Consider the following 115,343-nt stretch of genomic DNA (forward strand, 5'->3'; position numbering starts at 1 on the left):
ATTTTTAACAATACATGAGTTAAAACGGGCATCCTTGGTCGTCCGCTAATAATACTTACAACTTTTTGCAAAGGTTGATACAAAGATTCCCTGCTTATTGTAAAATCTATAGTAGATTTATTGGACAGCATTTTAGTTAATTACATAACAATCATTTAAACTGAAAACCCAAGTTTATTACACAATAATTTTGTATAAAATTAAAAATATACACTCATTAACAATAATATTAAAGTACATATCATACATTAAAATAACTACTTACCCTCTATTAATATTATTATAACAAAATCCATTATTTATAAAAACAATAAGATAAATTTTTTAAATGTTTTTGACTTTTTATGTACTATCCTATAACATGAAAATTAATTTCGCATAGGATGACTAAATAAATAATTAAAAATTATCTTTTATTATTAAGTAAACATACAAGAATTTAAATATGAAACGCACCTTTCAGCCTTCCATATTAAAACGCAATAGAACACACGGATTTAGGATAAGAATGTCAACAAGACAAGGTCGTCGAGTATTATCAAGACGCAGGTCTAAGGGACGTGTTCGGTTGGTTGTATCTGTTTAAATATTATATAAACACTATTTAAATGCAACTAAATGAATAGAAATTTTTTACCTAAACGGGCACGATTGTTGACTGTAAATGAATTCTTTTTTGTATTTAAAAACCCAGAACGAATTAAAATAACCGGAATCACTTTGTTTAGTAGATCTAACCAACTAGGATATCCCCGTATTGGATTGGCTATATCTAAAAAATATATTAAACACGCTTATGAACGAAATAGAATTAAAAGATACATGCGCGAAACCTTTCGTATAAACCAACATAATTTATTATCTAAAGACTTCGTGCTAACCATTAATTCAAAAGAAATTATTCATCTTAAAAATAAGACATTAATAAAAGAGCTTAAAAAGTTATGGTGTTACCATTTTTATTAATAGAAAAAATAATAATATGGTTGATATATGGATACCAAATCAGTGTCAGTCCCATACTAGGTCATCATTGTCGTTTTCAAAAAACATGTTCTCAATACGGGATCGAATCAATACGTAAATTTGGAGTACTACAAGGTAGTTGTTTGGCATGTATTCGCATATTACAATGTCATCCTTTAGTTTTAAATAATAATGAAGATTTTATGTCTTCTTCATATTCACATATTCAGGGCATAATCAACATGGACTCGCAACGTAATTTCTTTGTGATAGCTTTTTTAATTATGTCGTTTATACTGTGGCAAACATGGCAAACGGAGTATCACCAAAGAACTAATACTCAAAAAATAGATGATGTACATGAAAGTACATCTCCAATCACTTATTCTGAAAATAATAACAATGCACAATATTATATACACGATAAAAATCGTGTAATTACGGTAAAAACAGATGTACTTCTACTTAAAATAAACACTTATGGAGGAGATATCGAAGAAGCATATCTAACGCATTATTTAAAAAATTTAAATTCTAAAGAACCTTTCCCCTTATTAAGTACTTCACAAGAGTTTACATATAGAACGAATAGCGGGATAATAATTAAAAATACGCCAAAACCTTCATTTAACGACAAGGAACTACTATATACAACTGAAATCGATCAAAATATATTTGTTTTACCAAAAAATAGAAATAAATTAAAATTAACTTTAACACATCATGCTAACGATGGCATCACTTATACTAAGAATTATATTTTCAATAGAAATGATTATTCCATATATGTGCATTATACCATAAAAAATATGAGTAATCATCCATTAACAATTAAATTGTTTGGAAATTTAGTGCAATCTATACATTATCCTAAAACATATGATGATAACAATAACGGAGATAATTTTCCTCTATATTCTTATCGAGGATCAGCATATTCCACCGACAAACAAAAATATCAAAAATATAGCTTCAAAGACATAAAAAATATGAATTTAAATATTTATACTTCCAACGGATGGATAGCAATGTCTCAAAAATATTTTGCTACAGCTTGGATTCCTCTCACTCAGGGGAATAACACATTTTATACCACCTATCATAAAAACAATGATATTTCTACTATAGGTTTTCGGTCTGATTCAATATGCATTCCTATAGGAGGACAAGGAGAATTGAAGTCTATATTATGGATGGGACCAAAAATTCAAGAAAAAATGAAAACAATAGCTCCAAATTTAGATTTAATGATTGATTACGGATGGTTGTGGTTTATTTCTCAACCATTATTTAAATTATTAAGTTTAATTCACAACTATATAGGAAATTGGGGTATATCTATTATCATCATAACATTAATCATACGTCTAACTATGTATCCATTAACTAAGGCACAATATACTTCTATGGCAAAAATACGTATGTTACAACCTAAATTATTTGCGATACAAGAAGAATACAAACATGACAAATATCAATATCATCAAAAAACTATAGCATTATATAAAGAAGAAAAAGTAAACCCATTAGGAGGATGTTTGCCTCTATTAATTCAAATGCCAATATTCCTAGCCTTGTATTATATGTTATCAGGTTCTGTAGAATTAAGACATGCTAAATTTGGCTTCTGGATCCATGACTTATCCGCTCAAGACCCTTATTATATATTACCAATAATAATGGGAATTACTATGTTTTTTATACAGAAAATGTCACCTACCACTATTACTGACACAATGCAAAAAAAAATGATGACTATCATGTTAATAATTTTTACTATATTTTTTTTATGGTTCCCATCTGGTTTAGTGTTATATTATATAGTAAGTAATGTCATTACCATTATTCAACAACAAATAATTTACCAAGGATTAGAAAAAAAAGGATTACATAATCAAAAATATTCTTAAATTAATAAAAGTATCATTTTTAACAAAAATATATTTTCTATCTCAATAGATATGCTATCAAAATAACAAAAAGTTTATGAATTACATAATTGATACAATAGTAGCTATTTCTACGCCTCCAGGATACGGAGGTATTGGAGTTATACGAATATCTGGAAACTCAGTTCCTACAATCATTCCCAAATTATTAGGAAAAATGATTGATCCTAGAAAAGCGGAATATTTGCCATTTTTAGATACAGATGGATTCATATTAGAAAAAGTAATAGCCTTATTTTTTCCTGAACCAAATTCTTTTACAGGAGAAAACATACTAGAAATCCATGGACACGGTGGTCAAATGATTTTAGATATATTATTAGAACGTATTTTAAAAATATCTTCTAATATTCGAATAGCACATCCAGGAGAATTTACCAAACGAGCATTCTTAAATAATAAAATAGATCTCATACAAGCAGAAGCAATTGCTGACATCATTAATGCTTCTTCATACCAAGCTGCAAAATCGGCATCGAATACCCTACAAGGAGCCTTTTCCAGTAAAATACATATAATTTCAAAGAAAATTACTAATTTACGTACACACATAGAAGCATCTATTGACTTTTCAGAAGAAGCAACTAATGTGTTACCATATAATAATGTTAAAAAAAAATTAAAAAACATTATAAATGACATACAACAAATATACGAATCAACCTGTCACGGTGTTTTATTACGTGAAGGAATAAAAATAGTAATTGCTGGTAACCCAAATGCAGGAAAATCTAGTTTATTTAATGCATTAATTGGTATTGATAGAGCTATTGTAAGCACAATATCTGGAACTACACGAGATACGTTACATGAATCTATCCAATTAAATAGAGAAGTAACATGCCATATTACCGATACCGCTGGATTACAAAAAAATAGTGACAATGAAATAGAACAAATTGGAATAACACGTGCATGGAATGAATTAAATAACGCAGATCATATCTTATGGGTAATTGATTCTAACGATGATTCAAATAGAAAATGTAACATTACATTAGAATATGTAGAGGAAATATTATTTTCTAAAAATAAAAAAATTCCTATCACAATTATACGTAATAAATCTGATTTAACTAAGGAAGAAATTGGAATTAGTAAAGTAAATAATTATACGTGTATCACACTGTCAGCTTTGTTTGATAATGGAACAGATTTATTACGTAATCATTTACATAACAATATAAAATATAAAAAACAAAAAAATTATTCTTATAACTTAACTGAAAATCAAGGAAATTACATTGCCCGCAGGCGCCACTTAAACGCTCTTGAAAAAACTTCTAAATACCTTTTATCTGCTCAAAATCAACTATTATCTGTTATGACTATCGATGAACTTTTCGCTGAGGATCTTGTATTAGCACACAATGAACTAAATAAAATTTTTGGAAAATTTACTTCCGAAGATTTATTAGAAAAAATTTTTTCCACGTTTTGTGTTGGAAAATAATTATTCATAAAGTTTATAAAAAATTGAATAATATTTCATATATATAAACCTAAAACCATTACTTTTGTAATTATGTAATACCTTACGAACCAATAAACACGTTATTGCACATTCAAACCAACATATACTTTAACACATAAATATACAATGAAATTAATATAAAAATAAAAAACTACAATAGAATATTTTGTTTAATACATAACCCTCAAATAAAAAATAGAGTTATTTTTTATTTTTTGATCGTTTCCAATGTAAAATAGAAAACTGTCGTATTCTACTAATAATAGTTTCACCGGCCGATACATTTCGAGTTACCGTAGTTCCAGCTCCAATAGTTGCATTTTTTCCAACAATTATTGGAGCTACCAACTGACTATCAGCTCCAATAAAAACACCATCTTCAATAACTGTATGATGTTTTTGAACACCATCATAATTACAAATAATTGTTCCGGCTCCAATATTCACTTGCGCACCAATTTCCGCATCACCTAAATAACTAAAATGTCTAACTTTCGATTGTTTACCCAATTGAGTATTTTTAATCTCAACAAAATTTCCTACATGACTGTTTTCTTTTAATTCAGTTCCTGGTCTTAATCGAGCAAATGGTCCTATATCACTCTGAATACTTATTTTTGCGTGTTCAATTATTGAAAACGGATGTATCACTACATCATCTTCAATTACTGTATCTTTCAATATACAATTTGCCCCTATTCTTACTCTATTCCCTAAAGAAACATCTCCTTCAATAATCACATTTATATCAATATATACATCTTTTCCACACACTATTGTTCCTCTTAAATCAAATCTATCTGGATCAGATATTGTTACCCCTGATGATAATAAACGTTGTGCTTGTCTCTGTTGATATTGTCTGTCTAAAAACACTAAATCTGATTTATTATTTACCCCCATAATTTCAAATGTATCATAAGGATGAACAGTGTGTATAGTATAACCTGATTGATGAGCTATCTGAATTATATCTGTTAAATAAAATTCATTCTTTGATCTATGAATTGTTAATAAATTTAACCAACGCTTTAAATTTTCAGAAATAGCAATAAAAATACCAGTATTCACTTCTTTTATTTTTTTCTGATCATCATTAATAATATCATCATGCTCTATTATATTAACAACGCTACCTTTTTGGTTTCGTACAATACGTCCATATCCATTTGGATTAGATAACGTAGCTGTTAGCATACTTATATCACACTGTGATTTAATAGTATGTAATCGTTGTAATGTTCTATAGGAAACAAAAGGGACATCACTATACAACAAAAGGATTTCCTCTTTATCACCGATAATAGATAATGCTCTTTGCACAGCATTTCCAGTTCCAACAAGCTCATGTTGCAATATCCAATGTACAGGAACTTTATATTGATCTGTATTAATTTTTTCTATTATTGTTTCACCTTTATGGCCATATACTACATATATACACCGAACTCCCGACTGCACTACAGAATCAATTAAATGTTGTAACATAAACTTTCCACCAATCCGATGTAGTGGCTTTGGTATATCAGATAGCATTCTATTACCTTTACCAGCAGCCAGAATAATTGCGCTAAAACTAGCATATGACATAATCTATATATCTCTTTTGTTTTTTTATTTATTAAATAAATTTCTTTAAGTAATCACGATATATCATTACACTTATACACATAAAATTTTTTATATAACATATATTATATTTTAATCATACATTAGATATGTTTATTTCTTTTGGTTAATTCAATCAATCTAAGTTTGGCAATAGCTTTAGATATTTCTGAAGCAATTTTAATGTAATCCATGTCATCATTATAACGTAAGTTTTTAATATGTTTTTCAGCTTCATTTTTAGCTTCTATAGCTTTTTTTTCATCTAATTCTTCAGCACGAATAGCTGTATCTGCCAATATTGTTACCATATTTTTTTGAACTTCAAGAATACCTCCAGATATATATATATATTCTTCATCATCGCATAATTTTACTATACGCAACACTCCTGGCTTGATCGACGTAAGCAAAGGAGCATGACCTGGAAAAATCCCCATTTCACCTTCCGTACCGGCTACTTGAATTTTCTTAACTACACCAGAAAATATCTGGCTTTCAATAGAAACAACAGTCAAATGGTAAGTACCTACGGACATACACATACCTTATACATTTATCAACAAAAAATTTAAAGAGTTTTATTTTTTTCTATAACTTCTGCAATAGTACCTACCATATAAAATGCTTGTTCTGGAATATGATCATATTTTCCTTCTATTATCTCTTTAAATCCTTGGATGGTGTCTTTTAAAGATACATATGCACCAGAAAATCCTGTAAATACTTCAGCAACAAAAAAAGGTTGCGATAAAAACCGTTGAATTTTTCGCGAACGTAACACTATCAATTTATCTTCTTCTGATAATTCATCCATACCTAAAATAGCAATAATATCTTTAAGTTCTTGATAACGTTGTAAAATTGATTTAACATCTTTAGCGACATCATAATGCTCTTGTCCTACAATAAGTGGATTCAATTGTTGACTATTAGAATCTAATGGATCTACCGCAGGATAAATACCAAGAGCAGCAATTTGACGGCTTAAAACTATAGTTGCATCCAAATGGGAAAAAGTAGTAGCAGGAGATGGATCTGTAAGATCATCTGCAGGAACGTACACTGCTTGTACAGAAGTAATTGAACCCAAATTTGTAGAAGTGATGCGTTCTTGTAAAATGCCCATTTCTTCTGATAATGTCGATTGATATCCTACTGCTGATGGAATACGACCTAATAACGCTGATACTTCAGTACCAGCAAGAGTATAGCGATATATATTATCTATAAACAACAATACATCATGTCCTTCATCTCTAAATTTTTCTGCCATAGTAAGACCAGTTAAAGCCACCCGTAATCTGTTTCCGGGTGGCTCATTCATTTGACCATATACTAAAGCAACTTTGTTGATAACATTAGAATTTATCATTTCATGGTAGAAATCGTTACCTTCACGCGTGCGTTCTCCAACACCAACAAACACTGAATAACCGGAATATTCTACAGCAATATTACGAATAAGCTCCATCATATTGACAGTCTTACCAACTCCTGCTCCCCCAAAAAGACCAATTTTACCTCCTTTAGCAAATGGACATATTAAATCAATTACTTTAATACCAGTTACTAAAAGCTCTTGACTAGTAGATAATTCAGAATAAAGCGGAGCAGATCTATGAATAGACCATTTTTCTTTTTCTTTAATCGGTCCTTTCATGTCAATTGGTTCACCCAATACATTTACTACACGACCTAAAGTTTCTTTTCCTACTGGAACTTCAATAAAACGTTTTAAATCAATTACTGTTAATCCACGACGCAATCCATCTGTATTCCCCATAGCTATACAGCGTACTATGCCCCCGCCTAATTGTTGAGCTACTTCTAATATCAATTTTTTTGTAAATCTATCATCAGTACATACTTTAAGGGCATGATATACAGTAGGTACTTCATCTTGATTGAATGCGACATCGACCACCGCTCCAATAACCTGGATTATTTTTCCAGAATTCATATTAATTACACCTCTAACTATCTTATCATTTATATTACAGAAGATCCTGAAACAACTTCTATTAATTCCTCCGTAATTTTAGTTTGTCTAACTTTATTATAAAATAACTTTAGATCATTAATAATAACTTCTCCATTATCTGAAGCAGTCTTCATTGCCATCATCCTAGCAGATTGTTCACTAGCTAAATTTTCTACTACTCCTTGATAAACTTGTGATTCAATATACCGTTGTAATAAATTATTTAATAATATTTTAGAATCTGGTTCATATAAATAATCCCAATGTTCATTTTTTAATACATCTTTATCTTCAGAAACAATCGGTAAAATCTGTAAAATTTGAGGAACCTGAGATAAAGTATTGACAAATTTATTATACGCCAAATACAATCTATCTACTTTATTTTCATTATATAATTGTAACATCACCCTGACTGAACCGATTAAATCTGACATGTGAGGAATATCCCCAATTCCACAAATACAACTCACTATCTTTGTTTGTTTTATACAATGTAAAAAAGAAGCAGCTTTAGACCCAATAATCGCTAATTTAACTGATGTTTCTGAATTATTCCATTTTCTGAAATCACATAATAACATTCTAAATAAATTAATGTTTAACCCGCCTGCTAATCCTCTATCCGTTGAAACTACCCAATAACCAACAGATTGAATGCTTCGTTCTTCAAAATAAGAATGTTTATATTCTAATGTTCCTAAAGCAATATGATTAATAACTTTACGTATAGTTTCTGCATACGGTTGACTTACTAACATACGTTTTTGAGTTTTATGAATTTTAGAGGCAGAAATCATCTCCATAGCTTTAGCAATTTTTTGTATATTTCGAATACTGTCTATCTTTCCACGTATCTCTTTTGTGCTAGACATGTTTTCTCATTCCATAATAATAATGTGTTTTGAATTTACCAAGATTGATTTAATTTAAAGGTTGTAAGAATACTTTTAAATTTTTTTTCAATATTCATATCATATATACCATCATGGTCAATAATTTTCATAAGTTCCTTTTCTTTATAAGTCATATATAATATTAATGCAGATTCAAAATCACTTATCTTTGATACTTCAACATCTTCTAAATAACCATGTATCACTGCAAACAAAACAATAGATTGACATGAAAGGGACATAGGTGCATATTGTTTTTGTTTTAATAATTCAGTAACTTTTTGACCATGTTTCAATTGTTTTTGTGTAATTTCATCTAATTCTGAAGCAAACTGAGAAAAAGCAGCTAATTCTCGATATTGAGCTAAAGCAGTACGAATTCCACCAGATAACATCTTCATAATTTTGGTTTGAGCAGATCCTCCAACTCGAGATACTGAAATTCCTGGATTTACTGCAGGACGAATCCCTGAATTAAATAAATGAGATTCCAAGAAAATTTGGCCATCAGTAATAGAAATAACATTGGTTGGAATAAACGAAGAAACATCTCCAGCTTGAGTTTCAATAATGGGTATTGCAGTCAATGAACCGGTTCTTCCTGTCACTTTCCCGTGAGTACATTGCGTAACATAATCAGAACTAACTCTAGCTGCTCGTTCTAATAAACGAGAATGTAAATAAAATATATCCCCTGGATACGCCTCTCGCCCAGGAGGACGTCGTAATAATAAAGAAATTTGACGATAAGCTATTGCTTGTTTAGAAAGATCGTCATATATAATTAAGGCATCTTCTCCATGATCTCTAAAATACTCTCCCATAGCACATCCAGAATAAGGAGCCAAATATTGTAATACAGCAGACTCAGAGGCAGATGCAAGAATCACAATAGTATTAGCTAATGCATGATGCTGCGCTAATTTTTTTACAACACTAGCTACAGTTGTTGCTTTTTGACCAATAGCAACATAAATACATTTAACTCCGCTATAACGTTGATTAATAATAGTATCGATTGCTAATGCAGATTTTCCAGTTTGTCTATCTCCTATAATTAATTCACGTTGACCACGTCCAATGGGAACCATAGAATCAACAGATTTATACCCAGTTTGAATTGGTTCATCTATCGATTTTCGATCTATTACACTAGGTGCATTAGCTTCTACTGGAAGATAACAAGAACATTTAATAGCTCCTTTATTATCCATAGGCATACCCAATGTATTTACGACTCTTCCTAATAATTCCGTGCCAACAGGTACTCGTAATATTTTTCCTGTGCTCTTTGCCACCATTCCTTCAGATAAATTTAAATATGAACCCATAACCACCGCTCCGACAGAATCACGTTCTAAATTTAATGCTACAGCGAACTGGTTTGATGGAAGAGCAATCATTTCACCTTGCATTATATTTGTTAAACCATGTATATGGATTACCCCATCTCCTACAGCAGTAATAGTACCTTCGTTGCGAGTCTCATACGTTATATCAAATTGAGCAATACGCCGCCTAATTAATTCACTAATTTCATTTGAATTTAATTGCATGATCTTATTTGTACCTAAAGGGATAAAATTAAAATATTAAGATTGTAGTATATAATTTAAGCGTAAAATACGTCCACGTATGCTGCCATCAATGATAGTATCTCCAACACGAATAATTATACCAGCTAGCATGCCTTTGTCTATTTTATGCACTACTTTTACTTTTTTAGATAAACGCTTAGCCATTACATCAGAAATTTTCTCTAATTGTCTACAGTTTAAAGGAGAAGCAGAAAAAACCTCTATTTCTACAGTACCCACATGTATAGCACATAGATTCACAAATTCTTTAAAAACAATTGGCAACAACGGCAATCGATTATTTTCAGCCATAATATAAATCATATTTTTACTAAAAATATCTATTGGTTTTTTTTGATAATCTTCACAAATAGCAAGAAATATATTTGATAATTTTTTTGATTCTAAATATCTAAAAAATAAAGATCGTACTAAACCATGCTGACTTATCTTAGAAAACAAATCAAGAACTGATTCCCACTTTTTTATATTTTTATATGCCATAGCTACATTAAATATAGCCACTGCATATGTATGGGCAATTACAACCATGCTAGCCATTTAATCCTCATATGATAGTGTATTAACGATCTTATTTATAAGATTTATATCAACTAGATCATTTATAGAATGTTCTATAATTTTTTCTGCACCTTCAACTGCAATCTTACTTATTTGCTTTCTTAATTCATCAGTGACACATTTTTTTTCATACAAGATCTGTTCTCGTGCTTCGGACAAAATTCTATTTTGCTCTTTTTCTGCCTCATATTTGGCTTCATTAATTATTTGTATTTTAAATTTATTTGCTTGTTGTATAATATCTTGAGCTTTAACCCGAGCTTGTGTTAAACAAAGCAATGCTTTAGCATGAGCTCGTTCAGACTCAATTTTAGCATTGTTAGCAGAAGTTAAGTTATCAGAAATTTCCTTTTGACGTTTTTCAATAGTAGACATAAATGGATACCATACATATTTCATGCAAAACCAAACAAATAAAACAAACGAAATAGATTGACCTAATATTGTCGCATTAATATTCACAGTACCAATCTCAGCATCTAATAATCAATAGAAAATAATACGTGTATAAATTTCAATTGTTAAACCGCAGAAAACATTACATATAAACCAAGGCCTACCGTAATCATAGGTATCGCATCAACTAATCCCATAACAATAAAAAATTGAGTACGGAGAATAGGAATAAGATCTGGTTGACGCGCGGCGCCTTCTAAAAATTTACTACCTAAAATACCAATACCAATGGCTGCTCCAATTGATGCTAATCCCATCATTATCGCCGCAGCTATGTATAGCATATCAAAATTTAAATGTTCCATAAAACCTCCTATCTACAATATTCTGTACCATAAATAATTATATAGTATCTATTTCAACACGGATCATGAGCTGTAGACAAATAAATTACCGTCAATACCATAAAAATAAAGGCTTGCAATATAATTATTAAAATGTGAAAAATAGCCCAAGGCAAGCTTAATGCCCATTGACCCCACCATGGTAACAAACCAGATATTAAAATAAAAATTAACTCGCCAGAATACATATTGCCAAACAATCTAAGACTAAGCGATACTGGTTTAGATAATAAGCTAACAATTTCAAGAATCAAATTTACAGGAATACATACCGGATGATTAAATGGATGACGTACTAACCCTTTAATAAACCCACGAATGCCATTAGTGTAAATGTTATAATATACAATTAGTATAAACACATTCAAAGCTATTGAAGAAGTTATATTTATATCAGCAGATGGCACAACACGTAAGAACGATAATCCTAATGTAAGTTTCGCTATATAAGGAAACAAATCTATAGGAAACAAATCCATAACATTCATTAGGCAAACCCAAATAAAAATAGTCATAGATAACGGAGCAATTAATTTGTTTTTACCATGAAAAATATCTTTTACATTACTATCAACAAACAATATTATCAGTTCTATAAACATTTGTATTTTTGTAGGAACACCACAAGTTGCTATTTTAGCAACACGACCAACAATAAACAAAAATAACATGGCTAATAGCGTTGAAAAAAATATCGAATCTACATTCAACACCCAAAAAGAGGAAATCTTTTCCGCATCCACCCATAAAAAAGTATTTAAATCAAGCTGTAGATGATACAAATGATGCCCAATATATTCCTGAGAAGTGTTTTTTATTTCCAACATAAACCACCTTTCAAAAACATTATTTACTATATATCAAAAAACTTTATAATTATCTTATCTAGTATTAGTTACATTTTGTGATATACAATCAATTATAATAATATATAAACACACTAAAAATGACCTTAAAAAATATTTACTATTTCAAATAAAATACCTAGATTCAATTTTTATACAGAATTGAACGTCAATAAAAATCACAAACACTGACTATTTGAGTAAATCCATAACCATCACAGCATAGTTAAATCAATTATACACGATATTATTAAATTAATTAATCTTATATAATAGTACACCATATACATGTCAAAAAATAAAAGGATCAAACAAAATAACTTTCATATTAACAAATATAAAAATAAACATATATTTGCTATAGGTTAAAAAACACACGCCTATTATTGCAATAAATAAATCCCAACATAATCTTCTTTCTTTTTAAATATCTAAATATAATCAAATCAACTCAAACCATATATATAAGTATCATCATTCTAAAAATAATTTATAAAATATATATTGCTATTTTTACCTAATCGCCATACGCCAGAAATATTAAATATCTATAATTTATAAGTAGTACTCATATTAATACACGTTGGCATTATTTAACATCACTAAAATACACTATGACCCAACAAACCTTTTTTTTTCAACCAAACTAACAAATTAGAAATAGCTGCAGGAGTTATACCAGAAATTCTAGAAGCCTGTCCAATCGAATAAGGTTTGTAATCATTAAGTTTATCAATTACTTCTTTGGATAATCCAGAAACAATATTAAAATCTATATCAGATGGTAATAATGTATGCTCATTACAAATGTTCCTCTCTATTTCCTCTTGTTGATGACGAATATAACCTTCATATTTTATTTGAATTTCAATCTGCTCAAATACCTTCCTATCCAACATAAACGAACTAAAAACTTCTAATTTAGATAAATTTGCATAATTAATTTCTGGTCTTTTTAATAATTCTTCACCATTAATTTCATATATCAACGGTGTCTTAAGAAAATTGTTCAGCTGTTTAGCATCTGTACTATATGGAAAAATATAAGTATTACGCAATCTTTGACGTTCTTTTTCAATACTTTCTTTTTTTAAACAAAAATTTTTCCAACGTAACTCATTTACCAAACCTAATTGTCTTGCAATTTCAGTTAATCTTAAATCAGCGTTATCCTCCCGCAAAGACAAACGATATTCAGCACGTGACGTAAACATACGATAAGGTTCTTCTGTTCCATGCGTACATAAATCGTCTACAAGTACTCCTAAGTACGCTTGATCTCTTCTAGGATACCATCCTTCTTTATTTTGAGAGAATCTAGCAGCATTTATTCCTGCTAACAGCCCTTGAGCAGCTGCTTCTTCATAACCAGTAGTACCATTAATTTGTCCAGAAAAAAATAAACCAGAAATAAATTTACTTTCTAATGTTAACTTTAAATCACGAGGATCAAAAAAATCATACTCAATTGCATATCCCGGTCTGATTATATGAGCATTTTCTAATCCTTGAATTGATTTAACTATTTGTATTTGCACATAAAATGGCAAACTAGTAGAAATGCCATTAAGATATATTTCAGGCGTTGTTAGCCCTTCAGGTTCCAAAAAAATTTGATGAGCATTACGATCTGAAAAACGTGTTATCTTATCTTCTATAGATGGACAATAACGCGGTGGAATTCCTTCTATTAATCCTGTGTGCATAGGGCTCTGATTTAAATTTGATCTGACTATTTCATGTGTTTTATCGTTAGTATATGTAATATAACAAGGAACTTGTTTAGGATGTTGTTTTTCAGATCCTATAAATGAAAATACAGGGAGAGGATTATCACTATATTGTGCTTGTAAAGCATGAAAGTTTATCCCTTTACTATGTACACGAGGAGAGGTACCTGTTTTTAAACGACCTACTCTTAAAGAGAATTCTTTTAATCGTTTAGATAATAATGAAGAGGACTCTACGTCCCCAGCACGACCACCTCTAAAGTTATTCATTCCAATATGCATTTTACCATTAAGAAACGTCCCTGTTGTCAATACAACGGATGTAGCATTAACTTTCATTCCTATTTTTGGAATAAACACTCCGACAATTTTATTTTTATTAATTATTAAATCTTCTACTGACGCCTGAATAATTAGCAAAAAATCTTGATATTCAATAGTATTACGTATTATTTGACGATACAACATTTTGTCTGCTTGTGCGCGCGTTCCTCTAACAGCAGCCCCTTTGCTTTTATTAAGTATTCTAAATTGAATTCCTGCATTATCTATAGCATATGCCATCGCCCCACCCATTGAGTCAATTTCTTTTACTAAATGTCCTTTTCCTACACCACCAATAGCTGGATTACAAGACATCTGCCCAAGTGTATCGATATTATGCGTAATTAATAAAGTATTGCACTTCATTCTAGCAGCAGCTAGCGCTGCTTCAGTTCCGGCATGCCCTCCTCCAACAACAATAACATCAAAGTGAGTCGAATAAAGCATACATTATACCCTCATCATACAAATAATACTCGTTTCATTGGGACAATTCCTTTCATATTAACAAACATTTTTAAGTTGTACGTAATTATCTAAGCACTCATTCAAGAACGGAACAACAACAAATTACATCTATACTTGCACTCATAAACGCACATATTACAATATAATAATCCTTTGTTTATTTGATGATATCATTATGATAATTGTATTTAAAAAAATTAAAAAATTCAACCACAAAGAATAGATTAATTGTTATTTGCACAGAAACTGAATCGGTAGCATTGTTTAATAATTACACGATAATTATTTCAATTATAGAACATATTGTTACAGATAATTAAAAATTACAATATTAATGATTAGTATTATATATATTTTAAAGATAAAAAAATTGAAAATTACTATTATTTAACGATTTTTTTTGATTAATGCGTAAATATATAGAAATGCTTGGATCAATATTCCTGATTATGCTATTGTAGTGAAAATAGTTTGTACTACATAAACAATCAGTCTATTTTTCACTACACATTATATTAGTAACAGTATACAATTGCAATAATTAAAAAATAAATATACGTATTATATTATTGCAATTAGAGTTATAGAAATGACACAGGTGCAAATGTGCTATATATTACAGGCTTGTAGCTCAGGCGGTTAGAGCGCACCCCTGATAAGGGTGAGGACGGTGGTTCAATTCCACTCAGGCCTATCATTATTAATTTGTTACTTCATCAAAAAATTTGTTTTATTAAAGAAAAATACGTAAATATTCGTTTACTCTAAAAATAGATCTGATAAAATAAATAATGTTGGTTTTTTGTTCCATGTATAATAAGCATTCATTAGTACTAATTCTAATTTTTAATTTAACCATATGAAAAATGGTATCTGCTGACACAAAATCAACTATTCTTAGCTATAGTTTAATATCTGTATTTTATACATATGCGTTAAAAATTTTAATTTTTATCAAAACTTGTTTTATTTTTACGACAAATGATAGAAAAATTTTGGTACGTATATATAGGCGAGAATAATAAACCATAAAAAATTAAATAAATTTTGCGCATATATATCAAAGGTCGTGACACTATGCCAGTTCGGGTATTAGACGAATTGCCTGCGGTAAAATTTTTGCAAAACGAAGATGTTTTTGTTATGCAAAAATCCCAAAATATTTTTAAAGAGCTCCATTCTTTAAAAATATTAATTCTTAATTTAATGCCAAAAAAAATTGAAACAGAAACCCAATTCTTACGATTATTATCAAATTCTCCTTTACAAATTGATATCCAACTATTACGCATAGACGACCGAATCCCTAAAAATACACCTGTTGAACATTTAAATAATTTTTATTGTAGTTTTAAAGATATTCAACATCAAAATTTTGATGGATTAATTGTAACTGGAGCTCCTCTAGGATTAATTGATTTTACAGATATAACTTTTTGGCCACAAATCAAGCAATTATTTTTATGGGCAAAAGAGCACATTACTTCAATACTATTTGTTTGTTGGGCAACTCAAGCAGCTTTAAAGATATTATACAATTTTCCTAAATTTGTTCGAAAAAAAAAATTGATAGGAATCTACCAACATAACACTATACATTCTCATGAACTTTTAACAAAAGGATTTGACGAGATGTTTGCAGCTCCTCATTCTCGTTATTCAGATTTTCCAAAAAATTTAATTTATCAAAACACAGATTTAAAAATCTTAGCAGAATCTGATGAAGCAGGTGTATATTTACTTATTAGTCAAGACAAACGTTTAATATTTGTTACGGGCCATCCAGAATATGATGCGTTGACTCTATCTCAAGAATATTATAGAGATATTAAATCAGGGTTAAACCCAACATTACCAGATCATTATTTTCCTCAAAATAACCCTAATTTGATGCCTAAGATAAATTGGAGAAGTCATGCGTATTTATTATTTTCCAATTGGTTAAATCATTACGTATATCATACGTCATAAAATGTTTAATTTTATTTAAATAAAATGAATACATGAATAACAACTCATATTTTAAACTATTTATTTTAAAAGAACTAAGTTTTTAGTTGTTTATCATAATTTATTAATCACAATTAATACGTATATATTATTTATGTATATAGTTTTATTGGTAATAAATATTTTAAAATACATATTTTTTCAAGATAAAAACATGATTCAATTAAATATAAATAAATGTATATAGATTTTATTTAAGAATAAATAATTATTCAATGTATTTTAATCTCCATGAGCATAAATTTTAATTATATTGATATGTATTAAAAACATGATATGATCACTTCTATTATGTTACTCATAACATACTCACTTTAATAGCAATGTTTAACTGAAAGTTGATTTTAGACCTCTATTCTATTTACTTATTTTTAAAATAAACGCGAAATAAATTATGAAAAACATCAATCCTACTCATACACAGGCCTGGAAGCATCTAAAACAACATTTTCATGATATGCAGAATGTATCAATTAGTGATTTATTTAATCAAGATAAATACAGATTTACACATTTCTCTAGAACATTTGATAATAAAATTTTAGTTGATTATTCTAAAAACTTAATTACAAATAAAACCATTATTAAATTGATATCTTTAGCTGTAGAATGTGACCTTATGGGAGCTATCTCAGATATGTTTCACGGTGAAAAAATTAATTATAGTGAAAATCGTTCTGTGTTACATATAGCTTTAAGAAACAGAAAAAATACTCCCATTTTAGTAAATAAATTAGATGTAATGCCACAAGTAAATGAAGTCTTAGAAAAAATGAAAAAATTTTGTAATCGTATTATTCAAGGTAGTTGGACAGGATATACAAATAAAATAATCACAGACATTGTTAATATAGGAATTGGAGGTTCTAATCTTGGCCCTTATATGGTAACTGAAGCATTAAAACCATATAAAAATCATCTAAATCTGCACTTTATTTCTAATATAGATGGAACTCATATTTTTGAAAAATTAAGATATTTGAATCCAGAAAATACGTTATTTATAATAGCATCAAAAACTTTTACCACTCAAGAAACTATGACTAATGCACATAGTGCACGTAGTTGGTTTTGTAAAGCTACTCCTAATGAAAAACATATATCTAGACATTTTATAGCGTTATCTACAAATGCTATTGAGGTTTGTAAATTCGGTATTGATCCGTCGGAAAACATGTTTAAACTGTGGGATTGGGTAGGTGGTCGTTATTCATTATGGTCATCCATCGGATTATCTATAATGCTATCGTTAGGGGTGAATAACTTTGAATTATTATTAACTGGGGCCCATGCTATGGATTTGCATTTTTATCACACACCTCTAGATAAAAACCTACCAGTAATTTTAGCACTGATTGGAATTTGGTACAATAATTTCTTTCAATCAGAAACCGAAGCAATTTTTGCTTATGACCAATATATGCATCGTTTTACGGCATATTTACAACAAGTAAATATGGAATCTAATGGAAAAAGTATAGATCGTAATGGATACCCTGTTACATATCAAACCGGTCCTATTATATGGGGAGAACCTGGAACTAATGGACAACATTCATTTTATCAACTGCTTCATCAAGGAACTAAAATGATTCCATGTGATTTTATAGCACCAGTAATAAGTCATAATCCTATATCTGATCATCATGAAAAGTTAATATCAAATTTTCTTGCTCAAACTCAAGCATTAGCTTTTGGGAACACACACCAAAAAATATTACAAGAATCTAAAAAATCTAACAAAAATTATATATCCCAACAACATTTAGTTCCGTTTAAAATATGTAAAGGAAATAACCCCAGCAATTCCATTTTAGTTAAAAAAATTACTCCCTACACTTTAGGAGCTTTAATCGCTCTATACGAACATAAAATATTTACACAAGGCGTTATCTTCAATATTTACACCTTTGATCAATGGGGAGTAGAATTAGGAAAACAACTAGCTAACAATATTTTATCGGAATTAAAATGTAAAAATATTATTTCTAGCAACCATGATAGCTCGACTCATGGTTTAATCAATTACTACAAATCCTGGTGTAATTAGAATAATTCTTTCGTTATAAAACTACCCATTTATTTACTATTTGCACATATGTAACAAACTAATTATGACAGAAATTATATGTAATTATTGTTAAATAGTTACATACTCTATTTCAACTTTAACCGGTATTTAATTTAGTTTTTTTACATTTATACGCATATCAATTTTTATAATTTTCTTATAAAAAGATAACATATAATACTTTTAGTAGTCTTTTTTCGATATAAAAACCAATAACTAGGAATTATATTAATATTAAAAATATTTTTATTTTTTGAAGTTTCTATGTAAATCCAAGATTCTTTTTTAAAGAGATTATACCGTTCTAACAAAAAAACAACTTCAGGTATAACGTTGTCTTGAAAAGGAGGATCTAAAAAAATTATATCATAAGTATTAATTGACCGTTGGAACCAAGAACGACAATCAGTATATATTACTTCGCTATTGTACGCTAAAAAAGACTGCACAATTGTCATCAATGCTTTAATACAAATATATCTATTATCTAAAAAAGTTACTTTATTAGCTCCTCTAGACAATGATTCCAAACCTAATGCACCAGTTCCAGCAAAACAATCTAAGCAACTAGCACCAGAAATAATAGGATTAAGCCAACTAAATAGCGTTTCACGTATACGATTAGTAGTTGGACGTACATTAGCACACCGAATAATAGGTATTTTACGCCCTTTCCATTTACCTCCAATAATTCTAACTTTCCCAATAGCACTTAATCTCAGTTTATTTTTATACATTTACTGCATCTTTTACACAATAAGATACGTAACTCATAATAATTCTAATCTTCTAATATTAAAAAAGACACCTACCGTTAGAAACAATACTAACTTTTATATTATCTCCGATAAACTCTAACTGTTTATACATGGACTTACATATTCCACACACTATAAACATTATAGATCATATCTATAGTTATACAGTACGATAATTTAATATGTTCATATATCCACCATACTCTTAATTTGTTGTGCTGTTGGCTAATCATATTTGATACTGATCATTGATCAATGATCATTAAATATATTGTATTCTTGTAAAGAACAACATAAAATATTTCATCTATATAAATAATTTATTATTTACAAATTTTCTATAAGACTTAAATATATTTTTGTTGCTTGCATACGTCATCATTGATCAATGATCAGTATCAAATATACAATATAAAACAAAATTAATATTTAATATATTGATAATAACGACAAGGTCAATACACATGAATTATGAACATAATTTATTTAACAGACTAAAACAGAGTTTATTAAATACTCGAAAAAAAATGGGTGATAACATAATAAAATTGATTCGTAACAAAAGTATTGATGTCGATATATTAAATGATATTGAAAATAAATTATTAGTTGCAGATATAAGTACGCAAACTACTCAAAAAATTATTAATAATTTGAAAAATTATATTAGCCTTCACGCTAATTGCAATAAAAAATCTTTCTATGATTCATTGCGTAATGAGATATTAAATATACTTATATCTATCGATAAACCATTACTTATACAAGAAAAAAAACCATTTATCATATTAATGATAGGGGTCAATGGAGTTGGAAAAACTACTACTATTGGGAAATTAGCATATTATTACCGATTAAAAAATAAAACTGTAATGTTAGCGGCAGGAGATACCTATAGAGTAGCAGCAACGGATCAATTAGAAATTATAGGAAAACGTAGTGGTTGTGTTGCAGTAATAAAAAATAATACTACTGCCGATCCTGCCTCAGTAATTTTTGATGCTATTAAAATAGCTAAAATGAAACTTATTGATCTGCTCATTATAGACACTGCGGGTAGATTACAAAATAAAATCCATTCAATGGAAGAATTAAAAAAAATTATTAGAGTTATAAAAAAAATTGATATAGAAGCACCTCATGAAACTATACTAGTTCTTGATGCTAATATCGGACAAAATTCTATCAACCAAGTACGTATGTTCAATGATACAATTGAAGTTACAGGAATAATTATGACCAAATTGGACGGTAGTGCTAAAGGAGGTGCTATTTTGTCTATTGCTGATCAGTGTTCCATTCCAATACGATATATTGGAATGGGACAAAACATCGATGATTTTCAACCATTTGAACCACACAATTTTGTTGAAGCTATTTTTAAAAAGTAGTCCTAATAATACAACACTGTGTCTAAATTAGATGAGGATTTATTTTAAAAATATTTATATTAAATAATAAAGATTTATTTATAAATAACTATTGCAAAATGATATTATTATCATCTATGATACTTTTGTGAGTATTTTTAAACATTATTAAATTTTAAAAAATAAAATATTAGTTTTAGTTAATTTAAATCAAAACTTTACATACACTAATATAATACCTTAATAAAGAAATAAAATTAGAGCTACAAAAATCATTATACTTGCAATAATTGTACAAATGAATCCGCTATAATAAATGTGTATAAAAATTTTACTCGAAATCTAACATACACATTATCAACGACTTTAATTTTTTAAAATATTTATATTTCTTACTACTACTAGCTATAGACCGTATGATATCCTTAAGAAGGATATTTATTTATCAGTAATGATAACAAATAACTTTATGGTACTTTGATTCCATTAAATTAATAGTACAACTAATAATGGTTCCATTATAAATGCGTTGTGCTGTTTCTATCGAGAGAATAGTCCTTTTCAATATAAAAGGACTATTTTATACTTAGTTTCATACATATTCCATACGGACATGATATAATTATCTGAATACATATGATCATTGTAGGAGAATAAATGCCTAAAAATATGCAAAATAGCGTAACTCTAGTTCCCCAAGGAACTTTAGAAGCATATATAAGAGCGGCTAATTCCTATGCTCTTCTTACCTCAGAAGAAGAACAAGCGTTGGCTAAACGATTATATTATCATGGAGATTTAGAATCAGCAAAAAAACTTATTGTATCACATTTAAGATTCGTCATTCATGTTGCTCGAAATTATTCTGGCTATGGACTACCGCAAGCTGATTTAATACAAGAAGGTAATATTGGTTTGATGAAAGCCGTGCGTCGATTTAATCCAGAATTAGACGTTCGTTTAGTATCGTTTGCTGTGCACTGGATTAAATCAGAAATCCATGAATATGTTTTAAAAAACTGGCGTATTGTAAAAATAGCTACTACTAAAGCACAACGTAAACTATTTTTTAATCTAAGAAAAACTAAACAACGATTAGGTTGGTTTAATGCAGGAGAAATAGAAATAGTTGCAAAAGCATTAAACGTAACTAGCAAAGATGTGCGAGAAATGGAATCTCGTATGGCAGCACAAGATATGACTTTTGAGCAATCTTCAGATGAAGATAATCGAGGAATAATAGCGCCTATACTATATTTACAAGATAAAATCATCGCTTCTAATGAAGAAAATGAATGGATTGATCAGGTTAGTGATAAATTGAACACAGCTATAAATACTTTGGATAAACGCAGTCAACATATTATTCGTGCACGATGGCTAAACGTAGATAATAATAAAAGTACATTACAAGAATTAGCTAATCAATATGGTGTTTCTGCTGAACGAGTACGTCAATTAGAAAAAAATGCCATGAAGAAAATGAAATTAATAATACAGAACTGATTAATTTTTTATAAATATCATTTACAAAAACACAAATCATTAAACATATATTTATAAAATTTTAGTTACTTGACTGTATACATAATCATTTGATACCATTCTCACAAATGAAAAGCTTAAAATTATCTGATAATAGATATTATACTTAATAATTAACTGTAAATACTATATGTAATTAGATTTTGGTTTCTTAATATTAATTTAATAGCCATTAGATTAACTGTTGATATCAGCAATAGTTTTTGAAAATATTTTTATTTTTATTCTTGAAACTTACTTTATATAACTAAAGACAGATCATGGAGTAAATTATGACAATTGCCGGTCATACATTAGGATTTCCTCGTATTGGCTTACATAGAGAACTAAAGTACGCTCTAGAAAATTATTGGAACGGAAAAATACAAGAAGATAAATTATTAGAAATAGGTCGCACATTGCGCATGCGTCATTGGAAACAACAGAAAGATTCTGGTATGGATTGGATCCCGGTAGGTGATTTTGCGTGGTATGATCATGTTCTAACTACCAGTTTAATGCTTAATAATATCCCAAATAGACATCACGATTTTCAAGAAAGGCTTACTTTAAATACACTATTTAAAGTAAGCCGGGGTTATTCTTTAAACAAAAAACTGATACCTCCTGCAGAAATGAAAAAATGGTTCAACACAAATTATCACTATATAGTGCCTGAATTTACCCAAACTCAAGAATTTAAATTAAATTGGACTCAATTGTTTGACGAAATAGATGAAGCTTTATCACTAAAATATAAAATAAAACCGATACTACTCGGTCCAATTAGCTATCTTTGGTTAGGAAAAGTAAAGGGGAAAAAATTTAATCGATTATCATTATTACCCGATTTATTATCAGTATATAAAGATATATTGACCATTTTTTCAAAAAAAAACATTGATTGGGTGCAAATTGACGAACCTATATTAGTTTTAGAGCTTCCATCGAAATGGTTAGAAGCATATTTGAATGTTTATGAACAACTTCATGGCAAAATTAAACTATTACTAACTACTTATTTCGACAGTATATATCATCAGCTAAATACCATCAGACAACTTAAAGTAGATGGTCTACATGTAGATTTAGTTTCTAGTCCTGATAATGTGTCTTTGATTCACGAACAACTACCAAAAAATTGGATATTCTCAGCAGGAGTAATTAATGGACGTAATATATGGAAAACTAATTTATATAATTGGTTCAAAAAACTTTCCCCTTTGGTAGGAAAGCGTAAGATTTGGATAGGCTCTTCTTGTTCCTTATTACACAGTCCTATCGATCTAAATATGGAAAAAAAATTAGACAAAAATATCACAGAATGGTTTGCTTTTGCATTACAAAAATGTTCTGAAATAAAAATGTTATGCACTGCTTTAAATTATAAAAATAAAAATGACTCAACATATGAAGAGATACTTAATAAGTATTATATGGCCAATAATCTAAGAGCTCACTCCACTACAGTTCATAATATACAAGTCAAAAAAAGACTTGAACATATTAATAAAATTCCACACTCTCGATACTCTCCATATACAACACGAGTTATATTGCAGAATAAAAGGTTTAATTTACCATTATTTCCAACAACTACTATCGGTTCATTTCCTCAAACTGAAGAAATTCGTAAACTTCGTTCAAACTTTAAAAATAACGAAATTGATCAAAAAGATTATTACGTTGGTATTAAAAATTATATTAAACAAATTATCATGGAACAAGAAAAATTAGATTTAGACGTTTTAGTGCACGGAGAGCCAGAAAGAAATGATATGGTAGAATACTTTGGAGAAAACTTAAATGGATTTATATTTACTCAAAATGGATGGGTACAAAGTTATGGTTCTCGTTGTGTGAAACCTCCAGTAATTATTGGAGATGTTAGTCGTACAAAACCCATTACTACAAAATGGATAAGTTATGCTCAATCGTTAACTAATAAACCAATAAAAGGTATATTAACTGGACCCGTAACTATCATGTCGTGGTCATTCCTACGTGAAGATGTACAACGTAAAACAATAGCATTGCAATTAGCGCTATCAATACGCGATGAAGTAATAGATTTAGAAAAATCTGGAATTCGGATAATACAAATTGACGAACCAGCTTTACGAGAAGGATTACCTTTAAAAAATTCTAATCAAAAACAATATTTAGAATGGGCAATTAATGTATTTAAGATAACTGCATCATCAGTAAAAGATGATACTCAGATTCATACTCATATGTGCTATTCCGAATTTAGTGATATTATTCATGCAATTATAGAATTAGACGCAGATGTTATCAGCATAGAAGCATCTAGGTCAGACGAAAAAATATTAGAAACCATACAACATGCATTAGTAAACTTAAATGAAATTGGCCCGGGTATATATGACATTCATTCTATAAATGAACCCACTCAGAATGATCTTATCGAAAAAATTAATCAATTATTAAAATATATTCCAAAAAACCGTTTATGGATTAATCCTGATTGTGGATTAAAAACAAGAGCATGGCCTGAAACTAAACGATCATTAAATAATATGGTATCTGCAGTAAAAGTATTGCGTAAACAATACTCATAAATTATAACTAATAATTTTTAATGATTTAACCATAAACATCGCAACAAAATCATTAAATCCGTTATTTTATTATAAAGTATATCTATGAACTTTTGTTTAAGAGATAATTATCAAAAAAAAATTTAATTTATGTTATTTGTATTCATAAAATTCAAAAAATTTGAAAAAATCATAATCAATTTTTAACTATATAAAATATATCTGTAATCGTTTTCAACATAATTAAGTAATCATACTATGTCTATAACTAACGTGTTTCATTTAGGTTTAAAAACTAGTGACCTTCAAGGCGCAACTTTAGCTATTCTTCCAGGAGATCCTAACAGAGTTAAAAAAATTGCATCGCTTATGAATAATCCAAAATATATTTCTAGCTCTCGGGAATTTACTACTTGGTCTGCAAGCATTAATGAAAATACAATAATCATTTGTTCCACAGGAATAGGCGGACCATCCACTTCTATTGTAGTAGAAGAATTATCCCAATTAGGAATACGTATATTCCTACGCGTAGGCACTGCGGGTGCTATCCAAAAATATATAAAAATAGGAGATGTATTAATAGTAACTGCCGCTGTCCGTTGTGATGGAGCTAGTCAACATTTCGCTCCGTTAGAATTCCCAGCAACAGCAGACCTATCATGTAGTGTGGCGTTAATTAAAGCTGCTAAAAAAATTGGTATTAAATCACACTATGGTCTGACTGTATCTTCAGATACATTTTATCCCGGACAAGAACGAAAAGATACATATTCTGGCCGAATTATTAAAAAATTACGTGGTTCTATGGAAGAATGGCAAAACATGGGGGTTATGAGTTATGAAATGGAATCCGCAACACTGTTAACTATGTGCTTAACTCAAGGACTACGAGCAGGAGTTATAACAGGTATTATCATAAATCGTACGCAACAAGAAACTCCAAATATTATTGGGATACGTAATGCTGAATATATGGCGATTAAAGTTGCAATAGAAGGCGCTCGTATCCTTCTGAATAAGGACGATAATTGGATATAATTAATTTATTTGATAATATTAACTATCAATTGTTATTATTATTTAAATTTTAAATTTAATTTATTATGACATGATTTAATTGATTTTAATAATTTTTATAAACATACTGTTTTTAAAAATATCTTCATATGACAAAATATTTTAACATTATTATAAATAACACATTTTACAATGTGATATAACATTAGGAAATTCAGATTCTTAAATTTATTTAAACAATCATATACAATGGTTAATAACAACAAGTTATTACTATAATATTTTATGGTTACATTTTATAATAGAGAATATATGACAATTGTCCCGTTTTACTTGTATAATATAATTAGTGTATTAGTGGGCTCTCTAATCACTGGAATATTCTGTAAAATTATAGAAAAAAAACGTTATATCCAAAAATATAAAAATAACTGTACAGCTCACGAGAACGCCTTGTGTATAATTAAACAAAATTTAAAAAATGAATCTGACTTACGACATGATATTGAACAGAAATTAAAAAACGAATTACAAACAGTATATGAACTATATGGGAAATTATCCACCACTGAAGAACGTTTAAAATTATTAGATCATTATCACCAAAAATCTAAAGAACTAAATCACGAATTACATGTACAATTGAATTTAAATCATACTCAAGAATTAAAACTGCAAGAATTAAATATTCGTTTAGAAGAATATAAGCTTGCAGCAGAAGAGAAACAAAAATTATTTGTTGATAGTGAAAATCGATTAGCTATGCAATTCGAAAATTTAGCAAATCGTATTTTTGAACAAAACGGATACAAAATAGATAAACAAAACCGAATAACCCTTGATAGAATGCTATATCCATTGAAAGAACAGTTAGAAGGGTTTAAAAATCAAATTCAAAATAACATTGAAAAAGAAGAACAAGCAAGACATACTCTAACGTATGAAATTCGTAATTTGCATCAATTAAACGCAAAAATCACTCAAGAAACTATTAATTTAACACAAGCATTAAAGGGAAACAATAAAACACAAGGTAGTTGGGGAGAAGTAATTTTAACTCGTGCATTAGAAGCTTCTGGTATGCGTGAAGGTCATGAGTTTCATATACAAGTCAGTATAAAACAAACAAATGGACATAGACTACAACCTGATGTCATTATTCATTTACCCCAAGGTAAAGATGTAATAATTGATTCTAAAATATCTTTAGTAGCCTATGAACGTTATTTCAATAGCAATAATGAAGAAGATCGACAGTTAGCTATTGTTGACCATGTCCACTCATTGCGTGCACATATAAAATCATTAAGTAAAAAAGATTACCAAAAATTATTTGGATTAAATACACTAGATTACATTTTAATGTTTGTTCCTATTGAATCTGCTTTTATGTTGGCTATTGAGAAAGAAGCATCATTATTAACTGATGCTATGCGATATAACATCATGTTGATTAGTCCTACAACATTGTTGATTGCTTTACGTACTATTAACAATCTATGGCGCTATGAATATCAAAATTGTCACTCAAAAAAAATTGCTGATAAAGCAGGGCGCTTATATGATAAACTACGACTGTTTACGGATGACTTAAACAAAATTGGTCTATATCTGAGTAAAGCAGAAGTTATTTATAACGCAGCAAAAAATAAATTTTCTGAAGGAAAAGGTAATATTATAAGTCAAGCGGAAAGTTTTAGAGCACTTGGGGTACAAATAAAACAACCAATCATTACTAATGATATTGCTCCTCAATCTATATTTTTATGTGATACAGAAAATAATTCTTCCAATCCATCCAATCTTGAAGATGACATCACCCAAAATACATGTCATGAATCTTTAATAAATGCTCGATAGAATATATTTAAAATATATAAATTAGTAAAATCAAAATACTTATTTTATTAAATTTTCAATAAATAAAAATATAATAAAAAGTCTTACCACAAAGAATAAATATGAATAATAAACACAAAAAAAATACGACTCATTTTGGTTTTCAAGAAATTCCCAAAAATGAAAAAACATTATTAGTATCTAATATATTCCATACTATAGCATCAAAATACGATTTAATGAACGACTTAATGTCCTTCGGCATACATAGAATATGGAAACAATTCATGATTTATCACAGTTCAGTTCATACCGGACAGAAAGTGTTAGACCTAGCCGGAGGTACTGGAGATTTAAGTGTTAAGTTTTCACGATTAGTTGGTAATTCAGGAATAGTAGTATTAGTAGATATCAACGATTCTATGATAAATCTAGGACAAAAAAAATTACGCAATTTAGGTATATTAAATAATGTGATATATGTACAAGCTGATGCTGAAGCTTTACCTTTCCCTGAAAATACTTTTGATTGTGTCGTTGTTGCTTTTGGTTTACGTAATTTTACAAACAAAGAACAAGCATTATGTTCAATACATAGAGTTCTAAAATATAAAGGTAAATTACTAATTTTAGACTTTGGAGTGCCTATTTTTAAAATATTAAATATAATATATGATTTATATTCATTTCATGTTTTACCCAAAATAGGTGAATTAATAGCTCAAGACGCTCATAGTTATCGCTATCTTGTAGAATCTATTCGTATGCATCCAGATCAAGAAACTTTGAAAAATATGATGACACAAACAGGATTTAATAATGTTAAATATTTTAATATGACTTATGGAATCGCAGTATTACATTGCGCACATAAATATTAAAACAATATATTTATATTAACAAACTGTTAAATCTTTTAAACATTATTCCGTATGAAACTAAAATATCCAATTATTTTTATATTTTAATAAAAAAATAATTGGATATTTTCAGTATTTAAAAAAAAATTATATTGTATAATGCATATATACCGTAATACTTATTATTACTTTTGACAAATATATAATACAGAATATAAAAATGTTTATATTAATAAATAACAGAATCTATAATTAATAGAGTATATTTAATAAAATATTTAGATAATATCTGGTTATATATTATTAATTTTATTCTGTTTATATTAACGATGCCTTATTAAAAAATAGATCATATGATCCAATACTTTTAGATTCCTATTACAAAAATGAATATTATTCATGTTTAAAAATATTGAATTACAATGATGAATAATAAGTAAGCTCTTGTACTGAGAGTACATTAGAATTATTGTAGTTTTCTTAAATACATTATTTAAAACATAACCAAAATATTTATCTGGTTATTTAGATAAATTATAGGACATTTAATGTTTTTTGATGAATTATATCGATTTTTTTACATAATTAAAACAATACTAAATTATGGATTAAGTGATTTTGTTCCCACCCATCGATTAATTTTCCCATTAAGAATAGGCAGTAGATTTTTTTTACGTATTTTAAATAAGCATTATCAACTAACTTTAGGAGAACGATTTCGTTTAGCATTACAAGAATTAGGTCCAATATGGATTAAATTAGGTCAAATACTTTCTACTCGTCGCGATATTTTCTCAGATTCTATTGCAGATCAATTGTCAATGCTGCAAGATCGTGTAGCTCCTTTCGATGGTATCCTTGCTAAAACATATATAGAACGTGCTATTGGCAATTCATTAGAAACATGGTTTAAAGATTTTCAAGAAATACCATTAGCATCCGCATCTATTTCACAAGTACATTCTGCCAGATTTAAAAAAAATAATAAAGATATAGTAATAAAAGTTATTCGCCCAGGTCTCTTACCTATTATTAAAACAGATATACGGTTAATGCATAGATTAGCTAATTGGATTTATAAATTTCTACCGGAAGGACGGAAATTTAAATTTTCAGAAGTTGTTTCAGAATATGAAAAAACCCTTTTTAACGAACTTAATTTATTAAAAGAAGCAGCTAATACTATTCAATTACGAAGAAATTTTAAAAAAAGTCAGATATTATACATACCTAAAGTATATGTAGATTTTTGTAGTGAAAAAGTTATGGTTATGGAGCGTATTTATGGTATACCCGTATATGATATAGTTGCGTTAAAAAAACAAAAAACTAATATGAAATTATTAGCAGAACGCGGAATAGAAGTATTTTTTACTCAAGTATTTAGAGATAGTTTTTTTCACGGAGATATGCATCCTGGTAATATATTCATTAGCCATAAGCATCCAGATAATCCAAAATATATTAGTATCGATTGTGGTATCATCGGATCTTTAAATAAAAAAGATAAATATTATTTAGCAGCAAATTTTATCGCATTTTTTAATCGCGATTATCGTAAGATAGCTGAATTGCATCTTGACTCAGGCTGGATTCCCATAAATACCAACATTGAAGATTTTGAATGTGCAATGAGAACGGTATTTGAGCCAATTTTTGAACAACCACTAGAAAACATTCCTTTTAGTAAAATACTACTATATTTATTTAATACTGCACGATGTTTTAATATGGAAATACAACCTCAATTAATTCTATTACAAAAAACTTTATTATATATTGAAGGAATAGTGAGGCAACTGTATCCTCATTTAAATATTTGGAAATCTGCTAGACCTTTTTTAGAAAAGTGGATGCAAGATCAATTAAAATTTTCAACAACAATATGTGCTTTGACAGACAAAATACCTAATTGGATAGATAAAATACCAGAATTACCTACTTTATTATCTAATGAATTTAAACGTTCTTGTATGCTACAAAAAAAAATAGAAATTTTAATAACAGAGCTAAAAACGCAACGAACTAAACAAAGTCAAGCATTATTTTTGTTCGGTGTTGGAGCAACACTAATTACCAGCAGTATTTTCTTGTGTATACAGGATAAATATTTTAAAAAATTTACCATTTTTTTATTTGTCACTGGAATATTCATTTGGACAATAGGTTGGAAACGTATTATGCAATAATCATTATTATTAATATCACATTTGATTTTATTTCTAATAAAAGATTATTTTAGCAATTCAAAAATACCTTCACATTCGTGCATTCGTGCTGTTCAAATGAAAATATTTTATACTCGATGTAACTATTTAACATAATGATGTTAACTAATATAATTTTAAGTTATATAAATTTATATTAATATAATTAAAATTTAAACTATTTTAAAAAACAACCTATTGATAACAATATATAATATATATTGTATATTGTATATTGTATATTGTATATTGTTATCAATAGCAGTATCAAATTAAAACAATAAATATAACATTAAGCCTATTAAATATAATGAAATACAAAGATTTACGTGATTTTATTAAAATTTTAGAATATAGAGGAGACTTAAAAAGAATTACTCTTCCTATTAATCCTGATTTGGAGATAACAGAAATTGCTGATCGTACCATTAAATCTGGAGGACCAGCGCTCTTTTTTGAAAACCCTAAAGGATACACAATACCTGTTCTTTGTAACTTATTTGGTACCCCTAATAGAATAGCTTTAGGTATGGGAAAAGAAAATATTCTATCATTACGTGATGTTGGAAAATTGCTTGCATTTTTAAAAGAACCTGAGCTCCCAACAGGAATACATGATTTTTTTTCTAAAATACCTCATTTTCGTCATATTTTACATATGCCTATTAAGCGTGTAAGTACAGCTCCATGTCAAGAAAATATTTGGTGTAATAAAGACGTAGATATTACACATATGCCAATAATGCGTTGTTGGCCTAAAGATGTATCTCCTGTAATTACTTGGGGGATCACAATAACTCGTGGACCAAAAAGAAAACGACAAAATCTTGGAATTTATCGCCAACAAGTACTATCTAAAAACAAAATTCTTATAAGATGGCTATCTCATCGTGGTGGAGCATTAGATTTTCAAGAATGGCATAAATATACTTCAGAAAAAAGATTTCCCATTACTGTAGCATTAGGAGCTGATCCAGCTACTTTACTAGGAGCAGTAATCCCTATCCCTGATACTTTATCAGAGTATGCTTTTTCCGGACTATTAAGAGGTTATAAAACTGAAGTAATTAAATGCATTTCATGTGACTTGGATGTTCCAGCTAATTCTGAAATTGTATTAGAAGGATATTTAGAACGAGGCAAAACAGCAACAGAGGGACCTTTTGGAGATCACACAGGGTACTATAATACTACTGCTCAATTTCCAGTATGTACCATTACCCACATTACCCAAAGAAATAATCCAATTTATCATTCTACCTATACTGGACGTCCACCAGATGAACCTGCAGTACTTGGAATGGCAATAAACGAAATATTTATTCCTATAATACAAAAACAATTTCCAGAAATTACAGATTTTTATTTACCTCCGGAAGGTTGCTCATATAGATTAGCTATCGTAACCATAAAAAAACAATATATTGGGCACGCCAAGCGTATAATTTTTGGAATATGGTCTTTTCTAAAACAATTTATGTATACTAAATTTATTATTATATGTGACGACGATATTAACGCACGAGATTGGAATGATGTAATATGGGCAATTACTACACGTATGGATCCTGCTCGAGATACCATAATAATAGAAAATACTCCAATTGATTACCTTGATTTTTCTAGTCCAATTTCTGGATTAGGCGCAAAAATAGGTATAGATGCTACAAACAAATGGCCTGGAGAAACTGAAAGAGAATGGGGTATCCCAATTAAAATGCACAATACAGTACGACATTATATTGATAGTATTTGGGATAAATTAAACATCTTTCATAAAGATAAACAGCGACAATAAAATCATTCTTCAAAACAGAAATCATCATATTTTTTTTTGATAAAAAAATCACTTTATATTCTGTTATTTAATTAAAAACAGTATTTATATATAAAATATAAATTATTCACTACTTAAATACATATCTTTCTATTGTAGAAATGACAATACTTTTATAGTTAATAACTAATACTACCTTAAAAACTCTTACTACATTTATCCTATTAAAACTATTTATATAAATATTAAAATAATCTCAATTTTTAAATTTCTTATATCAAAGATAAGAACATATTAGTAATATTAAGTCATTATTGTAAAAAATATTTTTTTATTTATTATTACATTTAATCAATACAATAATTATAAAATCTATTAATTTATAATAAACACACAAATTCTTATGCACATCAAATAATATTAGTATAATAATTTTAATTATCACATCGAGAAACTAAATAGAATATTATTAATTCAAATAAAAATATTATTTTTATTTGAATTAATAATAATACCTATATTTTAGTAATCAATGTTTGTAGGATTATTAGGAGGTTGTATGAAAAAATTACATCTTATTTTAATAATACTTTCTTTAATATTTTCATGCAAAAGCATTTCTTCTGCAATTATAGAAGGGAAACAATACATTCGATTAAATAAACCTATTCATAATGCTCCCAAACTATTAGAATTTTTTTCTTTTTATTGCCCACATTGTTATCAGTTCGAACAAATTTATCATATTTCTAACAATATAAAAAAAACATTACCCAAAAACATAAATTTTTATAAATACCATGTAAATTTTTTAGGTAATTTAGGACAACAATTAACACACGCTTGGGCTGTGGCAATAGCATTAGGAATAGAAAATAAAATTAGTCCCATATTATTTATAGCGATACAAAAACAACAATCTATCCATACCATAGAAGATATTCGTGCAATATTTATTAAATCTGGCGTTAATGCAGAAGCATTTGATACTGCTTGGGATAGTATTTTAGTAAAATCCTTAGTTTCAGATCAAGAACAGGCAGCAATAAATTTTCATCTAAGAGGAGTTCCATCAATATTTATCAATGGTAAATATATGATAAAAAACGACAAATTGGATATATCATCAGTAAATGCTTATATTCGACAATTTTGTGAATTATTAAATTTACTCATAAATAAAACATAAAATTTATATATTTATATAATTATTATACTCTATATATAATAACCTGGTTATATGACATAAACTCCATTTGATTTTTATTATTTTATAATTTATGATAAGACTATTGTCTAATGCAATTTATTAAATAAGTATCCAACATCCTTTAATCTTTTCTATAAGATAAAATCTATATATAAAATATCATTATGATTACAACTATAAATAATCCGATAATTTTAGTGGATGGTTCTTTTTATATACACCGCGCATATCATGCATTACCATCATTAAAAACTAGCAATGGAGAACCAGTATGGGTAATATATGGGGTAATCAATATGATCAAAAGTTTGTTAGTACGATATCAACCTGTTCATATGGTAATTGTTTTTGATACGATTGGAAAAACATTTCGTAATAACTTATTCGAAAAATATAAGGCTAATCGCATCAAAACCCCTAAGGATCTGTATATTCAAATAAATCCATTATACAAGATAATACAAGCCATGGGATTACCAATACTTCAGGTACCTAATGTAGAAGCAGACGATGTAATAGGCACGCTAGCCATATTTTACGCACAATCAGGAATTCCTGTATTAATTAGTACAGGAGATAAAGATATGGCTCAAATAGTATCACCTAAGATAACTCTTATTAACACTATGTCAAATATTATATTTACCCCTAAAGAAGTAGAAAGAAAATTTGGAATACCGCCAACGTTAATAGCTGATTATTTAGCATTAATAGGGGATCGTTCTGATAATATTCCTGGAGTTCCTGGAGTAGGAAAAAAGACTGCACAAATATTGTTAAAAAACATAGGCAATTTAAAAACATTATATGACAATTTAGATAAAATTGATATATTGGGGCTACGGGGCGCTAGGACAATACAAAATATATTACAGAGTAATAAGGAAATAGCATTTCTTTCTTACAAATTAACAAATATCAAAACAGATGTGTCTTTAGACACATCTGTTTATCAACTATCAATGCAACAGGTAAATATTAATACTTTATTGTCATTATTTAAACGATATGAATTCAAAAATTGGTTAATAGATTTAAAATCGAAAAAATGGTTACATAAATATCAATACTTAAATAAGCTACCATCAAACCAATGCTTAGAAAATACGTTTTTACATCAAAAAAACAATTTACCATTAGATTATGTCAAAGAAAAAAAAATTATTAAAATAATACATGATATTAAAATGCTTTATTATTGGATTGAAAAAATTAAAATATCCAAATTCTTTTTATTTAACATACATACAGATATATTTAATGCTGCTACAGCTAATATTATAAGCATATGTTTATCTATAAGTCCTAATGAAAGCGCGTATATTCCTATAAAAACTAATTCAATTAATAATCATCAAGATTTTTTATATCTTGAAGAAATACTATCAATACTACAGCCAATTTTAGAAAATTCCGAAATAAAAAAAGTTGGGCAACATCTAAAGTTTAGTCATGCTATATTAAAACGTTACAATATAAATTTAGTTGGTATGGCATTTGATGTTATGTTAGAATTGTATATATTATACGGTACTTCTAATTATCAAGACATAAAAAGTTTTTTAGATAAGGACACATTCAAAGCTGTTATAGATTTTAAAAATAATTACCATAAAAATGGTATTATCTCAGACATACATAATATACAATCACAATCTCTACATGCCGCTAAATTTATTAAATCTCTATTTAATTTACATCATATTTTGTGGCCAAAAATACACACAAATGACAAACTAAAGAAAATATTTGAAGAAATAGAAATGCCTTTAGTATCTATATTATCTCGTATCGAAAGTTATGGCGTATTAATAGATAAAAAATTACTTAATGCTCATTCAGTGGAATTAGATTATCGACTTAATGAATTAAAACTGGAAGCGTATCAATTAGTAAATACTTCTTTTAATCTTTCTTCAACCAAGCAATTACAAGAAATATTATATAATAAGCAAAAATTGCCAATTTTAAAAAAGACACCTACTGGCATTCCTTCAACTAATGAAGAAGTATTAAAAAAATTAGCGAAAAAATACACAATGCCAAAGATCATTTTACAGTATCGTAGTTTAGCTAAATTAAAATCCACTTATACTAATAAATTAATCGCTATGATTAACGAAACATCGAATCGAGTACATACCTCATATAATCAAACTAGAACTTCTACGGGACGTCTTTCTTCTACTAACCCAAATTTACAAAATATTCCAAATAGAAATTTGGACGGTAGAAAAATACGTCAAGCTTTTATTGCTCCAACAAATTTTTTAATTGTAGCAGCAGATTATTCACAAATAGAACTAAGAATAATGGCGCACTTATCTCAAGATATCAAGTTAATCAATGATTTTCTTTCTGAAAAAGATATTCACACTGCAACAGCTTCCGAAATATTTGTAACTGCACTGAATTTAGTGACCAATGAACAAAGACATCAAGCTAAAACTATCAATTTTGGATTAATTTATGGAATGAGTGCATTTGGATTAGCTCGTCAATTATCAGTAACATGTAAAGAAGCGCAAAAATATGTAGATCGTTATTTTAAACGGTATCCTGGAGTCATGAGATATATGAAACACATTCGAGAACATGCCAACAAATATGGCTATGTATCTACATTAGATGGACGAAAATTATATTTGCCAAATATTTTTTCTTCTAATATTTCTCAGAAAAAAAGTGCTGAAAGAGCAGCAATCAATGCTCCTATGCAGGGAAGTGCTGCTGACATTATTAAAAAAGCAATGATATCTGTTGATAATTGGTTGCAAAAGGATGAAATTCCAGCACGTATAATTATGCAAGTGCACGATGAATTAGTATTTGAGGTACACCATGATATCGTAGATCCAGCTGTGAAAAAAATCAAAAAGTTAATGGAAAATTGTTTTGTTATTGATGTACCACTAAAAGTAGATATTGGTATCGGAAAAAATTGGGAACAAGCTCATTAATACTATTTACTATTAATTTAGTACATATGCTATACGAAATAATATACATACAAATATTAAATACCAATTCAAATAGTTTATTCACATATAAATTTATATAGTTTATATAAACATAGAAGAACTATTGTGATGAATTTATAAACATGTGTGATTTTATTACTTTAATATTTAAGCCAATTATTAAGAGTGATTTTCAACAATTCTATTCCACTTTTTTTAACAGCAGAAAAAGGCGAAACTTGTATGCACGTTGTAAATTTTATCTTCATGTCCTGCATCACTTTTTGAGTTATAACTTTTAAAATATTTCTAGAAACTTTATCTGATTTGTTTAATAAAGCAAAAACTGGAATTTTCATTGACAATGCTCTGTCAATTATTTTTTGATCTAAATTTTTTATAGGATGTCTAATATCCATGATTAATATCAATCCTTTTAAATTTTCTCTTTTCTCCAAGTATTCACATGCTACATCATTCCAATAATTTTTACTTATGTTTATATCTTTAACATAACCATAACCAGGGAAATCAATAAGACGAATGCCTGGTTTTATTTCGAATAAATTAATGAGTTTCGTACATCCTGGTGTTTTACTAACTTTAGTAAGTTTTTTTTGATAAGTTAAAGCATTAATAGCACTAGATTTTCCACTGTTAGAATAACCAACAAAAGCTACCTCCATGCCTGTCTTTCCATTAGGCAATTTACAAATTTCAGGCACACTTACTAAAAAATAAGTAATATGATAATTATATTTCATACATATATATTATATATAGCATAATAAAATGAAAATGAACTACCTATTTATATATATTTAATTATTATTTAAATATATATAAATATTAAACATCATTTAATTGATTAACATAATTCGTGTAGAATTATTTTGTTATAGTTACTAACTATATGACAGCTATCTTATAAATCATAGAAAATTTTAAACACTATAATATAAATCAAACTCCACAGGATGCGGAGTAATATGTACTAATCTGCTTTCTTCTTGACATAATAAAATATAGGTGTTAATACAATCTTCACTAAAAACATTTCCTCGCGTTAAAAATTCATGATCTTCTGTCAAAGAATTTAATGCCTCATCAAAAGATGAGGCCATACGCGGTATAGATAATGATTCTTTTCTAGGAATAGTATATAAATTTTTATCTATAGGTTCTCCAGGATGGATTTTATTAAAAATTCCATCTAATCCAGCCATAAGCAACGCAGAAAAAGCTAAATAAGGATTAGCAGCTGGATCAGGAAAACGAACTTCAATACGACATGATGCACTATTTTTTGATTTATTAATAATCGATGGAATCCGGATAGCGCTGGAACGGTTACCGGCAGAATAAGTTAACATTACTGGAGCTTCATAATTTGGAACTAAACGTTTATATGAATTAGTAGTCGGATTAGTTATAGCATTTAATGCTTTAGCATGACGCAAAATTCCTCCAATATAAAACAAAGCTACATCAGAAAGATGTCCATATTGGTCACCTGAAAATAAGTTAGTATCTTTTTTATGTAAAGATATATGACAATGCATACCTGATCCGTTGTCATTTATAATGGGTTTTGGCATAAACGTTGCAGTTTTACCAGAACTATGAGCAACATTATGTACTACATATTTATATATTTGTATTTCATCAGCTTTTTTAGTAAGAGTATTAAATCGAGTTGCTATTTCATTTTGTCCAGATGTTGCTACTTCATGATGATGAGCCTCTACAATTAACCCCATTTTTTCCATTATTAAAGACATAGTAGAGCGCAAATTTTGTGAAGAATCTATTGGAGGGACTGGAGCATATCCACTTTTTACTCTAGGACGATGGCCTTTGTTTCCATCTTTATATATTTTACCACTATTCCATGCAGACTCTCGATCATCAACGATCACATAAGATCCTGATCTTGTCGTTTCAAAACGAATGTCATCAAATAAGAAAAATTCTGGTTCAGGCCCAAACATTACAATATCAGCAATACCAGAGTTATATAAGAACATTTCCGCGCGTTTAGCTATAGACCGAGGATCCCTATCATAATTTTTCATAGTATTAGGATCAAGTACGTCACAACGAATAATTATTGTAGCATTTTCATAAAACGGATCTATTACAAAGCTAGTGGTATCAGGCATTAAAATCATATCTGACTCATTAATATTTTTCCAACCTTTAATAGAAGATCCGTCAAAAATCTTACCATTATTAAATAAATGAGCATCAACTTGTATTTTAGGAATAGTAATATGTTGTTCTTTCCCCTTTGTATCGGTAAAACGTAAATCAACAAATTTTATTTGATTTTCGTTAAGAATAGAAAAAATTTTTTCAATATCTGTCATATTTATTCTCTCAGCCATTATAAATTCCATGATAGAAAAATTGTAAATAGCACTTTAAAATTACCACTTATAAAAATTATTGCTATCAATACAATATTTTTCTAAAAATTTATTTAATTTGAATATATCCATGTTGAAATGATCATTGATACTATTAGTATTTGATGTATTTAGCAAGTTCTATTGATATGTACCTAAATTTAAGATTTTTAATCTAAAATTATAATATCACTCGCTGTAACATCACGATAATATAATTTAACAAAGAAAATATTTATACACAATTATTTTTTAATTACTTACAAGTTGATACCGTATTCTATTGCTATAAACAATACGCACTATAAATTACAACAATTAGTATATAATTTTTTATATCAACACAATGTAATCATTGCCAATGATGACATTGTCAATCTAAAAATATAAACATTGCAATATATTATTTCAACATCAAAATTTACATGATAAAAAAATAAATAATTTTATTTCAACTATTGTCATATTCATTTTGCGCATGAACTCCGACTTGTAAAGATAATTTTCAAATTAAACAATATAAATTTTTTATTATATGCAAATATTAAAATTTACTTAGTAATCAAATCTTCTTCTATTTCTCTAAGAGCAAGCACAGTATATTTGTCATTATTATTTTTTTTAACTAATGTTTCTTTTCCACCAATTTGCATTTGCCGTGCACGTCGCGCAGCAACTAATATTAAATCAAATCTATTACCAATTCTTTCTACAGCATCCTGTACAGTAATACGTGCCATTTTATTTTACCATGTGTATAATATAGGATTTTTATCCTTTTTAATTTTTAAATTACTACCATATTAAAGCATTATTATGTAAATCTCATATTATTACTACATATTTGGTAACAACAAGTTATTTATTAATGTTGTATAACGTATTTTTTGATATGCTACACGCAATTGTTCAGATAAAATAATTGATCGTAAATGTGTTAAAGCAATATTAAAGTCGTCATTTACCACGACATAATCATATTCTTTAAAATGACTAATTTCATCCATTGCATGTTTCATACGTTCAGAAATAATTTTTTTTGCATCTTGTCCTCTAAAATGTAACCGACGCAATAATTCTTTCTTTGATGGAGGTAAAATAAAAATAGTATAAATATTGTTTGGTATTTTATTTCGAATTTGTTGCGCTCCTTTCCAATCAATATTTAGCACAACATGTATGCCAGTATTTAACATAGTTTTGATATCATTTTTTAAAGTACCATAATAATGATTAAAAACTTTTGCATATTCAAAAAACTTATTCTTATTAATCATATATTTAAATTTTTTTTTTGAAATAAAATAATAATCTTTTCCATGAATTTCCCCAGATCTCTTAATACGTGTAGTATAGGAGATAGATAATTTAATTTTATAAACGAAACAATTACATTGTATTAAAGTTTGAATTAACGTAGATTTCCCCGTACCACTTGGAGCAGATATAATACATAATGTCCCTAAATTCTTCATCATAAAAACATACAATTTTTGATTATATAAATATAAGTAGATTTGTAAAAATATATTTTTATTTATATGCAATTAAACCATGATATACAACCTGCAATTAATTTCCAATCGGTACTAAAAAATTGCCATCTACATGGCACATTTAGTTATTAATAGTTTCCTGACAGAAGATCCTCAGTAAAACACGTTTTATAAATTTAGCATATAAAATATATGATCGCTTATCAAATTAGCTAATAACTATCAAGTTTTACCGAGGATCTTCTATTTAGGTTACCAAATACCCATTATTATGCAATGACAATACATCACATTAGTTTAATATATTATTTTTCTGTCGTATTTCAAGTAAATTACATACTTCTCTAAAATTTTTAAGTTGTATATCAGATAAAGGAGAAAACATACGATCCAAAATAATATTATGTGTATCTTTAGCAATACGTAATTTATCACGTCCTTTTTCTGTAATATGAACATATTTAACTCTGCGATCTGTCATGCTTTGTTGTCGATGTAACATTTCATCTTTTTCTAATGCATCAAGCACTGTCACCACAGTTCTTGAAGAAAATCCCATATAATTCTTAATGTCTGTTGCACTAGTTTTACCGGTAGTAATAAGATGTAATATTTTCATTTTAGACATTGAAAGTCCTTCATTAATTAATTGACCGTTTATTTCTTTGCGTAAACGATGATAAATACGGGATAAAGATTCTACCATATTTGAAATATCTGTTAATCTATTCATAATTATGTGTCTCTATATTAAATCAATAACGATAATAGGACTGTATTTGACAGTGTCAATTAATAGCAGGCTAAATTAGGAAATAAATCATCTGAGGTATTTTGGTTAAAAATAATAACCTGCAGATAATTATTTAAACCTGACAATTAACAATACTTATTTAATCAATTATTTCAGTTTATGCCTCCTAAATTATTGTAATTCCACTAAATTAATATTTTCAGTTATATTGAAATAATCAGACATTATTACTCCAAAAAACATATATTCTGATGTTTATATTCTTATATTGTTTACTGTTTTTATTTTATCGGAGTTTTTTTAAATTTGAAATATTACTGTAGGAAAAAGAAAATTTCTGATAGATTTATAGAAAAATAATTTTTTTATCTTTTATGATTTATTTTTAATTTAAAGTTATATATCTACAATTAAATGAGTATAAATTGCAATTATTAAATAATATTCTTATAAAAAAATAAAATAATTTTTTATTTTTTTATAAGAATATTATTTAAATTTATATTTAATAATAAATAATATTTTTATATAATAATACATTGTACATTTAAGTACATATAAATTCATAAAAATAATGATATTCAAAGGATATATATCATTTAATGTTACTTTAATAAAAAATTTAATTTTTTAAAAATATATAATTTATCTCATATATATCATAACTATATATGATAACAGTATATATATAAGTAATATCAAATATATTATATTTTGATTAAAAAGTTACTACACTGATAATATATTTATAATAATGATGTAATATAATTGAAGATGGTAAATAACAATTTATACATAAATAACATGTATAATTCTAATATTAAAATATTAGTTCTAAACATAACTAATTAAAACATCTTTTAATTTTAAAAATTATCAAAATCAACTACTATTAACAATAAATATAGATACAAACAGATAATCTAACTTAAATTAAGTATAAAATTATTTATCTTATTACTGCATTTTATTCAATATTTTGAGTTTGTTCTCGCACTTGTTCAATGAAAATTTTTAAAGAAATTGCTGATTGAGTCATATAAGAATTTATAGATTTTGAAGTTAATGTATTAGCTTCTCTATACAGTTCTTGTATTATAAAGTCCAATCGTCTACCAATAGATCCTTTTTGATCAAGAACACGATGCATTTCTTGGATATGACCCGTTAAACGATCTACTTCTTCTGAAATATCAATTTTTTGAGCCACTATTAATAACTCCTGCTCCAATCGTACTGGATCAGTATAAACACAAACATCTTTCATTTGCTCCAAAAGTTTTGTTCGCTTCCATTCTAATACTTTAGGAATATATTGACGTATTGCATTAACTTCCTTATACATCAAATGTAAACGTTCAATAATTTTGTTTTTTAAAAAAATACCTTCTTTTTCCTTATTTTGTACTAAATTATTTAATGCTTCTTTAAAAGATATTAATAATTCAGTACTAACATTATTCATGTTATTTTGTTCATATGTTATTACCCCTGGCCAGGATAAAATATCCATTAGATTAATATCACCTTCATTAATTAGTGTTTTTACCCATTTTATGTGCGAAATAAGATAATGAACTAACTTTTCGTTGATAATAAGCATATTTATATTATTACTATGACAATCAGTATTTATTTTAACTCGTAAAGAACATGCTATTTTCCCTCTAATAAGAGAATTTTCAATTTGTTTACGAACCATCCACGATAAATCAAAAAGATATTTGGGTAAATCAATATGAATATCCAAATAACGTTGATTTAAAGAACAAATTTCCCAAGTAACATTGCCCCATGTATATTTCACGTCATGTCTTGAAAAAGCAGTCATACTATAAACCATAACAGCACCTAAATTTTATTAAAAATAAAAAAAAATAAACCTTAAAATTTAAAAAGTAAAATAATTTAATTCCATCATTCATATAAAAATCATAACTTTAATCATGCACTGAATATATAAATATAATTTATTAAAAAATTTTTGGGTTAATGTAGTATTTATAAAATTTATATTACTTAATTCAGTCATGAAAACATACTAATACGATAACTGATAATAATTTATAAAACTTTTATTTATTCTAAATATAATATTCCAAATTTTAAAATTAAATTATGCGTATGTAAACACCGCTGCAATAGTATTATTTATATATAAATCATATAAAATCTATTAAAAATTAAATATATTAAAAATAATATATTTAATATATGTCGTTACAAAAAAAAATAAAATCAATTAATAAATACAAATATATAAAACAAAATGTTTATTATTAAAACTTGTTTAATATCATTAAATATATAACATTACACTATATACATATATATGTATATTGTAGTAAATAATTTTTCTGTTCTAACATTAATATAAAAATCAATATAGATATGTCGTTACTAATGACAAAAATAATTTCTCTATATAGAGACTAATCACAATATTTATATATTATTTATAAATATAACAACTTATTAAACATATCATTATATTTAAATATTTTATTTCAAAAAATTAGTAATATATTTTGTTTACATAATTATTTAAAAATAATGACACTACTACCTTAATAAATACAATGTAATGTTTATCATACTCACTGATAATATTTTACATCGAATGCCCAAAACCGTTAGACCCACGTTCGGTAGGAATAAATGATTTAACTACAGAAAACTTAACTTGAATTATTGGTATAAAAACCAACTGTGCTACCCTTTTTCCAGGACGTACAACATATTTTTTTGATCCACGATTCCATAAAGATACTATCAATTCTCCTTGATAATCTGAATCTATAAGTCCCACTAAATTCCCTAAAACAATTCCGTATTTATGCCCCAACCCTGAACGAGGCAAAATAACACCTGCTATTCTTGCATCGGAAATATGTATTGCAATACCAGTATAAATTAAATGAGTTTCTCCAGGATAAATAGTCAAAGGTTTATTTAGGCAAGCTGGCAAATCTAATCCAGCAGACCCTACTGTAGCATATCTCGGACAACAAAAATAATTACGTACACGATTGTCAATGATTTTAATATTAATTGTTTTCATTATAACGCTTAATAATTTCATTAATAAGTTGTTGTGCCAATAAATTTTTTCTTCTTAAGGGCAATATAACGCTACCTTTATTCCAAAACAGATATAAAGCATTATTATCACTATTGAATCCTTGATTCACATGAGAAATATTATTAGCACAAATTAAATCTAAATGTTTACTAATACGTTTATCTTGAGCATATTTTTCTATATTTTTAGTTTCAGCAGCAAATCCAACAACATAAGGACGTTTATCAATTAATGACCCTACTTCCGATACAATATCAGGATTTTTGATCATAATTATTTTTAAAGTATTTTTATCCTTTTTAATTTTCTCAGGAGACGAGTGATAAATACGATAATCTGATACCGCCGCACAACCAATAAAAATATGCTGATTTTTAATATCTTGCATTACCGCCTCTTTCATATCTAACGCAGAAATAACATTAATACGTCTCACTCGAGTAGGAGTATGCAAATGTACTGGTCCTGCAATTAATGTAACTTTTGCTCCTTTATCTGCAGCAGCTTGTGCAATAGCAAATCCCATTTTTCCTGAGCTATAATTAGTAAAAAACCGAATAGGATCTAAAGCTTCATGAGTAGGACCAGCAGTAATCATAATATTAAGATTGCTTAAAGAACTATCATGAGAAAAATAATGCTCTATATACTCAGCGAGTATTTTTGGATCCGTCATACGTCCATAACCAATATCATTACAAGCTTGATACCCATAATCTGGACCCCACACTAATATCCCTCTTTTTCGCAGAATATCTAAATTAGATTGAGTTACAATGGCTTTATACATTTGTTGATTCATAGATGGTGCAACAGCAATAGGAGCTGTTGTAGCTAAACATAAACTACATAATAAATCATTAGATAATCCTACAGATAATCTAGCTAATAAATTAGCTGTAGCCGGAGCAAGTAAAACTAAATCAGCCCATTTAGCTAATTTTATATGAGGCATTGTCATCTCTATGTGAGGGGAAAAAAAATTATCTAAAACTGGATGACAAGATATTGTTTGTAAACTTAAAGGAGTAACGAATTTTTTTGCAGATTTTGTCATAATCACTCTAACTTCTGAACCTCTTTCTTTTAGACACCGTACTAAGTCTATAGTTTTATATGCAGCAATACCACCACTTACTCCTAATATGATACGTTTATCAATTAATCCCGTCATATTACATTCACATAATTTTAATGATTATTTGTTTTATGTGTTATATCACAAAAATTAATAGTTTTTATTAATATAGATAAAATTAATAAATTTTTATTAATTGAACATTTTAATAAAATAATAATCTTGCGCACAACGTACAAATTCCTATACAATATGGTTCGATAACTTTATGAAAACATGAATATTTGTGTGTATATGTGTGCGCAGATAATAACACAACCAAAATTATGATTTTCAATCTATTGTATTTAGATATATCTATATAAATTTTTAAAAAATTATTTATTAATTATATTTAAAAATAATAAATGAAGAATATAAATAAATAATCATAATATAATATACATATCTTATGTTAAATGTTTAACTGAAGACTGAATAAAAAATACTCACAAATTTATAGAAAACATAAATAAAATAGTTTTGTGATTATTATTTTTTAAATGACTGACTATTTAATAATAACAATTAGGAGAATAATTGTGACACGAGTATGCCAAATTACTGGAAAGCGTCCTATGAATGGAAATAAACGTTCTCACGCAATGAATGCAACCAAACGTTGGTTTATACCTAACATTCATTCTCATCGTTTTTGGATTGAAAGTAAAAAACGCTACTTCACGATACGGACATCTACAAAAGGTATGCGCCTTATTGATAAATTAGGAATCGAATACTTTTTATCTAATTTATATTCCAAAAATAAATAATATTAAAAAAAGGAATTATACAATGGCTAAGGAAATAAGAGAAACTATTCGTTTATTTTCCTCTTCTAATAATGGGCATTATTACAGTACTACTAAAAACAAACGCACTAACCCTGAAAAAATAAAATTGAAAAAATTTGATCCTTTTGTACAAAAACATGTAATATACACAGAAGGAAAAAGCAGTTAAATAAATAGATAAAGAGATAAATATAAATGCCCCTCTCTTATAAATTTATTAAAACAATCCAAAGAGATTTAACGTTGGTTATAGTTCATGCCATAACATGCACTATATTTTTAAACCATGTATTTAATTTCAATTTTGATTACACTAAAGATCGTATTAAATTTTCTGATAATTCACTCATTACTAATAAAGAAAAACTACATACAATGTTACTTATATAACAAAATAAGTAACATTGTATGTAGTTTTTCAATAATCACAAGAACTTTATGTATCTTTTGAAGTATTTCTTAATTTTTCTATAACTTTTTCAGCAATAAAATTAGGCATAAATTGATCTATTTTTCCTCCATATTGAGCAATCTCCTTAACTAATTTAGAAGAAAGATATGCCCAAATTCCCGTAGACATCATAAATATCGTTTCTATTTCTTTTTCAAAATAATTATTAATTTTAGCAAGTTGTATTTCATATTCAAAATCTGATCTAGTTCTTAAACCACGAATTAAAACATTTACATGTTTTTTTTTCATAACATTTATCGTTAAATCATTAAACCCAAATACTGTTACATTAGATAATTTTGCAGTTGCTTGTTCCGCAAACACTACACGCTCCTTAAGACTAAACATAGGATTTTTTTGTGGATTTTCAGCTACTGCTAAAAATATTTCATCAAAAATTTTGTGGGCTCTAATAATTATATCCAAATGTCCATAAGTTAATGGATCAAAAGTTCCCGGATAAATTGCATGAGTTATCATCATATATTATACTTTTCAGAAATTAAAACAAACCTTACAAAATACATTTATCTATATAAATAGATTAAAAATTTTTTATTTATATATAAAATATAGCCTACATTTAAAAAATTTAATACTTAGTAGAAACATAAATATGTATCAAAAGATCAAGATCAGATAACAACTATTAAACATGTTTTAGAAAAAATAACTTTAGTTCTTATACTTCCACATATTTAAACTATTCGTATTAAAATTTAACAAACATTTATCAAAAATAAAAACAATAACTCTTATACTACAACCTTAATTAAGTATCATTATTATCTAAAACATATATATATTTTAAAAAATATTATTAAAATTTCTAAAATTTAATTATTTATATTATATAAACTTACATTTAATTATAAACTCCAACATAAATAACGTTAGTATTATACGTATATCTATATCACAATTATACATAAATTTATAAAAATTAAAACAAAACCCTTCTATCTACATAAAATACATGAAGTTATTTATTTATAATTACAGTCTATTGGTAATGAGCACAAATACATCAAATTATATACTTATGATATTTTAATTACTGTGTTTTCTAATTTAATTCTATATTTTAATTACATTATATAAAAATAATTTCAATGTCTAATATTAGACATAGGTATATCTATATTTTTAAATAATAACAAAATAATGAGAACGTTTAAATTCTACATAGTTAAGTCAATAATTAATAATTTTATATGAAAATTATCTTCTAATTAATAAATAATTATCTAATAAATATAATAATTGTTGCAACGCTCCTCGATTATGTTTTAAGACTTTAATAGCTCTATAACCGTAATTTAAACGACGCTGTTTATTTGTGAGTAACATAGAAATAGTATTTATTAAAGATTTAGTGTCAGTTACAGTAATTAATCCATCTGATTCATATAATTTAATACAAATATCATGAAAATTGAAAGTATATGGACCCATAATCAACGGAATAGAGTGTGCTGCTGGCTCTAACGGATTATGCCCTCCATGTTTTACTAAACTTCCTCCAATAAAAGCTATATCTGAGACACCATACAGTAACATCAACTCTCCTATCGTATCATTAATAATTACTTGTGTTTCTTGAGATGGTGCAACTCCACCACTTCTCATGATATAGGAAAATCCAGCTTGTTCAGTAATACTTTTAACATTAATAAAACGTTCTGGATGGCGCGGAGCTAAAATCATCAGTAAATTAGGAAATATTGTCAAAAGATGTTTATGTGCTTGTAGCAATAATTTTTCCTCTCCTTCATGAGTGCTACTAGCGATCCATACCTGTCGTTCTTTAATCCAAGTTTTTTTTAAACATGAAATTTTATTTAACAAATCCTGAGACATCTCAATATCAAACTTTAAATTACCTGTAATAAATAACTGATTTTTTTTTAATCCTAATTTAAGAAATCGAATGGCATCTCCTTTATTTTGAGCAGCGATAAAAGTAATACGTTCCATAATTAATGAAATAAAACAGATAAACCTCTTATACCCAATAAAAGAACGAAATGAGAGACGAGCATTAACAATAACAAAAGGGATATTTCGTTGATATAATATATTAATAAGATTCGGCCATAATTCAGTTTCCATAGCAATAACCAATCTGGGTCTAACTTGATCAATAAATCGTTTCATAGAACCAGGTAAATCATATGGTAAGTAACTACAATGTGTATTGCCATGAAACCTAGACTGCGCCAATTCTATTCCTGTTGGAGTCATCGCAGTTAATGTAATAGTTATTTGCGGATAACGTTTCTGTAAAGCACGTATTAGAGGAATAGCTGCTAATGTTTCCCCAAGAGACACAGCATGCAAAATAATACCATCAGATTTAACAGGTTTATGATAGAACCCATAACGCTCTAACCAACGTTTACGGTATGATGGCGATTTCCTACTACGCCATAATAACCGTATCCATATTATAGGTTGAGCAATATACATAATAATACTATATATTCCAATATATAGTACAAACATATGATATCTCAAAATAATCAGTTAATATATTTATAACTACCACTTTAAGGAGTGTATGTAAAATTTAATCATATATCAATATTGAAATGTCTCACAAGACATAATCTTAATAATCCATTCCTACAAAAATTAAAAATAAATTACTAAAATATATATAAATTTAATAAAAGATCAATAATAAAAACAACACTATCTATTTTATTTTAGTATTTTCATACTAATAAAAAATGATTAAATTTACTAATTTTATTGCATATTTATATATGAAAAAATCATTATTTACTTAAAATTAGTATTTGTTATTACATAAATTTTTTGATTTTACTCAAATAGTATTAAATAATTCCAACGATCGGATATACATAAATTAATAATGCTTAAAATAAAAAATATTCTATAATTAGAATATAGCTTTATACAATCACTATCATTTTGTAGATACAGGAGGGAAAGCTCTGAAATATTCAACACACTCTAATAATTTTTATTAAAAATAAATATCTATAATGTATATACTAGATTTGCTAATTATAAATAATTAGTACCGAATATCATATGATTTTAATTACTCTAAAATAATAATATTTTATTATATAGAACATAATACATTCTAAACGTCGATTATTTCCAAAAAATAACTCTAAATTATTAGAAATACATAAACGTCAAAACTATAACTAATAGTAATATTTTTATACTTAAAATAAGCTATACTCAAAGCAATAACGTTATTATGCAATTACAATAAATAAGTTTAAAAAATATTCTTAAGTAGATGTTAAATTTAAAACCTTTTGGAATATTTCCCAAACATACATAGGACTCAAGTGTTCCATTTTTTTAGTTGAAGAATATAAAATAATTTGATTTTGTCCATATGTTCCAATTAATTTAGGATTAGTTGGTCCATATAATGTTAAATTAGGACAACCAAGTGCTGCTGCTAAATGACTAAGTCCGGTATCAACGGATATTATCGCTGTTGCTCCAGATATTTGCATAGCAATCTCTTGTAATGTTAATCTTGGTAAAACTATTATTTGATTATAAGACAATTTTACTAACCGATTAATACGTAATTCTTCATTCCTTGTCCAAAAAGGTAATTTAATATGATAACCTGCATTAATAGCACACCGTACAATGACACTCCAGTTAAATTCTGGCCAATGTTTTTTTACTTTAGTGGTAGAATGAAAAAATATCAAATAAGGAACGTTATTTTTCTGAGGTGGAAATAAATGATCAATATTATATTTTCCTGCACAATCCGGTACGGGATATTTTAGACTAAACGAAAAAAGCTGACGAATACGTTCTACAGCATGTTGGATTTTATTTACATAATGCCGTTTATGATAAAACAAAGCACTAATGGGTTCCCGTGTACTTATATAATCCATTCCATGTTTTTCACCACGTGAAAAACATGTTATTAACAACGATGTCTTCAATAAACCCTGAGCATCAATAATTATATCATATTCTTTTTTTTTTAATTCTTGAATACATTCATAATACTTCTTCCATGAAGAAGTGTCATACCAATTTTTTATCCAAAATCTAAGATTTATAGGAATAATTTGATGTATTGCTGGATGCCACCTAAGAATCTCAGAAAAAGTTTCTTCTACAACCCAGTTAAACGATATATTTGGTATAGAAACTGATGCATCAGTAATCGCAGGCAAAGTATGTATAATATCTCCCATAGAAGAAACTTTTATAATCAAAACCTTCATGAAAACATTTATTAATTAATTTAATAACTTCTTTAACGCCTTTAAAACTTGATCTGGAGTAATGTTTATTAAACTACTATGATAACCATTATGTAAAGTTCTATCTTTTCGCATAGTATAACATCCTTTAATACAACGGATCACAATAGATTGACGAAATAAAGGAGGAGTAAAATTAGGATCACTAAGGTCACCATACAATCCTACTACGGGACATTTCAATGCACAAGCTATGTGCATTAAACCAGAATCATTACTAACAATTCCCTTACACGCCGCTATAATTGCAATAGCTTCACTTAAAGATGTAATCCCTATAAGATTGTCATAATGTTGTTTCAAATTTTTAAGAATACTGTATTCAATACATGTATCAATTAATTGATCTTTAGATGATCCCAATATCACCACATGATATCCGCAATAAATTAATTGTATAGCTAATGCTACATAATGATAATGAGGCCAACTTTTAGATAATCCAAATCCTGAACCTGGGCATAATCCAATCAATAGTTTCTTATGATTATCTAAATTAAATTTACATAATACATCTTCAATTTCTTTTTTATTTATATTTAAATGAGGCCATAGTAACGGAGAAGGTAAATCACAAAAATTTTTTATAATATTGCTATCATATGCTAAAGCAGCATAACGTTGTACCATTAATGGAAACGATTCAAATTTAAGTATCCTTAAATCATTTATTACACCATACCTCATCTCTCCGCGCCATCCAGTACGGATCGGAACATCTGCAAAAAATGGTATTAAAGCTGATTTAAACGAATTAGGTAATATTATTGCCTGTTGATATTTTTCATTTTTTAAAACTTTTCCCAGACGAAAACATTTTGCAAGTTCTAATACTCCATGTCTGTAAGGAATAAATAACGTACGATTAACTTCGGGCATATAATTAAAAAGATCTTTACACCATGTTGAGGTAATAACATCAATTTGAACACTAGAACAATACTTATTAATAAGCAAACGATACATACTATGTGACATCACAGTATCACCAATCCATGAAGGACTGACCACTAACATTTTCATAACTACAACACTACACTTTACCTTTTATATGAGTAACGATTAATATCGTTACATGACAACCATTTTAAATACTGATATATACCTTGATTAATATCAATAAATTTCTTATTGTATCCTGCTTTTCTTAACTGATAAATATTTGCTTGGGTAAAAAACTGATAATGATCACGGATGTTATTTGGCATAGAAATATATTTAATAGTAATATGTTTATGAAAAAAACTTAATATAGTATTAGCAATTACCTCAAATGATACAGCTTTACCAATACCACAATCAAAAATTCCAGAAATATTATTACTCCAAGCCCAAAGATTTATATCAACAATATCTTCAACATATATAAAATCTCGTTTTAACTCTCTACTTCTAACAAATAATGTTGGGCGTTTCTTACTTTTAATTTGTCTATATAATTGAAATATTATACTTGCCATATTCCCTTTATGTTCTTCATAAGGTCCATAAACATTAAAATACCTTAATCCACAAACTTGAGATGTAACCTTTGGCAATATAGCATGTACATATTGATCAAACAAAAATTTAGAATAGCTATATATATTAACAGGTTGTTCATATTTCTGAGGATTAGCAAATATACTAGTATCTTTCCCATATACCGATGCTGAAGAAGCATATATAAAAGGAATACTATTCCTAATACAATACAATAATAAATCTTTAGAGTATTGATAATTATTCTCCATCATATATTTACCGTCCCATTCAGTAGTGGAAGAGCAAGCCCCTTCATGAAACACTACATCTATATTTTTAATATAAGAGCCAACAGGACTATCCACTATATTTTTAATAAAACGACTTTTATCCATGTAGTCTGAAATATATACGTTTATTAAATTTTTGTATTTCATTCCATTCTTTAAATTATCTACCACCAAAATATTTTTATATGAAATATTATTTAATGCTTTAATAATATTGCAACCTATAAATCCTGCTCCACCAGTAACTATAATCATACATTACTCACGTAATTACATACATGTTAGGTATTAATAAATGCAACAACTTAAATTCTTTTTTAATACCTCTATATAAAAAAATATAATCATGTATATTGTTTATATAACTATATTTTTATATTATTTTTTGTGTTGTTACAGCCAACAAATATAAATATAGAATAATCATCAATTATGATTTGATTAGTAACACTGAAAATCAAAATATATCATGAATGATATCCATATATTAATATATTCATAATAGAATATGCCAAATTTTTTAAAACACAAAATATATTATACACGTATGTATAATATATTTATGCATGAGGATTGATTAAATATTATTTAAATTCATTTATACAAATATTATTTAAACCAAAACGTATATTTATAAAATTTTATTATGATTATTAATAATACTATTGATTTAATCAAAACTATATTATACTTCTTCACAAGCATAAATATATTTAATAATATGATATTGTTTTAAATAAGGTTTATAACCCATGTATATGCAGGAAATAACAATATTTTTACAACAACATACGATACTAAGTATTGTATGGGTACTCTTATTACTCGCAACTTTATATACTACAATTAGCAGTTTTTTATTCAAATCTTCCGAAATATTACGTGATCAAGCAATTTTATTAATAAACAAAAAAAAAGCAATAGTAATAGATATTCGTAATCAAGATGATTATTGCGCAGGTCACATAACGAACAGCATTAATGTTTCAATAAAAGACATTAAAAATAACGATATTTGTAAATTAAAAAGATTTAAAAAATCTCCATTAATTGTAGTCCATGATAATAATTCAATAGCTCACTCAATTAAACAACATTTGTATAAATTAAAATTCGAAGAAGTGTATGTGCTTCATGGCGGTATAGTTGGTTGGAAATCTGATAATTTTCCTCTACTACTAACAAACAAAATATTAAAATAATGAGAATGGAAATGGCCTATATTGAAATTTACACAAAAAAGAACTGTCCTTATTGTGATCGCGCTAAAGCATTATTAATAAAAAAATCATTAGATTTTAAAGAAATTCCTATAGATCATAATAATTCATTAAATAGTATGTACATAGAAATGCAACAACGATCTAATGGTTGCACTACAGTACCACAGATTTTTATAGATGGTTTACATATTGGAGGATCAGATGATTTGGTGTTATTAGATAACCAGGGACAATTGAGTTTAATTTTAACTAAAAAAAAATTGAAAAAGAAGAATTGATTATTAACATCGAAAGTAGCAAGGTGTTGATATGCTAGAAAATAATAAAAATAATGTGTTATTTCACATAAAAAGAATATATACAAAAGATATTTCGTTTGAAGCTCCAAACACTCCTGAAGTTTTTCAAATAACCTGGAATCCAAAAATTACGGTAGATTTAAATAGCAATTCAGCTAATATTTATGCTAACGCATATGAAGTAGTATTATTCATCACTGTCACTGCAAGAATTGGTGAAAATACGGCTTTTTTATGTCAAGTAAAACAAGCTGGAATTTTCAGTATTTCAGGACTAAACCAAACACAAATGATACACTGTCTCAGTGCATATTGTCCAGGTATTTTGTTTCCTTACGCTAGTGAATGCATAAGTAGCCAAGTATCTAGAGGAACTTTCCCTCAATTCAATTTAGATCCAATTAACTTCGATATTTTATTTATTAAGTCTTTAAAAAAATATGATAATACACCTTAAAAATTAGTACTCTGAAATAATTGAGTTTCATAACTATGTCTACTATTATACATCCTACTATTACAATAATTGGAGCTGGATCTTACGGTACAGCCATGGCTATTGCGTTATCTAAACATGGTCATGCAGTATTACTATGGGGGCATAATGCTACTCATATTCAAACACTTAAAACTCATCGATGTAATCAAGCCTATTTACCAAATATACCTTTTCCACCATCGTTATATTTAGAAAAATCTCTATCAGCAACCTTAGCTACTTGCCTAAATTTATTGATTGCAGTACCAAGTCATGTATTTAGTCATGTTTTGATGCAAATAAAACCAAACTTAAAAAACAATACTCGTATTATTATAGCATCTAAAGGTTTAGAGCCTAAAACTGGTCGTTTTTTAAAAGACGTGACACGTGATATTTTAGGAAATGATGTGCCTATTGCAATTATTTCTGGCCCAACTTTCGCTAAAGAGCTCGCTATAGGATTGCCTACTGCAATAACATTAGCTTCCACCGATGCTACATTAAATTATGATTTACAAAATATACTACATTGCAATAAAAATTTTAGAATATACAGTAATACTGACACTATTGGGATCCAAATAGCAGGGGCAGTAAAGAATATTATTGCTATTGGAGCAGGTATTTCTGATGGAATAGGGTTTGGATCAAACGCACGAACAGCGCTAATTACACGAGGTTTAGCAGAGATGTCACGACTCGGAATAGCAATTGGCGCAGTGCCAGAAACTTTCATGGGATTAGCTGGATTAGGAGATTTAGTATTAACTTGCACTGATGATCAATCACGTAATCGTCGTTTTGGAATATTATTAGGGCAAGGTTTCAATACACATCATGCCCAAAAAAATATTGGGCAAATAATAGAAGGATTCTTAAACATAAAAGAAGTATATATGTTATCTATTAAATACAAAATAGATATGCCCATTACTGAACAAATATATCAGATATTATATCAACATAAAAATGTTCATGATGCTGCTTATTCTTTATTACAACGCACACAAAAAAAAGAAAAAATTTAATAATTAGAATAATTAATAGTATAACTATTTAGTTATTATTAATATAAATGAAACAAGGTAAACTTATGCCTTTAAATATATTAGAAATAGTTTGGAATAATATTAAGGTTGAATCGAGGTTATTAACCGAATCTGAACCCATATTAACTAATTTTATATACATGACTATATTAAAACATAAAAATTTTAAGAATGCATTAATTCATATACTATCTAAAAAATTAAATAATGTAGATATGCCTATAACTGATATAATCAAAATATTAGAAAATATATACAATTCTGATGAAAGTATAATTACTGCTGCAGCACGAGACATTTATGCAATATATTTAAACGATCCATCTGTAACTAAGTATTTTACTCCTTTTTTATACTTTAAAGGATTTCATGCATTACAAGCACATCGTATTTCTCATTGGCTATGGAATAATAATCGTCAAGAATTGTCTATGTATTTTTATAACCATATCTCTGCTGCTTTTAATGTAGATATTCATCCTGCTGCAAGTATCGGATGCGGTGTTATGATAGATCATGCTACTGGAGTAGTAATAGGAGAAACATCAGTTATAGAAAATAATGTATCTATAATGCAATCTGTCACGTTAGGAGGAACTGGTAAAATAAATGGCGATCGGCATCCTAAAATTAGGCAAAAAGTGATGATTGGGGCCAGTGCCATCATTCTAGGTAATATTGAAATAGGATACGGAGCAAAAATTGGAGCAGGATCTGTTGTACTACATGCCGTACCACCTTATGCTACAGTAGCAGGAAAACCTGCCAAACTTGTGAAAAAAATTAATAAATTACAATAATTTACTAAATTAAAATGATAACATATACATATGATTTTGAATAGGTATTCACAACGTGATATAACCAAAATACTGTTATGCTGAGTTTATTTGTGAATTAATATTCATTAGTATAAATATATTCAATATACAAAAAAATTTCATATTTTGACAAATAAAATTAGTAATATATACTATGAATAAAGATATAGTGTAATCTACACATAATTTAATTAAATACAATATACACAATAAAGTTTAACACTTTCTTTATCAGAAAATTAAAATAATTGTATATCTAAAGACTAAATATATAAGAAGAAACATATTGCTTCTTATATATTTAGTCTTAAAAAATTTCAATTATATTAATATAATTAAATATTAGGAATATATTAAACTAATCTACTTCATTACAAGTAGATACAATATAATTAATATATTTATATATAAATATAAACCAAAATAAATAAAAAATAATATTTCAGTATTCAATTTCTAAAAATACTATTACCCAAATATTTTGATAATTTAATTAAACATTTAGTAAATTAAAAGATTGCTATAATTTTAAATATAATTATATATATTTAATATAGTATTTTATTTTTATATATTTCACATAAGAATTATATTCTATTTAATTATATAGATTCAATAAAAATACGGTTATGATCTGATCTGCTAATAAACAACATAATAGAGTTATGTATATATGATAAAAAAAATAGGAGTACTAACAAGCGGTGGTGATTCTCCAGGAATGAATGCAGCTATTCGAGGTGTAGTACGAGCAGGTCTTTCTGAAGGATTAGAAATTTATGGAGTATATGATGGTTATTTAGGGTTATTTCAAAACCGAATGATACAACTGAGTCATCGTAGCGTTTCAGAGATAATAAACCGAGGGGGTACTTTTCTTGGTTCTGCACGTTTTCCTGAATTTAAAAAAGATACTATTAGAACAATAACTATTAATAATATACATAAACGCAAACTGGATGCCCTTATAATAATTGGAGGAGATGGATCTTATTTAGGAGCTAAAAGATTAAGTGATATAGGATTCCCTTGTATAGGGCTACCTGGTACTATCGATAACGATGTTGCTGGAACAGATTATACTATTGGTTATTTCACAGCTCTAGAAACAATTGTTGATGCAATTGATAGATTACGTGACACATCCTCTTCCCATCAACGTATTTCTATTGTAGAAGTAATGGGTCGGTGTTGTGGCGATTTAACTATGGCAGCAGCAATAGCTGGAGGTTGCGAGTTTATTGTAGTCCCTGAAATAGAATTTAATGCACAAGATTTAGTAAACGAAATTAAATCTGGTATTTCTAAAGGAAAAAAACATGCAATAGTAACTATTACCGAACGTATTTGTAATATATTTCACTTGGCACAATACATTGAAGAAAAAACTGGTAAAGAAACTCGTGCTACCGTTTTAGGATATATTCAACGCGGAGGAAAACCAGTGGCTTACGACCGCATTCTAGCATCCAGAATGGGAGCATATTCTATTGAGCTATTATTACAAGGTTATAAAGGACGTTGCATCGGAGTACAAAACGAAAAATTAGTACACCATGACATCAATGATGCAATACAGAATATGCAACGTCCATTTCGTCAAGATTTACTAAAAACAGCTAAAAAGCTATTTTAGCTTTAAGTAACCACTATTATTCAACAATATTATATTATAATTACAATATAATATATTTCGATTTTATACGCTATATATATTATTTATCATTTAACCATGATATGACTTATCATGGTCTTCGGCTGCTTGCACAATCATAGAAAAACTATCTGCATTTAAAGAAGCAGATCCTACCAATACACCATCAATGTCTTTTTGATTAAAAAATTGAGTAACATTTTCTGGTGTCACAGACCCTCCATATTGAATAACTATTTCATTGGCTATAGACATATTGTAATTTGCAATATAATTCCGAATGAACTGATGAATTATTTGTACTCTTTCTGGAGATGCACTCATGCCGCTGCCTATAGCCCATGTAGGCTCATACGCAATAACTGCATTGTTAAAAGCTTCTACACCAAGTAATTTAATGACTGGCTTAATTTGATTAAGACATACCATTTGAGTATGTCCGGAATCAAATTCTTTTTTATTTTCTCCTATACATAAAATAGGAATTAATCCGATCTTTTTTAAAATAAAAAATTTTTTAGCAATATATGTATCGTTTTCTTTATGATGTATTCTTCTTTCAGAATGACCGATAAGAACATATCGCGTATTCAGATCTTGTAACATTGCTGCAGAAACATCTCCAGTAAACGCTCCAGATACATGAACATCAACATTTTGCGCACATAACCAAATATTACTATTTATTAAATAACGCATAACTAAATCTAAATACATCACAGGAGGAGCTACAGCCACTCTGCATTTAGAAATATTAGCACATGTCTCAACTAATTTAATAATTAGATCAGTTATGGTATTTTTGTTACCATTTAATTTCCAGTTTCCTATTACCAACAGGCGTCGCATATTGTCTCTCCTATCAAAATCACCCTATATATGCATTGATCATCGTACGTTAATATTAACGACATAAATAAAAAATAGATCAAATATAAATATTGCCCGACGATGATCAATGCATATATATAAAAATATAACGAAATATAAATTACAGTATGCTTAAACTAAAAATTTCGATGGTTTTAATAATCAATTCAAAATACATTATAAATTACAATACATAATATTCATTATATAATAATGCTAATATTATTATTACCAATAACGTTCTTGAGTAATTTGTCCTGGATTGCGTCGTACATGATCTTTCATTCCATATTTTTTTTTCAATATTTCTTTAGTATCAGATATCATCTGTGGATTACCACACAACATTACATGACTATTACTAATATCTAATTGCAGTTCTACTTTTTTTTCTAAAGCATTATTTTCTATTAAAGTAGGTATACGCCCAAAAAGCGAATTAGAAGACTCTTCTTGACTTGTAATCGTTTGTATGTGCAATTTAGTAGAATAAATATTCTTCAATTTTTTCATTTGAGATAAATAATTTAAATTTTTATAAAACCGTACTGCATGTACTAACACAATATTGGAAAATTGATCCAATTTTTCATTATGATCCTCGAGTATTGATAGATATGGACCAATTCCTGTCCCACTAGCAAACATCCATAAATTTGTACAACTTGGAATTTCGTCAAGTATAAAACGTCCATATGCTTCTTTAGTAAGCATAATATTATCACCAGAACATAAAGTACGCAATAACGGGGTAAACTTCCCTGTTAACACAGTAGCTATATAAAATTCTAGATTGGGATTGTTAGGAGCATTAAGATATGAATAAGCACGTTGCACAATTATGCTATTTACGTATATCCCTATTCTAGTAAATTGTCCAGCAACAAATGTATTTATTGGTGCTCGTACAATAAGAGTAAATAACTGATCTGTCCAGTATTTCACTTCAACAATTTTTCCAACAACCCATGTAGACATAAAGTTGACCTATATTTAACTATATTTAAATTATTTAATTTCATTTCAATTACCTCTGTGAAATAATCAAGATGAATATTAAATTTAGAGCATACATATATTGCTATTTTATTCCTATAAGATCTATCATATAATGTAGATATATAAAATTTTTTCTAAAATTAACATAATATTTTAAAAATTATTTTCACTTCAACAACCATTTATTATACTAAAATTATATATCCGAACAATTATTTAACGTTGCTACGTTTATATAAATACCCTACATATACAAGATTTCTTATTTATAAAACCATACATAATTCAATATATGAATTATATATATGTTATTTATTCATACTGATATTCCTAATCATATATACACAAATTCATGAATTAATCTACAGTATCAATTAGATGATTAAATTAAAGTTATTATAATGATTAATATTATTATGAAAACATATTTAGTAATAACTTAAATTTAGGTATTCAATTATAATTTTTTATAAATTTTGTTACTACAACAGGTCTTATATTACTATTTTACCTAATTAAATTTTAACATAAATAAAATATATGCTTTATCCATACTAAATCATAATTGTATTCATATTCTATATATTTAATAAACTAAATTACAAATAATCTATTTAATTTCCATCAATAACAACTATAATATGAATACAATTATGTTCTAATTTATATATTAATTTTTATATCTCTAATAAAATATTTACATGAATAATTATCTGTTGAAAACTACTATTTTTAGTACAACTAAAAATTCAATATAATTACTGTTTATTAGTTCTTACAGTTATATTATGGAATATAACATATTCTGATTTGGACATATACCTAATATTAATGAGTCATGTATAGACATAAATATTACGTAGTAATAGCACATGTGTTAACTAAATTAATGTTAGTATACGATATTGAATAAAAATAAGCTCTATATTTAGTTAAACATAAATATAATTATGTTTAATCAAAACAACAATCATTCTTAACTAAGAGTATATTATAAATTAATTTGTTTCTATTTCAGTACAATCCAATTTTTGTATCATATGATGATATCCCTAAAATTTGGATATATTGCGTTTAAAAACATATAAATTTTTATAAAAATGTTATTTAAAAATAATATTTATTGATAATAGATATTTAAAAATTATTAATTTACTACATCTCTATCTTTAGACGGTATATACATATATAATTAATAGAATGAATTTTTTGATATATATATGATTATATGTTAACATTTAATTTATTAAATTACAGAACATAGTATTTATGATTTATCGTTTTTTACAATGTTCTATCAACTATTAGAAATACAGTATTAATTAATATGAGAATGTGTCATGAAGAAAAATATTCACCCAAAATATAGTAAAATCTCTGCATATTGTTCATGTGGAAATATTGTTAATACTAAATCAACTTTAAATCGAGACTTAAATTTAGACGTTTGTAATCTATGTCATCCGTTTTATACAGGAACACAACGTATTGTAGATACACGTGGCCGTGTAAATCTTTTTAATAAACGCTTTAATATTGCTATTAACGATAATTTTTTACCTATTAATAAAAAATTGAAGAAACAATAAATGTATACGTCCTTACATCTGTATTTATACGAATTATAGCGCGTGACATAACAAAATATACTACAGCGCGTAAACGTAAATCTTTAAATTTCATTACTATTACTACTACACATCATTAATATCAAAATACATCTACTATTTAATTATTATAAATGATAAATGTATAAAAATATTACTAGATATATAAATAATATTAGTACATTAATGATATTAATGGTATACATAAATGATATAGATGACCAAATTAATTATTTATTATGAATATTAAAAAATCTACAATCAGTGTTAGAAGTGGATTAAATATTGATGAACAACATGGATGTGTTGTTCCTCCTATCACTCTTTCAACTACTTATAACTTTTTTGGATTAAATCAACCACGCCTCTATGATTACTCACGGCGCAAAAACCCTACTCGAGATGTAGCTCAACAAACTTTATCAGATTTAGAATATGGAAAAAATGCAATTATGACAAGTAGCGGTATGTCTGCTATTTATTTAATATGCTCTGCTTTGCTTGAACCAAATGATTTATTAATAGCACCTTATGATTGCTACGGAGGAACTTACCGACTATTAGATGCATTACACAAAAAAGGCGTATGTAAAGTATTATTTATTGACCAAAATAATACTCAAATATTACTGGAATCATTAACACATAAACCTAAATTAATTTTTATAGAAACTCCAAGTAATCCTATGCTCCGAATAGTAGATATTTACAATATTTGTAATTTTCAAAAAAATATATTATATGTAGTAGATAATACATTCATGACTCCAGTTTTTCAAAATCCATTAATCTTAGGAGCGGACTTAGTAGTACATTCTTGCAGTAAATATCTAAATGGACATTCAGATTTAATAGCAGGAGTAGTAATATCTAAAGATCAATATATTTCCGATAAATTAGCTTGGTGGGGCAACACACTTGGGATTACCGGTAGCGCTTTTGATAGCTACCAATTATTACGCGGTATGCGTACTTTAATGCCTAGAATTTACCAACAACAAAATAATACTAAAAAAATTGTTGCTTTCTGTCAAAAACTATCTCAAATCAATACATTATACTATCCAGGGTTATCCACTCATCCTGGGCATAATATTGCTTGTAAACAACAAAGTGGATTTGGATCGATATTTAGTTTTGAGCTAAAAGGAACTAAAAATATATTACTACAATTTTTACAATCATTGAAATTATTTACATTAGCAGAATCTTTTGGAGGAGTAGAAAGTCTAATTGCCCATCCAGCTACTATGACACACGCTGCTATGCCAGAAAACGCCCGAAAACGTGCTGGAATTAGTGATATGTTACTTCGTGTTTCAGTAGGACTGGAAGATAGTGACGATCTTATTGCTGACTTAGAGCAAGCATTTGCGTCAATACAATAAAAATTCCAATATTAATACTAATATCATGTTTATATGTATACCCATTAATAAAATAAGATTTTTAATAAACATACAGATACACTATTATAAATTTTAGTTACTAACTAAATAATCTATAACTTAAAAAATAATACGCTTAATATATAATCATGGTGTATGATATACATCGCTAATTATTTATTAATGCACATTTAATTATGTATATCCCTAACTATCAGATGATCTCTATAAATACAAAACTCATAACAATAATAATATTGTTTTAACTTATTAATTTAAATTAGTGCTGATTATAATAGCAGAAATCATGCTTTCATATAACTTAAATACAAAAAATTCTTTATGAAAATGAAACTATTAAACAAAATATACAACAATACTTATTCATAATATAGCACATACGACAGATTATGCATATTATTTTATAAATCCACGAGAGGAAAATATGAGTATGTTCCATGCTGCTCAACAAGAAATATTAAATCAATATTTAGCAGAATTACAAGGCAATATTAATGTATCATTTGAATTCTTCCCTCCACGTACCAATGAAATGAAAAAAATATTATCGAAAACTATAAAAAAATTAAGTAAACTAAATCCTATTTTTGTTTCTGTAACATATAGTGCTAATTCTGGAACACGAGACTATACCGACAAAACAATTAACGATATAAAAAAACATACTAGATTAATAGTAGCCCCACATTTAACATGTATTAATGAAACTCCTCAAGCATTACAAATCATTGCTCAAGAATACTGGAATAATGGCATTCATAATATTGTTGCATTAAGAGGCGATCAAATCAACAAAAATCATCAATCATCTATGCATGCTGCAGATTTGGTATATTTACTAAAAAAAGTTGGAAATTTTGATATTTCCGTAGCTGCTTATCCAGAAGTACATCCAGAAGCAAAGAATGCACAATCAGATTTAATTAATTTGAAAAAAAAAATAGACGCTGGTGCTAATCGCGCAATCACTCAATTTTTTTTTGATGTAGAACAATATTTAAGATTTAGAGATCTTTGTGTATCTGTTGGAATCGATATAGAAATTATTCCCGGAATATTACCTATTTTCAATTTTCGTCAAGTACAAAATTTTATTACTTTTACTAAAGTTAAAATACCTCATTGGATATACGTAATTTTTCATGGATTAGATCACGACTTAAAAACACAAAAAATGCTTGGAACATTTGTAGCAATAGACATGATTAGAATTCTTATTAAAGAAGGAGTAAGAAATATTCACTTTTATACTCTTAACAGATCAGATTTAACATATGCAATATGTCATAGTTTAGGAATAAAAAATAAAAATTAACATAATATGTCTTATATATAAATAATAATTTTTATATAAATCTATTTTCTATATATACTTAAAACATATATTTTATAATTCAGTTTCTACATAAAAATACTTATTATGCTAACAAAAATTATTTATCAGAAGACAAAAATATTTATATTTATCTATATATTATATGCATAATATATAGATAAATATACACTAAAATATTTAACCAAATACAAATAAAACCAAAAAACGTATAATTTTAATAAAACCAACATTACTATGGATATATCATTCAATATGATATCTTTGATCAAAAGATAGAAACTTTTTAATAAAAGGTTAACGCTCTATTATAGATAAAATTATAAACAAAATCGTAAATTAGATATACACCCAATTATACCGATTTATATATATGACCATATCAAGCAAATATTTAATAAAAAATGACATATTTTTGTAAAAATATATACAAACATAAACAACCAACAATCTTAATATTGGATTCTGGGGTAGGTGGTTTGTCTATTTACACCGCAATACACAAATTATTACCATACGTATGGTATTTATATTTCTTTGATAATCAAGCCTTTCCTTATGGCGAACGTTCAGAAATATTTATCACAAATCGTGTAACCTCTATAATCAAAGCTGTTCAAAAGCAACATCGATTAGATCTTGTAATTATTGCTTGTAATACTGCCAGTGTAGTTTCATTAAAAATATTAAAAAATCACTTTTTATTTCCTATTATCGGAGCGATACCTGCGATCAAATTAGCATCTAAATTAACCAGAAATGGCATCATTGGAGTATTAGCAACACATCGTACTGTAAATCATAACTATACTCAGAGTCTTGTAAAACGTTTTGCAAATAAATATAAAGTCATGTTATTAGGCACACCTGAGTTAGTAAACTTAGCTGAATCCAAAATATATGGCGAAAAAATATCTTTATCAATACTTCGTAATATTCTCGCCCCCTGGTTAAAAATGAAACAACCTCCTGATACTATAGTACTAGGATGCACTCATTTTTCCTTACTAAAAAAAGAATTAATCGCAACGTTATCTTCAAATAGCTATTTAATAGATTCTAGACGCGCAATCGCTAAATATAGTTTACGTTTACTGCGACATAAAACCCCAACTGAAGGATCTATAAACAATTTTCATTCTGTCAGACCAAACAAAATCTATTGTTCTATGGACACTATAGCAGCTATTAAACTAAAATCTATTTTATTGACTCATTATAATTTTTTTTCTTTAGAAATATTATCAATATAAATTATAAAAAATTTGAAATTTTTTGTTATAAAATATATATATTTATTGATATATATCACATATATAGATATGTACTTATTATGCTTAACAAATATAAATATATATTCAAACACGTAATAATTATTTTTTTAATTATAAAATTAAGCATCAAATTTTGTCTGTAAATACAAATATTTCGTATACTCAAAACATCAAAACATTCGAATTTTTTATAAAAATCTATCAACTTTAAAGTAATACTGCTAAATTATTAAATTAATTTATATCAAACTACAACAAACTTTTATAAGAAATAATTATTAACTTCATTACACTAATTTTAAATTATTAATTAGTTTTAACATTAATACAATTAAAAAATTAAAAATCATTATTTTAAAAATTATCTTCATTCAGTAAAATTAAAATTTTATAATTATATTATTTTAATTTGCATCTTTATTTTAAACTTGTTACACAGTATACTTGATAGATATGGGGCTATAGCTCAACTGGGAGAGCATCTGTTTTGCACGCAGAAGGTTAGCGGTTCGATTCCGCTTAGCTCCACAATTAAGTATATAGGATGGTTTTATGTTAAATATATTTTTAACTTCAAACTATAAGGGTAATATATCTAGTAGAACAAAAAAATTTTTGCAAAATTTTTAAATAAATATTATGTATGTTTATTTAAACGTTGGTTATGGTTATAATAGTCATTTAATTAATATCGGTGCGGTAGTTCAGATGGTTAGAACATCGGCCTGTCACGCCGGGGGTCACGGGTTCAAGTCCCGTCCGCACCGCTCCGTATTGATTATTAATAATATAAGGGGTGTAGTTCAAATAGGTAGAACGTCGGTCTCCAAAACCGAGTGCTAGGAGTTCAAGTCTCTTCACCCCTGTAATCCATACACATTTTTAAAATAAATAATATAAAGTTTAGTTTTTGTGTAATGTATATCACACATATTACATATGTGTGATAATCTCGTATTTTTACGTTTTTTATTATTGATATTTGTTAGAAACCATAACTATCATCCTATATACTTATGAAGATATACGCGCTGTAAATATAAAAAATAGTTATGTAAACTGAAATCTATAAATATTTAAAAAATTAAAGTATAGTTAAAATATAAATGTCATATATTGTCCTTCTTAAAAAGGAATAAGTGCTATTAATTAAAATTGTTGATAAATATGGACGATTATATAACTGTTATTCATAAAAAAATCATTAAGATATATACAATCTTATAATAATAAACTGAGATAAAAACTATATACTGATGATTGTTAAAAAATAATACCTATTTACACAAAACATCACTTTTAAAAAACCGTATCTATAGCATATAAAATGCACTATATAATCAAATATGTGTTATGCCTTATTGAAAATATCCACTAAAACGAAAATATTAAAACAAAACAGAATTTACTATTATTAACATTAAGCACATCAAATTCTTTTGTTTATTCATATAACGATAATATTTATCTATTATAAAAAATTTTTATATTTAAGAAACATGGAAATTACTGTTTTAAAAATTATTGCTAGTTTTTAACAAAACATATTATAGAATATAATATTCTTAATAATTAAATATCAACGCTAATATAATAAAATTAATTTTCTATATAATTATTTTTATTTAAATTTAAAAAATAAATTTTATTTATAAACAACAGTATTGCACTTTAAGCCAACAATACTATTATATTTTATAATTGCGTCGATACATAACATAAACTTATATTGATATCTCAGATGTAAATGTTATGAAGATTTCCTAAAATAAAAGATATCTTTAATATATATACACAATATTTATAAATATTTCAAATCTATTTAAATCTAATACAATATATAATTTCCGTATAGTTTACAATTAATTTAAAAAATAGATCACTTATTTATGAATAACACAATTTGATTGTTATTTAATTCATACAAATCACACGAGGAAATAAATATGAACGGAGCTCAGTGGATAATAAAAGCACTGAGAAACAAAGGTGTAGATATTATTTTCGGTTACCCAGGCGGGGCTATCATGCCCATATATGACGCATTATTTGATTCTGAAGTACAACATTTATTATGTAGACATGAACAAGGAGCGATTATAGCTGCTATAGGATATGCTAGGGCTACTGGGAAAGTTGGTGTATGCTTTGCAACTTCTGGTCCAGGCGCTACTAATCTTATCACTGGACTAGCTGATGCATTATTAGACTCTATCCCTATAGTAGCGATTACTGGACAGGTAGGATTAGAATTTATTGGTACTGACGCGTTTCAAGAAGTAGATGTATTAGGATTATCTTTAGCTTGCACTAAACATAGCTTTTTAGTACATTCATTAAATATGATACCTGGTATTATTGATGAAGCATTTTTTATTGCTTCTAACGGAAGACCAGGCCCAGTATTAATAGATATACCAAAAGACATTCAGCTATCTAACGAAAAAATAATACCTAAATACTATGTTAATAATAAAAAATATATTTGTGACATCAAGGGTGATATAGAAAAAGCTCGCGTATTAATGCTTCAATCATACCGACCAATACTTTATATAGGCGGGGGAGTAGGCATGGCCCAAGCAGTAACGTCGCTACGTACATTCATTTCCAAAACAAAAATACCTACTGTAGTAACATTAAAAGGAATTGGTGCACCAGATTATACAGAAGATTGTTATTTAGGAATGTTAGGGATGCATGGTAATCAAGCAGCTAATTTATCAGTACAAAAATGTGATTTACTAATTGCAATTGGAGCTCGTTTCGATGATCGAGTAACTGGACAATTACATACTTTTGCTCCACAAGCAAAAGTAATTCATTTAGATATTGATCCTGCAGAATTCGGTAAGCTACGTTTAGCTCATGTTTCTTTATCGGGAAATTTAAACGATTTACTATTTGCATTAACACAATCCTTATCTATTGACGAATGGAGAATAAAAGTAAAATCTTTAAAACTAAAGTACCGTTGGTCTTATCAATCTACTGATGACAAAATTTACGCGCCAGCCTTATTACGAGCAATTAGTGAAAATGCTCCTTGCGATACTATCGTAACTACAGATGTTGGACAACATCAAATGTGGGCTGCCCAACATATGCAATTCAATCGTCCAGAAAATTTTATTACTTCTGGAGGGCTTGGAACTATGGGATTTGGCACGCCAGCAGCTATTGGTGCTCAAATTGGCCGACCCAACCATATGGTAATATGTATTTCTGGTGATGGATCATTTATGATGAATATACAAGAACTTGCCACTATTAAACGAAAAAGCCTACCTATTAAAATTGTTTTATTAGATAATCAACGTTTAGGAATGGTTCGCCAGTGGCAACAATTATTTTTTAATAAACGTTATAGTGAAACTACATTAACAGATAATCCTAACTTTCTTGTTTTAGCTAAAGCATTTGACATTCATGGATTACGTATTACTCATCAATCTCAAATATCAAATGCAATCAATTTATTATTTATGCACACAGAAGCTTTTTTATTACATGTACTAATCGATGAATACGAAAACGTTTGGCCACTAGTTCCACCTGGTTCTTCAAATGACGCTATGTTGGAGCAGTAATATGATATGTTATTCTTTGTGTATTAAAGCTAGATTTTGCCCAGAAGTACTGGAACGTATTCTTCGGGTTATACGTCATCGTGGTTTTAAATTACATACATTAAATATGTCGTCACATAACAAATTTGATAACAAAAAAATAAATATTTTTTTGACTGTTTCCAGTAATAGAGCAATCTGCTTACTATCTGCTCAATTAAATAAACTAACGGATATATATCATATTGAAATTCAATAAATTTAATCATTGTTAAATTAACATTATATTTGATTATATCACCGAGGAAGAAATCAAATGAATACAGCAAATTTTATTTGGTTTAATGGAGATATCATACCATGGAAAGAAGCTAAAATACATGTAATGTCTCACTCTCTGCACTACGGATCATCAGTATTTGAAGGTATGAGATGTTATGATTCATATAAAGGGGCTGTTATATTTCGTCATCACGAACACATACAAAGATTGCATGACTCCGCAAAAATTTATCGTATGCCCATGTCTTGGAGTATCAACGATTTAATGCAAGCATGTAGAGTTATTATTCGTGAAAATAATTTAATTAATGCATATATTCGTCCTATAGTATTCATTGGAGACGTAGGAATGAAAATTAATCCAGATCCTGAATATACTACAGACGTTGCTATAGCAGCTTTCTCTTGGTCATCTTATTTGGGAGAAGATTCGTTAACACAAGGGATTGATGTGATGGTATCTTCTTGGAACAGAGTACCAGCAAATACTCTTCCAAGTTCAGCTAAAGCTGGTGGAAATTACTTATCATCCATGCTAATTAGTAATGAAGCTTGCAGAAATGGTTATCACGAAGGAATTGGGTTAGATATATACGGTTATATTTCAGAAGGAGCTGGTGAAAATTTATTCGAAGTTAAAAATAATATTATCTTAACACCACCACGTGCTTCTTCTATATTACCTGGAATTACACGAGATTCTATTATTAAATTGGCAGTAAATATTGGTTTAGAAGTACAAGAACAAGTGTTATCTCGTGAATCCTTGTACACAGCTGATGAAATATTTATGTCGGGAACTGCTGCAGAAATAATCCCAGTACGTAGCATAGATGGAATTCAAGTAGGTACTGGTAGATGTGGACCCATTACTAAAAAATTACAAGATTTATTTTTTAACTTATTTACTGGAGTAACTGAAGATCTATGGGACTGGTTAGATCCAGTTAATTAACAATTGAACACTCAACATTTATAGAATACTGGAGTTTAAATATATATGCCTCAATATCGCTCTACTACTACTACACATGGTCGCAATATGGCTGGTGCTCGAGCATTATGGCGCGCTACAGGCATGACCACCGAAGATTTTGACAAAATGATTATTGCTGTAGTTAATTCATTTACTCAATTTGTCCCTGGTCACGTGCATTTACGAAATGTAGGAACATTAGTTTCTGAACAAATTAACATTAACGGAGGGGTTGCAAAAGAGTTTAATACTATTGCAATAGATGATGGAATTGCCATGGGGCATAGTGGCATGCTATATTCCTTACCATCTAGAGATCTTATTGCTGATTCAGTAGAATATATGATCAATGCCCATTGTGTTGATGCTATGGTGTGTATTTCTAATTGCGACAAAATAACACCTGGAATGTTAATGGCAGCATTGCGCTTAAATATTCCAGCTATCTTTATATCAGGTGGCCCAATGGAATCTGGTACAATAACTCTATCTAATAATAAAGATATTAAACTTAATTTAATCGATGCAATAACTTATGCAGCAAATCCTAATATTTCTAATATTGATCAACAAAACATAGAAGAAAAAGCATGTCCTACATGTGGATCTTGTTCAGGAATGTTCACTGCAAATTCTATGAATTGTTTAACAGAAGCGTTAGGATTAGCTCAACCAGGCAATGGATCATTATTAGCTACCCATTCTGATCGAAAAAAATTATTTTTAAATGCTGGTAAATATATTGTTCACTTAGCCAAATCCTATTATGAAGAAAATAATTATTCTGTTTTACCTCGTAATATAGCTAATAAATCTTCTTTTGAAAATGCAATGATGTTAGATATTGCAATGGGGGGGTCTACCAATACTGTGTTGCACTTACTTGCAGCCGCACAAGAAGGAGAAATAGATTTTACTATGGCAGATATTGATAGATTATCTCGCAAAGTACCACATTTGTGTACAGTAGCTCCAAATACTAAACAATATCATATGGAAGATTTTCATCGAGCTGGAGGAGTAATGGGTATACTTGGTGAATTAAATCGTTGTGGTCTATTACACAAAAACACACGAAATATATTAAATGAATCTTTATCAGAAACATTATTAAAATATGACATTGTTTCCTGCAGTAATATTGACTCAAAAAGTATGTACGCTGCAGCACCAGGAGGAGTACGTACTACACAAGCATTTACTCAAACAAACAGATGGGCTTCATTAGATATAAATCGTTTCTCTGGTTGTATTCGTTCTCGCGAGAATGCTTATAGCCAAGATGGCGGTTTAGCAGTATTATATGGAAATCTTGCTATAGATGGTTGTCTTGTAAAAACAGCTGGAGTTCATATAAACCTTCAAAAATTCTATGGCCCAGCTAAAGTCTATGAAAGTCAAGAAGAAGCCGTTCAAGCAATTCTAACAGGAAATGTGCATCCTGGAGATATAATTGTAATTCGATATGAAGGCCCAAAAGGAGGGCCGGGTATGCAAGAAATGCTATATCCAACGTCTTTTCTTAAATCTATGAGTTTGGATTTATGTTGTGCGTTAATTACAGATGGTAGATTTTCAGGCGGAACATCCGGTTTGTCTATCGGACATATATCTCCAGAAGCAGCTAATAAAGGATTAATCGGCTTAGTGCATGACGGAGATATGATTAGTATTGATATCAGTGCACGTAGTATCATCTTAGAAGTTTCCGAATATATACTAAAAACAAGATATGAATTAGAAATTGCTCGAGGAACTAAAGCATGGACCCCAATCAACAGAAATAGAAATATATCTACTTCTTTAAAAGCATACGCCCATCTAGTAACAAGTGCGGATAAAGGCGCTATTCGTGATAAATCTAAGTTATTAGGATAAGATTATAAATGAAAAAAATTAATTATTTCCCTAATACGCCCTGCCCAGCAGAATATCTACGAGCTGCTTTACGTTCTCATGTATATGAAGTAGCTCAAATAACACCATTACAAATTATGAGCAAATTATCCCAACGTTTCGAAAATATAGTATTAGTAAAACGTGAGGATAGACAACCAGTACATAGCTTTAAACTACGTGGCGCTTATGCTATGCTTTCAAGCCTCAATGAAGCACAAAAATCTTCTGGAGTTGTTACCGCATCAGCAGGTAATCATGCTCAGGGAGTAGCTTTTTCTGCTACTCATCTTGGTATAACATCTTTAATTGTAATGCCTACAAACACTGCAGATATAAAAATAGACGCAGTACGTAATTTTGGTGGAAAACCATTATTATGTGGGGCTAATTTTGATGAAGCTAAAATTAAAGCTATATCTTTAGCTGATAAACATCAATTAACCTTCATTCCTCCATTTGACCACCCAACGGTTATAGCAGGTCAAGGAACATTGGCAATGGAATTATTACAACAAGATGCTCATTTAGATCGTATTTTTGTTCCAGTAGGAGGAGGTGGGTTAGCTGCAGGTATTTCTGTTTTAATTAAACATCTTATGCCCCAGATAAAAGTTATAGGAGTTGAATCAGCAGAATCAGCTTCTTTATGCGCTGCATTATCCGCTGGAATGCCAGTATGGCTACACAAAGTAGGTTTATTTGCAGAAGGAGTAGCTGTACGATGCGTTGGAAACGAAACATTTCGTTTATGTAAGAAATATTTAGATGATGTAATTACAGTAGATAATGACGCAATTTGTGCTGCAATAAAAGATTTATTTGAAGACGTACGCGCTATAGCTGAACCTTCAGGCGCTTTAGCATTAGCTGGAATGAAGAAATATATTCAACAATATGCAATAAGAGGCGAAAGATTAGCTCATGTTCTTTCAGGTGCTAATATAAATTTTCACGAATTACGTTACATTTCAGAACGCTGTGAACTAGGAGAACAACGAGAAGCATTAATGGCCATTACTATTCCAGAAAAAAAAGGCAGTTTTTTAGAATTCTATAAAATATTAGGAAACAGATCAGTAACAGAATTTAATTATCGTTATAATGGATCTAAAAAAGTTTGTATCTTTATTGGTATACGTTTGAAAAATGGACATTCTGAAAGAAAAATAATAATACAAGAAATACTCGCTAATGGTTTTCACGTCGTAGATTTATCTGATGACGAAATGGCAAAATTACATGTTAGATATATGGTAGGAGCGCGTTTATTCCAATCTTTACAAGAACGAATTTTCAGTTTTGAATTTCCAGAAGCTCCAGGAGCATTATTAAAATTTCTTTATACTTTAGGCGCTAATTGGAATATTTCTCTGTTTCATTATAGAAACCATGGCACTGACTACGGGCGTGTCCTGGCTGGATTCGAATTATCTAACCAAAAAGAAGAAGAAAAATTTGAAAAATACCTATCTAAATTAGGATACGAATGGCATGACGTCACAACCAATCCAGTGTTTGGAGTATTTTTAAATTAAAAATTATTTTTACACGAAAATTATTAAATTATTTTAACATTACTTAAAAAGGTATTTTATGGCTAATTATTTTAATACATTAACTTTTATACAAAAATTAAAACACTTAAAAAAATGCCGATTTATGAGTCATAATGAATTTTCTGGTGGAATTAAAGCCTTATTATCTAAAAAAATAGCTATAATAGGTTGTGGATCTCAAGGATTAAATCAAGGTTTAAATATGAGAGACTCAGGTGTAAACATTTCATACGCTTTGCGTCGAGAATCTATTATTAACAAAAAAGAATCTTGGTCAAGAGCGACCCAGCACGGATTTGCTGTAGGAACTTATGAAGAAATTATTCCAACATCAGATATTATTATTAACTTAACTCCAGATAAAAACCACACAGCAGTAGTAAAAAAAATAGAGCCTTTAATGAAACATAGATCTGTATTAGGCTATTCACATGGATTTCATATTGTAGAGGTTGGAGAAAAAATTCGTCAAGATATCACTGTCATAATGGTTGCTCCAAAATGTCCTGGTACAGAGGTTCGTCAAGAGTATCAACGAGGATTTGGAGTACCTACCTTAATTGCCGTACATAAAGAAAACAATGCCTATAATATAGGTATGGAATTGGCAAAATCTTGGGCATTCGCACTTGGTAGCCATCGTGCTGGAGTATTAGAATCTTCATTTGTAGCAGAAGTTAAATCAGATCTTATGGGAGAACAAACTATTTTATGTGGAATGTTGCAAGCAGGATCAATTCTTTGTTTTGACTATATGATTAATAACGGTATTGATGCTGGGTACTCAGGAAAATTTATTCAATATGGTTGGGAAGTTATAACCGAAGCATTAAAGCAAGGAGGCATCACATTAATGATGGACCGATTATCTAATATTGCTAAAATACGTGCTTTTATATTATCTGAAAAATTAAAAAATATATTAAAACCAATTTTTGAAAAACATATGGAAAATATACTTAATGGAGTATTTTCTGAAGAAATGATGTCGGATTGGAAGAATAATGATTCTAAATTACTTGTTTGGAGAAAAGAAACCAGTAAACTTCCGTTAGAACAAGCACCAAACTATCAACAAGAGATTTTAGATCAAACATATTTTGATCATGGAATTTTAATGGTAGCCATAATAAAAGCAGGAGTAGAGCTATCTTTCGATACAATGATAAAAGCTGGTATAGCTCCAGAATCAGCATACTACGAATCATTACATGAATTACCTTTAATTGCAAATACTATAGCTCGAAAAAAATTATATGAAATGAACACAGTAATTTCCGACACTGCAGAATATGGTAATTATTTGTTTTGTAATGCAGTAGTACCTTTATTAAAGAAAACTATAATACCTAATTTAAAAAAAGGAGATTTAGGATCAGCGCCTGAAGAAATTAAAATAGATAATATTATTTTACGTAATACTAACGCAATGATTAGAAATCATGCAATAGAAAAAGTTGGAATTAAATTAAGAAGTCACATGAAAAACATAAAAAATTTACCATTTATTAATAACTAAAAAATCTAAACTGTAATCATATGTTGATTTCAAGTTATCTTATTATCAAAAAGGATCATTTAGCCGATCATCCAAATAAAATAAATACTTTTAAATAAAAATCACAGAAGTTAATATTACATAACTAATTATGTAAATAATAGTAAATACTAATTAATTTAAGATATTATATACTAAAACAAATAATTATTTTATATACGTATATTCTAATTAATAGAAACAAGTTATAAGGAGAATAAATGAATCATATAGTAAATTTGACAGATTCTAATTTTAAAGAAAAGGTATTAAACTCTATCAATCAAGAAAGTAAACCATTCTTGATTGATTTTTGGGCTGAATGGTGCAATCCCTGTAAAGCAATGATACCTATCCTAGAAGACATAGCTATGGAATTTCATGATAAACTAAAAATAGCAAAATTAAATATAGACAACAATCCAATCACTACTAAAAACTATGGTATTAGAAGCATTCCAACGTTATTGTTAATTCGCCATGGAACAGTATTATCCAGTAAAATAGGATTATTGTCTAAACAAAAATTACAAGAATTTTTAAAAAAATATATATAAACTTCACACTTATTATTTAATACTTGTAATTTTTAAAATTTATCTTATATGTTAGTAGACGTTTATTTAAGATTATAGTAGAATGAAGACCTGTTGTTCCGTAATTAATCATAAATATATGATTTTTTAGTAAAAATTAAACGCACAATCGTCATTGTAATAGTAATAATAGCGATTGTATAATGTAAATAAGATAGATTAAAATGTAGACATATTTTCTGGTATAGTCATGAAATTACTGGCGAATTTTTATAAACTTATTTCTCTATGAGAATCCGATAATAAGAGAAGTAGTATTTGATGGTTATATGCCTGTTTTTTGATGGTCTTTAATCTGGGTATATAATCACCAGCGCCATAATACTATAAAAGTAACAATTTTTATATTGTATTACACAATAAACCATTTCTCTTTAATACCAACGGTATTGTATACCTCCAATTTAAGAATCCATAATTATGAATCTTACAAAATTAAAAAACATACCAGTTTCTGAGTTAGTACACCTTGGGGAAAGTATGGGTCTAGAAAATTTAGCACGCATGCGTAAGCAAGATATTATTTTTGCTATTTTTAAACAACATGCTAAAACTGGAGAAGATATTTTTGGGGATGGCGTATTAGAGATCTTACAAGATGGTTTTGGGTTTCTTAGGTCTAGTGATAGCTCCTATCTTGCAGGTCCAGATGATATTTATGTATCTCCTAGCCAAATTCGTCGCTTTAACTTACGTACTGGAGATACTATTTCTGGGAAAATTAGACCTCCAAAAGAAGGTGAACGTTATTTTGCATTACTTAAAGTAAGCGATGTAAATTACGATAAACCTGAAAATGCGCGTAATAAAATTTTATTTGAAAATCTCACCCCATTACATGCCAATTCACGATTACGTATGGAGCGAGGGAACGGTTCTACGGAAGATCTAACCGCAAGAGTATTAGATTTAGCATCACCGATTGGACGTGGTCAACGAGGTTTAATCGTAGCACCCCCTAAAGCCGGAAAAACCATACTCTTACAAAATATTGCGCAAAGTATTAGTCACAACTATCCAGACTGTGTACTGATAGTACTTTTAATAGATGAACGCCCAGAAGAAGTTACTGAAATGCAACGCTTAGTTCACGGAGAAGTAATTGCATCTACTTTTGATGAACCAGCTTCTCGTCATGTACAAGTGTCCGAAATGGTAATTGAAAAAGCTAAGCGATTAGTAGAACACAAAAAAGATGTAATTATTTTATTAGATTCCATCACACGATTAGCTAGAGCCTATAATACTATTGTACCTTCATCTGGAAAAGTTTTAACAGGAGGAGTCGATGCCAACGCCTTGCATCGCCCAAAGCGTTTTTTTGGAGCTGCTCGTAATATGGAAGAAGGAGGAAGTTTAACTATTATAGCTACTGCTTTAATTGATACCGGGTCAAAAATGGATGAAGTAATTTATGAAGAATTTAAAGGAACTGGAAATATGGAGCTACATTTATCAAGAAAAATAGCTGAAAAACGTGTTTTCCCAGCAATTGATTATAATCGATCTGGAACTAGAAAAGAAGAATTGTTAACTACTCAAGATGAACTGCAAAAAATATGGATTTTACGTAAAATTATTCATCCAATGAGTGAAATTGACGCAATGGAATTTATGATGAATAAACTATCTATGACAAAAACTAATGATGAATTTTTTGATATGATGAAACGATGTTAATTTATTATAATAATTATGATTTATATATTAGAACGAGTTTTGAGAAATAAATTACCTACAATATTTTTATGTTAATCTATTTAACTAAATTTTACTACAAAACTTATTTAAGAGCTGTTGGAGCTTTTTATATTGTACATTATACTATGTAATATAATTCATGCATATATACAATCACTTATTTTAAAAAATATTAAAGTAACATAAAATAATATAAATTAAATTTTAAACATGTATTTATATATAAATAGTAATTTAATTAATTTTATCCTAATATAGGATATGGACATTTTATATTCTTTACTTTATCTTATTAAAATTCTTAAATAATATATAATTGTATTGCATAAATAATTTTTTAAAGAAACATATAAAACCTATAAAGTAAACTTTTTATTTTTATAGAATATTTATCTTTATGTCATTTTAATTAATAACATTCAATTAGATATTTTACATAAAATGACTACATGCGATTAATTAAATATATCTTTTTCGACATAAAGATAAATTAAACATATACGATACGCTGAATCAATGCGTCCGTAACTCAATTGGATAGAGTATTGTCCTCCGAAGACAAAGGTTTCAGGTTCAAATCCTGTCGGACGCATTGATTTATTAAAAATTTTATGAAAAAATTGAGATTGATCTGTGGTGATTGTAGCTCAGTCGGTAGAGCTCTGGATTGTGGTTCCAGCAGTCGTGGGTTCGAATCCCATCAATCACCCACATCACACATTTAATTAAAAGCAAAATAAAACCCGACACTAAACTAAGCGAAGGTGGCGGAATTGGCAGACGCACTAGCTTCAGGAGTTAGTGTCTTTATAAAGACGTGAGGGTTCAAACCCCTTCCTTCGCAAAAATGATTCTCATTATTTATGCATAATAAATCAGTTAATTATCAAACTCAGATATTAATAAATAGAAATACAAAATGCACAAAACCTACACAAAAATTTTATAAATTCTCGGCGAGTGGCGCAGCTTGGTAGCGCTCCTGGTTTGGGACCAGGAAGTCGGAGGTTCAAATCCTCTCTCGCCGATTCTCATAAACTACATAAGAATTTTAAAATATTTCTACTATTGTATTTCCTGAAATTCATATATTTTTAACTAAAACTAATTATTTTAATCTGAATCTAATATCCAGACCATAATATTAAGAGTTGTTAATTAAAACATGGACTAGTACATCATTGTTTGCCGAACATGCTATAATGATATCTGTCCAACCCAAACCTTTAGCTAATTTAGCTAAACGCAAACTTACCACTATAAGCCTACATCGTATTAGCCAAGATGTACGGTAAAATTTAGGAATTAAATAATACAACTGTTTTAGTATCTCTTCAGAAGTAACTACTACCGTTTTAATATTTAATTCTAATAACTTAGATGATTGCTCTTCTCCATTATACTTTAACAATTGTCTACGATAACATTCACAAGATAATACTAATGCACCTCTTTTCTGAAGAGTATCGTCCAAAACAGTACGTCCATTATTACCTCTCAAAATAAGAACACGTTTTCCATAACTATAAATTAATTCAGGTAGTTGCAATAAATTTTCACTTGTTTCTTTATCTTTAGGATATTTTGAAGTAATTCCTGATAATTTATACATCTTTATGCTAGTTGCACGACCAATGGAATAATATACTAATTTAGTAGGCCAAGATATTCCTATACTAAGTAACTGGTTATGAGCATACTTAATTGCATTCTGCGATACAATACATAGTAAATCTCCTTCAGAAAGTAGACTTAATCGTTGTTCCAGAAAGGACAACATTTCTCCTGCAGAAAAATAAATTAATGGTAAATGATGCGCGCATTTACCAACAGAAAGTAATTTACTTACTAGTTTCTCTCCATATGGAGATGGTCGAGTAATTAAAATGCTCATAATTAATTATATTAAATTTTATTGATATATATTTATCGCAAAATATGTTTGTTACTTTGTAAATTGGATCAATAAATCTTTAGCAAGAACATATCCCAGTTTTTCTGCTTGATCTAAAGGTGCTCGTCCTTCAGTACGAATAATTTTACTGCCATCAGGCAATCCAATAAGTGCACGCAACCATATTTTATCTTCTTCAATTTCAGCATAACTAGCAATTGGTAATTGACAATAACTTTCTAAATAAGTAGTAACGGCACGTTCTGCCTTAATACGTAATGAAGTTTCCCGATGATATAAAGGCGATAACAACGATAAAATATCGGTATCACCCAAACGACATTCTATAGCTATAGTACCCTGTCCCATAGCTGGTAATAGATCAGATGGATCGATGTAAGCACGAATATATTCACTTAATTTTAATCGATTCAGTCCAGCTACAGCTAAAATGATTGCATCATATTGATCATTCTGTAATTTTTTTAATCTAGTATCTATATTACCTCGTAAGTTATTTATTATTAAATCTGGACGTTGAGCACGTATTTGACATTGTCTACGTAAACTTGATGTGCCTATTGTACTACCAACAGGTAACGTATCTATATTAGAGTATTTTAAACTAACAAAAGCATCACGAGGATCATTTCGTTCACATAGAATTGGAAGCATTAACTCATCTGGTAAAGGTACTGTAATATCTTTCATAGAATGAACAGCAATATCAGCACGAAAATCTACCAATGCACATTCTAATTCTTTAATAAATGCACCTTTTTTAATTTTATTTTTTGGAACAGAATTTAAGAATTTATCTCCTGTTGTTACAATAGGTATTAACTTTATTTGTATAGTTGGATGATAACGCTTTAATGCATCACAAACATATTGAGATTGACAAATAGCCAGTCGACTTTTTCGAGTAGCAATTCTTAAAATTCTAGTATTCATCATTATAATTATGCTAAAAATGAAACATATAATGCTTTAATTAATTAATATATTTGCAATTATTTTAAAAATTAAATAGAAAAAATAACATACTGACCTTAAATTTTAATTCTATGTAACTTTAACATTTTAATATAGATTAATTAAAAGTATTAAATATAATTAATTATATAAAACAGATTCTTTCTTCATATTACTATCTGAAATATTTTAATATTACTACATTTACATTCAAAATTTTATATTCATATCTCTTTTTATCAATATTTATCGTAAAAAGCATATCATGACATTATTAAATATTATTTAGTACAAAACTAATTTACTTACTTGTATTGTAATACCTTAATTATTAATTAAGAATTAAAATAATATTTAAAATTTCTAAACATATTAATTATTAATATAAATATGACGCTACTATTGCCATTAATTTAAAAATTAATTCTATTTTTAAATTACTTAAAATATTATTAAATCTTATTTTACAAACTTAAAAAGACGCTCTATTTTAAATAACCATTATATTTTTATAAATTAATTTTAACATTTTTAATAAACGTATATTTTTATTAATTATTAAGATACAATCATGTTATTTTAAGTTTCATTAAATGAGAATTAAATTAATTTATAAAATTAGCGATATATATCAATCTTTATTTGTTGATATTATATGAGGTAAGTATGAGATTTTCAAAAATGCATGGATTAGGTAATGATTTTGTCATTGTAGATGCTATAACACAAAATATACATCTTACTTCTAAAAGCATAAAATATCTATCGAATCGATATTGTGGAATTGGATTTGACCAGTTGCTAATAGTAGAACCCCCTTATGATCCAAAAATAGACTTTCATTGCAGAATTTATAATGCAGATGGAACAGAAGTCAATCAATGCGGAAATGGTATTCGTTGTTTTGCGCAATTTGTTTACTTAAAAAAATTAACTAAAAAACGAAATATTCATATCAGCACTCGTACTCATCATGTAGTTCTATCTATAATGGATGACAATCGTATATCTGTCAATATGGGTTCGCCGATATTTGATCCAAAACTTATCCCATTTTATGCCGCACAATATCAAAAAACTTATATTTTATTTTTACCTACAGAAACAATATTATGTGGTATAGTATCTATGGGTAATCCTCATTGTGTCATTTTAGTTGAAAAAATAGAAACTGCCCAAGTTAACTCATTAGGATCAACATTAAAAAATCATCATTGCTTTCCAGAACAAGCCAATGTAAGTTTCATGCAGATTATTGATCGTAATAACATCCGATTACGAGTGTATGAGCGAGGTGTAGGAGAAACTCAAGCCTGTGGAACTGCCGCCTGTGCAGCTGTAGCTATAGGTATTCAGCAAGAATTGTTATATGAAACAGTAGAAGTAATATTACCTGGAGGTACTTTGTCTATAAATTGGAAAGGCATAGGAAATCCATTATATATGACTGGAGCAACATCATACGTATATGATGGTTATATCAATTTATAAATTCAGAATGCTATATAGCATAATATTGTTTTTAAAAAATATTTTAAAAATTTCATTTATCTAAGATATACAAAAATTTTTAGTACTTAAATTTTACTTAACATTTTATTTTAAATATATATACTTATTAATTGATAAAAATATAAATACTTCATCAATCAATACTGTAATTTATATTAAAGGTATAATTTATGCATTTTTATCGTATGTTACGCCCTATTCATGCTATAACTTTAGATTTAGATAATACATTGTACAGTAATTATTCGGTTATGAATCAAGCTGAAGAAAAAGCAGTATTATTTTTACAACAATATCATCCCGCGTTATCTAAAATACAAAAAACTGACTATTGCCGAGCACGTAAAATACTCAAAATTGTAGAACCAAACATTTACCATGACGTAAATTATTGGCGTTGGAAATCTTTAAAGATAACTTTGCTTCAGGCAGGATTAAATAAAAATGAGGCACAAGCAGGTGCTGATTTTGCTATGGAAATCATTATATATTGGCGCAATAAGATCGATATACCTATTAGTACTCATAACACATTATCCGCATTAAACGATAAGTGGCCATTAATTGCAATTACTAATGGCAATGCAAATCCTATTACCTGTGGGCTACAACCATATTTCCAATATATACTACGTGCTGGGATTAATGGGCGCGCTAAACCATACACAGATATGTATTATTTAGCTTCAAAACATTTTGGATTACCTTGTAAAAATATTTTACATGTAGGAGATGACTGGAAAACAGATGTGAAAGGAGCGATATACTCTGGAATGCAAGCTTGTTGGATAAATCAATACAATACAGATAAAGCAGACCAATTTTACTCAATAAATACAAAATTTTTTCCACATTTGAAAATTTCAAAGTTAATATCATTAACACACTTACTATAACATTAATAGTTATATTAATAACATACTTTATAGTAATTATTATAAACATATATTTCAATATTTTATGAATATTTCTAATATTCTTAGTCAACTCAATGATAAACAAAAAGAAGCAGTAACTTCTAATGACAAAAATATATTAGTATTATCTGGGGCCGGAAGCGGAAAAACTCGAGTATTAGTAAATCGTATTGCTTGGCTGCAATTAGTAAAAAAATATACACCATGGTCAATAATGGCGGTCACTTTTACAAATAAATCTGCTTTAATAATGCGTAATCGTGTTCAATCTATAATTGGTGTTCAAAACAAAAGTAATATATGGATTAGTACTTTTCATGGGTTAGCAAATCATTTGTTACGCACTCATTATATAAATGCAAATTTGCCAAAAGATTTTCAAATTATTGATAAGAATGATCAAATTCGACTTTTAAAACAACTAATACGTTCACTCAATTTAAATGAAAACAAATACAGTGTGCAGCAGGCTATGCACTATATTAATACAGAAAAAAATAAAATTTCAGATACTCAAAATACTAATATTGATAATAATTCAATAAAAATGACATGGATACAACTTTATCAAAAGTATCATGATATATGTCATCGTTCTGGATTAGTAGATTTTAATGAATTATTAAAACGCGCATATATGGTATGCCTAAATTATCCAAATATTTTGCATTATTATCAAAAACGATTTATTAATATTTTAGTAGATGAATTTCAAGATACTAATAAAATACAATATGATTGGTTATGCCTATTATCAGGAAAAAACAATAATTTAATGATTGTTGGAGATGATGATCAATCTATTTATGGTTGGAGAGGAGCGCAAATAAAAAATTTTCAAAGATTTTTAGAAGATTTTAAACATGTACGAATTATTACACTAGAACAAAATTATCGTTCTACTAACAATATTTTAAGAGCTGCTAACGCTCTTATTTGTAAAAATAATACACGTCTAAAAAAAAATCTGTGGACACGTGAAAATAAAGGAGATGCAATTTCTGTGTATTGCGCTCTTAATGAAACAGATGAAGCTTTATTTGTGGCAAACAATCTGATAAATTGGAAAAAAAAACATGGTTTACTCAACGAGTGCGCTATATTATATCGAAATAATTTTCAATCTCGTTTACTGGAAGAAATTCTATTAAAAAAAAACGTGCCTTATAAAATATATGGAGGAATAAAGTTTTTTGAACGTAAAGAAATTAAAGACATCATAGCTTATTTAAAATTTATTACTAATCAAAATAATAATATTGCTTATGTGCGAATAATTAATACACCTAATAGAGGGATTGGGCCGCGTACTTTAGAAATTATAAATAAATACGCTGCTTTAAATCATTTAAGTCTATGGGAAAGTAGCTTATTTATTTCAAACAAAAAGATTATTAAAGGAAAACCTGCTATTGCTCTAAACAAATTTATTATATTGATAGATTCATTAAAAAAACAGATTGTAACCACATTACCTTTGCACGAACAAATCGATTATATTATTAGAAAAATTGGATTATGGAATATATATGAAAAAAACACATCGATACCAACATATCATGAACATATACATAATATTCAAGAGTTGATTACAATGAGTAAACAATATAATATTCTATCAGAATCAACAACAAATGTGTCTCCGTTACAACAATTTTTGTCATATATTTCTTTAGAATTTGAAGAAAATCTCTCTGATTCATATGCAGATGCAGTTCAATTGATGACGCTACATGCTTCAAAAGGATTAGAATTTTCTCAAGTATTTATTGTAGGATTGGAAGAAGGAATATGTCCAAATTATATTGCTTTAACTAATAAAGAACTATTAGAAGAAGAACGTAGATTAATTTATGTTGGCATCACACGCGCTATGCATAAATTAACAATTAGTTATTCAGAAACTCGTCATGTCTATGGAAAAGAGATAATAATTCAATCACCGTCTAGATTTGTTAATGAATTGCCAATAGATTGTTTAGAAGTATCTTAATATTTCTTATCTAAAATACGTGCTACTATTTTTACAAATTTATATTTCTGTTGTATTAAATTTTCTGAAAGTTAACATCTTAATTCTATTAGATTATTATATAATGCAAATGTACCTATATTATTTTTATTTTCATTAAAAACTAAAAATATTGGCAGTCTTGTATACTTAGAAATAATCATACACACATCTAATCTATGTGAATTAGATTTATAATACTTTCACAATAAAAAATATTTACTTAATATTTAATTAACTATCATAATAATAATATTTATAATCAAATAAATAAGTTCCTACAAATTATTTAAATCATTATAAATATTTGATACTTATTAATACCCAACAACAGTTTTTGTAATTATTCTATTATAAAATATGTAATTACAAAAAATTATATAGAGGGAAATAACTATTTATTATCTAATTTTAATTATTATGATCTAATGTATTCTTGTTTTGTATCCGTTAAGGAAAAAATGATATATGTTTAACATATTTCAATTAAAAAATAATCATTTACTCCGTGTTAATGAAAAAGAAGAAATATCATTTTTAAACAACATTATTTGGGTGGATATAATAAATCCAAATAACGATGAATACGATTATATACAAAATATATTGCTTCACCAAAAAATAAACTTTTTTAAACTAAAAGATATCAACAAAACTATACGTTTTTTTAAAGACAAAAATGGGCTACATATCCGTTCTTTTTTCTTCTCATATAATGAAAAAGAACAAATAAATAACTCTATTGTGTCCTTTACCATATATAATGGATGCCTATTCACTTCACGAAAAGAAGAATTTCCAGCATTTTATACATATCAACAATATTTGCATAATCATTTGTTAATAGATGGAAATGCTTATGAATTATTATTAAATTTATTTGAAGTAAAAATTGAAGATCTAGCAAATAAAATAGAGAATATTTACTCCACTTTAGAAACGTTGAGTTTTGTTATTATGAATGGGCAACAAATTGATGAATATGAACATGCGCTTTCTGATTTAGCTGCATTAGAAAACATAGGCTGGAAGATTCGTGTTAATTTATTAGATTCTGAAAGAGCGATAAAATTTTTGATACGTAAAGTAAAACTGCCCGTATCACAACAACAATATGCCAATGAAATTTTAAGCGATATTACATTATTATTACCCCACAACGAATATGTATTTCATCAGATCAGTTCTTTAACCCAATCAGCAATGGGATTTATTAATATCGAGCAAAATAGAATCATAAAAATTTTTTCAGTGGTTTTTTTACCTCCAACTTTAATAGCATCTAGCTATGGAATGAATTTTGAATTTATGCCAGAATTGCAGTGGTCATTTGGTTACCCTAGCGCCATCATTTTGATGATTTTAGCAGGATTAGCTCCGTATATCTATTTTAAATATAAAAATTGGTTATAAATAATTAAAAACTACAGTAATACTATTTATAGAATTTTACAAATAAATACTAATCCAATAAACTTAAATATTTTTAAAATACATCTTCACAATATAACATTGTATTAAAAATAATTATAATGTTATTGAAAATTCATATAATAAATCAATATTTAAAATAATATCCATAATATATCGAATTTTTATTGATATCATATTGTAATTATTGGTGTATAATTATTGTTATTATACAAATTTTAATAAAACAATAAAGAGAGGTATAAATGTTTCGCATCGTTGCGTCTGATTTAGACGGCACCCTGCTAACACCAAATCACCGATTAACACCTTTCGCTAAAAAGATTCTGAAACTATTAACTGATCAGAAAATTCATTTTATTTTTGCTACCGGCCGACTTCACACAAATGTCATAGAAATCCGTAATAATTTAAAAATTAATTCTTACATGATTACTTCTAACGGAGCTAGAATACATAATGCTGATGGAAAATTAATTTCCTCTTATAATTTAGAGACAACAATTGTCTCTGACTTGCTAAATGTAGCACATTATGATACTGAAATTATTACTAATGTTTTCCAAAACGATCAGTGGTTAATCAATCGATTGATACCAAATCAAAATTATTTAATTAACGGATATGAATCTAATTATTATGTTTACAAAAAAAACACGCTATCTTTAGATAAGATTTGTAAAGTATATTTTACTAGTAATAATTATCAACGGTTATTATCTTTAGAAAAAGAATTAAAAACACGATGGAATCATCACGTTAACATTAGCTTTTCACTTCCGACATGCCTTGAAGTAATGCCAGGTGGGGTTTCTAAAGGCCATGCTTTAGCTCAAGTTGTTAAATCATTAGGATATCATCTTAAAGATTGCATTTCATTTGGTGATGGCATGAATGACCAAGAAATGTTATCAATGACAGGAAAAGGATGTATAATGAGTAATGCACAACAGCGACTAAAGGATACTCTTCCATTATTAGAAATTATTGGAAGTAACAAAGATGATGCAGTTCCCCACTATTTAAAACGTATTTATTTCGATAAGTTACCTAACATTTCCCTAATAAAATAGTTATTTTTAATAAATATTTTATGAAAACCTACAAATTTACATATTTAATATTATTATAAAAATACTAGTTTTATTAAGTTTATATCAAATCCAAACGATCTTATTTATGTCCATATTAATAAATACTCACTATTTTCTCTCGTTGAAAATAGTATCCTACATTAAAATTATAATTATGATTTAATCAATTAATAAAATTATATAAATATTTTAATAAAAATATTTATATAAAACGACCAGCCATTATTTATATAATACGGGTATATTGTACATTACAATAACACTTTTTATTAAAAAATCTATTTAATATGTAAAACCGAAAATTTACATACAACTATTATTTTATATAGTTCACCCTAATAAAAGATAACTTATCATATACAGTATACAAAATAAATATTTTATAACCGTAATAAATTAGATTTATAAACCTTTATCTTACTTAATTTCTAAAAATGTTTATTATCAATCAATTTTAAATAATCTATAAAAATCAAACCAGTGCCAAAACAAAGAACATTGCAATCTGCTTATATAGTACATATATACAATAATTTTAACGATCACGTACATAAATAACTATGTATTCCATCAAGTAACATTTGAGTAGAAATCATTACTAACAACAAGCCCATTAATCTCTCCAAAGCACTAATACCTTTATTTCCTAATAAACGAGAAAATATGTTAGATAACATCAAAATTAACATGGATAACCCCCAGGCAATAATCAATGACAAAATTAACAAATCAATTTGCTGAGGATATTGGTGGGACAATAATAATAACGTTGCTAAAACTGAAGGACCCGCAACCAAAGGAATAGCAAGTGGAACTAAAAATGGTTCCTCTCCCTCTGAAACACCAGTACTATTTCCTTCTTCTGAAGGAAATATCATTTTTATGGCAATTAAAAATAACACAATACCTCCAGAGATAGAAACTGTTTCTGTGTGCAAATTAAGAAAAATTAAAATATGTTCTCCAACAAATAAAAATCCTAACATTAACAATAAAGCGATCACCATCTCTCGAATTATTATAATTTGACGCCGTTTTGGTTCTAAATCTTTTAATATCGACATAAAAATTGGTAAGTTTCCAATAGGATCCATAATTAAAAATAACAAAACTGTGGCTGATATCATTTCATTCATTATTATTTTCCTAACAGTTATTTATATTTTATATACATCATGCTTTTTATAAAGTAAATTACAAATATTATCATACACATGTCATCATACCGTATCGGTTATGACGTATGCGTGCTACACACTATGCATAAATAATTTTTTATATAATATACAGCATATTCTTAGTAAATGTTTAATATCTTACAATACTCATAATACATATGTTTTGATGACAGCACTTAATAATAATTGAGAGACTAATAATGAAAAATATTGGGTTTATTGGTTGGAGAGGAATGGTAGGTTCAGTATTAATGAATCGTATGCAAGAAGAACGTGATTTTAGCTATTTTCATTCAACGTTCCTTTCTACGTCCCAAATAGGAAAACATGCTCCAAACATTCAAGGAAAACAGGAACTATTTCTACAAGATGCTTATAATATAGAGCTTCTTCACTCCTTAGATATTATCATTACATGTCAGGGTAGCGCATATAGTAATATTATTTATCAAAAATTAAGAAAAACTGGATGGAAGGGATATTGGATTGATAGCGCTTCGTCGTTAAGAATGAATGATGATGCAATTATTATCTTAGATCCTGTTAATCAACTATTCATAGAACAAAGTATAAATAATGGCATTAAAACATTTATAGGCGGAAATTGTACTGTAAGTTTAATGTTAATGTCTTTAGGTGGATTATTTTCTCAAAATTTAATCGAATGGGTTTTTGTATCCACTTATCAAGCAGCTTCTGGATACGGAGCACGCGCCATGCGTGAACTATTAATACAAATGGGTCAAGTATATAATACAGTAACTGATTTACTAACATCTTCTACTAATACGATTATAGATATTGAACATACAATTACTAAATTTAGCAAAACTGATTCTTTATTAGTAGATTGTTTTAAAGTTCCTTTAGTAGGAAACGTTATTCCATGGATTGGTGATTATATGTGCGCCGGTCAAACTCAAGAAGAATGGAAAGGTCAAGCAGAAACTAATAAAATTCTCAATACTTCTGAAACTATAACAGTGGACAGTTTATGTGTACGTGTTGGATCATTACGTTGTCATAGTCAATCATTTGTCTTAAAACTTAAGAAAAATATACGCCTTACAGAAATAGAAGAACTAATTCAATCCCATAATGAATGGGTAGAAGTTATTCCAAATGATATGAAACAATCACTAGAAAATTTAACTCCTATCATGGTATCTGGAACGCTCAAAATACCAATTGGTCGATTACGAAAATTAAATGCAAGCAACAAACATATTTCAGCTTTCAGCGTGGGTGATCAATTGCTTTGGGGAGCGGCTGAACCATTAAGAAGAATGTTACGTCAACTACTATAAGTTTTCTTTCAAAAATCGTGCTATTATATAATTAGAACAGACAATGTCAAAGATGAATGTAAAAACATACTACAGGTATTAAAAAATTCCTAAATGGACTAAAATGATACATTTCCAATATCACAACTACTGTGGTGGTTAAATCTTTTTAAATTAAACGATAAAATGTTTATGTTTAATAATAAGAATGTACGTCATGTTTATGTTGAGTAATATCTATCACTCCTTTTAATTCTGGAAATAGGTTTTTTAGAGTGGTTTCTATTCCTTCCTTTATAGTATAACTAGCCATTGCGCATCCATTACATCCACCATAAAATTTAATAACAGCTAATAGATCCTTAGTAATATGTACTAAAGATACGCTACCACCATGCATTTCTAACTGCGGATTAATCCTAAATTGTAATACATTTCTTACTTTATCTTCTAATGAATCACTATTCATACTTTCTTCTGTATTATATTTTTTAGTAACGTTAGGAGCCTTAATAGTAAGCTGATGACCTAATTCATTAACTATAATGTCAATTCGTGCATCTTTAAGGAAAGAAATATACAACCGATCTACATGTATAGAAAATAATTCAAATTCAATGATAACATCACTGGATTTAAATTCTTCTGGTGAACAAAAACAAATAGCACATTCTGCGTGCACAGTTCCTGGATCAACCACAGATACTCGTATCTGAGTACCAGGTTTTTTGTTCGCTAAAATTTTAATAAAATGCTCTTGTGCGCCAGAAGTTACATTAATCATTTTATGATATACACCGAAATTACTAAATGGTACAAACAATACTAAAATCTTTATTTTTTATACTAAATCACTTAGATCAAGTGTATATGTATTCACATATATTTTCAATATATATTGTTGTTTTTATAATTGATAATTAGACAATATTTATCTGCATAATATACAATGAATATACCCTATATATTTAATACAATTAAAAATTTTAAACTATATAAATAAATTTTTTTAGATTATTCCAATAAATTTACTCAAAAACATCGCATAATCTAAAGACAATCAATATATATATATAAATTTTAAATAATTAAATATATATTTATATGTTTGATATTCAAAATAATTTACTATCCACTAAAACAGACAACACAAAATAAAATATAATTATATTTTTTCACTATCCAATTACTAATTAACCTAAAAAATAAACAATAACAGTTAAAATATTTATATATCATTAAGTTTATTAATACAAAATTTATAATATTCATTCTTTGGCTATAAACAACAATTTTTACTAATATAAAATACTATACAGATACCACCATATTATAAATGTCTTTTTAAACAAACTCAATTAATTCCAAATAAATATTAATTTGTATCTCAATACAATAATCAATAAAAATTAAAAAATATATTTAAATGTTAAATTTTAACGATTAAAGATTTGGCGACATCTTATCTCATTCTTCTCAAGTAAAGTATTCTTACTGCAAGTAAGAATACTTTACTTGCAATGTTTAAAAATTATCTATAATTACTAGAACGATATATTTTAAGATGCTAAATACACTAAATCAGCGCAAAATATATAACATATAAATAATTTTTTATATATTTAATTAAACAAATACATACGCCTTTAGCTTACAGCTGTAAAAACGAAAACTAATAATGAATATTAATTTTCATATTTTTATAAAATCAAATAGAATATTAATATATCACATATAATAATTACTAATTTGAATAAAAGTCATCTTTATACGAAATTAACATAATATTATATATATATTCATAAAAACAAACATAAATGGCATTTATTTTTTAATATGTAAGCACTGTCGACATGCAACTACACTCAATAAATATATTTATATTTGATATACATCCATATATTGATCATTAATCTTTATCATCTTACTATAATAAGAAATAAGTTTCTAAATTGTATCCGAATAAAGATTTGTATTACAATGATAGCGTGTTATTATATTAAACAATTAATAACATTATTATATTAGGTACATTATTATATATCAAACTTATTTTTATAAAACACAATATAAAGTACTGCGTATTTTATATTGTGTACTTCTAGATCAATTAGATCTTCATACAAAGCGATGAAATATATACGATGAAGAAGTTATTTTCATATAGTAACAATATATTAAAAAAACATAATATTTTTTTAATTGGACCTATGGGAGCTGGGAAAAGTACCATTGGCCGTCAATTAGCAAATAAATTAAATATGGAATTCTTTGATTCTGATCAAGAAATCGAAACTCGTACTGGTGCAAATATTAGTTGGGTTTTTGATGTGGAGGGAGAAGTTAGATTTCGTGATCGTGAAGAAAAGATTATTAATGAACTAACAAAAAAACAGGGAATTATATTAGCTACTGGAGGTGGCTCTATTAAATCTAGCATGACACGAAATAATCTTTCTACTCGTGGGTTAGTAGTATACTTAGCAACAACTATTGAAAAACAATTAATTCGAACACAACATGATAAAGGACGCCCATTACTAAGATCATCATCAACATCAGGAAATATTCGCGAGTCATTAGAAATTTTAGCTAAAGAACGAAATCCACTATACGAAGAAGTTGCAGACATAAGAATATCCACTGATGAACAAAATATTAGAATCGTCGTTAATAAAATTATTATTTTTCGTAACCAGAGTACTATGTAGCACTTAAATCATATATTAGTTATTCATTATTAAAAGTTATCATAATTTTACTATGGAAAAAATTATCATAAAATTACATAAACGAAGCTATCCAATTATCATTTCAGACAAGTTATTTAACCATTTTTCATCCTTTTGGTCACTGAATTCTGGCGACAAAGTAGTACTAATCACTAATGATCGAGTAGCACCAATTTACTTAAATATACTATGTGATTTACTAACTCATGCAGGTATTGTCACTGATCAACTAATTTTACCGGATGGGGAACAGAATAAAACTTTAATAACATTGAATAAAATATTCACTAAATTATTAACACAAAATTATGATCGTAATACAATACTTATCGCACTTGGTGGTGGTGTTATTGGAGATATCACTGGATTTGCTGCTGCTACATATCAACGTGGAATACGTTTTATTCAAATCCCAACAACGTTGCTTGCACAAGTAGACGCATCTATTGGCGGTAAAACTGGAGTCAACCATGTGCTTGGGAAAAATATGATTGGGGCCTTTCACCAACCTGATGCTGTTATTATCAATTTAGATGTCTTAAACACATTAACTGTAAAGGAGTTTTCTTCTGGATTAGCTGAAATAATTAAATATGCTGTTGCTCTTGATTCTGATTTTTTTAATTGGTTGGAATCTAATTTAGACGATTTATTAACTTTAAATGTATCATCTCTAATGTATTGTATTCGTCGTTGTTGTGAATTAAAAGCATCCATAGTTTCAATTGATGAATACGATCAAGGTATTAGAGGTTCACTTAATCTTGGACATACTTACGGTCACGCCATTGAATCATATTTAAATTATACACAATGGTCCCATGGTGAAGCTGTGGCTGCAGGTATTATGATAGCAACAAATACTGCTATACGTTTAAGACAACTTAGTTACAACGCCGCAGCACGTATAAAACAACTATTAATTCGCGCTGGATTACCTATACACGGTCCAAAAGAAATGACACCAATAAATTACCTGGAATATATGACACGCGACAAAAAATCAATATCAGGACAACTTAATTTAGTTCTACCTGTCTCCATCGGGCGTGTAAAAACTATTTTTAATGTAAAACATGAATTAGTATCTCTATCTATCGAAGACACTTATAGATAAAACTACACCTGAAAAACAGTAAAACATATAATAAATAAAAACCATATATTTTACTGTTTTTATTAAATTATTTCCAATTATCATAAATACGAATTATAATATACATCTAATGTTAACACTACAACTAAACCAATCTAACACTATAAATTAAATAATATATCCAATCCTATTAAAACAAAATTTTTATTTTTCTTTACACAGTACATAAATATATGTAAAGAAACTGTTGGCATAAAAATAATAATATCACTTCAATCAGAAATGGATTATTATTTAGTTTATTTAAAATAAAATTAATAAATATATAAATTTCTTTATTTAAATTAATTGAGATTTGTAGCATTACAATTTTTAATTGGAAATTTCAATGAAACGCTTCTTAATAGCTCCATCGATTTTATCAGCCAATTTTGCTAAATTAGGAGAAGATGTAACTAAGGTCGTGTCCGCTGGTGCAGATCTATTACATTTTGATGTTATGGATAATCATTATGTTCCTAATTTAAGCATAGGATCCATGGTATTACAATCATTACGTAGTTATGGAATCAATATCCCTATTGACGTCCATCTAATGGCAAATCCAATAGATCAATTAATATCCGATTTTGCTTCTGTTGGAGCAACATATATCAGTTTTCATCCAGAAACAACAAAACATATGGACCGATCATTACAATTAATTAAAGAACATGGGTGCAAAGTAGGATTAGTTTTTAACCCTAGCACTACCCTCAATTGTTTAGAATATGTAATGCATAAAATTGATATGATTATATTAATGTCAGTAAACCCTGGATTTAGTGGACAATCATTTATTCCTACGGTTTTAAAAAAAATAAGTCAAACACGCAAATTAATAGACAATGCCAACCATAATATTGATTTAGCAGTAGATGGGGGAATTAATATAAAAAATATACGTTCTATTTTAGAAGCTGGCGCAAACACATTCATTATGGGATCAGCTATCTTTAGATCTCCAAATTACTATGAAACTATAAATAATGTTCGCTCTATTCTATCGAATCAATAATAACAACACTAATTATATTATTTATTACACAAAAAATAAAAATAGATATCATATTTATTAAATGGTTACTCTATTTAAGGTTAACATTATTTAATACTATGATGTTAATAAAACAATCTTATTTTAAGATCATACCTTTCATATGATTGCAAACTTATATTAATCCTAATATATCCTATATATTAGGATTAATATAATAACATATTATTTATTTCATTTTAAAAACTATGAAAAATAATCATATAAATAAACCAATTGTATTTAGTGGGGCTCAACCATCAGGTCAACTTACTATTGGAAACTATATCGGTGCGATACGTCAATGGGTCAAAATGCAGCATGATTATCAATGCATATTTTGCATAGTAGATTTACATGCAGCTACAAACTTCAATAATTTACATCAGTTAAATAAGGCCTCGTTAGATACACTAGCTTTATATTTAGCATGTGGTATTGATCCGAATAATAGTACTATATTTATTCAGTCCCATGTTCCAGAACATAGTCAATTAAACTGGTTATTGAATTGTTATACATATTTTGGAGAACTAAATCGTATGAATCAATTCAAAGAAAAATTAGCACAACAAAAAGAAAATATTAATATCGGATTATTTAACTATCCAGTACTAATGGCATCAGACATTCTATTGTATCAAACCAATTTAGTTCCAGTAGGATCAGATCAAAAACAACATTTAGAATTAACACGTAATATCGCTAAACGTTTTAATTATAAATACGGTACAATTTTTGTAATTCCGGAAATATTTATTCCTACATATGGTTCTCGTATCATGTCTTTATTAGAACCAAATAAAAAAATGTCTAAATCAGATTATAATGCTAATAATATTATTACTCTTTTAGACGATATTAATACAGTATCAAAAAAAATTAAACGTGCTGTTACTGATACTGATAACCCTCCGGTAATTAAATATGATCCCATTAACAAACCTGGTATTTCTAATTTACTAGAGATTCTTTCTGGAATAAATGAACAACCAATAAAGTATTTAGAAGAATTATTTAAAAAGAAAACATATTTTGATTTAAAAAATAAAATTATTCAATCAATATCATCGATGTTGATAAAACTGCAAAATCGTTATTACACTGAACGTACTAATGAAGATAAATTACGTTATATACTATATATGGGAGCAAAAAAAGCTCAAAAACAGGCAAATATTATCTTAAAAAAAGTACACAAAGCAATGGGGTTTACTCAATATTAATTATTAAATAATTCATCCTGCTATTTATTAGAATCATTATTTTTATAATAAAAGTTTTTATTTAGATTTATAATTAAAAACGCACAATAATACTAATATCACATTAATTATAAAATATAAACATAATAAAAAATTATTATGTATAATTAATTCCAAATTAAACATCATGATAAATTAATAATGAATAAAATTCTTATTATTGATAATTACGATTCCTTCACTTGGAATCTTTATCAATATTTTCAAGAAATGGGTGGTATAGTAGACGTTAGAAGACACGATACTTTAAGTATCATGGATATTGAACAGCTATCCCCCGAACGTTTAGTAATTTCTCCTGGGCCTGGTACTCCAAATGATGCTGGTATTTCTTTAGAGGCAATATATTATTTTCATAATAGATTGCCCATTCTTGGAGTATGTCTTGGTCATCAAGCTATAGCCCAATTTTTTGGAGCTAAGTTAAAATATGCACAAAAAATAATGCATGGTAAAACTTCTTTAATTCATCATAACGAAAGTGGGATATTTACTAAAGTAACACAACCTTTAAATGTAGTACGGTATCATTCATTAGTAATTGATTCAAACACTATTCCAAATTGCTTAGAAATAACCGCATGGAGTAATAACACATACAACACCAATCATCATCATAATCAATATAGTGAAATTATGGGAATACGCCATCGTAGATTAGCTATAGAAGGGGTTCAGTTTCATCCAGAAAGTATACTAAGTGAACAAGGACATCGTATTCTAGCTAACTTCATGAAGTATTAAATAAAAATTAAGTAAATTTATTAAAAACTAGAACTTAAAAGCGATCGTTTTTATTTCTTAAAATAAATACAAACTATTATATTTCTAATATAATTAGATGATTTATTTTCTTTCTCAGTTAATCTGCATAAAACAATTAATTACCAATCATTACAAATCAGTATGCAATTTTATATGTAATTATATATTAGAAATTTTTAAAAAAATTACATTTATATAAAATGATCAAGATAACCCTAATACTAAGACACTACATAATATATTTTAACGAATATAATTTATATATATTAATTTAAAGTGTATAAACTAAAATTCATTTTTAATAAATTAAATATACTAAAAAAATTAATAAACATGCAATATATTGCCATCATATTAAAATTAAAACTGTCTTTAAAAAGGTAAAAAATTATGAAATCGTTATTTATCAAATTTATTTTATTTATCTCGATTGTTTCTATTGCTCTTACCGGTATTATCTGCTAACCTACCGAGAAGATGAAGTTTATGCAATAAGTAGTGCACTTCAAATTATATATGTGCCTGTATATTAAATATAAATTGCCTTACTTTCCGTTTCATATAATAAGATAAAAATTAATAAACCTGAAATTTACTAAATATACCAATTGCTAACTATATGACAAACACAATAGCTCTATAGATAAAAAATAATAAAACAACTCAATATCTTTTATCTTAGATAAAAATAGTTAGTTTTAAAAATAAAATAATGTTGAAATAAAATATGATACTGTTCTATTCTATGTAATTAAACAACTTTATTATTTTCTATGGATATTAACATTTTCTATTCCACTTATTGCAACCAATAAAAATCATTATACGTTAATCTCTCAACAGTTAAATTTAAAAATAAATGTGTTATTATATAGTTTAATATTTGAATAATTCTATATTCAGATATTAAACTAAGTGAATAATCATAGCAGATGTGATATGATACCACCTGGCTGAGTACCTTTAAAATAACACTTCCTACACTGTTATTTACGTTTGAATAATATTTAAGTTGCATATATTTAAAATAATTTAAATCATAAAAATATTGGAGATTATGATAATGACAACAGTTAATCAACTTGTTCGTAACGCACGAACTGCAAAAACTTTTAAAAGTAACGTGCCAGCATTAGAATCTTGTCCGCAAAAAAGAGGGGTATGTATGCGCGTATACACTACTACCCCAAAAAAACCAAATTCTGCATTACGAAAAGTATGCCGTGTTCGATTAACTAATGGATTAGAAGTAACTTCTTATATTGGAGGAGAAGGTCATAATTTACAGGAACATGCTTCAATTTTAATTCGAGGTGGGCGTGTCAAAGATTTACCAGGTGTCCGATATCATGTCATCCGTGGTGCTCTTGATTGCGCAGGAGTTAACACCCGTAAGCAAGGTCGTTCAAAATATGGAACAAAAAAACCAAAATAATAATATACCAAAAGATATAATGATTCTCTTTTTTATTTTTTGATTTAAGTGAAAGTTCAAACATAAGGTACAATTAGTTACCCGTAATTATAATACTATTACAATTAATTTTTATATTTAAATATAATATCAATGAATTAAAGAGGAATTATAATTTATGCCACGCCGTCGCATTATTATAAAACGAAATATTCTCCCAGATCCAAAATTTGGATCCAACCTATTAGCAAAATTTATTAATCTGTTGATGTTAAACGGTAAAAAATCTATTGCAGAAACAATAGTATATTCTGCGTTAGATATTCTATTCAAACGATCTAGTAAAGATTGTCTAGAAACATTCGAAGAAGCTATAAATAATGTACGTCCAATTGTAGAAGTAAAATCTAGACGTGTTGGAGGTTCTACCTATCAAGTGCCAGTAGAAGTACGTCTTATCCGTAGAAATACTCTAGCAATGAGATGGATTATTGAAGCTGCTCGTAAAAGAAATGATCAATCTATGGAGTTACGTTTAGCAAATGAATTCTTGGATGCCATAGAAGGCAAAGGACATGCTGTTAAAAAACGTGAAGAAATACATCGTATCGCAGAATCTAATAAAGCTTTTGCTCATTATCGTTGGTAATTACATCTCAATCATACCAACATACATAAAATATGGTATCATTTAACTTTTAAAAACTCTTAACAATTATTCAACTATTAAGTCTTATTTATCTTTAAATATACTTAAGATCACTTAGAAACAGTATTTTTAGATATATAATAGACATTATTGTTAAAATAACAACAAATATATTATTGAGGATATTAATGACTCGTGTAACACCGATTGTACGGTATCGTAATATTGGAATAAGTGCGCATATTGATGCTGGAAAAACTACTACAACTGAACGCATTTTGTTCTATACAGGTGTAAATCATAAAATTGGAGAAGTACATACTGGTTCTGCAACTATGGACTGGATGGAACAAGAACAAGAACGAGGAATAACAATTACTTCTGCAGCTACCACATGTTTTTGGTCAGGCATGGCTAATCAATTCGACTCACACCGTATTAATATAATAGATACTCCTGGACATGTTGATTTTACCATCGAAGTAGAACGCTCTATGCGTATACTTGACGGCGCAGTAATGATTTATTGTGCCGTAGGCGGAGTGCAACCTCAATCTGAAACTGTATGGCGTCAAGCAAATAAATATAAAGTACCACGTATTGCATTTATAAATAAAATGGATCGAGTAGGCGCAGATTATCTACGAGTTGTAGAACAATTAAAAACTAGATTGTTTGCTAATCCTGTACCTATTCAATTAGCTGTAGGTTCAGAAGATAAATTTACTGGAATTATCGATTTAATCAAAATGAAAGCAATTCATTGGAATGAATCTGATCAAGGCGTCACTTTTGTTTACAGCAAAATACCCGAAAATTTAATAGAACTATCAGATATATGGCATAAACATTTAATAGAATCTGCTGTTGAAGAATCTGAAGAATTAATGGATAAATATTTGTCTAACAGACATCAATTAACAGAACAAGAAATTAAACAAGCATTACGTCGAAGAGTATTAAATAATGAAATTATACTAGTAACATGTGGATCTGCGTTTAAAAATAAAGGGGTTCAAGCAATGTTAGATGCTGTTGTAGAATATTTACCATCTCCAAGCGATGTAACATCTATTACAGGTGTATTACAAGACGGATCTACTCAAATTAAACGTCATGCTAATGACAACGAACCATTTTCAGCTTTAGCATTTAAAATAGCTACTGATCCATTTGTAGGAAACTTAACTTTTTTTAGAGTATATTCAGGCGTCGTACGTTCCGGAGATAATATCTTAAACCCTATAAAAGAAAAACGCGAACGATTTGGCCGCATTGTACAAATGCATGCAAATAAAAGAGAAGAAATTAAGGCCGTTCATGCAGGAGATATTGCTGCAGCTATTGGTCTAAAAGATGTTGATACTGGAGATACCTTATGTGACCCATCTGCACCAATTATCCTTGAACGTATGGAATTTCCAGAGCCAGTTATTTCTGTAATGGTCGAAGCTAAAACTAAAGCAGATCAAGATAAAATGAGTTTAGCTTTAAATCGTTTAGCTCAAGAAGATCCATCATTTCGTGTATGGATCGATAAAGACTCTGGTCAAACTATTATAGCCGGGATGGGTGAATTACATTTAGAAATTCTAGTAGAACGTATGAGAAGAGAATTTAATGTTGAAGCTAACGTAGGAAAACCTCAAGTTGCATACCGTGAAACCATTCGTACTAGCGTAACACAAGAAGGAAAATTTATTCGTCAATCAGGAGGTAGAGGTCAATTCGGCCATGTTTGGTTACGTATCGAACCTATGCATCCAAAAGAAGAAGAAAGTTATAAATTTTTAAACAAAATTGTAGGAGGTGCTGTCCCTAAAGAATATATACCTGCTGTAGATAAAGGCGTACAAGAACAAATAAGCAATGGAATTCTTGCAGGATATCCGATTGTAGATATTTGTGTAACTATTTTTGATGGTTCTTATCACGAAGTTGATTCTTCAGAAATAGCATTTAAAATAGCAGGATCTATAGCATTTAAAGAAGGATTTATGAAAGCCAATCCTGTATTGTTAGAACCTATTATGCATGTAGAAATTGAAACACCCGAAGATTATATGGGAGATGTTATTGCAGATTTAAATCGTCGCCGAGGTATAATTAGTGGTTTAGAAAACTCTACAATTGGCGGGAAGATAATTTGTGCCCAAGTTCCTTTGTCAGACATGTTTGGTTATGCTACTAGTTTACGTTCACAAACTCAAGGACGTGCTTGTTATTCTATGGAATTTTTAAAATATAATGAAGTACCTAACAATATAGCTCAAATTATTATAAATTCTCGTCAAACTAAGTAATAATAAATGAAATTTAGATTCAATCGTTTTTAAAAGAAACTATAAAAGATCTAAGGAGTTTAGAGGTGTCCAAAGAAAAATTTAAACGCGTGAAACCACATATTAATGTAGGAACCATTGGTCATGTAGACCACGGGAAAACTACTCTAACTGCTGCTATAACTACTATTTTGTCCAAACATTATGGAGGTTGTGCACGTGCTTTCGATCAAATTGACAATGCTCCGGAAGAAAAAGCACGAGGAATTACTATAAATACTTCTCATGTTGAATATGATACTGCACGTCGACATTACGCACATGTTGACTGCCCCGGACATGCTGATTACGTAAAAAATATGATTACTGGAGCTGCACAAATGGATGGGGCAATATTAGTAGTAGCTGCCACTGATGGGCCTATGCCCCAAACCCGTGAGCATATTTTATTAGCCAGGCAAGTAGGAGTTCCTCATATAATTGTATTTATGAATAAATGCGATATGGTTAATGATGAAGAATTATTAGAATTAGTTGAAATGGAGATGAGAGAATTACTATCCCAGTATGATTTCCCAGGAGACAATACACCAATTATTCGTGGATCTGCTTTAAAAGCGTTAGAAGGAGAAGAAATATGGGCTAATAAAATTTTAGAACTATCAGATATATTAGACAATTATATTCCAGAGCCCAAACGGTCTGTAGACCAACCATTCTTATTACCTATTGAAGATGTGTTTTCTATTTCTGGCCGAGGCACGGTCGTAACAGGCCGTATTGAACGTGGTATTATAAAAGTAGGAGAAGAAATGGAGATTGTCGGTATAAAAAATACGATAAAAACCACATGTACTGGAGTAGAAATGTTTAGAAAGTTATTAGACGAAGGACGTGCTGGAGAAAATGTTGGTATTTTGTTACGTGGCACTAAACGAGATGAGGTAGAACGTGGTCAGGTATTATCTAAACCTGGATATATAAAACCTCACTCTCATTTTGAATCAGAAGTATATATTCTTAATAAAGATGAAGGAGGAAGACATACGCCATTTTTTAAAGGTTATCGTCCTCAATTTTATTTTCGTACTACAGATGTTACTGGCACTATTGAATTACCAGAAGGAATAGAGATGGTAATGCCTGGAGATAACATTAAAATGATTGTTAATTTAATTTCTCCAATAGCTATGAACGACGGCCTTCGATTCGCTATTAGAGAGGGTGGCCGTACCATAGGAGCTGGCATTGTGTCTAAAATTATATCTTAATTACGCAATTTAATAAATACAGTTGTTATATGGTTATATTTATAAAATATAGTAATATGTTGGTATGCATATAGAAAATAAAAATAAAAAAAAAATATATATATTAGAGCTAACTAAATGGATTAGCATTATAGTATTAGTATTAACGTCTATCATTGGAAACTACTTATATCGTGATTATAATGCTTTCGCAAGAGGTGTGGTAATCTTTATTATCGTTACTACTATTATATACATCGCCTCAACCACTAGAATAGGAAAATTAATAATTATATTTGGGAATGATTCGCGCACTGAATTACGAAAAGTAGTATGGCCCAATTACCGAGATGGATTCAATACTACTTTAATTGTAATAGGAGTAACTATAGTGATATCATTATTATTATGGGGATTAGATACTATTTTAGTTTATCTGATATCATTTAGTCTGAGGTTATAATATGACTGATACTTTAAAAAAACATTGGTATGTTATTCAAGCATTTTCTGGATTTGAAAATCGTGTAGCTCATTCTTTACGTGAGTATATTAAACTACACAATATGGATACAATGTTTGGTGAAATCATGATCCCAACAGAAGAGGTAGTAGAAATGCGAGCTGGACAACGTAGAAAAAGCGAACGTAAATTTTTTCCTGGTTACGTATTAGTACAAATGATAATGAATGATTCTAGTTGGCATTTAGTAAAAAGTGTTCCGCGGGTTATGGGTTTCGTTGGAGGAACATGCGATAAACCTGCTCCTATTGGAGATAAAGAAGTTAATGATATCATTCATCGACTACAGCAAATTGGAGATAAACCCCGCCCTAAAACATTATTTGAACCTGGAGAACTTATCCGAGTCAGCAATGGTCCGTTTTCTGATTTTAATGCTGTAGTAGAAGAAGTAGATTATGAAAAAAATCGTTTAAAAGTATCAGTTTCTATCTTTGGACGAGCCACTCCAGTAGAATTGGATTTTTCTCAAGTTGAAAAATCTTGATTGCACAAAATCATATATTAAAATACTTATAAATTTAAGTATATACTATAAAATAGTTATCCTTTTGTGTTTATGTTTAAATAATAAACGAATATAAATAAAAATAAAATATTGTTAATTTTACTACTAGGACAATTAATATGGTTAAAAAAGTACAAGCCTATATTAAACTACAAATTTCTGCTGGCGCTGCTAACCCTAGTCCTCCTGTTGGACCTGCTTTAGGCCAACAAGGCGTTAATATCATGGAATTTTGTAAGGAATTTAACGCAAAAACTGAAAAACTTGAAACAGGACTACCGATTCCAGTTATCATTACTGTTTATACCGATCGTTCTTTTTCATTTATTACTAAAACCCCTCCTGCTTCAATATTATTAAAAAAAGCTGCAAATATTCAATCTGGATCTGAAAAACCAAATATAATTAATATTGGTAAAGTATCACACACTCAAATTTATGAAATTGCAAAAATTAAGGCTGTTGATATGACAGGTTCTAATATTGAATCTATATCGCGTTCTATTATAGGTACAGCTCATTCTATGGGACTAAAAGTGGAAGATTAATAAAATATGGGTAAATTCAGCAAAAGAATGCATATAACACAAAATTATGCGGATACATCTATACAATATTCTGCGATAGATGGATTACAATTATTAAAAAAAACTACAAAAGTTAAATTTATTGAAAGTGTTGATGTCGCCATTAATTTAGGAATTGATGCACGTAAATCTGACCAAAACGTACGCAGTAATGTAATTTTGCCACATGGTATTGGTCGTGATGTTCGCGTTGCCGTTTTTACACAAGGAGATAATATCTTGTTAGCTAAAAATGCTGGAGCTGATTTAGTTGGGTTAGATGATTTATCTGACGCAATAAAAACAGGAAAACACCGACTAGATGTAGTTATTGCATCTCCTGATGTAATGCATATAGTAAGCAAATTGGGTCCCATTTTAGGACCAAAAGGTTTAATGCCAAATCTTAAAATGGGCACTATATCTAATAATATAGAAGAATCAGTTAAAAATGTTAAATTGGGACAGATACGTTATAAAAATGACAAAAATGGCATTATTCACTCTAGCATTGGTAGAATTAATTTTGATACCATAAAACTCAAGGAAAATTTAGAAGCATTAATAGCATCTTTAAAACAAGCTAAACCAGTAATATTTAAAGGAACATACATTAAAAAGATAACTCTTTCTACCACTATGGGTAGATCTATATCTATAGATCAAAATTCTCTGTTTATTACACATTAACTATAATATTAATATGTTTTTATGAATAGCTTCTTTACATGATTTACAAATTAGTCTACACTCTGTTAGGTTAATATGTTTATAATTGCAGTTTTAAATATGTGAACTTAATTCAAGTTATATAATTTCATTTAAAATAATTTAATGAAAATTAAACATACAATATAATATATGTAACTTAGTTATCATTACAATGAATTGGTAGTAATACGCTTTCTTACTACTTCATCTTATAAAGAAGGTAATTTCTTATAAAATATTTCATTTAAAATTTTAGTACTGAAATCTTTAACATATATATCTTTATATATATGTTTTAAGTTCATATTCTAATACATAATAAATACATATTAAATTAAATCAAGGTATTGTTTTATGGTATTAAACCTACAAAAAAAAGAAGAAATTGTTTGTAAGATACACAAAACAGCTAAAAAATCTTTGTCAGCAGTAATAGCTTCTCTAGATGGTATTACTGTAAACGAAATGACCAGGTTACGAAAAGAAGCACGTGATCTTGAAGTTGACGTACATGTTGTTCGCAATACGTTAATGCGTAAAATAGTAGAACATACACCTTTATCATGTTTACAGGATATTTTAATAGGACAAAACATTATCGCATTTTCTATGCATCAACCTCGTGATTCTGCACGTGTTTTCGTAAAATTTAATAAAAGTCACAAACATTTTAAAATAAAAGGCGCAGCTTTTGAGGGTAAATTTATTCCTGCATCAAAAATTAATCTATTATCTGATTTACCCAATCATGAAGAAGCTATTTCCAGATTGATGACAATTATGAAAACAAGTAGTATTAAAAATTTAATACGAGTCTTATACGTGTTATCTAATCAAAAAACTAAATTATAATTTAGTAAAAATATTATAAATATTTTTGACAAATAGTCATTTGATTATGTAATCCTTTTTAATATTTTATATTTTTGGAAATTTTTATGTCTCTCACAAAAGAACAAATTTTAGATGCTATTTCCAATATGTCTATTATGGAAATAGTTAAATTAACTTCTATGATGGAAGAAAAATTTGGTGTATCTGCTGCTTCGTTAGCCACTGTTGAACAACCTGATGTATCAGAACCAGTCGTAAAAGAACAAACCGAATTTAACGTATTTTTAACTGCCATTGGCAATAACAAAATTCCTGTAATTAAAACTGTACGCAGTATTACTGGACTAGGGTTAAAAGAAGCAAAAGAATTAGTTGAATCTGCACCCGTAATTTTAAAAGAATCAATAAATAAAGATGATGCTGAAACCTTAAAAAAAACTTTAGAAACAGCGGGTGCAACTGTTGAAATTAAATAAAAAATAAAATAAATCATAATAATTTATTAATTGGTTACTAGCTATATAGGACCTTATGTCATTAATATCAAAACGACGTTTATTTTTAAAAAACATAAAATCATGATATTTAAATATTTTATGTCTTTCAACTGTAAAGACACACAAGTATTATATATATATGAATCTGCGGCTAAAATAATATATACAGTAAATTTTATTACTATATGCTATTTATATAGTAGCCAACTTATTTCTTGAAAAAACAATCATCCATATTAATTAATCGAGGAACTTTATGGTGTATTCCTATACTGAAAAGAAACGTATTCGTAAAGATTTTGGAAAACGTCCTCAAGTTTTAGATATTCCATATCTTCTTTCTATTCAGCTTGATTCCTTTAAAAAATTTATTAGGCATGACCCAGAAAGGCAATGTGGGTTAGAAGCGGCTTTTCGATCCGTTTTCCCCATTAAAAGCTATAACGGTAATGCTGAGCTAAGATACATGAAATATCGATTAGGAGAACCCACGTTCGACGTAAAAGAATGTCAAACACGTGGTATCACTTTTTCTGCTCCGTTACGCGTACGTTTATGTTTAATTATTTATGAGCGTGATGGATTAAATAATGTAATAAAAAATACCAAGGAGCAAGAAGTATATATGGGTGAAATTCCACTTATGACCAATAATGGTACTTTTATTATTAATGGCATTGAACGAGTCATTGTATCTCAATTACACAGAAGCCCCGGTGTATTTTTTGATAGTGATAAAGGTAAAACACATTCATCCGGAAAAGTATTATATAATGCACGTATTATCCCATACCGAGGGTCTTGGTTAGATTTTGAGTTTGACCTGAAAGATAATTTATTTGTACGAATTGATAGACGACGTAAATTACCAGTAACAGTGATACTGCGTGCTTTAAATTATACTACTGATCAAATTTTAAATATGTTCTTTAATAAAGTAATATATGAAATTCAAAATAATACATTATATATGCATCTAATACCTGAAAGATTACGCGGAGAAACAGCATCTTTTGACATTGTTGTCAATGACATTACATATGTAAAAAAAGGACGTCGTATTGCAGCTAAACATATTCATCAATTAAAAAAAGACAATATTTCAAAAATTGAAATACCCATAGATTATATAATTGGTAAAGTTGTTATAAAAGATTATATTGATAAAAACACGAATACACTTATTGTTTCAGCTAATACAGAAATATCCACTGATATATTACATAACTTAATTCAATCAGGATATAAGTCCATAGAAACATTATTTAGCAATGATCTAGATTATGGTAATTATATTTCTGAAACCTTGCGTATTGATACAACCACCAATAAATTTGATGCATTAATAGAAATTTATCGTGTAATGCGTCCGGGAGAACCACCAACTAAAGAAGCTGCTGAATATTTATTTGAAAACTTATTTTTCTCAGAAGAACGTTATGACTTGTCTGCTGTAGGCAGAATGAAGTTTAATCGTTCATTACAACGAATACAAATAGAAGATTTAGGAATATTAAAAAAAGAAGACATTGTCGATGTAATTAAAAAATTAATTGATATTAGAAATGGTAAAGGAGATGTAGATGATATTGATCATTTAGGCAATCGACGTATTCGGTCTGTAGGAGAAATGGCAGAAAATCAATTTAGAATCGGATTAGTTAGAGTAGAACGTGCAGTAAAAGAACGATTATCTTTAGGTGATTTAGATACGTTAACCCCTCAAGATTTGATTAATGCTAAACCAATTTCAGCTGCAGTAAGAGAATTTTTTACTTCCAGTCAATTATCTCAATTTATGGATCAAAATAATCCATTATCAGAAATTACTCATAAACGTCGTATATCTGCCTTAGGGCCAGGAGGTTTAACTAGAGAGCGTGCAGGATTTGAAGTACGTGATGTCCACCCCACACATTATGGTCGAGTCTGTCCAATAGAAACCCCAGAAGGACCAAATATAGGTTTAATTAATTCATTGTCTGTATACGCTCGAGCTAATGAATACGGATTTTTAGAAACTCCATATCGTAAAGTTCAAAATGGTATCGTTAGTAATGATATTTATTATTTATCTGCAATCGAAGAAAGTAATTTTGTTATCGCTCAAGCAAATACAAACCTAAACTCAATAGGAGAATTTATTAACGATTTAGTAACCTGTAGAAATAAAGGTGAATCTGGTCTTTTTAAAAAAGATCAAGTTGATTACATGGATGTCTCTACGCAACAAATAGTATCAGTAGCTGCCTCATTAATTCCTTTTTTAGAGCACGATGATGCTAATCGCGCTCTAATGGGTGCAAATATGCAACGTCAAGCTGTCCCTGTCTTATGTAGTGAAAAACCATTAGTAGGAACTGGAATGGAACGTGCAGTAGCCATAGATTCCGGTGTCACAGCAATAGCTAAACGTGGTGGTATCGTTAAATATGTAGATGCATCACGTATTGTAATACATGTTAACAAAAATGAAACACATGATGAAGAATCAGGAATTGATATCTATCATTTAATAAAATATATTCGATCAAATCAAAATACCTGTATCAATCAACGACCTTGTGTGTCTTTAGAAGAATCAGTAGAACGTGGAGATGTGATAGCAGACGGTCCATCTACTGATTTAGGAGAATTAGCCTTAGGACAAAATATGCGAATTGCCTTTATGCCTTGGAATGGATACAATTTTGAAGACTCAATGTTAGTTTCAGAACGTGTAGTACAAGAAGATAGATTTACAAGTATACATATCCAAGAATTAACTTGTATATCTCGTGATACTAAATTAGGACCCGAAGAAATAACAGCTGATATTCCAAACGTAGGAGAAACAGCGTTATCTAAACTAGATGAATCTGGGATTATTTACATCGGAGCAGAAGTAATAGGAGGAGACATTCTTGTTGGAAAAGTTACACCTAAAGGAGAAACTCAATTAACACCGGAAGAAAAACTACTTCGTGCTATTTTTGGTGAAAAAGCCTCTGATGTAAAGGATTCATCCTTACGAGTTCCTAATGGAGTATGCGGTACTGTAATTGATGTACAAATATTTACTAGAGATGGTGTTAACAAGGACAACCGATCACTAACGATTGAATCTGCTAAATTAAAACAAGTAAAAAAAGATTTAAATGAAGAATTCCAAATTTTTGAATCAGCTTTATTCAGTCGAGTTTATGATATATTAATTACGAGTGGAATTGAAAAAGAAGAATTGATTAAAATCAATCGTAATTCTTGGTTAAATCTAATACTATCAGATACTAAAAAACAATATCAATTATCTCAATTAACTAAACAATATTTTAATTTAAAACGTATGTTTGAAAAAAAAATAGAAATTCAGCATCATAAAATTACTCAGGGAGATGAGTTAGCTCCTGGTATATTAAAAATAGTTAAGGTATATCTAGCCGTAAAACGTCAGATACAACCTGGGGATAAAATGGCAGGACGACATGGCAATAAAGGTGTAATTTCAAAAATTAACCCTATCGAAGATATGCCGTATGATCAAAATGGAATACCAATAGATATCGTACTTAATCCTCTTGGAGTACCATCTCGGATGAATATTGGACAAATCTTAGAAACTCATCTTGGTATGGCCGCTAAAGGTATTGGAGACAAAATAAACGTCATGTTACAAAAATATAAAGAAATAAATCAATTAAGAAAATTTATTCAAAAAGCGTATGATTTAGGAGAAGGATCTCGGCAACACATTGATCTTAATAAATTTTCAGATGAAGAAATATTGCAATTAGCTAAGAATTTAAAAGAAGGAATACCTATTGCTACTCCAGTATTTGACGGAGCCACAGAAAAAGAAATTAAAGATCTTTTACAATTATCTGGATTACCAACTTCCGGTCAAATTACATTATTCGATGGATGCACAGGGGAAGTATTTGAAAGAAAAGTTACTGTAGGTTATATGTACATGTTGAAATTAAATCATTTAGTAGACGATAAAATGCATGCACGTTCTACCGGTTCCTATAGTTTAGTAACGCAACAACCATTAGGAGGAAAGGCTCAGTTTGGTGGTCAACGTTTCGGTGAAATGGAAGTATGGGCATTGGAAGCTTATGGCGCATCATACACTCTTCAAGAAATGTTAACGGTAAAATCAGATGATGTAAATGGACGTACTAAAATGTATAAAAATATTGTCGATGGAAATCATATAATGGACCCCGGTATGCCTGAATCTTTCAACGTTTTATTAAAAGAAATTCGTTCTTTAGCAATTAACATTGAACTAGAAGATTAATATTTAAATTTAAAATCTGTTTAATAACTTTACTATTATATATTCATATAATATTTATGCATTAAAAAATATAACTCTAATAAAGGCTCTCTGTGAAAGATTTACTCAAATTTTTTAAGATGCAACATACTCAAGTAGAAGAATTTAATGCAATTAAAATTGCACTTGCTTCTCCAGATATGATTAGATCTTGGTCTTTTGGTGAAGTAAAAAAACCAGAAACTATTAATTACCGCACTTTCAAACCCGAGCGAGACGGTTTATTTTGCGCACGTATTTTTGGTCCTATTAAAGATTACGAATGTCTATGTGGTAAATATAAACGTCTAAAACATCGTGGAGTAGTCTGCGAAAAATGCGGAGTAGAAGTGACACAAAGCAAAGTACGACGAGAACGTATGGGACATATTGAACTAGCTTCTCCTACTGCCCATATTTGGTTCCTAAAATCATTACCATCACGTATTGGTTTATTATTAGATATGCCGTTACGCGATATTGAACGTGTTCTATATTTTGAATCCTATGTAGTAATCGAAAATGGCATGACCAGTCTCGAATGTCGCCAAATATTAACTGAAGAGGAATATTTAGACGCATTAGAAGAATTTGGAGATGAATTCGAAGCAAAAATGGGAGCTGAAGCCATTCAAATTTTATTGAAAAATAAAAATTTAAAAAACGAATGCGAATTTCTGAGAGAAATGTTAGAAGACAGTAATTCTGAAACCAAACGTAAAAAAATAACAAAACGTATAAAATTAATTGAAGCATTTATATATTCTGAAAATAAACCTGAATGGATGATTCTAAATGTATTGCCAGTACTCCCTCCAGATTTAAGACCATTAGTTCCATTAGATGGAGGACGTTTTGCCACTTCTGATTTAAATGATTTATATCGTCGTGTTATTAACAGAAACAACAGATTAAAACGATTATTAGATTTAGCCGCTCCAGAAATTATAGTACGTAATGAAAAAAGAATGCTTCAAGAAGCTGTAGATGCATTACTGGATAATGGACGTAGAGGCCGAGCAATTACTGGTTCCAATAAACGTCCTTTGAAATCTTTAGCTGATATGATTAAAGGTAAACAAGGTAGATTTCGCCAGAATCTTTTAGGAAAACGTGTTGATTATTCTGGTCGTTCAGTAATTACTGTTGGTCCTTATTTAAAATTACATCAATGTGGGCTACCAAAAAAAATGGCTTTAGAATTGTTTAAACCATTTATTTATGGAAAATTAGAGTTACAGGGCTTTGCTAGTACTATCAAAGCTGCTAAAAAAATGGTAGACAGAGAAGAAGCTATAGTATGGGATATTCTTGACAATGTGATTCGTGAACATCCAGTAATGTTAAATCGTGCCCCTACATTACATAGATTAGGTATTCAAGCTTTTGAGCCAGTTTTAGTAGAAGGAAAAGCCATTCAATTGCATCCATTAGTCTGTGCCGCATATAATGCTGATTTTGACGGAGATCAAATGGCAGTACATGTGCCGCTGACACTAGAAGCTCAATTAGAAGCTAGAGCTTTAATGATGTCTACTAACAATATATTATCCCCTGCTAATGGAGAGCCCATTATTGTTCCATCTCAAGACGTGGTATTAGGTTTATACTATATGACGCGCGAGCGTGCAAATTCTAAAGGCGAAGGCATGGTATTAACTGGACCAAAAGAAGCAGAATACCTCTATCGTCTAGGTTTAGCTGAACTACATGCTCGCATTAAGATACGTATTACTGAATATGAATACGAAAAAAATGGAGAATGGTTAGAAAAAACAAATATTGTTAATAGTACAATAGGACGTGCTATTTTTTGGATGATTATACCCAAAGGACTGCCATTCATATTAGTCAATCAAGTATTAGGAAAAAAAGCTATATCTACAATGCTAAATAGTTGCTATCGTTTACTCGGATTGAAAGCTACTGTTATATTAGCTGATCAAATTATGTATACTGGATTCGCATACGCTGCTCGTTCTGGAGCTTCAGTCGGTATTGATGATATGATTATTCCTTTAAAAAAAGCTGATATAATTGATGAAGCAGAATCTGAAGTAGCCGAAATACAAGAACAATTTCAGACTGGACTAGTTACAGCAGGTGAGCGCTACAATAAAGTGATTGATATATGGGCTGCAGCCAATGAGCGAGTGGCACAAGCAATGATGGATAATTTAGCCACTGAAACTGTAATAAATCGGAATGGACAAGTAGAAATACAGCCATCATTCAATAATATTTTTATGATGGCAGACTCTGGAGCGCGTGGATCAGCAGCACAAATACGCCAACTTGCTGGTATGCGAGGTTTAATGGCAAAACCAGATGGATCAATTATTGAAACACCTATTACAGCAAATTTCCGGGAAGGACTGAATGTATTACAATATTTTATTTCTACACATGGAGCCCGAAAAGGATTAGCTGATACTGCTTTAAAAACAGCTAACTCTGGCTATTTAACACGACGTCTAGTTGATGTAGCTCAAGATTTAGTAATTACACAAGATGACTGTAATACGTTTGCCGGTATCATAATGAGTCCTGTCATTGAAGGAGGTGATGTAAAAGAACCTTTACGAGAACGTGTATTAGGACGAGTTTTAGCAGAAAACGTTTTAGAATCTAATAATGAAGATACTAAAGTATTGATTAAACGTAATACTTTGTTAGACGAATATTGGTGTGATATTTTAGATGAACATTCAATTGATACCGTTAAAGTGCGATCTGTTGTGACATGTGATACTGATTTTGGTGTATGTGCAAAATGTTATGGCCGGGATTTAGCTAGAGGTCAACTTGTAAATAAAGGAGAAGCAATTGGCGTTATTGCAGCACAATCTATAGGCGAACCAGGTACTCAATTAACAATGCGTACCTTTCATATCGGTGGAGCTGCCTCTAGATCTGCTTTAGAGTCAAGCATTCAAATCAAAAATAAGGGCGCTGTTCACTTAAAAAATATTAAATCTGTAATAAATGGAGAAGGAAAATTAGTAATTACATCTCGTAACACCGAACTTAAAATTATCGATCAATTTTCTCGTACTAAAGAAAGCTATAAGGTACCTTATGGCGCTATAATAACAAAAAAAAATGGAGAAGAAGTAACACATGGAGAAATAGTCGCTTATTGGGATCCACATACTATGCCAGTAATTGCAGAAGTAAGCGGATTTATCCAATTTGTTGATATGGTAGATGGACAAAGCATTGTTAAACAAACTGATGAGTTAACAGGATTAACCTCTATCGTAGTATTGGATACCTCTGAACGTGTAAGTGGGGCTAAAGATTTAAGACCAACATTAAAAATAGTAGATGTTAATGGTTACGACATTTTTATTCCAGGTACAGACGTTCCAGCACAATATTTTTTGCCTGGTAGAAGTGTGATCCAGTTAGTTAATGGATCAAGAATTATTTGTGGAGATACATTAGCAAGATTACCACATGAAAGCGGTGGTACTAAAGATATTACTGGCGGGTTACCACGTGTTGCAGACTTATTCGAAGCGCGTCGGCCAAAAGAATCAGCAATTTTAGCAGAAATTAGCGGAACAATTTCTTTTGGAAAAGAAACAAAGGGAAAACGGCGTTTGATGATTTCTCCCATAAACGATGATGGAGATATTTATGAAGAAATGATTCCAAAATGGCGTCATCTTAATGTTTTCGAAGGTGAATATGTAGATCGCGGAGATATTATTTCTGATGGACCAGAATCTCCACACGACATTTTAAGATTACGTGGGGTGCATGCAGTAACTCGCTATATTGTCAATGAAGTACAAGATGTTTATCGTTTACAAGGAGTAAAAATTAACGATAAACATATAGAGGTCATTGTGAGACAAATGCTACGTAAAGCTACTGTCATTCGATCAGGAAATTCCGATTTATTAGTAGGTGAACAAGTAGA

At 28.4% G+C, this 115,343-nt stretch carries 86 protein-coding genes, 8 tRNA genes and 4 pseudogenes (2 of these 98 cut by a window edge); 67 read left to right on the forward strand and 31 right to left on the reverse strand.

What is annotated here, in order from left to right; genetic code table 11:
• Positions 1-131, reverse strand: partial view of a DNA polymerase III subunit beta gene (dnaN, locus tag QMA81_01980; GenBank protein ID WHL25066.1) — the beginning only. The gene continues 997 nt to the left of window position 1, outside the view; the window shows 131 of its 1,128 coding nt (coding positions 1-131); the start codon lies at positions 129-131; the stop codon falls past the left edge of the window.
• Positions 132-445: 314 nt separating this feature from the next.
• Between dnaN and rpmH the strand changes: the two genes are divergently transcribed.
• The 4 genes from rpmH (at position 446) to mnmE (ending at position 4,368) form a co-directional block, all read left to right on the forward strand.
• A complete protein-coding gene (gene rpmH, locus QMA81_01985; protein ID WHL25067.1) occupies positions 446-586 on the forward strand; it encodes a 50S ribosomal protein L34 in 141 nt (46 codons plus the stop codon).
• Positions 587-618: 32 nt separating this feature from the next.
• A complete protein-coding gene (rnpA, locus tag QMA81_01990; GenBank protein ID WHL25068.1) occupies positions 619-966 on the forward strand; it encodes a ribonuclease P protein component in 348 nt (115 codons plus the stop codon).
• A complete protein-coding gene (gene yidC / locus QMA81_01995) occupies positions 945-2,876 on the forward strand; it encodes a membrane protein insertase YidC (protein ID WHL25069.1) in 1,932 nt (643 codons plus the stop codon). The genes rnpA and yidC overlap by 22 nt, the downstream gene beginning before the upstream one ends.
• Positions 2,877-2,952: 76 nt before the next feature.
• Positions 2,953-4,368 carry a tRNA uridine-5-carboxymethylaminomethyl(34) synthesis GTPase MnmE gene (mnmE, locus tag QMA81_02000; protein WHL25070.1) on the forward strand — a complete coding sequence of 472 codons (1,416 nt, stop codon included), beginning with the start codon at positions 2,953-2,955 and terminating at the stop codon, positions 4,366-4,368.
• A gap of 222 nt (positions 4,369-4,590) precedes the next feature.
• Here the strand turns inward: mnmE and glmU are convergent, their stop codons facing one another.
• The 10 genes and pseudogenes from glmU to mnmG form a co-directional block, all read right to left on the reverse strand.
• Positions 4,591-5,979 (reverse strand): bifunctional UDP-N-acetylglucosamine diphosphorylase/glucosamine-1-phosphate N-acetyltransferase GlmU, encoded by a 1,389-nt coding sequence (gene glmU, locus QMA81_02005; GenBank protein ID WHL25071.1) that lies wholly within the window; start codon positions 5,977-5,979, stop codon positions 4,591-4,593.
• Between the two features lie 122 nt (positions 5,980-6,101).
• Positions 6,102-6,536, reverse strand: a complete 435-nt coding sequence (locus QMA81_02010) for a F0F1 ATP synthase subunit epsilon (GenBank protein WHL25072.1) — start codon at positions 6,534-6,536, stop codon at positions 6,102-6,104.
• Positions 6,537-6,568: 32 nt separating this feature from the next.
• Positions 6,569-7,960, reverse strand: a complete 1,392-nt coding sequence (gene atpD, locus QMA81_02015; protein ID WHL25073.1) for a F0F1 ATP synthase subunit beta — start codon at positions 7,958-7,960, stop codon at positions 6,569-6,571.
• Between the two features lie 29 nt (positions 7,961-7,989).
• Positions 7,990-8,856: a F0F1 ATP synthase subunit gamma gene (gene atpG, locus QMA81_02020; protein WHL25074.1), complete on the reverse strand. Its 867-nt coding sequence runs from the start codon at positions 8,854-8,856 to the stop codon at positions 7,990-7,992.
• A gap of 35 nt (positions 8,857-8,891) precedes the next feature.
• On the reverse strand, positions 8,892-10,433 hold the full coding sequence (atpA, locus tag QMA81_02025) for a F0F1 ATP synthase subunit alpha (protein WHL25075.1): 1,542 nt from the start codon (positions 10,431-10,433) through the stop codon (positions 8,892-8,894).
• A 36-nt stretch (positions 10,434-10,469) separates the two neighbouring features.
• Positions 10,470-11,015, reverse strand: coding sequence for a F0F1 ATP synthase subunit delta (locus QMA81_02030; GenBank protein WHL25076.1), 546 nt, complete (start codon positions 11,013-11,015; stop codon positions 10,470-10,472).
• Positions 11,016-11,498 (reverse strand): annotated as a pseudogene (gene atpF / locus QMA81_02035) (F0F1 ATP synthase subunit B).
• Between the two features lie 59 nt (positions 11,499-11,557).
• Complete coding sequence (atpE, locus tag QMA81_02040) at positions 11,558-11,797, reverse strand: F0F1 ATP synthase subunit C (protein ID WHL25077.1); 240 nt, start codon at positions 11,795-11,797, stop codon at positions 11,558-11,560.
• A 53-nt stretch (positions 11,798-11,850) separates the two neighbouring features.
• On the reverse strand, positions 11,851-12,663 hold the full coding sequence (gene atpB / locus QMA81_02045; GenBank protein WHL25078.1) for a F0F1 ATP synthase subunit A: 813 nt from the start codon (positions 12,661-12,663) through the stop codon (positions 11,851-11,853).
• 620 nt (positions 12,664-13,283) lie between these two features.
• Positions 13,284-15,182, reverse strand: coding sequence for a tRNA uridine-5-carboxymethylaminomethyl(34) synthesis enzyme MnmG (gene mnmG, locus QMA81_02050; GenBank protein WHL25079.1), 1,899 nt, complete (start codon positions 15,180-15,182; stop codon positions 13,284-13,286).
• Between the two features lie 641 nt (positions 15,183-15,823).
• Between mnmG and QMA81_02055 the strand changes: the two genes are divergently transcribed.
• The 3 genes from QMA81_02055 (at position 15,824) to pgi (ending at position 19,263) form a co-directional block, all read left to right on the forward strand.
• Positions 15,824-15,897: transfer RNA gene (locus QMA81_02055), tRNA-Ile, on the forward strand.
• 383 nt (positions 15,898-16,280) lie between these two features.
• Positions 16,281-17,174, forward strand: a complete 894-nt coding sequence (gene metA / locus QMA81_02060) for a homoserine O-succinyltransferase (protein WHL25080.1) — start codon at positions 16,281-16,283, stop codon at positions 17,172-17,174.
• A 433-nt stretch (positions 17,175-17,607) separates the two neighbouring features.
• Positions 17,608-19,263, forward strand: coding sequence for a glucose-6-phosphate isomerase (gene pgi / locus QMA81_02065; GenBank protein WHL25081.1), 1,656 nt, complete (start codon positions 17,608-17,610; stop codon positions 19,261-19,263).
• A gap of 167 nt (positions 19,264-19,430) precedes the next feature.
• On the opposite strand, the gene rsmD is transcribed toward pgi, so the two are convergent.
• Positions 19,431-20,021: a 16S rRNA (guanine(966)-N(2))-methyltransferase RsmD gene (gene rsmD, locus QMA81_02070; protein WHL25082.1), complete on the reverse strand. Its 591-nt coding sequence runs from the start codon at positions 20,019-20,021 to the stop codon at positions 19,431-19,433.
• A gap of 485 nt (positions 20,022-20,506) precedes the next feature.
• Here rsmD and ftsY point away from each other — a divergent pair, with 485 nt between their 5' ends.
• The 10 genes from ftsY to polA all read left to right on the forward strand — a co-directional run bounded on the left by ftsY (position 20,507) and on the right by polA (position 37,370).
• Positions 20,507-21,433: a signal recognition particle-docking protein FtsY gene (gene ftsY, locus QMA81_02075; GenBank protein WHL25083.1), complete on the forward strand. Its 927-nt coding sequence runs from the start codon at positions 20,507-20,509 to the stop codon at positions 21,431-21,433.
• Positions 21,434-22,069: 636 nt separating this feature from the next.
• Complete coding sequence (rpoH, locus tag QMA81_02080; protein WHL25084.1) at positions 22,070-22,918, forward strand: RNA polymerase sigma factor RpoH; 849 nt, start codon at positions 22,070-22,072, stop codon at positions 22,916-22,918.
• 311 nt (positions 22,919-23,229) lie between these two features.
• Positions 23,230-25,518 carry a 5-methyltetrahydropteroyltriglutamate--homocysteine S-methyltransferase gene (metE, locus tag QMA81_02085; GenBank protein WHL25085.1) on the forward strand — a complete coding sequence of 763 codons (2,289 nt, stop codon included), beginning with the start codon at positions 23,230-23,232 and terminating at the stop codon, positions 25,516-25,518.
• Positions 25,519-25,755: 237 nt separating this feature from the next.
• A complete protein-coding gene (gene udp, locus QMA81_02090) occupies positions 25,756-26,538 on the forward strand; it encodes a uridine phosphorylase (GenBank protein ID WHL25086.1) in 783 nt (260 codons plus the stop codon).
• Positions 26,539-26,829: 291 nt separating this feature from the next.
• The gene (gene rmuC / locus QMA81_02095; protein WHL25087.1) at positions 26,830-28,377 is read left to right on the forward strand and encodes a DNA recombination protein RmuC; all 1,548 of its coding nucleotides are present in this window, start codon (positions 26,830-26,832) and stop codon (positions 28,375-28,377) included.
• Between the two features lie 101 nt (positions 28,378-28,478).
• Complete coding sequence (gene ubiE, locus QMA81_02100; protein WHL25088.1) at positions 28,479-29,237, forward strand: bifunctional demethylmenaquinone methyltransferase/2-methoxy-6-polyprenyl-1,4-benzoquinol methylase UbiE; 759 nt, start codon at positions 28,479-28,481, stop codon at positions 29,235-29,237.
• A 527-nt stretch (positions 29,238-29,764) separates the two neighbouring features.
• Positions 29,765-31,405 carry a ubiquinone biosynthesis regulatory protein kinase UbiB gene (ubiB, locus tag QMA81_02105; protein WHL25089.1) on the forward strand — a complete coding sequence of 547 codons (1,641 nt, stop codon included), beginning with the start codon at positions 29,765-29,767 and terminating at the stop codon, positions 31,403-31,405.
• A 328-nt stretch (positions 31,406-31,733) separates the two neighbouring features.
• On the forward strand, positions 31,734-33,221 hold the full coding sequence (gene ubiD / locus QMA81_02110; GenBank protein WHL25090.1) for a 4-hydroxy-3-polyprenylbenzoate decarboxylase: 1,488 nt from the start codon (positions 31,734-31,736) through the stop codon (positions 33,219-33,221).
• A gap of 538 nt (positions 33,222-33,759) precedes the next feature.
• On the forward strand, positions 33,760-34,389 hold the full coding sequence (gene dsbA, locus QMA81_02115) for a thiol:disulfide interchange protein DsbA (protein ID WHL25091.1): 630 nt from the start codon (positions 33,760-33,762) through the stop codon (positions 34,387-34,389).
• Positions 34,390-34,574: 185 nt separating this feature from the next.
• Positions 34,575-37,370: a DNA polymerase I gene (gene polA / locus QMA81_02120; protein ID WHL25092.1), complete on the forward strand. Its 2,796-nt coding sequence runs from the start codon at positions 34,575-34,577 to the stop codon at positions 37,368-37,370.
• Positions 37,371-37,531: 161 nt separating this feature from the next.
• On the opposite strand, the gene yihA is transcribed toward polA, so the two are convergent.
• The 8 genes and pseudogenes from yihA to coaBC all read right to left on the reverse strand — a co-directional run bounded on the left by yihA (position 37,532) and on the right by coaBC (position 46,284).
• Positions 37,532-38,134, reverse strand: a complete 603-nt coding sequence (gene yihA, locus QMA81_02125; protein WHL25093.1) for a ribosome biogenesis GTP-binding protein YihA/YsxC — start codon at positions 38,132-38,134, stop codon at positions 37,532-37,534.
• A 180-nt stretch (positions 38,135-38,314) separates the two neighbouring features.
• On the reverse strand, positions 38,315-39,739 hold the full coding sequence (gene glnA / locus QMA81_02130; protein WHL25309.1) for a type I glutamate--ammonia ligase: 1,425 nt from the start codon (positions 39,737-39,739) through the stop codon (positions 38,315-38,317).
• A gap of 599 nt (positions 39,740-40,338) precedes the next feature.
• Positions 40,339-40,518, reverse strand: a pseudogene (rpoZ, locus tag QMA81_02135) (DNA-directed RNA polymerase subunit omega).
• 96 nt (positions 40,519-40,614) lie between these two features.
• On the reverse strand, positions 40,615-41,256 hold the full coding sequence (gene gmk, locus QMA81_02140; GenBank protein ID WHL25094.1) for a guanylate kinase: 642 nt from the start codon (positions 41,254-41,256) through the stop codon (positions 40,615-40,617).
• 310 nt (positions 41,257-41,566) lie between these two features.
• Positions 41,567-42,007, reverse strand: a complete 441-nt coding sequence (locus tag QMA81_02145; protein WHL25095.1) for a winged helix DNA-binding protein — start codon at positions 42,005-42,007, stop codon at positions 41,567-41,569.
• 988 nt (positions 42,008-42,995) lie between these two features.
• Positions 42,996-43,871, reverse strand: coding sequence for a YicC/YloC family endoribonuclease (locus QMA81_02150; protein ID WHL25096.1), 876 nt, complete (start codon positions 43,869-43,871; stop codon positions 42,996-42,998).
• Positions 43,872-44,639: 768 nt separating this feature from the next.
• Positions 44,640-45,089: a dUTP diphosphatase gene (dut, locus tag QMA81_02155; GenBank protein WHL25097.1), complete on the reverse strand. Its 450-nt coding sequence runs from the start codon at positions 45,087-45,089 to the stop codon at positions 44,640-44,642.
• Complete coding sequence (coaBC, locus tag QMA81_02160) at positions 45,076-46,284, reverse strand: bifunctional phosphopantothenoylcysteine decarboxylase/phosphopantothenate--cysteine ligase CoaBC (GenBank protein ID WHL25098.1); 1,209 nt, start codon at positions 46,282-46,284, stop codon at positions 45,076-45,078. Before coaBC ends, dut begins: the two co-directional genes overlap by 14 nt.
• Positions 46,285-46,769: 485 nt before the next feature.
• On the opposite strand from coaBC, the pseudogene rpmB reads away from it, so the two are divergent.
• Positions 46,770-47,000, forward strand: a pseudogene (rpmB, locus tag QMA81_02165) (50S ribosomal protein L28).
• A gap of 22 nt (positions 47,001-47,022) precedes the next feature.
• On the forward strand, positions 47,023-47,190 hold the full coding sequence (rpmG, locus tag QMA81_02170; protein ID WHL25099.1) for a 50S ribosomal protein L33: 168 nt from the start codon (positions 47,023-47,025) through the stop codon (positions 47,188-47,190).
• A 267-nt stretch (positions 47,191-47,457) separates the two neighbouring features.
• Here the strand turns inward: rpmG and coaD are convergent, their stop codons facing one another.
• The 5 genes from coaD to rfaD form a co-directional block, all read right to left on the reverse strand.
• Positions 47,458-47,955 carry a pantetheine-phosphate adenylyltransferase gene (coaD, locus tag QMA81_02175; GenBank protein WHL25310.1) on the reverse strand — a complete coding sequence of 166 codons (498 nt, stop codon included), beginning with the start codon at positions 47,953-47,955 and terminating at the stop codon, positions 47,458-47,460.
• A gap of 741 nt (positions 47,956-48,696) precedes the next feature.
• Entirely contained in the window at positions 48,697-49,980 is a 1,284-nt protein-coding gene (gene waaA / locus QMA81_02180; GenBank protein WHL25100.1) for a lipid IV(A) 3-deoxy-D-manno-octulosonic acid transferase, read from the reverse strand.
• Positions 49,981-50,747: 767 nt separating this feature from the next.
• Complete coding sequence (gene waaC / locus QMA81_02185; GenBank protein ID WHL25101.1) at positions 50,748-51,722, reverse strand: lipopolysaccharide heptosyltransferase I; 975 nt, start codon at positions 51,720-51,722, stop codon at positions 50,748-50,750.
• Between the two features lie 15 nt (positions 51,723-51,737).
• Complete coding sequence (waaF, locus tag QMA81_02190; GenBank protein WHL25102.1) at positions 51,738-52,784, reverse strand: lipopolysaccharide heptosyltransferase II; 1,047 nt, start codon at positions 52,782-52,784, stop codon at positions 51,738-51,740.
• 17 nt (positions 52,785-52,801) lie between these two features.
• Positions 52,802-53,770: an ADP-glyceromanno-heptose 6-epimerase gene (rfaD, locus tag QMA81_02195; GenBank protein WHL25103.1), complete on the reverse strand. Its 969-nt coding sequence runs from the start codon at positions 53,768-53,770 to the stop codon at positions 52,802-52,804.
• A 497-nt stretch (positions 53,771-54,267) separates the two neighbouring features.
• On the opposite strand from rfaD, the gene QMA81_02200 reads away from it, so the two are divergent.
• From QMA81_02200 to pfkA, 6 genes are all read left to right on the forward strand, one after another.
• The gene (locus QMA81_02200; GenBank protein WHL25104.1) at positions 54,268-54,717 is read left to right on the forward strand and encodes a rhodanese-like domain-containing protein; all 450 of its coding nucleotides are present in this window, start codon (positions 54,268-54,270) and stop codon (positions 54,715-54,717) included.
• Positions 54,718-54,728: 11 nt separating this feature from the next.
• The gene (grxC, locus tag QMA81_02205) at positions 54,729-55,016 is read left to right on the forward strand and encodes a glutaredoxin 3 (protein ID WHL25105.1); all 288 of its coding nucleotides are present in this window, start codon (positions 54,729-54,731) and stop codon (positions 55,014-55,016) included.
• Positions 55,017-55,047: 31 nt separating this feature from the next.
• Positions 55,048-55,494, forward strand: coding sequence for a protein-export chaperone SecB (gene secB, locus QMA81_02210; GenBank protein ID WHL25106.1), 447 nt, complete (start codon positions 55,048-55,050; stop codon positions 55,492-55,494).
• A gap of 35 nt (positions 55,495-55,529) precedes the next feature.
• Positions 55,530-56,546, forward strand: coding sequence for an NAD(P)H-dependent glycerol-3-phosphate dehydrogenase (gene gpsA, locus QMA81_02215; GenBank protein ID WHL25107.1), 1,017 nt, complete (start codon positions 55,530-55,532; stop codon positions 56,544-56,546).
• Between the two features lie 65 nt (positions 56,547-56,611).
• A complete protein-coding gene (gene cysE, locus QMA81_02220; GenBank protein WHL25108.1) occupies positions 56,612-57,367 on the forward strand; it encodes a serine O-acetyltransferase in 756 nt (251 codons plus the stop codon).
• 694 nt (positions 57,368-58,061) lie between these two features.
• Positions 58,062-59,024 carry a 6-phosphofructokinase gene (pfkA, locus tag QMA81_02225; GenBank protein WHL25109.1) on the forward strand — a complete coding sequence of 321 codons (963 nt, stop codon included), beginning with the start codon at positions 58,062-58,064 and terminating at the stop codon, positions 59,022-59,024.
• A 90-nt stretch (positions 59,025-59,114) separates the two neighbouring features.
• Here the strand turns inward: pfkA and tpiA are convergent, their stop codons facing one another.
• Together tpiA and QMA81_02235 are read right to left on the reverse strand one after the other, a co-directional pair.
• Positions 59,115-59,891: a triose-phosphate isomerase gene (tpiA, locus tag QMA81_02230; protein ID WHL25110.1), complete on the reverse strand. Its 777-nt coding sequence runs from the start codon at positions 59,889-59,891 to the stop codon at positions 59,115-59,117.
• Positions 59,892-60,140: 249 nt separating this feature from the next.
• Positions 60,141-60,890 carry a ferredoxin--NADP(+) reductase gene (locus tag QMA81_02235; GenBank protein ID WHL25111.1) on the reverse strand — a complete coding sequence of 250 codons (750 nt, stop codon included), beginning with the start codon at positions 60,888-60,890 and terminating at the stop codon, positions 60,141-60,143.
• Between the two features lie 1,361 nt (positions 60,891-62,251).
• Here QMA81_02235 and rpmE point away from each other — a divergent pair.
• The 19 genes from rpmE (at position 62,252) to QMA81_02330 (ending at position 79,678) form a co-directional block, all read left to right on the forward strand.
• Positions 62,252-62,500, forward strand: coding sequence for a 50S ribosomal protein L31 (rpmE, locus tag QMA81_02240; GenBank protein WHL25112.1), 249 nt, complete (start codon positions 62,252-62,254; stop codon positions 62,498-62,500).
• Between the two features lie 257 nt (positions 62,501-62,757).
• Entirely contained in the window at positions 62,758-63,906 is a 1,149-nt protein-coding gene (gene metB, locus QMA81_02245) for a cystathionine gamma-synthase (protein ID WHL25113.1), read from the forward strand.
• 445 nt (positions 63,907-64,351) lie between these two features.
• On the forward strand, positions 64,352-65,242 hold the full coding sequence (gene metF, locus QMA81_02250; protein ID WHL25114.1) for a methylenetetrahydrofolate reductase: 891 nt from the start codon (positions 64,352-64,354) through the stop codon (positions 65,240-65,242).
• A 422-nt stretch (positions 65,243-65,664) separates the two neighbouring features.
• A complete protein-coding gene (gene murI / locus QMA81_02255) occupies positions 65,665-66,513 on the forward strand; it encodes a glutamate racemase (protein WHL25115.1) in 849 nt (282 codons plus the stop codon).
• 476 nt (positions 66,514-66,989) lie between these two features.
• Positions 66,990-67,062, forward strand: a tRNA-Ala gene (locus QMA81_02260).
• A 165-nt stretch (positions 67,063-67,227) separates the two neighbouring features.
• A tRNA-Asp gene (locus QMA81_02265) sits at positions 67,228-67,301 on the forward strand.
• A gap of 25 nt (positions 67,302-67,326) precedes the next feature.
• Positions 67,327-67,400 (forward strand) — tRNA-Trp (locus QMA81_02270).
• A 1,080-nt stretch (positions 67,401-68,480) separates the two neighbouring features.
• The gene (gene ilvG, locus QMA81_02275) at positions 68,481-70,124 is read left to right on the forward strand and encodes an acetolactate synthase 2 catalytic subunit (GenBank protein WHL25116.1); all 1,644 of its coding nucleotides are present in this window, start codon (positions 68,481-68,483) and stop codon (positions 70,122-70,124) included.
• Between the two features lies 1 nt (position 70,125).
• Positions 70,126-70,362 (forward strand): acetolactate synthase 2 small subunit, encoded by a 237-nt coding sequence (ilvM, locus tag QMA81_02280; GenBank protein ID WHL25311.1) that lies wholly within the window; start codon positions 70,126-70,128, stop codon positions 70,360-70,362.
• A 57-nt stretch (positions 70,363-70,419) separates the two neighbouring features.
• Positions 70,420-71,340 (forward strand): branched-chain amino acid transaminase, encoded by a 921-nt coding sequence (locus tag QMA81_02285; protein WHL25117.1) that lies wholly within the window; start codon positions 70,420-70,422, stop codon positions 71,338-71,340.
• A 45-nt stretch (positions 71,341-71,385) separates the two neighbouring features.
• Entirely contained in the window at positions 71,386-73,239 is a 1,854-nt protein-coding gene (gene ilvD, locus QMA81_02290; GenBank protein ID WHL25118.1) for a dihydroxy-acid dehydratase, read from the forward strand.
• Between the two features lie 8 nt (positions 73,240-73,247).
• Positions 73,248-74,795, forward strand: a complete 1,548-nt coding sequence (gene ilvA, locus QMA81_02295) for a threonine ammonia-lyase, biosynthetic (protein ID WHL25119.1) — start codon at positions 73,248-73,250, stop codon at positions 74,793-74,795.
• Positions 74,796-74,853: 58 nt separating this feature from the next.
• Positions 74,854-76,335, forward strand: coding sequence for a ketol-acid reductoisomerase (gene ilvC, locus QMA81_02300; GenBank protein ID WHL25120.1), 1,482 nt, complete (start codon positions 74,854-74,856; stop codon positions 76,333-76,335).
• A gap of 239 nt (positions 76,336-76,574) precedes the next feature.
• Positions 76,575-76,910: a thioredoxin gene (trxA, locus tag QMA81_02305; GenBank protein WHL25121.1), complete on the forward strand. Its 336-nt coding sequence runs from the start codon at positions 76,575-76,577 to the stop codon at positions 76,908-76,910.
• 459 nt (positions 76,911-77,369) lie between these two features.
• Complete coding sequence (rho, locus tag QMA81_02310) at positions 77,370-78,629, forward strand: transcription termination factor Rho (protein WHL25122.1); 1,260 nt, start codon at positions 77,370-77,372, stop codon at positions 78,627-78,629.
• A gap of 539 nt (positions 78,630-79,168) precedes the next feature.
• Positions 79,169-79,242 (forward strand) — tRNA-Arg (locus tag QMA81_02315).
• A gap of 44 nt (positions 79,243-79,286) precedes the next feature.
• A tRNA-His gene (locus QMA81_02320) sits at positions 79,287-79,359 on the forward strand.
• Positions 79,360-79,408: 49 nt separating this feature from the next.
• Positions 79,409-79,494, forward strand: a tRNA-Leu gene (locus QMA81_02325).
• A gap of 110 nt (positions 79,495-79,604) precedes the next feature.
• Positions 79,605-79,678, forward strand: a tRNA-Pro gene (locus QMA81_02330).
• 116 nt (positions 79,679-79,794) lie between these two features.
• Here the strand turns inward: QMA81_02330 and hemD are convergent.
• Entirely contained in the window at positions 79,795-80,544 is a 750-nt protein-coding gene (gene hemD / locus QMA81_02335; GenBank protein ID WHL25123.1) for a uroporphyrinogen-III synthase, read from the reverse strand.
• 51 nt (positions 80,545-80,595) lie between these two features.
• Positions 80,596-81,498 carry a hydroxymethylbilane synthase gene (gene hemC, locus QMA81_02340; protein ID WHL25124.1) on the reverse strand — a complete coding sequence of 301 codons (903 nt, stop codon included), beginning with the start codon at positions 81,496-81,498 and terminating at the stop codon, positions 80,596-80,598.
• A 687-nt stretch (positions 81,499-82,185) separates the two neighbouring features.
• Between hemC and dapF the strand changes: the two genes are divergently transcribed.
• The 5 genes from dapF to yigL all read left to right on the forward strand — a co-directional run bounded on the left by dapF (position 82,186) and on the right by yigL (position 88,463).
• Positions 82,186-83,010, forward strand: a complete 825-nt coding sequence (dapF, locus tag QMA81_02345; GenBank protein WHL25125.1) for a diaminopimelate epimerase — start codon at positions 82,186-82,188, stop codon at positions 83,008-83,010.
• Positions 83,011-83,201: 191 nt separating this feature from the next.
• Positions 83,202-83,927, forward strand: coding sequence for a 5-amino-6-(5-phospho-D-ribitylamino)uracil phosphatase YigB (gene yigB / locus QMA81_02350; GenBank protein WHL25126.1), 726 nt, complete (start codon positions 83,202-83,204; stop codon positions 83,925-83,927).
• A gap of 64 nt (positions 83,928-83,991) precedes the next feature.
• Entirely contained in the window at positions 83,992-85,941 is a 1,950-nt protein-coding gene (locus QMA81_02355) for a 3'-5' exonuclease (protein ID WHL25127.1), read from the forward strand.
• A gap of 486 nt (positions 85,942-86,427) precedes the next feature.
• The gene (gene corA / locus QMA81_02360) at positions 86,428-87,372 is read left to right on the forward strand and encodes a magnesium/cobalt transporter CorA (GenBank protein ID WHL25128.1); all 945 of its coding nucleotides are present in this window, start codon (positions 86,428-86,430) and stop codon (positions 87,370-87,372) included.
• A gap of 263 nt (positions 87,373-87,635) precedes the next feature.
• Positions 87,636-88,463: a sugar/pyridoxal phosphate phosphatase YigL gene (gene yigL / locus QMA81_02365; GenBank protein WHL25129.1), complete on the forward strand. Its 828-nt coding sequence runs from the start codon at positions 87,636-87,638 to the stop codon at positions 88,461-88,463.
• A 563-nt stretch (positions 88,464-89,026) separates the two neighbouring features.
• Here the strand turns inward: yigL and QMA81_02370 are convergent.
• Complete coding sequence (locus QMA81_02370; GenBank protein WHL25130.1) at positions 89,027-89,620, reverse strand: YhgN family NAAT transporter; 594 nt, start codon at positions 89,618-89,620, stop codon at positions 89,027-89,029.
• 242 nt (positions 89,621-89,862) lie between these two features.
• Between QMA81_02370 and asd the strand changes: the two genes are divergently transcribed.
• Entirely contained in the window at positions 89,863-90,969 is a 1,107-nt protein-coding gene (gene asd / locus QMA81_02375) for an aspartate-semialdehyde dehydrogenase (GenBank protein ID WHL25131.1), read from the forward strand.
• Between the two features lie 175 nt (positions 90,970-91,144).
• On the opposite strand, the gene QMA81_02380 is transcribed toward asd, so the two are convergent.
• Positions 91,145-91,732, reverse strand: a complete 588-nt coding sequence (locus QMA81_02380; GenBank protein ID WHL25132.1) for an NfuA family Fe-S biogenesis protein — start codon at positions 91,730-91,732, stop codon at positions 91,145-91,147.
• A gap of 1,360 nt (positions 91,733-93,092) precedes the next feature.
• Between QMA81_02380 and aroK the strand changes: the two genes are divergently transcribed.
• The 17 genes and pseudogenes from aroK to rpoC all read left to right on the forward strand — a co-directional run.
• Positions 93,093-93,659 (forward strand): shikimate kinase AroK, encoded by a 567-nt coding sequence (gene aroK / locus QMA81_02385; protein ID WHL25133.1) that lies wholly within the window; start codon positions 93,093-93,095, stop codon positions 93,657-93,659.
• Positions 93,660-93,711: 52 nt separating this feature from the next.
• Positions 93,712-94,797 (forward strand): 3-dehydroquinate synthase, encoded by a 1,086-nt coding sequence (gene aroB, locus QMA81_02390; GenBank protein WHL25134.1) that lies wholly within the window; start codon positions 93,712-93,714, stop codon positions 94,795-94,797.
• 367 nt (positions 94,798-95,164) lie between these two features.
• Positions 95,165-95,833 (forward strand): ribulose-phosphate 3-epimerase, encoded by a 669-nt coding sequence (rpe, locus tag QMA81_02395; protein WHL25135.1) that lies wholly within the window; start codon positions 95,165-95,167, stop codon positions 95,831-95,833.
• Positions 95,834-96,060: 227 nt separating this feature from the next.
• Entirely contained in the window at positions 96,061-97,077 is a 1,017-nt protein-coding gene (gene trpS / locus QMA81_02400) for a tryptophan--tRNA ligase (protein ID WHL25136.1), read from the forward strand.
• Between the two features lie 180 nt (positions 97,078-97,257).
• A complete protein-coding gene (locus QMA81_02405) occupies positions 97,258-97,860 on the forward strand; it encodes an aminodeoxychorismate/anthranilate synthase component II (GenBank protein WHL25137.1) in 603 nt (200 codons plus the stop codon).
• A 1,084-nt stretch (positions 97,861-98,944) separates the two neighbouring features.
• Entirely contained in the window at positions 98,945-99,316 is a 372-nt protein-coding gene (rpsL, locus tag QMA81_02410; GenBank protein ID WHL25138.1) for a 30S ribosomal protein S12, read from the forward strand.
• A gap of 157 nt (positions 99,317-99,473) precedes the next feature.
• The gene (gene rpsG, locus QMA81_02415; GenBank protein ID WHL25139.1) at positions 99,474-99,944 is read left to right on the forward strand and encodes a 30S ribosomal protein S7; all 471 of its coding nucleotides are present in this window, start codon (positions 99,474-99,476) and stop codon (positions 99,942-99,944) included.
• Between the two features lie 188 nt (positions 99,945-100,132).
• Entirely contained in the window at positions 100,133-102,247 is a 2,115-nt protein-coding gene (gene fusA / locus QMA81_02420; GenBank protein WHL25140.1) for an elongation factor G, read from the forward strand.
• Positions 102,248-102,312: 65 nt separating this feature from the next.
• Positions 102,313-103,497 (forward strand): annotated as a pseudogene (gene tuf / locus QMA81_02425) (elongation factor Tu).
• Between the two features lie 64 nt (positions 103,498-103,561).
• Positions 103,562-103,939: a preprotein translocase subunit SecE gene (secE, locus tag QMA81_02430; GenBank protein ID WHL25141.1), complete on the forward strand. Its 378-nt coding sequence runs from the start codon at positions 103,562-103,564 to the stop codon at positions 103,937-103,939.
• 1 nt (position 103,940) lies between these two features.
• Positions 103,941-104,486: a transcription termination/antitermination protein NusG gene (nusG, locus tag QMA81_02435; GenBank protein WHL25142.1), complete on the forward strand. Its 546-nt coding sequence runs from the start codon at positions 103,941-103,943 to the stop codon at positions 104,484-104,486.
• 140 nt (positions 104,487-104,626) lie between these two features.
• Positions 104,627-105,055: a 50S ribosomal protein L11 gene (gene rplK / locus QMA81_02440; protein WHL25143.1), complete on the forward strand. Its 429-nt coding sequence runs from the start codon at positions 104,627-104,629 to the stop codon at positions 105,053-105,055.
• 6 nt (positions 105,056-105,061) lie between these two features.
• Positions 105,062-105,763 (forward strand): 50S ribosomal protein L1, encoded by a 702-nt coding sequence (gene rplA, locus QMA81_02445; protein WHL25144.1) that lies wholly within the window; start codon positions 105,062-105,064, stop codon positions 105,761-105,763.
• A gap of 375 nt (positions 105,764-106,138) precedes the next feature.
• Positions 106,139-106,636: a 50S ribosomal protein L10 gene (gene rplJ / locus QMA81_02450; protein ID WHL25145.1), complete on the forward strand. Its 498-nt coding sequence runs from the start codon at positions 106,139-106,141 to the stop codon at positions 106,634-106,636.
• Positions 106,637-106,722: 86 nt separating this feature from the next.
• Positions 106,723-107,094, forward strand: a complete 372-nt coding sequence (gene rplL / locus QMA81_02455; GenBank protein ID WHL25146.1) for a 50S ribosomal protein L7/L12 — start codon at positions 106,723-106,725, stop codon at positions 107,092-107,094.
• A 277-nt stretch (positions 107,095-107,371) separates the two neighbouring features.
• Entirely contained in the window at positions 107,372-111,397 is a 4,026-nt protein-coding gene (gene rpoB / locus QMA81_02460) for a DNA-directed RNA polymerase subunit beta (GenBank protein WHL25147.1), read from the forward strand.
• A gap of 119 nt (positions 111,398-111,516) precedes the next feature.
• Positions 111,517-115,343: the 5' portion of a DNA-directed RNA polymerase subunit beta' gene (gene rpoC / locus QMA81_02465; protein ID WHL25312.1), read on the forward strand. 394 nt of this gene lie beyond the right edge of the window; only the first 3,827 of its 4,221 coding nucleotides appear in the window; it begins with the start codon at positions 111,517-111,519; the stop codon falls past the right edge of the window.

The sequence above is a fragment of the Candidatus Blochmannia vicinus genome (assembly GCA_030020825.1).
GTDB lineage: Bacteria > Pseudomonadota > Gammaproteobacteria > Enterobacterales > Enterobacteriaceae > Blochmanniella > Blochmanniella vicinus_A.

Excerpts from the sequence above, each read along its gene's own strand:
- rpmH (WHL25067.1), top strand. The coding sequence starts at position 446 with ATGAAACGCACCTTTCAGCCTTCCATATTAAAACGCAATAGAACACAC.
- rnpA (WHL25068.1), top strand. The coding sequence starts at position 619 with ATGAATAGAAATTTTTTACCTAAACGGGCACGATTGTTGACTGTAAAT.
- yidC (WHL25069.1), top strand. The coding sequence starts at position 945 with ATGGTGTTACCATTTTTATTAATAGAAAAAATAATAATATGGTTGATA.
- mnmE (WHL25070.1), top strand. The coding sequence starts at position 2,953 with ATGAATTACATAATTGATACAATAGTAGCTATTTCTACGCCTCCAGGA.
- glmU (WHL25071.1), bottom strand. The coding sequence starts at position 5,979 with ATGTCATATGCTAGTTTTAGCGCAATTATTCTGGCTGCTGGTAAAGGT.
- QMA81_02010 (WHL25072.1), bottom strand. The coding sequence starts at position 6,536 with ATGTCCGTAGGTACTTACCATTTGACTGTTGTTTCTATTGAAAGCCAG.
- atpD (WHL25073.1), bottom strand. The coding sequence starts at position 7,960 with ATGAATTCTGGAAAAATAATCCAGGTTATTGGAGCGGTGGTCGATGTC.
- atpG (WHL25074.1), bottom strand. The coding sequence starts at position 8,856 with ATGTCTAGCACAAAAGAGATACGTGGAAAGATAGACAGTATTCGAAAT.
- atpA (WHL25075.1), bottom strand. The coding sequence starts at position 10,433 with ATGCAATTAAATTCAAATGAAATTAGTGAATTAATTAGGCGGCGTATT.
- QMA81_02030 (WHL25076.1), bottom strand. The coding sequence starts at position 11,015 with ATGGCTAGCATGGTTGTAATTGCCCATACATATGCAGTGGCTATATTT.
- atpE (WHL25077.1), bottom strand. The coding sequence starts at position 11,797 with ATGGAACATTTAAATTTTGATATGCTATACATAGCTGCGGCGATAATG.
- atpB (WHL25078.1), bottom strand. The coding sequence starts at position 12,663 with ATGTTGGAAATAAAAAACACTTCTCAGGAATATATTGGGCATCATTTG.
- mnmG (WHL25079.1), bottom strand. The coding sequence starts at position 15,182 with ATGCTTTATTCGACTCACTTTGATGTTATTGTTGTTGGAGGAGGGCAT.
- metA (WHL25080.1), top strand. The coding sequence starts at position 16,281 with ATGCCAGTTCGGGTATTAGACGAATTGCCTGCGGTAAAATTTTTGCAA.
- pgi (WHL25081.1), top strand. The coding sequence starts at position 17,608 with ATGAAAAACATCAATCCTACTCATACACAGGCCTGGAAGCATCTAAAA.
- rsmD (WHL25082.1), bottom strand. The coding sequence starts at position 20,021 with ATGTATAAAAATAAACTGAGATTAAGTGCTATTGGGAAAGTTAGAATT.
- ftsY (WHL25083.1), top strand. The coding sequence starts at position 20,507 with ATGAATTATGAACATAATTTATTTAACAGACTAAAACAGAGTTTATTA.
- rpoH (WHL25084.1), top strand. The coding sequence starts at position 22,070 with ATGCCTAAAAATATGCAAAATAGCGTAACTCTAGTTCCCCAAGGAACT.
- metE (WHL25085.1), top strand. The coding sequence starts at position 23,230 with ATGACAATTGCCGGTCATACATTAGGATTTCCTCGTATTGGCTTACAT.
- udp (WHL25086.1), top strand. The coding sequence starts at position 25,756 with ATGTCTATAACTAACGTGTTTCATTTAGGTTTAAAAACTAGTGACCTT.
- rmuC (WHL25087.1), top strand. The coding sequence starts at position 26,830 with ATGACAATTGTCCCGTTTTACTTGTATAATATAATTAGTGTATTAGTG.
- ubiE (WHL25088.1), top strand. The coding sequence starts at position 28,479 with ATGAATAATAAACACAAAAAAAATACGACTCATTTTGGTTTTCAAGAA.
- ubiB (WHL25089.1), top strand. The coding sequence starts at position 29,765 with ATGTTTTTTGATGAATTATATCGATTTTTTTACATAATTAAAACAATA.
- ubiD (WHL25090.1), top strand. The coding sequence starts at position 31,734 with ATGAAATACAAAGATTTACGTGATTTTATTAAAATTTTAGAATATAGA.
- dsbA (WHL25091.1), top strand. The coding sequence starts at position 33,760 with ATGAAAAAATTACATCTTATTTTAATAATACTTTCTTTAATATTTTCA.
- polA (WHL25092.1), top strand. The coding sequence starts at position 34,575 with ATGATTACAACTATAAATAATCCGATAATTTTAGTGGATGGTTCTTTT.
- yihA (WHL25093.1), bottom strand. The coding sequence starts at position 38,134 with ATGAAATATAATTATCATATTACTTATTTTTTAGTAAGTGTGCCTGAA.
- glnA (WHL25309.1), bottom strand. The coding sequence starts at position 39,739 with ATGACAGATATTGAAAAAATTTTTTCTATTCTTAACGAAAATCAAATA.
- gmk (WHL25094.1), bottom strand. The coding sequence starts at position 41,256 with ATGATGAAGAATTTAGGGACATTATGTATTATATCTGCTCCAAGTGGT.
- QMA81_02145 (WHL25095.1), bottom strand. The coding sequence starts at position 42,007 with ATGAATAGATTAACAGATATTTCAAATATGGTAGAATCTTTATCCCGT.
- QMA81_02150 (WHL25096.1), bottom strand. The coding sequence starts at position 43,871 with ATGGTTTATAGTATGACTGCTTTTTCAAGACATGACGTGAAATATACA.
- dut (WHL25097.1), bottom strand. The coding sequence starts at position 45,089 with ATGAAAACAATTAATATTAAAATCATTGACAATCGTGTACGTAATTAT.
- coaBC (WHL25098.1), bottom strand. The coding sequence starts at position 46,284 with ATGACGGGATTAATTGATAAACGTATCATATTAGGAGTAAGTGGTGGT.
- rpmG (WHL25099.1), top strand. The coding sequence starts at position 47,023 with ATGGCTAAGGAAATAAGAGAAACTATTCGTTTATTTTCCTCTTCTAAT.
- coaD (WHL25310.1), bottom strand. The coding sequence starts at position 47,955 with ATGATAACTCATGCAATTTATCCGGGAACTTTTGATCCATTAACTTAT.
- waaA (WHL25100.1), bottom strand. The coding sequence starts at position 49,980 with ATGTTTGTACTATATATTGGAATATATAGTATTATTATGTATATTGCT.
- waaC (WHL25101.1), bottom strand. The coding sequence starts at position 51,722 with ATGAAGGTTTTGATTATAAAAGTTTCTTCTATGGGAGATATTATACAT.
- waaF (WHL25102.1), bottom strand. The coding sequence starts at position 52,784 with ATGAAAATGTTAGTGGTCAGTCCTTCATGGATTGGTGATACTGTGATG.
- rfaD (WHL25103.1), bottom strand. The coding sequence starts at position 53,770 with ATGATTATAGTTACTGGTGGAGCAGGATTTATAGGTTGCAATATTATT.
- QMA81_02200 (WHL25104.1), top strand. The coding sequence starts at position 54,268 with ATGTATATGCAGGAAATAACAATATTTTTACAACAACATACGATACTA.
- grxC (WHL25105.1), top strand. The coding sequence starts at position 54,729 with ATGGCCTATATTGAAATTTACACAAAAAAGAACTGTCCTTATTGTGAT.
- secB (WHL25106.1), top strand. The coding sequence starts at position 55,048 with ATGCTAGAAAATAATAAAAATAATGTGTTATTTCACATAAAAAGAATA.
- gpsA (WHL25107.1), top strand. The coding sequence starts at position 55,530 with ATGTCTACTATTATACATCCTACTATTACAATAATTGGAGCTGGATCT.
- cysE (WHL25108.1), top strand. The coding sequence starts at position 56,612 with ATGCCTTTAAATATATTAGAAATAGTTTGGAATAATATTAAGGTTGAA.
- pfkA (WHL25109.1), top strand. The coding sequence starts at position 58,062 with ATGATAAAAAAAATAGGAGTACTAACAAGCGGTGGTGATTCTCCAGGA.
- tpiA (WHL25110.1), bottom strand. The coding sequence starts at position 59,891 with ATGCGACGCCTGTTGGTAATAGGAAACTGGAAATTAAATGGTAACAAA.
- QMA81_02235 (WHL25111.1), bottom strand. The coding sequence starts at position 60,890 with ATGTCTACATGGGTTGTTGGAAAAATTGTTGAAGTGAAATACTGGACA.
- rpmE (WHL25112.1), top strand. The coding sequence starts at position 62,252 with ATGAAGAAAAATATTCACCCAAAATATAGTAAAATCTCTGCATATTGT.
- metB (WHL25113.1), top strand. The coding sequence starts at position 62,758 with ATGAATATTAAAAAATCTACAATCAGTGTTAGAAGTGGATTAAATATT.
- metF (WHL25114.1), top strand. The coding sequence starts at position 64,352 with ATGAGTATGTTCCATGCTGCTCAACAAGAAATATTAAATCAATATTTA.
- murI (WHL25115.1), top strand. The coding sequence starts at position 65,665 with ATGACATATTTTTGTAAAAATATATACAAACATAAACAACCAACAATC.
- ilvG (WHL25116.1), top strand. The coding sequence starts at position 68,481 with ATGAACGGAGCTCAGTGGATAATAAAAGCACTGAGAAACAAAGGTGTA.
- ilvM (WHL25311.1), top strand. The coding sequence starts at position 70,126 with ATGATATGTTATTCTTTGTGTATTAAAGCTAGATTTTGCCCAGAAGTA.
- QMA81_02285 (WHL25117.1), top strand. The coding sequence starts at position 70,420 with ATGAATACAGCAAATTTTATTTGGTTTAATGGAGATATCATACCATGG.
- ilvD (WHL25118.1), top strand. The coding sequence starts at position 71,386 with ATGCCTCAATATCGCTCTACTACTACTACACATGGTCGCAATATGGCT.
- ilvA (WHL25119.1), top strand. The coding sequence starts at position 73,248 with ATGAAAAAAATTAATTATTTCCCTAATACGCCCTGCCCAGCAGAATAT.
- ilvC (WHL25120.1), top strand. The coding sequence starts at position 74,854 with ATGGCTAATTATTTTAATACATTAACTTTTATACAAAAATTAAAACAC.
- trxA (WHL25121.1), top strand. The coding sequence starts at position 76,575 with ATGAATCATATAGTAAATTTGACAGATTCTAATTTTAAAGAAAAGGTA.
- rho (WHL25122.1), top strand. The coding sequence starts at position 77,370 with ATGAATCTTACAAAATTAAAAAACATACCAGTTTCTGAGTTAGTACAC.
- hemD (WHL25123.1), bottom strand. The coding sequence starts at position 80,544 with ATGAGCATTTTAATTACTCGACCATCTCCATATGGAGAGAAACTAGTA.
- hemC (WHL25124.1), bottom strand. The coding sequence starts at position 81,498 with ATGAATACTAGAATTTTAAGAATTGCTACTCGAAAAAGTCGACTGGCT.
- dapF (WHL25125.1), top strand. The coding sequence starts at position 82,186 with ATGAGATTTTCAAAAATGCATGGATTAGGTAATGATTTTGTCATTGTA.
- yigB (WHL25126.1), top strand. The coding sequence starts at position 83,202 with ATGCATTTTTATCGTATGTTACGCCCTATTCATGCTATAACTTTAGAT.
- QMA81_02355 (WHL25127.1), top strand. The coding sequence starts at position 83,992 with ATGAATATTTCTAATATTCTTAGTCAACTCAATGATAAACAAAAAGAA.
- corA (WHL25128.1), top strand. The coding sequence starts at position 86,428 with ATGTTTAACATATTTCAATTAAAAAATAATCATTTACTCCGTGTTAAT.
- yigL (WHL25129.1), top strand. The coding sequence starts at position 87,636 with ATGTTTCGCATCGTTGCGTCTGATTTAGACGGCACCCTGCTAACACCA.
- QMA81_02370 (WHL25130.1), bottom strand. The coding sequence starts at position 89,620 with ATGAATGAAATGATATCAGCCACAGTTTTGTTATTTTTAATTATGGAT.
- asd (WHL25131.1), top strand. The coding sequence starts at position 89,863 with ATGAAAAATATTGGGTTTATTGGTTGGAGAGGAATGGTAGGTTCAGTA.
- QMA81_02380 (WHL25132.1), bottom strand. The coding sequence starts at position 91,732 with ATGATTAATGTAACTTCTGGCGCACAAGAGCATTTTATTAAAATTTTA.
- aroK (WHL25133.1), top strand. The coding sequence starts at position 93,093 with ATGAAGAAGTTATTTTCATATAGTAACAATATATTAAAAAAACATAAT.
- aroB (WHL25134.1), top strand. The coding sequence starts at position 93,712 with ATGGAAAAAATTATCATAAAATTACATAAACGAAGCTATCCAATTATC.
- rpe (WHL25135.1), top strand. The coding sequence starts at position 95,165 with ATGAAACGCTTCTTAATAGCTCCATCGATTTTATCAGCCAATTTTGCT.
- trpS (WHL25136.1), top strand. The coding sequence starts at position 96,061 with ATGAAAAATAATCATATAAATAAACCAATTGTATTTAGTGGGGCTCAA.
- QMA81_02405 (WHL25137.1), top strand. The coding sequence starts at position 97,258 with ATGAATAAAATTCTTATTATTGATAATTACGATTCCTTCACTTGGAAT.
- rpsL (WHL25138.1), top strand. The coding sequence starts at position 98,945 with ATGACAACAGTTAATCAACTTGTTCGTAACGCACGAACTGCAAAAACT.
- rpsG (WHL25139.1), top strand. The coding sequence starts at position 99,474 with ATGCCACGCCGTCGCATTATTATAAAACGAAATATTCTCCCAGATCCA.
- fusA (WHL25140.1), top strand. The coding sequence starts at position 100,133 with ATGACTCGTGTAACACCGATTGTACGGTATCGTAATATTGGAATAAGT.
- secE (WHL25141.1), top strand. The coding sequence starts at position 103,562 with ATGCATATAGAAAATAAAAATAAAAAAAAAATATATATATTAGAGCTA.
- nusG (WHL25142.1), top strand. The coding sequence starts at position 103,941 with ATGACTGATACTTTAAAAAAACATTGGTATGTTATTCAAGCATTTTCT.
- rplK (WHL25143.1), top strand. The coding sequence starts at position 104,627 with ATGGTTAAAAAAGTACAAGCCTATATTAAACTACAAATTTCTGCTGGC.
- rplA (WHL25144.1), top strand. The coding sequence starts at position 105,062 with ATGGGTAAATTCAGCAAAAGAATGCATATAACACAAAATTATGCGGAT.
- rplJ (WHL25145.1), top strand. The coding sequence starts at position 106,139 with ATGGTATTAAACCTACAAAAAAAAGAAGAAATTGTTTGTAAGATACAC.
- rplL (WHL25146.1), top strand. The coding sequence starts at position 106,723 with ATGTCTCTCACAAAAGAACAAATTTTAGATGCTATTTCCAATATGTCT.
- rpoB (WHL25147.1), top strand. The coding sequence starts at position 107,372 with ATGGTGTATTCCTATACTGAAAAGAAACGTATTCGTAAAGATTTTGGA.